111 protein-coding genes, 1 tRNA gene, 1 pseudogene and 2 riboswitches (2 of these 115 cut by a window edge) are annotated in these 112168 nt (G+C 67.1%); of the genes and pseudogenes, 42 read left to right on the forward strand and 71 right to left on the reverse strand.

The genetic code is table 11. The annotated features are described in order from the left end of the window. Positions 1–835: the 5' portion of a class I adenylate-forming enzyme family protein gene (locus VK92_RS04635; RefSeq protein ID WP_048026160.1), read on the reverse strand. It extends 677 nt beyond the left edge of the window; the window shows 835 of its 1512 coding nt (coding positions 1–835); its start codon is at positions 833–835; its stop codon lies off the left edge, out of view. 68 nt (positions 836–903) lie between these two features. Then, positions 904–2556 (reverse strand): acyl-CoA dehydrogenase family protein, encoded by a 1653-nt coding sequence (locus tag VK92_RS04640; RefSeq protein ID WP_048026162.1) that lies wholly within the window; start codon positions 2554–2556, stop codon positions 904–906. Positions 2557–2677: 121 nt separating this feature from the next. Between VK92_RS04640 and VK92_RS04645 the strand changes: the two genes are divergently transcribed. The 4 genes from VK92_RS04645 (at position 2678) to VK92_RS04660 (ending at position 7019) form a co-directional block, all read left to right on the forward strand. Beyond that, entirely contained in the window at positions 2678–3346 is a 669-nt protein-coding gene (locus tag VK92_RS04645) for a TetR/AcrR family transcriptional regulator (RefSeq protein ID WP_048026163.1), read from the forward strand. A gap of 210 nt (positions 3347–3556) precedes the next feature. Beyond that, the gene (locus tag VK92_RS04650) at positions 3557–4711 is read left to right on the forward strand and encodes a pyridoxal phosphate-dependent aminotransferase (protein ID WP_021164078.1); all 1155 of its coding nucleotides are present in this window, start codon (positions 3557–3559) and stop codon (positions 4709–4711) included. Between the two features lie 73 nt (positions 4712–4784). Further along, complete coding sequence (locus tag VK92_RS04655) at positions 4785–5573, forward strand: ABC transporter substrate-binding protein (RefSeq protein ID WP_048026164.1); 789 nt, start codon at positions 4785–4787, stop codon at positions 5571–5573. Between the two features lie 15 nt (positions 5574–5588). Beyond that, on the forward strand, positions 5589–7019 hold the full coding sequence (locus VK92_RS04660; RefSeq protein WP_048026165.1) for an FAD-binding oxidoreductase: 1431 nt from the start codon (positions 5589–5591) through the stop codon (positions 7017–7019). Between the two features lie 45 nt (positions 7020–7064). Here the strand turns inward: VK92_RS04660 and VK92_RS04665 are convergent, their stop codons facing one another. Further along, on the reverse strand, positions 7065–7637 hold the full coding sequence (locus tag VK92_RS04665) for a PadR family transcriptional regulator (protein ID WP_021164267.1): 573 nt from the start codon (positions 7635–7637) through the stop codon (positions 7065–7067). Between the two features lie 68 nt (positions 7638–7705). Continuing rightward, the gene (gene cadR, locus VK92_RS04670) at positions 7706–8137 is read right to left on the reverse strand and encodes a Cd(II)/Pb(II)-responsive transcriptional regulator (RefSeq protein ID WP_014895515.1); all 432 of its coding nucleotides are present in this window, start codon (positions 8135–8137) and stop codon (positions 7706–7708) included. Between the two features lie 91 nt (positions 8138–8228). Between cadR and VK92_RS04675 the strand changes: the two genes are divergently transcribed. Then, positions 8229–10793, forward strand: a complete 2565-nt coding sequence (locus tag VK92_RS04675) for a heavy metal translocating P-type ATPase (RefSeq protein WP_048026168.1) — start codon at positions 8229–8231, stop codon at positions 10791–10793. A 10-nt stretch (positions 10794–10803) separates the two neighbouring features. Continuing rightward, on the forward strand, positions 10804–11184 hold the full coding sequence (locus VK92_RS04680) for a zinc ribbon domain-containing protein (RefSeq protein ID WP_048026170.1): 381 nt from the start codon (positions 10804–10806) through the stop codon (positions 11182–11184). 138 nt (positions 11185–11322) lie between these two features. Here VK92_RS04680 and VK92_RS04685 read toward each other — a convergent pair whose 3' ends face one another. Beyond that, positions 11323–12201 carry an AraC family transcriptional regulator gene (locus tag VK92_RS04685; protein ID WP_048026171.1) on the reverse strand — a complete coding sequence of 293 codons (879 nt, stop codon included), beginning with the start codon at positions 12199–12201 and terminating at the stop codon, positions 11323–11325. Positions 12202–12479: 278 nt separating this feature from the next. Between VK92_RS04685 and VK92_RS04690 the strand changes: the two genes are divergently transcribed. From VK92_RS04690 to eutC, 4 genes are all read left to right on the forward strand, one after another. Continuing rightward, entirely contained in the window at positions 12480–13943 is a 1464-nt protein-coding gene (locus tag VK92_RS04690) for a mechanosensitive ion channel (RefSeq protein WP_048026172.1), read from the forward strand. 244 nt (positions 13944–14187) lie between these two features. Further along, positions 14188–15600 carry an ethanolamine permease gene (eat, locus tag VK92_RS04695; RefSeq protein WP_048026174.1) on the forward strand — a complete coding sequence of 471 codons (1413 nt, stop codon included), beginning with the start codon at positions 14188–14190 and terminating at the stop codon, positions 15598–15600. 95 nt (positions 15601–15695) lie between these two features. Further along, a complete protein-coding gene (locus tag VK92_RS04700; protein ID WP_021164101.1) occupies positions 15696–17093 on the forward strand; it encodes an ethanolamine ammonia-lyase subunit EutB in 1398 nt (465 codons plus the stop codon). After that, complete coding sequence (eutC, locus tag VK92_RS04705; RefSeq protein ID WP_048026175.1) at positions 17090–17884, forward strand: ethanolamine ammonia-lyase subunit EutC; 795 nt, start codon at positions 17090–17092, stop codon at positions 17882–17884. Before VK92_RS04700 ends, eutC begins: the two co-directional genes overlap by 4 nt. 98 nt (positions 17885–17982) lie before the next feature. On the opposite strand, the gene VK92_RS04710 is transcribed toward eutC, so the two are convergent. Next, entirely contained in the window at positions 17983–18867 is an 885-nt protein-coding gene (locus VK92_RS04710) for a LysR family transcriptional regulator (RefSeq protein ID WP_048026176.1), read from the reverse strand. Between the two features lie 155 nt (positions 18868–19022). Here VK92_RS04710 and VK92_RS04715 point away from each other — a divergent pair, with 155 nt between their 5' ends. Then, on the forward strand, positions 19023–20636 hold the full coding sequence (locus tag VK92_RS04715) for an MFS transporter (RefSeq protein WP_048026180.1): 1614 nt from the start codon (positions 19023–19025) through the stop codon (positions 20634–20636). 108 nt (positions 20637–20744) lie between these two features. Here the strand turns inward: VK92_RS04715 and VK92_RS04720 are convergent, their stop codons facing one another. After that, a complete protein-coding gene (locus VK92_RS04720) occupies positions 20745–21173 on the reverse strand; it encodes a pyridoxamine 5'-phosphate oxidase family protein (protein ID WP_226194039.1) in 429 nt (142 codons plus the stop codon). A gap of 320 nt (positions 21174–21493) precedes the next feature. Here VK92_RS04720 and exaC point away from each other — a divergent pair, with 320 nt between their 5' ends. The 3 genes from exaC to VK92_RS04735 all read left to right on the forward strand — a co-directional run bounded on the left by exaC (position 21494) and on the right by VK92_RS04735 (position 25169). Further along, complete coding sequence (exaC, locus tag VK92_RS04725) at positions 21494–23020, forward strand: acetaldehyde dehydrogenase ExaC (protein ID WP_021163584.1); 1527 nt, start codon at positions 21494–21496, stop codon at positions 23018–23020. Between the two features lie 366 nt (positions 23021–23386). Beyond that, complete coding sequence (locus tag VK92_RS04730) at positions 23387–23932, forward strand: hypothetical protein (RefSeq protein ID WP_048026178.1); 546 nt, start codon at positions 23387–23389, stop codon at positions 23930–23932. 205 nt (positions 23933–24137) lie between these two features. Continuing rightward, the gene (locus VK92_RS04735; RefSeq protein ID WP_042978041.1) at positions 24138–25169 is read left to right on the forward strand and encodes a helix-turn-helix domain-containing protein; all 1032 of its coding nucleotides are present in this window, start codon (positions 24138–24140) and stop codon (positions 25167–25169) included. 162 nt (positions 25170–25331) lie between these two features. Here VK92_RS04735 and VK92_RS04740 read toward each other — a convergent pair whose 3' ends face one another. Together VK92_RS04740 and VK92_RS04745 are read right to left on the reverse strand one after the other, a co-directional pair. Then, a complete protein-coding gene (locus VK92_RS04740; RefSeq protein ID WP_048025208.1) occupies positions 25332–26474 on the reverse strand; it encodes an ADP-heptose--LPS heptosyltransferase in 1143 nt (380 codons plus the stop codon). Beyond that, the gene (locus tag VK92_RS04745; protein WP_048025210.1) at positions 26471–28174 is read right to left on the reverse strand and encodes a thiamine pyrophosphate-binding protein; all 1704 of its coding nucleotides are present in this window, start codon (positions 28172–28174) and stop codon (positions 26471–26473) included. The genes VK92_RS04740 and VK92_RS04745 overlap by 4 nt, the downstream gene beginning before the upstream one ends. Positions 28175–28587: 413 nt before the next feature. Here VK92_RS04745 and vapB point away from each other — a divergent pair, with 413 nt between their 5' ends. Beyond that, the gene (gene vapB, locus VK92_RS04750; protein ID WP_048025212.1) at positions 28588–28824 is read left to right on the forward strand and encodes a type II toxin-antitoxin system VapB family antitoxin; all 237 of its coding nucleotides are present in this window, start codon (positions 28588–28590) and stop codon (positions 28822–28824) included. Beyond that, complete coding sequence (locus VK92_RS04755; RefSeq protein WP_048025213.1) at positions 28824–29225, forward strand: type II toxin-antitoxin system VapC family toxin; 402 nt, start codon at positions 28824–28826, stop codon at positions 29223–29225. The genes vapB and VK92_RS04755 overlap by 1 nt, the downstream gene beginning before the upstream one ends. A 67-nt stretch (positions 29226–29292) precedes the next feature. On the opposite strand, the gene VK92_RS04760 is transcribed toward VK92_RS04755, so the two are convergent. The 8 genes from VK92_RS04760 to VK92_RS04795 form a co-directional block, all read right to left on the reverse strand. Then, positions 29293–30681, reverse strand: a complete 1389-nt coding sequence (locus VK92_RS04760; protein ID WP_021164187.1) for an L-serine ammonia-lyase — start codon at positions 30679–30681, stop codon at positions 29293–29295. Positions 30682–30711: 30 nt separating this feature from the next. After that, positions 30712–31848, reverse strand: a complete 1137-nt coding sequence (locus tag VK92_RS04765; protein WP_048025352.1) for an alginate lyase family protein — start codon at positions 31846–31848, stop codon at positions 30712–30714. A gap of 151 nt (positions 31849–31999) precedes the next feature. After that, positions 32000–34927: an aminomethyl-transferring glycine dehydrogenase gene (gcvP, locus tag VK92_RS04770; RefSeq protein ID WP_048025215.1), complete on the reverse strand. Its 2928-nt coding sequence runs from the start codon at positions 34925–34927 to the stop codon at positions 32000–32002. A 63-nt stretch (positions 34928–34990) separates the two neighbouring features. Then, positions 34991–35371, reverse strand: coding sequence for a glycine cleavage system protein GcvH (gene gcvH / locus VK92_RS04775; RefSeq protein ID WP_021164191.1), 381 nt, complete (start codon positions 35369–35371; stop codon positions 34991–34993). Positions 35372–35489: 118 nt separating this feature from the next. Next, the gene (gcvT, locus tag VK92_RS04780) at positions 35490–36608 is read right to left on the reverse strand and encodes a glycine cleavage system aminomethyltransferase GcvT (RefSeq protein WP_048025217.1); all 1119 of its coding nucleotides are present in this window, start codon (positions 36606–36608) and stop codon (positions 35490–35492) included. A gap of 84 nt (positions 36609–36692) precedes the next feature. Beyond that, positions 36693–36826: riboswitch (glycine riboswitch) on the reverse strand. Positions 36827–36860: 34 nt separating this feature from the next. Next, a riboswitch (glycine riboswitch) is annotated at positions 36861–36961 on the reverse strand. Positions 36962–37124: 163 nt separating this feature from the next. Next, positions 37125–37487 carry a hypothetical protein gene (locus VK92_RS04785; protein ID WP_021164193.1) on the reverse strand — a complete coding sequence of 121 codons (363 nt, stop codon included), beginning with the start codon at positions 37485–37487 and terminating at the stop codon, positions 37125–37127. Between the two features lie 170 nt (positions 37488–37657). Then, positions 37658–38710: an oxidoreductase gene (locus VK92_RS04790; RefSeq protein WP_042978333.1), complete on the reverse strand. Its 1053-nt coding sequence runs from the start codon at positions 38708–38710 to the stop codon at positions 37658–37660. Between the two features lie 235 nt (positions 38711–38945). Continuing rightward, complete coding sequence (locus VK92_RS04795; RefSeq protein ID WP_048025219.1) at positions 38946–39653, reverse strand: SGNH/GDSL hydrolase family protein; 708 nt, start codon at positions 39651–39653, stop codon at positions 38946–38948. Between the two features lie 286 nt (positions 39654–39939). Between VK92_RS04795 and VK92_RS04800 the strand changes: the two genes are divergently transcribed. Continuing rightward, complete coding sequence (locus tag VK92_RS04800; protein ID WP_048025221.1) at positions 39940–42027, forward strand: UvrD-helicase domain-containing protein; 2088 nt, start codon at positions 39940–39942, stop codon at positions 42025–42027. 132 nt (positions 42028–42159) lie between these two features. On the opposite strand, the gene VK92_RS04805 is transcribed toward VK92_RS04800, so the two are convergent. After that, on the reverse strand, positions 42160–43053 hold the full coding sequence (locus VK92_RS04805) for a c-type cytochrome (RefSeq protein WP_048025223.1): 894 nt from the start codon (positions 43051–43053) through the stop codon (positions 42160–42162). 252 nt (positions 43054–43305) lie between these two features. Here VK92_RS04805 and VK92_RS04810 point away from each other — a divergent pair. Then, positions 43306–43381, forward strand: a tRNA-Arg gene (locus tag VK92_RS04810). Between the two features lie 65 nt (positions 43382–43446). Here VK92_RS04810 and VK92_RS04815 read toward each other — a convergent pair. The 14 genes and pseudogenes from VK92_RS04815 to VK92_RS04870 form a co-directional block, all read right to left on the reverse strand. Then, positions 43447–44523 carry a tyrosine-type recombinase/integrase gene (locus VK92_RS04815; protein WP_048025225.1) on the reverse strand — a complete coding sequence of 359 codons (1077 nt, stop codon included), beginning with the start codon at positions 44521–44523 and terminating at the stop codon, positions 43447–43449. A 113-nt stretch (positions 44524–44636) separates the two neighbouring features. Further along, positions 44637–44804: pseudogene (locus tag VK92_RS43380) on the reverse strand (hypothetical protein); the annotation flags it as partial. Between the two features lie 609 nt (positions 44805–45413). Beyond that, positions 45414–48209 carry a toprim domain-containing protein gene (locus VK92_RS04820; RefSeq protein ID WP_048025227.1) on the reverse strand — a complete coding sequence of 932 codons (2796 nt, stop codon included), beginning with the start codon at positions 48207–48209 and terminating at the stop codon, positions 45414–45416. Positions 48210–48211: 2 nt separating this feature from the next. Further along, positions 48212–48466 carry a hypothetical protein gene (locus VK92_RS04825; RefSeq protein ID WP_048025229.1) on the reverse strand — a complete coding sequence of 85 codons (255 nt, stop codon included), beginning with the start codon at positions 48464–48466 and terminating at the stop codon, positions 48212–48214. After that, positions 48463–48825: a hypothetical protein gene (locus VK92_RS04830; RefSeq protein ID WP_048025230.1), complete on the reverse strand. Its 363-nt coding sequence runs from the start codon at positions 48823–48825 to the stop codon at positions 48463–48465. The genes VK92_RS04825 and VK92_RS04830 overlap by 4 nt, the downstream gene beginning before the upstream one ends. Next, a complete protein-coding gene (locus VK92_RS04835) occupies positions 48822–49154 on the reverse strand; it encodes a hypothetical protein (RefSeq protein WP_048025232.1) in 333 nt (110 codons plus the stop codon). The genes VK92_RS04830 and VK92_RS04835 overlap by 4 nt, the downstream gene beginning before the upstream one ends. Before the next feature lie 4 nt (positions 49155–49158). Next, positions 49159–49545, reverse strand: coding sequence for a hypothetical protein (locus tag VK92_RS04840; RefSeq protein WP_048025234.1), 387 nt, complete (start codon positions 49543–49545; stop codon positions 49159–49161). 4 nt (positions 49546–49549) lie between these two features. Continuing rightward, positions 49550–49744 carry a hypothetical protein gene (locus VK92_RS04845; protein ID WP_048025236.1) on the reverse strand — a complete coding sequence of 65 codons (195 nt, stop codon included), beginning with the start codon at positions 49742–49744 and terminating at the stop codon, positions 49550–49552. A 43-nt stretch (positions 49745–49787) separates the two neighbouring features. Then, the gene (locus tag VK92_RS04850; RefSeq protein WP_048025238.1) at positions 49788–49982 is read right to left on the reverse strand and encodes a hypothetical protein; all 195 of its coding nucleotides are present in this window, start codon (positions 49980–49982) and stop codon (positions 49788–49790) included. Positions 49983–49986: 4 nt separating this feature from the next. Then, entirely contained in the window at positions 49987–50181 is a 195-nt protein-coding gene (locus VK92_RS04855; protein ID WP_048025240.1) for a hypothetical protein, read from the reverse strand. Between the two features lie 88 nt (positions 50182–50269). After that, positions 50270–50518, reverse strand: coding sequence for an ogr/Delta-like zinc finger family protein (locus VK92_RS04860; protein ID WP_048025242.1), 249 nt, complete (start codon positions 50516–50518; stop codon positions 50270–50272). A 27-nt stretch (positions 50519–50545) separates the two neighbouring features. Next, positions 50546–50734, reverse strand: a complete 189-nt coding sequence (locus VK92_RS39475; protein WP_082160889.1) for a hypothetical protein — start codon at positions 50732–50734, stop codon at positions 50546–50548. A gap of 28 nt (positions 50735–50762) precedes the next feature. After that, entirely contained in the window at positions 50763–50954 is a 192-nt protein-coding gene (locus tag VK92_RS04865) for a hypothetical protein (RefSeq protein ID WP_012327650.1), read from the reverse strand. A 16-nt stretch (positions 50955–50970) separates the two neighbouring features. Next, a complete protein-coding gene (locus tag VK92_RS04870) occupies positions 50971–51198 on the reverse strand; it encodes a hypothetical protein (protein WP_231600678.1) in 228 nt (75 codons plus the stop codon). Between the two features lie 75 nt (positions 51199–51273). On the opposite strand from VK92_RS04870, the gene VK92_RS04875 reads away from it, so the two are divergent. Continuing rightward, positions 51274–51765: a helix-turn-helix domain-containing protein gene (locus VK92_RS04875; RefSeq protein WP_048025244.1), complete on the forward strand. Its 492-nt coding sequence runs from the start codon at positions 51274–51276 to the stop codon at positions 51763–51765. Here VK92_RS04875 and VK92_RS04880 read toward each other — a convergent pair. The 28 genes from VK92_RS04880 to VK92_RS05010 form a co-directional block, all read right to left on the reverse strand. Then, positions 51756–52136: a helix-turn-helix domain-containing protein gene (locus VK92_RS04880; protein WP_048025246.1), complete on the reverse strand. Its 381-nt coding sequence runs from the start codon at positions 52134–52136 to the stop codon at positions 51756–51758. The genes VK92_RS04875 and VK92_RS04880 overlap by 10 nt on opposite strands. A 467-nt stretch (positions 52137–52603) precedes the next feature. Then, positions 52604–53755 carry a phage late control D family protein gene (locus tag VK92_RS04885; protein WP_048025248.1) on the reverse strand — a complete coding sequence of 384 codons (1152 nt, stop codon included), beginning with the start codon at positions 53753–53755 and terminating at the stop codon, positions 52604–52606. Beyond that, on the reverse strand, positions 53752–54180 hold the full coding sequence (locus tag VK92_RS04890) for a phage tail protein (RefSeq protein WP_048025249.1): 429 nt from the start codon (positions 54178–54180) through the stop codon (positions 53752–53754). Before VK92_RS04890 ends, VK92_RS04885 begins: the two co-directional genes overlap by 4 nt. A 13-nt stretch (positions 54181–54193) precedes the next feature. Then, complete coding sequence (locus VK92_RS04895; RefSeq protein ID WP_048025251.1) at positions 54194–57445, reverse strand: hypothetical protein; 3252 nt, start codon at positions 57443–57445, stop codon at positions 54194–54196. Continuing rightward, a complete protein-coding gene (locus tag VK92_RS39480; protein ID WP_048027970.1) occupies positions 57442–57561 on the reverse strand; it encodes a GpE family phage tail protein in 120 nt (39 codons plus the stop codon). Before VK92_RS39480 ends, VK92_RS04895 begins: the two co-directional genes overlap by 4 nt. Beyond that, positions 57561–57872: a phage tail assembly protein gene (locus tag VK92_RS04905; RefSeq protein ID WP_048025253.1), complete on the reverse strand. Its 312-nt coding sequence runs from the start codon at positions 57870–57872 to the stop codon at positions 57561–57563. Before VK92_RS04905 ends, VK92_RS39480 begins: the two co-directional genes overlap by 1 nt. Before the next feature lie 33 nt (positions 57873–57905). After that, positions 57906–58415 (reverse strand): phage major tail tube protein, encoded by a 510-nt coding sequence (locus VK92_RS04910; RefSeq protein WP_048025255.1) that lies wholly within the window; start codon positions 58413–58415, stop codon positions 57906–57908. A gap of 29 nt (positions 58416–58444) precedes the next feature. Beyond that, a complete protein-coding gene (locus VK92_RS04915; RefSeq protein WP_048025257.1) occupies positions 58445–59617 on the reverse strand; it encodes a phage tail sheath protein in 1173 nt (390 codons plus the stop codon). 111 nt (positions 59618–59728) lie between these two features. Continuing rightward, positions 59729–60478, reverse strand: coding sequence for a DNA-methyltransferase (locus tag VK92_RS04920; RefSeq protein ID WP_048025258.1), 750 nt, complete (start codon positions 60476–60478; stop codon positions 59729–59731). Next, positions 60456–60638, reverse strand: coding sequence for a Com family DNA-binding transcriptional regulator (locus VK92_RS39485; protein ID WP_082160890.1), 183 nt, complete (start codon positions 60636–60638; stop codon positions 60456–60458). Before VK92_RS39485 ends, VK92_RS04920 begins: the two co-directional genes overlap by 23 nt. 149 nt (positions 60639–60787) lie before the next feature. Further along, positions 60788–61126, reverse strand: coding sequence for a hypothetical protein (locus tag VK92_RS04925; RefSeq protein WP_048025260.1), 339 nt, complete (start codon positions 61124–61126; stop codon positions 60788–60790). 22 nt (positions 61127–61148) lie between these two features. Next, on the reverse strand, positions 61149–61568 hold the full coding sequence (locus VK92_RS04930; protein ID WP_231600680.1) for an XkdW family protein: 420 nt from the start codon (positions 61566–61568) through the stop codon (positions 61149–61151). Between the two features lie 11 nt (positions 61569–61579). Next, positions 61580–65191, reverse strand: coding sequence for a phage tail fiber protein (locus VK92_RS42795; RefSeq protein WP_048025264.1), 3612 nt, complete (start codon positions 65189–65191; stop codon positions 61580–61582). A gap of 5 nt (positions 65192–65196) precedes the next feature. Further along, entirely contained in the window at positions 65197–65748 is a 552-nt protein-coding gene (locus tag VK92_RS04940; protein ID WP_048025266.1) for a phage tail protein I, read from the reverse strand. Beyond that, positions 65741–66646: a baseplate J/gp47 family protein gene (locus VK92_RS04945; protein WP_048025268.1), complete on the reverse strand. Its 906-nt coding sequence runs from the start codon at positions 66644–66646 to the stop codon at positions 65741–65743. The genes VK92_RS04940 and VK92_RS04945 overlap by 8 nt, the downstream gene beginning before the upstream one ends. After that, on the reverse strand, positions 66643–67008 hold the full coding sequence (locus VK92_RS04950; RefSeq protein ID WP_048025271.1) for a GPW/gp25 family protein: 366 nt from the start codon (positions 67006–67008) through the stop codon (positions 66643–66645). Before VK92_RS04950 ends, VK92_RS04945 begins: the two co-directional genes overlap by 4 nt. After that, positions 67005–67712 (reverse strand): phage baseplate assembly protein V, encoded by a 708-nt coding sequence (locus tag VK92_RS04955; RefSeq protein ID WP_048025273.1) that lies wholly within the window; start codon positions 67710–67712, stop codon positions 67005–67007. The genes VK92_RS04950 and VK92_RS04955 overlap by 4 nt, the downstream gene beginning before the upstream one ends. Positions 67713–67811: 99 nt before the next feature. Then, a complete protein-coding gene (locus tag VK92_RS04960) occupies positions 67812–68261 on the reverse strand; it encodes a phage virion morphogenesis protein (RefSeq protein ID WP_048025275.1) in 450 nt (149 codons plus the stop codon). Continuing rightward, the gene (locus tag VK92_RS04965) at positions 68261–68671 is read right to left on the reverse strand and encodes a phage tail protein (protein ID WP_048025276.1); all 411 of its coding nucleotides are present in this window, start codon (positions 68669–68671) and stop codon (positions 68261–68263) included. Before VK92_RS04965 ends, VK92_RS04960 begins: the two co-directional genes overlap by 1 nt. Continuing rightward, positions 68668–69159, reverse strand: coding sequence for a hypothetical protein (locus VK92_RS04970; protein ID WP_048025278.1), 492 nt, complete (start codon positions 69157–69159; stop codon positions 68668–68670). The genes VK92_RS04965 and VK92_RS04970 overlap by 4 nt, the downstream gene beginning before the upstream one ends. Next, entirely contained in the window at positions 69156–69956 is an 801-nt protein-coding gene (locus VK92_RS04975; RefSeq protein WP_048025280.1) for an N-acetylmuramidase domain-containing protein, read from the reverse strand. Before VK92_RS04975 ends, VK92_RS04970 begins: the two co-directional genes overlap by 4 nt. Continuing rightward, positions 69949–70269, reverse strand: coding sequence for a phage holin family protein (locus VK92_RS04980; protein WP_048025282.1), 321 nt, complete (start codon positions 70267–70269; stop codon positions 69949–69951). The genes VK92_RS04975 and VK92_RS04980 overlap by 8 nt, the downstream gene beginning before the upstream one ends. Then, positions 70269–70643 (reverse strand): putative holin, encoded by a 375-nt coding sequence (locus VK92_RS04985; protein WP_048025283.1) that lies wholly within the window; start codon positions 70641–70643, stop codon positions 70269–70271. Before VK92_RS04985 ends, VK92_RS04980 begins: the two co-directional genes overlap by 1 nt. A 2-nt stretch (positions 70644–70645) precedes the next feature. Then, positions 70646–70858 (reverse strand): tail protein X, encoded by a 213-nt coding sequence (locus tag VK92_RS04990; RefSeq protein WP_048025284.1) that lies wholly within the window; start codon positions 70856–70858, stop codon positions 70646–70648. Beyond that, positions 70858–71340, reverse strand: coding sequence for a head completion/stabilization protein (locus tag VK92_RS04995; protein WP_048025285.1), 483 nt, complete (start codon positions 71338–71340; stop codon positions 70858–70860). Before VK92_RS04995 ends, VK92_RS04990 begins: the two co-directional genes overlap by 1 nt. Before the next feature lie 104 nt (positions 71341–71444). Continuing rightward, the gene (locus VK92_RS05000; RefSeq protein WP_048025286.1) at positions 71445–72131 is read right to left on the reverse strand and encodes a phage terminase small subunit; all 687 of its coding nucleotides are present in this window, start codon (positions 72129–72131) and stop codon (positions 71445–71447) included. Continuing rightward, on the reverse strand, positions 72128–73147 hold the full coding sequence (locus VK92_RS05005) for a phage major capsid protein, P2 family (RefSeq protein ID WP_048025287.1): 1020 nt from the start codon (positions 73145–73147) through the stop codon (positions 72128–72130). Before VK92_RS05005 ends, VK92_RS05000 begins: the two co-directional genes overlap by 4 nt. Before the next feature lie 36 nt (positions 73148–73183). After that, a complete protein-coding gene (locus VK92_RS05010) occupies positions 73184–74002 on the reverse strand; it encodes a GPO family capsid scaffolding protein (RefSeq protein WP_048025288.1) in 819 nt (272 codons plus the stop codon). A 144-nt stretch (positions 74003–74146) separates the two neighbouring features. On the opposite strand from VK92_RS05010, the gene VK92_RS05015 reads away from it, so the two are divergent. Beyond that, positions 74147–75907: a terminase ATPase subunit family protein gene (locus tag VK92_RS05015; protein ID WP_048025289.1), complete on the forward strand. Its 1761-nt coding sequence runs from the start codon at positions 74147–74149 to the stop codon at positions 75905–75907. Continuing rightward, the gene (locus VK92_RS05020) at positions 75897–76955 is read left to right on the forward strand and encodes a phage portal protein (RefSeq protein ID WP_048025290.1); all 1059 of its coding nucleotides are present in this window, start codon (positions 75897–75899) and stop codon (positions 76953–76955) included. Before VK92_RS05015 ends, VK92_RS05020 begins: the two co-directional genes overlap by 11 nt. A 27-nt stretch (positions 76956–76982) precedes the next feature. Here VK92_RS05020 and VK92_RS05025 read toward each other — a convergent pair whose 3' ends face one another. After that, entirely contained in the window at positions 76983–77684 is a 702-nt protein-coding gene (locus VK92_RS05025) for an SOS response-associated peptidase family protein (RefSeq protein WP_048025291.1), read from the reverse strand. 429 nt (positions 77685–78113) lie between these two features. On the opposite strand from VK92_RS05025, the gene VK92_RS05030 reads away from it, so the two are divergent. Together VK92_RS05030 and VK92_RS05035 are read left to right on the forward strand one after the other, a co-directional pair. Beyond that, positions 78114–78368, forward strand: coding sequence for a type II toxin-antitoxin system RelE family toxin (locus VK92_RS05030; protein WP_048025292.1), 255 nt, complete (start codon positions 78114–78116; stop codon positions 78366–78368). Then, entirely contained in the window at positions 78352–78678 is a 327-nt protein-coding gene (locus VK92_RS05035; protein WP_036037045.1) for a helix-turn-helix domain-containing protein, read from the forward strand. The genes VK92_RS05030 and VK92_RS05035 overlap by 17 nt, the downstream gene beginning before the upstream one ends. A gap of 438 nt (positions 78679–79116) precedes the next feature. On the opposite strand, the gene VK92_RS05040 is transcribed toward VK92_RS05035, so the two are convergent. Continuing rightward, positions 79117–80319, reverse strand: coding sequence for an MFS transporter (locus tag VK92_RS05040; RefSeq protein WP_048025293.1), 1203 nt, complete (start codon positions 80317–80319; stop codon positions 79117–79119). A 358-nt stretch (positions 80320–80677) separates the two neighbouring features. Between VK92_RS05040 and VK92_RS41520 the strand changes: the two genes are divergently transcribed. From VK92_RS41520 to VK92_RS05065, 6 genes are all read left to right on the forward strand, one after another. Next, on the forward strand, positions 80678–80947 hold the full coding sequence (locus tag VK92_RS41520) for a hypothetical protein (protein ID WP_156190761.1): 270 nt from the start codon (positions 80678–80680) through the stop codon (positions 80945–80947). After that, the gene (locus VK92_RS05045) at positions 80944–81273 is read left to right on the forward strand and encodes a helix-turn-helix domain-containing protein (RefSeq protein ID WP_048025294.1); all 330 of its coding nucleotides are present in this window, start codon (positions 80944–80946) and stop codon (positions 81271–81273) included. The genes VK92_RS41520 and VK92_RS05045 overlap by 4 nt, the downstream gene beginning before the upstream one ends. A gap of 150 nt (positions 81274–81423) precedes the next feature. Further along, positions 81424–83079 carry a TIGR04222 domain-containing membrane protein gene (locus VK92_RS05050; protein ID WP_048025295.1) on the forward strand — a complete coding sequence of 552 codons (1656 nt, stop codon included), beginning with the start codon at positions 81424–81426 and terminating at the stop codon, positions 83077–83079. A gap of 421 nt (positions 83080–83500) precedes the next feature. Next, on the forward strand, positions 83501–84244 hold the full coding sequence (locus tag VK92_RS05055; RefSeq protein WP_048025296.1) for an acetyltransferase: 744 nt from the start codon (positions 83501–83503) through the stop codon (positions 84242–84244). A 39-nt stretch (positions 84245–84283) separates the two neighbouring features. Then, positions 84284–86224 (forward strand): tetratricopeptide repeat protein, encoded by a 1941-nt coding sequence (locus VK92_RS05060; RefSeq protein ID WP_048025297.1) that lies wholly within the window; start codon positions 84284–84286, stop codon positions 86222–86224. Between the two features lie 92 nt (positions 86225–86316). Further along, the gene (locus VK92_RS05065) at positions 86317–86979 is read left to right on the forward strand and encodes an acetyltransferase (RefSeq protein ID WP_048025298.1); all 663 of its coding nucleotides are present in this window, start codon (positions 86317–86319) and stop codon (positions 86977–86979) included. 10 nt (positions 86980–86989) lie between these two features. Here VK92_RS05065 and vioA read toward each other — a convergent pair whose 3' ends face one another. The 5 genes from vioA to VK92_RS05090 form a co-directional block, all read right to left on the reverse strand. Next, the gene (vioA, locus tag VK92_RS05070) at positions 86990–88132 is read right to left on the reverse strand and encodes a dTDP-4-amino-4,6-dideoxy-D-glucose aminotransferase VioA (RefSeq protein ID WP_048025299.1); all 1143 of its coding nucleotides are present in this window, start codon (positions 88130–88132) and stop codon (positions 86990–86992) included. 28 nt (positions 88133–88160) lie between these two features. Beyond that, a complete protein-coding gene (locus VK92_RS05075) occupies positions 88161–90500 on the reverse strand; it encodes a tetratricopeptide repeat protein (RefSeq protein WP_048025300.1) in 2340 nt (779 codons plus the stop codon). Between the two features lie 254 nt (positions 90501–90754). Continuing rightward, complete coding sequence (locus VK92_RS05080; RefSeq protein WP_027788658.1) at positions 90755–91054, reverse strand: flagellar protein FliT; 300 nt, start codon at positions 91052–91054, stop codon at positions 90755–90757. Between the two features lie 25 nt (positions 91055–91079). After that, complete coding sequence (fliD, locus tag VK92_RS05085) at positions 91080–92588, reverse strand: flagellar filament capping protein FliD (protein ID WP_048025301.1); 1509 nt, start codon at positions 92586–92588, stop codon at positions 91080–91082. A gap of 132 nt (positions 92589–92720) precedes the next feature. Further along, a complete protein-coding gene (locus VK92_RS05090) occupies positions 92721–93890 on the reverse strand; it encodes a flagellin (RefSeq protein ID WP_048025302.1) in 1170 nt (389 codons plus the stop codon). 520 nt (positions 93891–94410) lie between these two features. On the opposite strand from VK92_RS05090, the gene rpsU reads away from it, so the two are divergent. Continuing rightward, on the forward strand, positions 94411–94623 hold the full coding sequence (gene rpsU / locus VK92_RS05095) for a 30S ribosomal protein S21 (protein WP_006401410.1): 213 nt from the start codon (positions 94411–94413) through the stop codon (positions 94621–94623). A 151-nt stretch (positions 94624–94774) separates the two neighbouring features. Here the strand turns inward: rpsU and VK92_RS05100 are convergent, their stop codons facing one another. Next, positions 94775–96898 carry a TonB-dependent siderophore receptor gene (locus tag VK92_RS05100; protein WP_048025303.1) on the reverse strand — a complete coding sequence of 708 codons (2124 nt, stop codon included), beginning with the start codon at positions 96896–96898 and terminating at the stop codon, positions 94775–94777. A gap of 227 nt (positions 96899–97125) precedes the next feature. Between VK92_RS05100 and VK92_RS05105 the strand changes: the two genes are divergently transcribed. Further along, complete coding sequence (locus VK92_RS05105) at positions 97126–98367, forward strand: PepSY-associated TM helix domain-containing protein (RefSeq protein ID WP_048025304.1); 1242 nt, start codon at positions 97126–97128, stop codon at positions 98365–98367. 126 nt (positions 98368–98493) lie between these two features. Here the strand turns inward: VK92_RS05105 and VK92_RS05110 are convergent, their stop codons facing one another. Further along, positions 98494–99096: a DNA-3-methyladenine glycosylase I gene (locus VK92_RS05110; RefSeq protein ID WP_048025305.1), complete on the reverse strand. Its 603-nt coding sequence runs from the start codon at positions 99094–99096 to the stop codon at positions 98494–98496. A 142-nt stretch (positions 99097–99238) separates the two neighbouring features. Between VK92_RS05110 and VK92_RS05115 the strand changes: the two genes are divergently transcribed. Both VK92_RS05115 and VK92_RS05120 read left to right on the forward strand, forming a co-directional pair. After that, entirely contained in the window at positions 99239–100120 is an 882-nt protein-coding gene (locus VK92_RS05115) for a BadF/BadG/BcrA/BcrD ATPase family protein (RefSeq protein WP_048025306.1), read from the forward strand. 143 nt (positions 100121–100263) lie between these two features. Next, the gene (locus VK92_RS05120; protein ID WP_048025307.1) at positions 100264–101088 is read left to right on the forward strand and encodes a Cof-type HAD-IIB family hydrolase; all 825 of its coding nucleotides are present in this window, start codon (positions 100264–100266) and stop codon (positions 101086–101088) included. Positions 101089–101206: 118 nt separating this feature from the next. On the opposite strand, the gene aqpZ is transcribed toward VK92_RS05120, so the two are convergent. Next, positions 101207–101947 carry an aquaporin Z gene (gene aqpZ, locus VK92_RS05125; RefSeq protein ID WP_048025308.1) on the reverse strand — a complete coding sequence of 247 codons (741 nt, stop codon included), beginning with the start codon at positions 101945–101947 and terminating at the stop codon, positions 101207–101209. 304 nt (positions 101948–102251) lie between these two features. Between aqpZ and VK92_RS05130 the strand changes: the two genes are divergently transcribed. Further along, on the forward strand, positions 102252–102548 hold the full coding sequence (locus tag VK92_RS05130) for an H-NS histone family protein (protein ID WP_021162849.1): 297 nt from the start codon (positions 102252–102254) through the stop codon (positions 102546–102548). 106 nt (positions 102549–102654) lie between these two features. Here the strand turns inward: VK92_RS05130 and VK92_RS05135 are convergent, their stop codons facing one another. After that, complete coding sequence (locus VK92_RS05135) at positions 102655–103719, reverse strand: glycosyltransferase family 4 protein (protein ID WP_021162850.1); 1065 nt, start codon at positions 103717–103719, stop codon at positions 102655–102657. A gap of 662 nt (positions 103720–104381) precedes the next feature. Here VK92_RS05135 and flhD point away from each other — a divergent pair. From flhD to VK92_RS05175, 8 genes are all read left to right on the forward strand, one after another. After that, a complete protein-coding gene (gene flhD, locus VK92_RS05140) occupies positions 104382–104702 on the forward strand; it encodes a flagellar transcriptional regulator FlhD (RefSeq protein ID WP_027788649.1) in 321 nt (106 codons plus the stop codon). Between the two features lie 96 nt (positions 104703–104798). Further along, positions 104799–105353 (forward strand): flagellar transcriptional regulator FlhC, encoded by a 555-nt coding sequence (gene flhC, locus VK92_RS05145; protein ID WP_011350591.1) that lies wholly within the window; start codon positions 104799–104801, stop codon positions 105351–105353. Between the two features lie 179 nt (positions 105354–105532). Further along, complete coding sequence (gene motA, locus VK92_RS05150; RefSeq protein WP_011350592.1) at positions 105533–106393, forward strand: flagellar motor stator protein MotA; 861 nt, start codon at positions 105533–105535, stop codon at positions 106391–106393. 13 nt (positions 106394–106406) lie between these two features. Further along, complete coding sequence (gene motB, locus VK92_RS05155) at positions 106407–107426, forward strand: flagellar motor protein MotB (RefSeq protein WP_048025309.1); 1020 nt, start codon at positions 106407–106409, stop codon at positions 107424–107426. A 24-nt stretch (positions 107427–107450) separates the two neighbouring features. Further along, positions 107451–107828: a response regulator gene (locus VK92_RS05160; RefSeq protein WP_021164383.1), complete on the forward strand. Its 378-nt coding sequence runs from the start codon at positions 107451–107453 to the stop codon at positions 107826–107828. A 33-nt stretch (positions 107829–107861) separates the two neighbouring features. After that, complete coding sequence (gene cheA / locus VK92_RS05165; protein ID WP_048025310.1) at positions 107862–110129, forward strand: chemotaxis protein CheA; 2268 nt, start codon at positions 107862–107864, stop codon at positions 110127–110129. Positions 110130–110180: 51 nt separating this feature from the next. Next, positions 110181–110696 carry a chemotaxis protein CheW gene (gene cheW / locus VK92_RS05170; RefSeq protein ID WP_021164320.1) on the forward strand — a complete coding sequence of 172 codons (516 nt, stop codon included), beginning with the start codon at positions 110181–110183 and terminating at the stop codon, positions 110694–110696. A 37-nt stretch (positions 110697–110733) separates the two neighbouring features. Beyond that, on the forward strand, positions 110734–112168 hold the 5' portion of the coding sequence (locus VK92_RS05175) for a methyl-accepting chemotaxis protein (RefSeq protein ID WP_048025311.1). It continues 533 nt past the right edge of the window; only the first 1435 of its 1968 coding nucleotides appear in the window; the start codon lies at positions 110734–110736; its stop codon lies off the right edge, out of view.

A 112168-nucleotide genomic window follows, 5' to 3' on the forward strand; every position in this document is an offset into this window, starting at 1 on the left:
GGCCGCCGCCGTACAGCCATGCGCGCACGCTCGACAGGTCGAACGCCGCGAAACCGTCGATCGTGTCGAGCGGCAGCAGGTACGACACCGGCGCGCCGAAATACAGCGTCACGCGCTCGCGCTCGACGGTCTGCAGGAACCGCAGCGGATGGTATTCGCGCAGCAGCACGACGGTGCCGCCCGCATACAGCGTGCCGCCGAACCAGTTGTTGAGCGGCGACGAATGCCAGATCGGCATCGCCATCAGCGTGCGCTCGTTGCGGCCGATGCCGGTCGCGAGGGCCGCCTGCATCGCGGCGAGCGTCACGGTGCGGTGGCTGTGCACGCAGCCTTTCGGGTGGCCGGTCGTGCCGGACGTATAGAGGATCTGCGCGATGTCGCCGTCGGCCGGCTCGATGCCCGCGAGGCCGTCCATCGTCGCGCACAGCGTGTCGAAGCACGGCACGCCGTCGAGCTCGCCTTCGGTCACGAGCCGTCGCGCGGGATGCACGATGCGCTCGACCACCGGCGCGAGCGTCACGTCGAACAGCAGCGCCTTGCTGCGGCTGTGTTCGAGCACGTAGTCGACTTCCGGCGCCTGCAGCTTGTGGTTGATCGGCACGAACGTCGCGCCGAGCCGCCACGCGCCGAACATCAGGTCGACGAAGGCCGGCGTGTTGAAGCACATCGCGGCGACACGGTCGCCGGCCGCGACGCCGAGCGCGCTCAGCACGGCCGCCGCGCGGTGCGAGCGCTCGCGCGCGGCGGCATAGGTGATCGTCGCGGATTCGCTGACGAGGAACGGTTTGTCGGGCGTCGCGCGGGCGGCGCGGTCGAGGGCGGCGACGAGGTTCATCGGGGCTCCGGGCGGGCGAACGAAGGCGAACGGGGGCGAACGGGGAAACCGGGCTGGGCGAACGGGCGTCAGGCCGGGTACGCGCGCTGCAGCAGCGCGGCGACGTCGATCGCGTGCGGGTCGAAGCCGCCCGCGACGCGGCCCCAGTCGGGCGCGGCAAGCCGTGTCGCGACGAACGCGTCGGCGACGGCCGCCGGCGCGTCGCGGCGCAGCAGGCACGCCTGCGCGACGAGCGCGAGGCGCTGCGCGAACACGCGGCCCGACGCCTCGAGCGTGTCGGCCGGTGCGGCGAGCATCGCGCGCAGCGCGTCGAGCGCTGCGCGGATGCGCGGTTCGCCCGCGCCGAGATCGGCGAGTTCGGTGAACAGCGCGGCGGCCGCGTCGGGCTCGCGCGACACCGCGCGCAGCACGTCGAGGCACATCACGTTGCCCGAACCTTCCCAGATCGAGTTGACGGGCGCCTCGCGGAACAGCCGCGCGATCGGGCCGTCGTCGACATAGCCGTTGCCGCCGAACACTTCCATCACCTCGCCGGTCAGCTCGACCGCGCGCTTGCACACCCAGAATTTCGCGGCGGGCGTGACGATGCGCTTCCAGGCGCGTTCGCGCGGCGAGTCGTCGCGCTCGAACGCGTCGGCCAGGCGCATCGCCAGCACGAGCGCGGCTTCGCTTTCGAGCGCGAGATCGGCCAGCACGGTGCGCATCAGCGGCTGTTCGGCGAGCGCGCGGCCGAATGCATGGCGCTGGCGCGTGTACGCGATCGCCTGTACGACGCCCTGGCGCAGCATCGCCGCACTGCCGAGCACGCAGTTCAGCCGCGTGTAGGTGGCCATCTCGATGATGGTCGGAATGCCGCGGCCTTCGTCGCCGAGCATGATGCCCCACGCGTCGTTCAGCTCGATCTCGCTGCTCGAGTTGCTGCGGTTGCCGACCTTGTCCTTCAGCCGCTGGATCTCGACCGCGTTCTTCGTGCCGTCCGGCCGCCAGCGCGGCACGTAGAAGCACGACGGACCGCCGCCTTCGGTCTGCGCGACGACGAGGTGCGCGTCGCACATCGGCGCGGAGAAGAACCACTTGTGGCCGCGCAGCCGGTATTCGCCGCCGCGCCCGCCCGCGCCGACGGCGGTCGCGAGCGTCGTGTTCGCGCGCACGTCGGAGCCGCCCTGTTTCTCGGTCATGCCCATGCCGAACCAGATCGAGCGCTTGTCGGCGACCGGCACGTCGCGCGGATCGTAGTCGTCGCTGTAGAGCGTGTCGCGCAGCAGCGCCCACAGCGCGGGCTCCTTCTGCAGCACGGGGATCGCGGCCTGCGTCATCGTCGCCGGGCACAGCGTGCCGGCCTCGATCTGGCCATGCAGGTAGAAGCCGGCCGCGGTCGCGGCCCAGCGGCCGCGGCGCGACTCGCGGAACGCGAGCGACACGAAGCCTTCGTGGCGGTACCGGCCGAGCAGCGCGTGCCACGCCGGGTGAAAGTCGACGCGGTCGATGCGCCGGCCGCGCCGGTCGAACGTGTTCAGTTCCGGCGTGTGACGGTTCGCTTCGTCGGCAAGCCGCGCGGTATCGGCGCTGCCGAGCCACGCGCCGTATGTGTCGAGTTGCGGCACGGCCCAGTCGGCGCCCGCGCGGGTGAGCGCGTCGCGCAGCGCGATGTCCGTCGTGAAGAGGTTATAGTCGACCAGTTCGTCGAACTGGTTCGTGACGGCGTGAGTCGATTCGGTCATCGAGGTTGTCTCCGGTCTCATGCTTCGCGGGCGGCCGGCGTCATGCCGCATGGATGACGCTTCGGCGCCGGTTCCGGCCCCCGGTAAAACGCATGCCCTGCTGATTTCCAGAGTAGCAAATATGCCGCCGCGACATGTTCAGGTTCCGGCGCCGCCTGGCCAGCCGGCGGCGCAACCCGCGCCCGCGTTGCGCCGCCGGCCGCGCCAGTCGCGCGCGCAGGCGAGTTCCGACGCGCTGCAGCAGGCGTTCGTTCAGCTTTTGCTCGAACGCGGCTACGCGAAAGCGACGATCCGCGAGATCGCGGCCGTCGCGGGCGTCAGCATCGGCACCTTCTACGAGTATTTCGGCGACAAGCAGAGCCTCGCGGCGCTCTGCATCCATCGGCACGTGCAGGCGCTGGCCGACCGGCTGCGCGACGCGGTGGCGCGGCTGCGCGGTGCGCCGCGGGCCGAACTTGCCGCCGCGCTGGTCGACCTGCAGGTCGGCGCGATCGGCGCCGACGCGGCGCTGTGGGGCGCGCTCTTCGCGCTGGAGCGGCAGGTGTCGCCGCTCGCCGCCTACCGCCGGCATTACGATGCGTACGTCGCGCTGTGGCGCGACGCGCTCGCGCACGCCGCCGATCCGCCGCCGGCCGCGCGGCTCGACGGGATCGCGCGGATGGCGCACACGCTCTGCTACGGCGGGCTCTCGCAGGCGCTGCTGACGCTCGGGCCCGCGTTCGACATCGCCGCGCTGCGCGATGAACTGCGGGCCGTGCTGCTCGCCTATCTGGCGGCGGCCGGCCGATAGCATCCCGTTAGGGAAATGCCTGATTCGCATGTCGGCCGGGCAGGCGAGCCTTGCCGCCGAGTGCTTCTCTCCATGGGCCATGAGAAAAATACATGGCCGCCATGACGAACTTTCGTTTGTCCGCCGATATTGGCTCGGGCTAAATCATGCGGCAGATGCAGGCCGCGCGCGTCGCGCGGGGCCGCCCGAAGGACATCAGAAGGAGGAGTCATGCGAAGCGCCACCGCGCCCCGTTCGAAACTGCCCGACGTCGGGACGACGATCTTCACGGTGATCGGCCAGCTGGCCGCCCGGCACGACGCGCTGAACCTGTCGCAGGGGGCGCCGAATTTCGCGCCCGATCCCGCGCTCGTCGAAGGCGTCGCGCGCGCGATGCGCGACGGGCACAACCAGTACGCACCGATGGCCGGCGTGATGGCGCTGCGCGAGCGGCTCGCGGAAAAGACCGAGGCGCTGTACGGCGCGCGCTACGACCCGGCCACCGAGATCACGGTGATCGCGAGTGCGAGCGAGGGGCTGTACGCGGCGATCAGCGCGCTCGTGCATCCGGGCGACGAGGTGATCTACTTCGAGCCGTCGTTCGACAGCTATGCGCCGATCGTGCGGCTGCAGGGCGCGACGCCTGTCGCGATCAAGCTGTCGCCGGAGCACTTCCGCGTGAACTGGGATGAAGTGGCGGCCGCGATCACGCCGCGCACGCGGATGATCATCGTCAACACGCCGCACAACCCGACCGCGACCGTGTTCTCGGCCGACGATCTCGAGCGGCTCGCGCAGCTCACGCGCGACACGGGCATCGTCGTGCTGTCCGACGAGGTCTACGAGCACGTCGTGTTCGACGGCGCGCAGCACCAGAGCGTCGCGCGCCACCGCGAGCTGGCCGAGCGCAGCGTGATCGTGTCGTCGTTCGGCAAGTCGTTCCACGTAACGGGCTGGCGGGTCGGCCATTGCCTCGCGCCGGCCGAACTGATGGACGAGATCCGCAAGGTGCACCAGTTCATGGTGTTCTCGGCCGATACGCCGATGCAGTTCGCGTTCGCGGAGATCCTCGCGCGGCCGGACAGTTATCTCGGCCTGTCGGCGTTCTACGAGGCCAAGCGCGACCTGCTCGCGCGCGAGCTGGCCGATTCGCGTTTCGAGCTGCTGCCGAGCGAGGGCTCGTTCTTCATGCTCGCGCGTTTCCGGCACTTCTCGGACGAAAGCGACAGCGATTTCGTGCTGCGCCTGATCCGCGACGCGCGCGTCGCGACGATTCCGCTGTCGGCGTTCTACACCGACGGCACCGACGCCGGCGTGATCCGGCTCAGCTTTTCGAAGGACGACGCGACGCTGGTCGAAGGCGCGCGGCGGCTGCGTTCGCTGTAACCCCCCCGTACGGCAACCCGCCACGGGCATCCGGCGACGGGTACGTCGCATCGACCAGACACAGGAGATCACGATGAAGCACACGGCCACCCTGAAACTCGCGTTCGCACTCGCGTGCGCCATCGGTTCCGGCGCGGCGCTCGCCGATGCGCAGACGCTGCGCTTCGGCCTCGAGGCGCAATACCCGCCGTTCGAATCGAAAGCGCCGAACGGCGACCTGCAGGGCTTCGACATCGACGTCGGCAACGCCGTCTGCCAGACGGCGAAGCTGTCGTGCAAATGGGTCGAGACGTCGTTCGACGGCCTGATTCCCGCGCTGAAGGGCCGCAAGTTCGACGCGATCAACTCGGCGATGAATGCGACCGAGCAGCGGCGCCAGGCGATCGACTTCACGACGATCATCTATCGCGTGCCGACCCAGCTGATCGCGCGCACCGGCAGCGGCCTGCTGCCGACGCCGGAATCGCTGAAGGGCAAGCGGGTCGGCGTGCTGCAGGCGTCGATCCAGGAAACCTTCGCGAAGGCGCACTGGGAGCCGGCCGGCGTCGCGGTCGTCGCGTACCAGGACCAGAACCAGGCGTATGCGGATCTGGTCGCGGGCCGTCTCGACGCGACGCTCGTGCTCGCGCCGTCCGGCCAGCGCGGCTTCCTGTCGCGTCCGGACGGCAACGGTTTTTCGTTCGTCGGCCAGCCCGTGCACGACGACCGGATCCTCGGCAGCGGCATCGCCTTCGGGCTGCGCAAGGGCGACAGCGCGCTGAAGGCGAAACTCGATGCGGCGATCGACAAGCTGAAGGCGGACGGCACGGTGAAGTCGCTCGGCCTGAAGTATTTCGGCGATATCGACATTTCGGCGAAATAAGCGGGGCAGCGCGCGATGCAGAACCGGAACACGACCGCCGCGGGCGGCGAACCGGCGGGCGCGCCGCTGTCGGGTGACGCGCTCGAAGCCGCGCTCGTCGCCGAACTGGGCGATGCGCTCGTCACGCGCGCGGCCGACATCGATCCGCGTTATTTCACCGCCTACAACGAGCCGGCCGGCGCGCGGCCGCGCGCGCTGGTTCGCCCGCGCAGTGTCGACGACGTGTCGCGCACGCTCGCGCTGTGCGCGCGGCTCGGCCAGACGGTCGTGCCGCAGGGGGGCCTGACGGGGCTCGCGCGCGGCGCGGTCGCGCTCGGCGGCGAGGTCGTGCTGTCGATGGAACGCTTCACGGGCGTCGACGCGCTCGACGCGGCGGCCGGCACGATGACCGTGCGCGCCGGGACGCCGCTGCAGACGGTGCAGGAAGCCGCGGAAGCGGCGGGTTTCACGTTCGGTGTCGATCTCGGCGCACGCGGCTCGTGCCAGATCGGCGGGATGCTCGCGACCAACGCGGGCGGCACGCGCGCGATCCGCTACGGGATGATGCGCGAGCAGGTGCTCGGGCTCGAGGCCGTGCTCGCGGACGGCACGGTCGTGTCGTCGATGAACCGGATGCTGAAGAACAACGCGGGCTACGACCTGAAGCAGCTGTTCATCGGCAGCGAGGGGACGCTCGGCGTCGTCACGCGTGCGGTGCTGCGGCTGCATCCGTTGCTCGCCGCGCCGGCCACGGCGCTCTGCCGCGTGCGCGACTACGACGCGGTCATCGCGCTGTGGAATCGCGTGCGCACGCTGCCGGAGGTCGTCAGTTTCGAGGCGATGTGGCCGGCGTTCTACGACTTCGTTGCGCGCCACACGCCGGGCGTCTCGGCGCCGTTTGTCGGCGACGACGGCTTCGCGGTGCTGATCGAATGCGCGACGAGCGCACCGGGCGGCGATGCGCACCAGGCGCTGGAAACCGGCCTCGCGGCCGGGATCGAGGCCGGGCTCGTGGAGGATGCGGTGCTCGCGACGTCGGAGCGGCAGGCGCGGGACTTGTGGACGCTGCGCGAAGGCCTCGCGATCGACGCGCTGCCGCATCTGGTCAACTTCGACGTGAGTTTGCCGACCGGCGAGCTCGGCGTGTTCGCCGAACGCTGCGAAGCGGCGCTGCGCATGCAATGGCCGGATGCCGTGTGCCTGTTCTTCGGGCACGTCGGCGACGGCAACGTGCATATCGGCGTGTCGCTGGCCGGGATGAGCGATGCGGACGCCGATGCGCTCGATCACTGCGTGTACGCGGTGGTGAGGGACATGGGCGGCTCGGTGTCGGCCGAGCACGGGATCGGCGTGCTCAAGCGGCCCTATCTCGCGCACACGCGCAGCGACGCGGAAATCGGGCTGATGCGACGCCTGAAGGCCGCGCTCGATCCGGGCGGCATCCTGAATCCCGGCAAGGTGCTTTGACGGCGGCGTTGCCTGCGGCCGCCGGCCGCCCGCCTGCGCGATTCGTCAGCCGTCCACCCAGCGCAGCGCGCCGATCTTCAGGTGTTCGACGACGCTGCGCGCCCATCCGAGCTCGGCATTGAGCAGCACGAGCGCATGTTCGTTCTGCAGCAGGAACAGGCGCGGCACCTGGTCGGCCTGCGCGGCGTTGCGCAGCGTTTCGAGGCGCTCGCGCTCGGCGTCGAGCCGGGCGATCCGAAGCTCGAGCTGGTGGCGGGCATCTTCGGCGTCGAGCAGCGGCAGGAAGGCGAGGCCGGCGCCGAACGCCGGGAATTCGCGCGCGGGCTCCGCGAGCAGCGCATGCAGCCACGCCTGCCCGGCCGTGTGCCCGGCCTCGGTCAGCGCATACAGCGTGCGCTCGGGAAACGCGCCATCGCGCTCGGTGTCGTGAACGGCGATCAGCCCGTCGCGCAGCAGCCGGTCGATCGTCTGGTAGAGGCTCGTGCGCTGCCGGACGTTGACGACTTCGTCGTACCCGCGGGCCTTCAGTTGCTGCAGCATCCCGTACGGATGCATCGGCGTTTCGGTGAGCGTCGCGAGGACGGCCAGCGCGAGCGGGGACGGGCGACTAGCGGACATGAATAGTTATCGTATATCTAGTAAGAATATAACTATTCTCGATGAAACTATCATATTTCACAAGGGTTTCAGCCGAGGTGCGAGCGCTTCGCGGCCGGTGCGACGGTTTCCATCGTCGCGAGACCGTGCACGATGCCGCAATCCTCGACCGAATGCTCGCCGACGCACTGCCGCCGCAATTCGGTGAGCTGGTCGCGCAGATGCGTGAGTTCCGCGAGGCGCGCATCGACGTGGCCGATGTGCTCGTCGAGCAGCGCATTGATCGAATCGCAGGGATCGGCCGGCGTGTCGGTGAGCTGCAGCAGCGCGCGGATTTCGTCGTGGGCCATGTCGAGTGCGCGGCAGTTGCGGATGAAGCGCAGCCGTTCGACATGCACGTCGGTGTAGTTGCGGTAGTTCGAGTCGGTGCGCTCCGCATCCGGCATCAGCCCCTCTTTTTCGTAGAAACGGATCGTCTCGGGTGTGCAGCGGGCCGCCTTGGCCAGTTCGCCGATCTTCATGTCTTTCTCCCGTGCAAGGGTTGACCTTGTAGTGGCTTCAGGGTGTTAACTCTACTCCGTCAAGCCATTGAAAGCCATTGAGGAGGTTGTCATGACCGATGCCCAGCGTACCCACGACCCACGACACCGTCATGCCGGCGGCGCCGATGCGTGCTGCGCCGATTCGCGCGACACGCAGACGGCGACCGTTGCCGACGCGGTGCCCGCGGCCGGCGAGCGCGCGCACGGCCACGACCATGATCACGGCGATCACGGCGATCACGGCGATCACGGCGATCACGGCGACGCGCATCGGCACGGCGCGGCGTGCACGCATGACCACGGCGCGCACGACCATTCGGGTCATGGCCACGATCATGCGGAAGGCAACGGCCATGTACACGGCGACGCGTGCTCTGACGACCACGGCAAGCACGACCATGCCGACCACGACCACGACCACGCGGCCGGCGACTGCTGCGCGCCTGCCGCGCTGACGCTCGCGCCGCTGCCGGTCGCGCAGGCGACCGCGTCGGGCCACGTGCGCTCCGCGTTCCGGATCATGCAGATGGACTGCCCGACCGAGGAAACGCTGATCCGCAAGAAGCTCGGCGGGATGCAGCAGGTCTCGGCGCTCGAATTCAACCTGATGCAGCGGATGCTGAGCGTCGAGCACGTGCCCGGTGCGCAGCCGGCGATCGAAAGCGCGATCCGCTCGCTCGGCATGACGCCGGAAGCCGCGTCGGCCGACGCACCGGCAGCGCCCGCCGCGCCGCCGCCCGCGAAGCCGTGGTGGCCGCTGGCGCTGGCCGGCGTCGCCGCGATCGCATCCGAGGGCGCGACGTGGGCCGGGTTGCCGGTGTGGCTCGCGGCCGCGCTCGCGCTCGCCGCGGTACTCGCGTGCGGGCTCACCACGTACAAGAAGGGCTGGATCGCGATCCGCAACGGCAACCTGAACATCAACGCGCTGATGAGCATCGCGGTGACGGGGGCGATGGCGATCGGCCAGTGGCCCGAAGCCGCGATGGTGATGGTGCTGTTCACGATTGCCGAGCTGATCGAGGCGAAGTCGCTCGACCGCGCGCGCAATGCGATCCAGGGCCTGATGCAGCTCGCGCCGGACACCGCGACCGTGCAGGACGCCGACGGCTCGTGGCGCACGATCGAGGCCGCGCAGGTGGCGCTCGGCGCGGTCGTGCGCGTGAAGCCGGGCGAGCGGATCGGGCTGGACGGCGAGGTCGTCGCCGGCCGCTCGACGGTGAACCAGGCGCCGATCACCGGCGAGAGCCTGCCCGTCGAAAAGGCGACCGGCGACGCCGTGTACGCGGGCACGATCAACGAATCGGGGTCGTTCGAATACCGCGTGACGGCGGTGGCGGCCAACTCGACGCTCGCGCGGATCATCCACGCGGTCGAGGAGGCGCAGGGCGCGAAGGCGCCGACGCAGCGCTTCGTCGACCAGTTCGCGCGCGTCTACACGCCGATCGTGTTCGCGGTCGCGCTGCTGGTGGCGGTGGTGCCGCCGCTCGTGATGGGCGGTGCGTGGCACGACTGGATCTACCGTGCGCTGGTGCTGCTCGTGATCGCGTGCCCGTGCGCGCTGGTGATCTCGACACCGGTGACGATCGTGTCGGGGCTCGCGGCCGCGGCGCGACGCGGGATTCTCGTGAAGGGCGGCGTCTATCTGGAAGAAGGGCGCAAGCTCGCCTGGCTCGCGCTCGACAAGACCGGCACGATCACGCACGGCAAGCCGGTGCAGACCGACTTCGACCTGCATGCGACCGATGCCGATGCGGTGCGGGTGCGGCACCTCGGTGCGAGCCTCGCGGCCCGCTCCGATCACCCGGTGTCGCAGGCGATCGCCGCCGCGGCCCGTGACGCCGGCACGACGGCCTTCGCCGATGTGCAGGACTTCGAAGCGATCGTCGGGCGCGGAGTGCGCGGCGCGATCGACGGCACGCGCTACTGGCTCGGCAACCACCGGCTCGTCGAGGAGCTCGAACGCTGCTCGACGGCGCTCGAAGCGAAGCTCGATGCGCTCGAGCGGCAGGGCAAGAGCGTCGTGGTGCTGGTCGACGAAGCGCGCGTGCTCGGCATCTTCGCGGTGGCCGACACGATCAAGGACACGAGCCGTGAAGCGATCGCCGATCTGCACGCGCTCGGCATCCGCACCGCGATGCTGACGGGCGACAACCCTCATACCGCGCAGGCGATCGCGAAGCAGGCCGGCATCGACGACGCGCGCGGCAACCAGTTGCCGGAAGACAAGCTCGCGGCGGTCGAGGAGCTGTCGGCCGACGGCGCGGGCGCGGTCGGGATGGTCGGCGACGGGATCAACGACGCACCGGCGCTCGCACGTGCCGACATCGGCTTCGCGATGGGGGCGATGGGCACCGATACGGCGATCGAGACGGCCGACGTCGCGCTGATGGACGACGACCTGCGCAAGATTCCCGCGTTCGTGCGGCTGTCGCGCGCGACGCATCGCGTCCTGGTGCAGAACATCGGCTTCGCGCTCGGCGTGAAGGTCGTGTTCCTCGGCCTCACGGTCGCGGGGCTCGGCACGATGTGGATGGCGGTCTTTGCCGACGCGGGCGCCAGCCTGATCGTCGTGGCCAACGGCTTGCGGCTGCTGTCGTCCTCCGGGGCGTTCGGCGGTACGCAGGCCACGCGTTGAGGAGCGGGCGATGAGCTTTCTGAAGCGAATCCTGGGCGGCCACGGCGGTGGCCATGGCGGCGGCCACGGCAATGGCGGCCACGGCGGCGGATGCGGGCATCACGGCGGGCAGCGCCGGGAGGCACACGGCGGCCACGATGCGCGCGGCCGCGATCGCCACGGCTGGGGCTGGCAGGCGCCGGCCGACACCAGTGGCGGGCGAGGCGGCCAGGGCGGCAACGTGCCGCTGAGCCAGCTCGCGTGCGCCGGCTGCGGCGCGCTCAATGGGGCCGATGCGCGCTTCTGCGCGCAGTGCGGCGCGGCGCAACGCGGCAAGGCCTGCAGCCGCTGCCATGCGGCGCTGGCGGCCGACGCGCGGTTCTGTCCCGGCTGCGGGACGCAGGCGGCTTGAAAAGGTCCGCGCGCTCGTGCCGGCTGCGCAAAAGCACCGGCCGGCGCACCAGCCTGCCCGATATCGTCCCGGGCCTGCTCGCGCCGGCAATATCGTCGCGGTCCGTCCAGATACACGGCTCCACGACGCACCCTTCGATCAGCGCAGCGGCAGGTAGATCTCGGTACGCAGGTCGGCCGGCGCCGCATCCATCGGCGTGTTGAGGTACAGCTCGAACGGCGGCGCGTCGGCGGCTTCGCGGCCCGAATGACGCAGCCAGTCGCCGTAGAGCCACTGGTAGGCCGTCTTCAGGTCCGCGTACGGCCCCGTGTGCAGCAGCACCGCGTATTCGCCGCCCGCGACCGTCGCGCGTTCGACCGGCGGCACGGGCTCGACGTCCGGCGCGCCGTCGGCCGGCATGAAACACGCCTTCGCGCGCAGCTGCGCTTCGGGCGTCGTGTCCGGATCGTCGTAGAAAATGCCGATCATCTTCGCGCCCGGGCCGATCAGCCCGTGCTGCCCGACCCAGGCGCCGATCCGCCCGAACGCGTCGCCGACCTTCATGTACGCGCCCGTGTGCGCCACCGCGTAGCCGCGCAGTTCCGGCAGCCGCCGGATTTCGACTTCATGCTTGAACATGTCTTCCTCTCCTCTCTGTAGTGGATAGATGGGCCGGTGGCTGCCCGTGCGCCGATGCTGCGCGGGCGGCACACCGTATGCGTCGCGAAACGCCCGCGCGAACGCGTGCGTCGAACCGTAGCCCGCGCGCCGCGCGATCTCGTCGATCGGCCGCGCCGTGCACACGAGATCCTCGGATGCGCGCACGATCCGCATCCGCCGCACCGTCAGCACGATCGATTCGCCGTACAGCGCGCGATAGACGCGCTGCCAGTGATACGGCGACAGGCACGCGACTTCGGCGAGCCGGTTCAGGTCGAGCGGGCCGTCGAGGTGCGCGCGGATGTATTCGTGGACGCGCGCCACGCTTGCCGCGTAGCGGGCCCAGGCAGGCTGGTCGGGTTTCGTTTCGACGGTCATCGGCGTATCCGGGCAGGAACCGACGCCACGGTAGCACGGTGCGAATTGATAAATCTTGCGGAAATACGCAGGCGCGCCGACCCGTCGGGCCCTTTTTCATTTTGACGAAATGGGGTCTTGCCCCTCTGCGATCTATGACTAAAGTTAAAGACGGTGAAATCGGGTGATCGCGTCATTTTTCTGGGGTAAGTTGCTCCGTCGGGGCAGCACGCGTTTCGAAGTACGCAGGTAGTTCGTCGATGTCCAATCGCAACACCACGTTTTCGGGAGAAGAAGAAATGGATGCTTCCAGCTTCATCACGTCGCTGCAGACCACGCTAGGAGGGTATCTGCCGAAGATTGCCGGCGCGATCGGCATCCTGGTGATCGGCTGGCTGATCGCCGTCGTGGTGCGGGCCGGCGCGATGCGTCTGCTCGGCGCGCTGAAGGTCGACCAGCGGATCAGCGAAAGCACCGGCCAGGGCGCATGCGTCGAGCGCATCATCGCCGGCGGCCTGTTCTGGCTAGTGCTGCTGGTCACCGCGGTGGGCATCTTCAACGTGCTCAACCTGTATGCGGTCTCCAACCCGTTCTCGCTGCTCGTCACCCACATCGTCAACTACCTGCCGAACCTGATCGGCGGCGCGGCGCTGACGCTGATCGCGTGGCTCATCGCGTCGTTGCTGCGCAGCCTCGCGAACCGCGCGCTGAAGGCGAGCAAGATCGACGACAAATTGTCCGAAGGCGCCGGCTTGCAGCCGATGAGCGGTTATCTCGGCGACGTGCTGTTCTGGCTCGTGATCCTGATGTTCCTGCCGGCGATCCTCGCGTCGTTCGCGCTGTCGGGGCTGCTGACGCCCGTGCAGGGGATGGTCGACAAGCTGCTCGCGATCGTGCCGAACCTGTTCGCGGCCGCGGTGATCGGCATCGTCGGCTGGATCGTCGCGCGCGTGCTGCGCGGCCTCGTGACGAACCTGCTCGTCGCCGCCGGTGCCGACCGCCTCACGCAGCGTCTCGACAGTCCGACGCCCGTGCGCGTGTCGAGCCTGATCGGCACGGTCGTCTACGTGTTCGTGTTCGTGCCGACGCTGATCTCCGCGCTCGACGCGCTGAAGATCGACGCGATCTCGGTGCCGGCCACCAACATGCTGAACCAGTTCCTCGGCGCGGTGCCGGACATCGTCGCGGCGATCGTGATCGTGCTGGTGACGTTCTACTTCGCGCGCTTCGTCGCGTCGCTCGCGCAGAAGCTGCTGGAAGCCGCGGGCGCCGACGGGCTCCCGGCCGTGCTCGGCGTCGAGCGCGTGTTCTCGGGGATGCTGCAGCCGTCGGTGCTGGTGGCGCGGCTGATCGTGTTCTTCGCGATGCTGTTCGCATCGGTCGAAGCGGCGAACCGGCTCGGCTTCTCGCAGGTGCGCGACGTCGTCACGCTGTTCATCGAATTCGGCGGCCACGTGCTGATGGGCGGCGTGATCCTCGTGATCGGCGTGTGGCTCGCCAGCCTCGCGCGCCGCGTGATCGAGCAGGCCGACCGCGAGCACAGCGTGCTGTTCGCGCGCATCGCGCAATTCGCGATCCTCGGCCTCGTGTTCGCGATGGGGCTGCGCGCGATGGGCATCGCGAACGAGATCGTGCAGCTCGCGTTCGGCCTCGTGCTCGGTGCGATCGCGGTGGCGGTGGCGCTGTCGTTCGGCCTCGGCGGCCGCGAAGCGGCCGGCAAGCTGCTCGACCGCTGGTTCAACCAGCGCGGCGGCGGGCAATAAGTCTTTCGCGTCGATCGTCCGTCCGGCCGCTTCGTGCGGCCGGCGGCGGTCGCAGCGGGACGGGCCCGGCATCGGTGCCTTTCGCGCAACGGGAGGCCACACAAGCCCGGAACAGGCGTTTCCGTCAGCGAAATGTCAGCCGCGATCTTTGCCGAATTTCGATAACACGTCGTTTAATGACTCTCTAGCATCGATTCTCAGTCGCGCAGGCCGCCAGGCCCGGCACATTTGAGGAGAGAGTCCGATGAAAGCAGAGTCGAATGGCCGGCCCGCAGCCGGCGCGAAGTCGTCCGGCCAGCCCGCGCTGCAGCAGACGCTCGGGACCTGGCAACTGTGGGGCATCGCGGTCGGCCTCGTGATCTCCGGCGAATACTTCGGCTGGAGTTACGGCTGGGCGAGCGCCGGCACGCTGGGTTTCGTCGTCACCGCGCTGTTCGTCGCGGCGATGTACACGACCTTCATTTTCAGTTTCACCGAGCTGACGACGTCGATCCCGCACGCGGGCGGCCCGTTCGCGTATGCACGTCGCGCATTCGGCCCGACCGGCGGCTATCTGGCCGGCGCCGCGACGCTCGTCGAATTCGTGTTCGCGCCGCCCGCGATCGCGCTCGCGATCGGCGCGTACCTGCACGTGCAGTTTCCGGGGCTCGAGCCCAAGCATGCGGCGATGGGCGCGTATCTCGTGTTCATGGCGCTGAACATCGTCGGCGTGCAGATCGCGGCGACCTTCGAGCTCGTCGTCACGCTGCTCGCGATCTTCGAGCTGCTGGTGTTCATGGGCGTCGTGTCGCCGGGCTTCGCGTGGAGCAACTTCATGAAGGGCGGCTGGTCGGGCGCCGATCATTTCAGCATGGGCGCGTTCCACGGGATGTTCGCGGCGATCCCGTTCGCGATCTGGTTCTTCCTCGCGATCGAAGGCGTCGCGATGGCCGCCGAAGAGGCGAAGAACCCGAAGCGCTCGATCCCGATCGCGTACGTCGCGGGGATCCTGACCCTCGTGGCACTCGCGATCGGCGTGATGGTGTTCGCCGGCGGCGCGGGCGACTGGACCAAGCTCGCGAACATCAACGACCCGCTGCCGCAGGCGATGAAGTACATCGTCGGCGCGAACAGCGGCTGGATGCACATGCTCGTGTGGCTCGGGCTGTTCGGCCTCGTCGCGTCGTTCCACGGGATCATCCTCGGTTATTCGCGCCAGATCTTCGCGCTGGCCCGCGAAGGTTACCTGCCGGAGTGGCTCGGCAAGGTGCATCCGCGCTTCAAGACCCCGCACCGCGCGATTCTCGCGGGTGGCGTGGTCGGCATCGCGGCGATCTACAGCGACGAGCTGATCCAGTTCGGCGGGCAGACGCTGACCGCGAATATCGTGACGATGTCGGTATTCGGCGCGATCGTGATGTATATCGTGAGCATGGCGTCGCTGTTCAAGCTGCGCCGCACGCAGCCGAACATGGCGCGGCCGTTCCGCGCGCCGCTGTACCCGATCTTCCCGGCCTTCGCGATCCTCGCGGCGCTCGTCTGCCTCGCTACGATGGTGTATTTCAACGGGCTGGTCGCGCTGGTGTTCGTCGGCTTCCTCGCGGTCGGCTACGCGTACTTCCTCGCGACGCGTTCGCAGCGCGAGGGCGCGCCGGGCGACGCGCTGGTGGAGGAGTGAGCAGGTGAAGGTGAACGGCCGTTCCTGACGGCATCCGGCGCGCCCCGTCGAACGGGCGCGCCGTCGGCTTTTGGCAAGGCAAGGAGACTCGCACGATGTCCTATACGGAGACGATCGGCCCGCGCACGTACCGTTTCGCGGACCTGAAGACGCTGCTCGCGAAGGCGAGCCCGCTGCGTTCCGGCGACCAGCTCGCCGGTGTCGCGGCGGCGAGCGAGGAGGAGCGCGTGGCCGCGAAGATCGCGCTCGCGGGCGTGCCGCTGAAGGCGTTCCTGAACGAGGCGGTGATCCCGTATGAAGACGACGAGGTCACGCGCCTGATCGTCGACGATCACGATGCGGCGGCGTTCGCGGAAATCTCGCATCTCACCGTCGGCGACTTCCGCAACTGGCTGCTGTCGCCCGCCGCCGACGGCGCGGCGCTCGAACGGATCGCGCCGGGCCTCACGCCCGAGATGGTCGCCGCCGTGTCGAAGCTGATGCGCAACCAGGACCTGATCGCCGCGGCGAGAAAGCGCCGCGTCGTCACGCGCTTTCGCAACACGGTCGGGCTGCCGGGCCGGATGTCGGTGCGGCTGCAGCCGAACCACCCGACCGACGACGTGAAGGGGATCGCCGCGTCGATGCTCGACGGGCTGATGTACGGCTGCGGCGACGCGATGATCGGCATCAACCCGGCCACCGACAGCCTCGCGGCGATCGTGAAGCTGCTCGCGATGATCGACGGGTTCCGCGAACGCTACGGCGTGCCGACGCAGTCGTGCGTGCTCACGCACGTGACCAACACGATCGCGGCGGTCGAGAAGGGCGCGCCGGTCGATCTGGTGTTCCAGTCGATCGCGGGCACCGAGAAGGCGAACGCGAGCTTCGGCATCTCGCTCGCGCTGCTCGGCGAGGCGCGCGAGGCCGCGCTGTCGCTCAAGCGCGGCACCGTCGGCAACAATCTCATGTACTTCGAGACGGGCCAGGGCAGCGCGTTGTCGGCGAACGCGCATTTCGGCGTCGACCAGCAGACCTGCGAAGTGCGCGCGTATGCGGTGGCGCGCAAGTTCGAGCCGTTCCTCGTGAACACGGTGGTCGGCTTCATCGGGCCCGAATACCTGTACGACGGCAAGCAGATCATCCGCGCGGGGCTCGAGGATCACTTCTGCGGGAAGCTGCTCGGCGTGCCGATGGGCTGCGACATCTGCTACACGAACCACGCGGAAGCCGACCAGGACGACATGGACACGCTGCTGACGCTGCTGGGCGCGGCCGGCATCAACTTCATCATGGGGATTCCGGGCGCGGACGACGTGATGCTGAACTACCAGAGCACGTCGTTCCACGACCAGCTCTACGTGCGCGAGGTGCTCGGCCTGCGCCGCGCGCCGGAATTCGAGGAGTGGCTGGAGACGATGGAGATCGCCGACGCACATGGTGCATTGCGCGCCGCGAGCTCACGCGTGCCGCTGCTCGCGGGCGCGAACGACTGGATGGGGATTTCGGCATGAGCGACGCCGTCGAAAAGAATCCGTGGGGCCAGCTGAAGTCGTTCACGAACGCGCGAATCGCGCTCGGCCGTGCGGGCAACAGCCTGCCGACCGCGCCGCTGCTGGCCTTCAACCTGTCGCACGCGCAGGCGCGCGACGCGGTGCACCAGCCGCTCGACTCGGACGCGCTGCGGCGCGAGATCGAGGCGGCCGGCCTGCTGCCGACGCTCGGCGTGCAGAGCGCCGCGCCGGACCGCGACCACTATCTGCGCCGGCCCGATCTCGGCCGCAAGCTGTCGGACGACAGCCGCGGGCTGCTCGCCGGTTACGGCGCGGCGCTCGACGACGCGCCCGATGTCGTGTTCGTGGTCGGCGATGGGCTCTCGGCGTTCGCGGCCGCAAAGCAGGCGCTGCCGCTGCTGCAGGCGGTGCGGCCGCGCCTCGACGCGGACGGCTGGCGGATCGGCCCGGTGGTGGTCGCGACGCAGGCGCGCGTCGCCCTCGGCGACGAGATCGGCGAGCTGCTGCGCGCGAAGGTCGTGGCGATGCTGATCGGCGAACGGCCGGGGCTCAGCTCGCCGGACAGCCTCGGCGTGTACCTGACGTGGGCGCCGAAGGTCGGCTGCCACGACGCGCTGCGCAACTGCATCTCGAACGTGCGGCCCGAAGGGCTGCCGTACGCGGCCGCCGCGCATAAGCTGCATTACCTGATGACGCACGCGCGCCGCCTCGGGCTGACGGGCGTCGGGCTGAAGGACGACAGCGATGCGCTGTTGCCGCAGGCGGAAGCGGAGCGGATCGGGGCGGACTGAAAACGGTCGCACGCGGGCCGCTCCCGCATCGCGGGTTGCGTGCCGTTCGAGCGGCATGAGCGGCACGAGGGGCGGCTGTCGAGGCGCCCGCTACCCGGCTACCTGAACAGCCGCGCGCACAGAAAATCGACGAACACGCGCAGTTTCGGCGACAACTGCCGGCTCGACGGCCACACGATCGAGAACTGCCCCGGCGCGATCCGGTAGTCGTCGAGCACGGTGACGAGCGCGCCGTGTTCGAGCGCGTCGCGCGCGAGGAAGTCGGGCATGTAGCCGATGCCGAGCCCCGCGAGCACGGTGCCGCGCAGGGCTTCCATGTTGTTGCAGGTCAGTGCGGTGCGCAGCTTCGCCGGCGTGCCGTCGGCGGCCGCGAGCGCCCAGTCCTGCAGCTTGCCGGTGGTCGGGAAGCAGTAGCGCACGCATTCGTGCGCTTCGAGATCGCGCGGCGTGCGCGGCGTGCCGGCCCGCGCGAGATACGCGGGCGTCGCGCACAGCACGAACGCAAACGGGCCGAGCCGCCGTGACATCAGGCTCGAATCGGACAGCGGGCCGCTGCGGATCGCCGCATCGAAGCCGCCTTCGACGACATCCACCATCCGGTCGTTGAAATCGAGATCGAGCTCGACGTCCGGGTAGCGCTGCCGGAACTCGGGCAGCACCGGCAGCAGGAACCGGTAGCCGATCACCGGCAGGCTCACGCGCAGCCTGCCGCGCGGGCGCTGCGCCGACGCCGTCACGGTCGCTTCCGCGTCGCGGAAATCCTCGAGGATCCGCTGGCAGCGTTCGTAGAAGTGGCGCCCCTCTTCGGTGAGGGTGACGCGGCGGGTCGTGCGGTTGAACAGGCGCACGCCCAGCGACTGTTCGAGTTTCGCGATCGTCTTGCCGACCGCCGACGCCGAGATGCCGAGCGCGCGGCCGGCCGCGACGAAGCTCAGCGCTTCGGCGGTGCGGACGAACGCGACGATGCCGGACAGGTTTTCCATCGAATCGAAGCGCGCACGACGACACGCGCGGTGAAGTGAATTGCGGAATTCTAGTCCGGTATATGCGGAACTTCGCGTGGTTTTTCTTCGATTGAATCGGATTTATCGTCTGTCGCTCTGACGGCGCATCCGCGCCGGCCTTTTGAGGAGCGATGATGGATCAGCCTTTTTCAGCCGCATCGACGCAGTCGGCACGCCGGCGCGCGTGGGTGCTGGCCGCCGTCTGCATGGCCGCCGTCGCGCTGCCGTTGTCGTTTTCGGGCGGCGCGGTCGCGACGCCCGCGATCGGCCGCGACCTGCACGGTGGCACGGTCGCGATGAACTGGATCACCAACGCGTTCATGCTCGCGTTCGGCAGCTGCCTGATGGCGGCGGGCGCGCTGGCCGACCAGTTCGGTCGCAAGCGCGTGTTCGCGATTGGTGTCGGCGGCTTCACGCTGATGTCGGTCGCGCTCGCGTTCGCGCCGACGATGCTCGCGGTCGACCTGCTGCGCGCCGCGCAGGGGCTCGCGGCGGCCGCGGCGCTCGCGGGCGGCACGGCCGCGCTCGCGCAGGAGTTCGACGGCGCGGCGCGCACGCGCGCATTCAGCCTGCTCGGCACGACCTTCGGCATCGGGCTCGCGTTCGGGCCCGTGCTGGCCGGCGCGCTGATCGGGCACGGCGGCTGGCGCACGATCTTCGTGACGAGCGCGGTGGCCGGCGGGCTGTCGCTCGGCTTCGGGCTGCCGCGCATGCACGAGTCGCGCGACCCGCACGCGACGGGGCTCGACTGGCCCGGCACGGCCGCGTTCACCGTCGCGCTGACGCTGTTCACGTTCGGTGTGATCGAAGCCCCCGCGCGCGGATGGTCGAACGCACTCGTGATCGCGCTGCTGGCCGGCGCGGCGCTCGGCGCCTGCGCGTTCGTCGCGATCGAGACGCGGGTCGCGCGGCCGATGCTCGACCTGTCGCTGTTCCGGATCGCGCGTTTCGTCGGCGTGCAGGTGCTGCCGGTGTCGACCTGCTGCTGCTACATCGTGCTGCTCGTCGTGCTGCCGCTGCGCTTCATCGGCATCGACGGCTTCAGCGAGATCGACGCCGGCTGGCTGATGCTCGCGATTTCCGCGCCGATGCTGGTCGTGCCGCTGGTCGCGGCGACGCTCACGCGCTGGCTGACTGCCGGCGTGATCTCGGGGCTCGGGCTGCTGATCGCGGCGGCCGGGCTCGTGTGGCTGGACGTCGCGCTGCGCGGCGGCGCGGGGCCGGCGGCGATCGCGCCGATGCTCGCGATCGGCGTCGGGGCCGGCATGCCGTGGGGGCTGATGGACGGGCTGTCGGTGAGCGTCGTGCCGAAGGAGCGCGCGGGGATGGCGACGGGCATCTTCAGCACGACACGCGTGGCCGGCGAAGGGATCGCGCTCGCGATCGTCGGCGCGGTACTGGCCGCACTCGCGCAGACGGGGCTGCGACAGGCGGCGGGCGCCGCCGGCACGCCCGACGCGACGCTGCGCGCGGCCGCGCGGCTCGCGACCGGCGATCTCGCGGGCGCGGCGGCTGCATTGCCGGGTGTCGGCCATGCGGCGCTGCTCGCGAGTTACGCGCATGCATTCGACCGCTTGCTGATCGGTCTGGCGGGCGTCACCGTGCTGTGTGCGCTGGTGGTGTTCGTGTTTCTCGGCGGGCGGCGGGTGGCTGCCGAAGCGGGCGACGGTGCCGACGCGCACGCCCATGCCGACGTGCCGGTGCGCAACCGGATCGATGCGGCCTGCACGGAAACGCACGGGCGTTGAGCGGCGTATCGCCATGCATGGGTGCTTCGGCCACGGCAGCCGGAGCGCCGCGTCGTTTCATCGTCGCTTGCGTCGCGAGTCGACGATCCGTCCAGCGCATCGCGTGAATCACGCCAGCACCAGCGGCGGCAGCGCCGCATCCGCGCGCGCCTGCGCCCGTTCCACGTCAACCACCACATAGCGCCGCGCGTCCGGCCACAGATGAGCGCGGCCTTGCACATCCTCGTCGATCGTCGCGCGGCCCTGCACGAGCCAGGTCGTCTGGCGCACGAAATCGACGAACAGCAGCGCGACGGCCGGATTCACGAGCAGGTTGCCGATCGTGTTGAACAGGTTGTTGCCCGCGAAGTCGGGCAGCACGAGCGTGCGGCGGTCGGGGACGTCGACGAGCGGCTCGAACGAGCCGTCGGCGCGCGGCTGGCGGCCGCGGTACGAGCAGTCGCTGTTGCCGCCTTCGTCGGCGGTCGCGACGATCAGGAACGCCTGCTCGCGGATGAACGCGATGGCGTCGTCGGTCAGGGGGCCGCGGTCGTTCATGGTGTCGGTCGGCGCACTCGCCGTTGCGTGGAAACGCACGATGCGCACGCAAGCGACATGCCACGCGTCGCGGCCGGCGTCCGCCTGCAGGCGCGCCCGCGCACTGTGGAAATTTCGCACACCGGCCCGGCTGCTGCGCAATCGCGCTGTTCAGAATGGGTACACCCGCCGTGCTGCGTGGGTGAACACGGCACGGTGCGCACGCGGGCCGGCCGTGGTCGCCGTGCTTCCGTCCCGTTTGGCACGCATGTTGCGTAAACCGATGCAGCGCGATCCAACCGGCGCTGTACGCACACAAGCACGATGAACAGGAGACATGTATGAACCCGTTTGACCTGAAACAACTGGGCCTCGACGTCGAATACCCGTACCGTCAGCAATACGACAACTACATCGGCGGCAAGTGGGTTCCGCCGGTGAAAGGCGAGTATTTCGAGAACGTGTCGCCGATCAACGGCCAGCCGTTCTGCCGCATTCCGCGCTCGGGCGCCGACGACATCGAGCTGGCGCTCGACGCCGCGCATGCCGCGCGCCGCAAGTGGGGCAAGACGTCCGTGGCCGAGCGCGCGAACCTGCTGCTCGCCGCCGCCGACCGGATGGAAAAGAACCTGAAGCTGCTGGCCGTGGCCGAGACGATCGACAACGGCAAGCCGCTGCGCGAGACGATGGCGGCCGACCTGCCGCTCGCGATCGACCACTTCCGCTACTTCGCGGGCTGCATCCGCGCGCAGGAAGGCGGCATCTCCGAGATCGACGACAACACCGTCGCGTACCACTTCCACGAGCCGCTCGGTGTCGTCGGCCAGATCATCCCGTGGAACTTCCCGCTGCTGATGGCCGCATGGAAGCTCGCGCCGGCGCTCGCGGCCGGCTGCTGCGTCGTGATGAAGCCGGCCGAGCAGACGCCCGCGTCGGTGCTCGTGCTGATGGAGCTGATCGGCGACCTGTTCCCGGCCGGCACGATCAACATCGTGAACGGCTTCGGCAAGGAAGCGGGCGAAGCGCTCGCGACCAGCAAGCGGATCGCGAAGATCGCGTTCACGGGCTCGACGCCGGTCGGCAAGCACATCCTGCGCGCGGCGGCCGACAGCCTGATCCCGTCGACGGTCGAACTGGGCGGCAAGAGCCCGAACATCTTCTTCGCCGACGTGCTCGACCAGGACGACGCGTTCCTCGACAAGGCGCTCGAAGGGCTCGCGATGTTCGCGCTGAACCAGGGTGAAGTGTGCACGTGCCCGTCGCGGATCCTGATCCAGGAATCGATCTACGAGAAGTTCATCGAGAAGGCGGTCGCGCGCGTCGAGCGCATCAAGGCCGGCCACCCGCTCGACCTGCAGACGATGATCGGCGCGCAGGCGTCGCAGCAGCAGCTCGACAAGATCCTGTCGTACATCGACATCGGCCGCGGCGAAGGCGCGCAATGCCTGACGGGCGGCGAACGCACGGCGCCGGCTGCCGGCCTCGACACGGGCTACTACGTGAAGCCGACGATGCTGCTCGGCAACAACAAGATGCGCGTGTTCCAGGAAGAGATCTTCGGGCCGGTCGCGTCGGTGATGACGTTCAAGGACGAGCAGGAAGCGATCGAACTCGCGAACGACACGTTCTACGGGCTCGGCGCGGGCGTGTGGACGCGCAACGGCACGCGGGCGTACCGGATGGGCCGCGAGGTCGAGGCCGGCCGCGTGTGGACCAACTGCTACCACCTGTACCCCGCGCACGCGGCGTTCGGCGGCTACAAGCAGTCGGGGATCGGCCGCGAGACGCACAAGATGGCGCTGTCGAACTATCAGCAGACGAAGTGCCTGCTGGTCAGCTACCAGGCCGAGGCGCTCGGGTTCTTCTGACCGGGGCGTCGACGCAGTGGCGGAGCGCCGGGATCGGCCGGCCGGCAGGGCAGCGCCGGCCGGGACGATCGCCGGGGTTCGTTGGCGGGGCGCGTGGCGCGCGGGCTGCGTTCAACGTTCGACGGCCGGGTGACGTTTGCCCGTCCGTCGAACGTTGCGCATGCGGGTGCGATGCGGCGGTTACCGGCTACCGGCTATCGGCGGGTGGCCGTCGTCCCATCCGGTCACCCGGCGCTTCGCCATTTTCGACTTCGACATCCGACCCCCGGTGTCGGCCGAGCATCGTCGCGGCCGGCGCCGGAAACGATACCGGCCGTCGTGTCTTCGCTGCGGCACGGCGTGCCGATGCGTGTAACGAAAACCAGCATGGCTGAACTGCCCCGATCCTTTCCGCGTCACCCCGTGTTCCATGCGGGCGAACTCGACGCGCAGCACCGCTTCGGCGTGGCCGACGAGGCCGAGCGGATGAGCGACGTGGTGACGACACGCGTGAGCATCGGCGTGCGGCAGTTCGTCGAATCTCAGCCGTTCATGTTCATCGCCACTGCGGGCGGCTCGCGCACATCCGTGACCTGCGACGTCGTGCCGGGCATGCGCGACGCGAACGGCGATCTGCTGCCGGTCGTCCGCGTGATCGACACGAAGACGCTGCGGTTCGCGTTGCCTGCCGCTCCCGGCGCCGGTGGCCGGATCGATGCGGCGGCATGCGACGGCAGCGGCGTCGGGTTGCTGTTCGTCGACTTCGTGCGCGGCATCCGCTACCGGATCAACGGTCGCGCGACGCTGCGCGCCGATTTGCCCGAAGCGGACGCGGCGCCCTGGCCGGCCGGAAGCGCGATCGTCGAGCTGGCGGTCGCGCAGGCGTATGGCAATTGCGGCACGCGGGTCGTGCGGCTGAAGCCGGCCGGGTAGCCGGGATTCGGCGGCCGGCGGCGGTCGAGATGCGCGGTCGTCGCGCGGATCGCACCGGCGGCGTGCGCGGCACGCCGCCTTCGGGTGCGCCCGGATGGCGCGCAACGGCCGGACAACGTGGAATGACGGGCCGTTCGCCGAACCGCGCGGTTCGGCACGGGACTTGCGTGACAGACGCGGTTCCGGGCAGGTGAGGGAGGACACGATGGACCAACACGTGGCGTGTAGCGAAGAACCGACAGCCGAAGACACGCGGCGCAACGCGCAGGGCGACGACGCGCTGGCCGGGCAGGCGGTCGTCAGCGTCGCGCATGACGCCGACGAGCAGGCGCGCAACCTGATCGGCTGGCGGCAGACCTACGACCAGCTCGCGGCCGGCCGTTTCGTCGGCACGCTGACCGAGCTGCCGCTCGACACGATGAAACTGTTTCGGGAATCGACGAGCCACCTGCTGCGCCAGGCATGCGAGGTGCGCGGCGATGCGTACTGGTTCGGCATCCCGCTCGTGAGCGACGGCACCGCGCGCGTCGATGCGTGCCGCATCGGGCCCGGCGCGCTCGCGTTCCGGCCCGGCAACGTCGAATTCGAACTGGTGACGCCCGCGCAGTTCTCGATCTACGGCATCGTCGTGCGCGGCGACGTGCTGCGCCGTTATGCGGAGGAGGTCGAGCACCGTGCGCTCGACGAGCGGCTGTTCACGCAACGCGTGATGCAGGTCGGCGATGCGCGGCTCGCGCGCCTGTGCGCGCTGCTCGGCCGCCGGCTCGACGGGGCGGTGGCGATGGCCGGCCCGCTGGCCGATGCGCAGCGCGACGACCTGCAGGCCGAGGTGCTGGCCGCGCTGTTCGACGTGTGCGCGCAACCGGCCGACGACGACGCCGGCCGCGCGCCGTCGATGCGCCGCTGGATCGTCGAGCAGGCGCGTGACTACGTGCTCGCGCACCGCACGCGCCCGGTCGGCGTGCCCGAACTGTGCGAGCAGTTGCACGTGAGCCGGCGCACGCTGCAGTACTGCTTCCAGGACGTGCTCGGCATGGCGCCCGCCACCTACCTGCGCACGCTGCGGCTGAACGGCGCGCGGCGCGACCTGTGCGGCCGCGCGGCCGGTTCGGTGCAGGACGTTGCAGAGGCGTGGGGCTTCTGGCATCTCAGCCAGTTCGCGACCGATTACCGGCGACTGTTCGGCAAGCGGCCGTCGGAGACGCTGCGCGATCGCGCGGTGATGGTGGCGGGGTGAGCGCGGGGCGGTAGTCGGGGTGAGCCTGGCTCGGGCTCACGCTCGGACTCGGACTCGGACTCAGGCTCAGGCTCAGGCTCAGGCTCAGGCTCAGGCTCAGGCTCAGGCTCAGGCTCAGGCTCAGGCTCAGGCTCAGGCTCAGGCTCAGGCGGTGCGGGCACGCTATTGCGCTTTCGGCCACGCTGCGGATGCTCGCGTCCGGTTTTCCTGATCAGCGGTCGTCGCGGCTTTGCGTAGCGCGGGCCAGGCCAGCGCGTCCCAGTCGATCGCCCGGTAAGCGGCCTCGACCGCCGCGAGATCGGCCGGCCGCTCGCTGCGATGCAGCCCGTGCAATTCGGCCGGCACGTCGAGCGCGACCGGCACGCAATGCGGATAGTCGCGTACGCGCAGCGCCGGCTCGATCGTTGTAAAGCATGCGAGCGTCGGCACGTCGAAACCGTCGGCAAGGTGCAGCGCGGCCGTGTCGGGCGCGAACAGCAGGCTGGCGCCCTTGACCCATGCGATGAACCGGGCCGTATCGCCTGCCGCATCGGCGCTCACGTCGACATACGCGGGATGCGCGACCGGCCCGAACCCGGCCACCGGCAAGCCGTAGCGCCGGGCCAGCTGTTCGACGAACGTTGCCCGGAGGGCAGGCGGCACGCTGCGCAACGCGGTGCTCGCGTTCGGACAGAACAGCACGTACGGACGCTGCCATTGCGCAGGCAACGCGGGCAACGGCAGCCGCGCGAGCCAGCGGTTGCGCCTGGCCGATGCCGGCACCGAGGCAGGCTCCACGCCGAGCGCGTCGAGGAAGAAATCGATCATCGGCAACCGGGCAAACGCGGGCCAGTACAGGTGATTGCCGACGTCGATGCACGGCGCGTCCGCCGGCAGCGCGTCGGCGGGGTACGGCAGCGCGCGCGACGGCGCGACGATGTCGGCCGCGAGCGCGTACAGCGCATCGACGTAGCGCGGCGCGCGGGCGGGCCGGTACAGCGTGAAGCCCAGGCCCGGATGCGCTGCGCGCAGCGCGGCCAGGGCGGTGAGCCCGATCACCGAATCGCCGAGCGTGACCCCCATCCCGTTGATCACATGCACCTGCCGTGCGCGGCCATAGTCGAGCCGAAACGGCCGGTGCGCGGCGTGCAGCAGGCCGCGCGCGGGCGCGGCCGCCACGTGGCCGGCGGCACGCGCGGCGCCGTGCTCGAGGTCGTAAGGCGCGACGAGCGTGCCGTCCGGTGCGAGCAGCGTGCCGGGGAGCGCCAGCGCGTCGTCGTGCGACAGCGCGGCGGCAGGGGGCGCGGCGTGCGTGCTCACCGTCATCCGCCGCGCGCGCGGCGGCCCTGTTCGCGGATCTGTTCGAGGGTCGCGGCCGGCGTGCTGGCGTCCTGCGGGATGCGGATCTCGATCAGCGCGGGCAGCCCGCAGGTCAGCGCGCGTTCGAGCGCGGGCGCGAAATCGGCGGTGCGCTCGACGGTCTCGCCATGCGCGCCGAATGCGCGCGCATACGCGGCGAAATCGGGATTCGTGAGCCCCGTGCCGTGCACGCGGCCCGGGTAGTTGCGCTCCTGATGCATGCGGATCGTACCGAAATGGCCGTTGTTGACGACGATTGCCACGATGTTCAGCCCGTACTGCATCGCGGTCGCGAGCTCGTTGCCGGCCATCATGAAGCAGCCGTCTCCTGCGAGCGCGACGACGGCGCGCGACGGGTACAACGACTTCGCGGCGAGCGCGGCCGGCAGCCCGTAGCCCATCGCGCCGCTCGTCGGCGCGAGCTGAGAGCGGAAGTGCCGGTACGCGAAGTGGCGATGCAGCCAGATCGCATAATTGCCGGCGCCGTTGGTGAGGACCGCGTCGTGCGGCAGGCGCTCGCGCAACTGCACCATCACGTCGCCGAGCTGGACGTCGCCGGGCATCGGCAGCGGCGCATGCCATTCGCGATACGCGCGATGCGCGTCGGCGGCGCTGCCGGCCCACGCGGGATGCTCGGGCGGCTCGAGCGCGGCGAGCGGCGCGGCGATCTCGGGCATCCCGGACACGATCGGCAGGTCGGCCGCATACACGCGGCCGAGCTCGTCCGCGCCCTGGTGCACGTGAACCAGCGTCTGGCGTGTCTTCGGGATGTCGAGCAGCGTGTAGCCGCCGGTCGTCGCTTCGCCGAGGCGCGGCCCGATCACGAGCAGCAGGTCGGCGTCGCGGATGCGCTTCGCGAGCGCGGGGTTGATCCCGAGCCCGACGTCGCCCGCATAGTTCGGGTGCGCGTTGTCGATCGTGTCCTGGTAGCGGAACGCGCAGGCCACCGGCAACTGCCAGCGCTCGACGAAGGTGCGCAGGTTCGCGCACGCGTCGGGCGTCCAGCCGCTGCCGCCGACGATCGCGAACGGACGTTCGGCGCGCGCGAGCCGCTCGCGCAGCTCGTCGAGCTGCCCGGCCGACGGCGCGGCCGCGACGCGTTTCGCGGCCGGCACGACGGGCTGCGGCGCGCAGGCTTCGGACAGCACGTCCTCCGGCAGCGCGAGCACGACCGGGCCGGGCCGGCCGGCGGTCGCGACGTGGAACGCATGGCTCAGGTACTCGGGAATGCGGCGCGGATCGTCGATCTGCGCGACCCATTTCGCCATCTGGCCGAACATCCGCCGGTAGTCGATTTCCTGGAAGGCTTCGCGGTCGAGGTGCTCGCGCGCGCACTGGCCGACGAACAGGATCATCGGCGTCGAATCCTGGAACGCGGTGTGCACGCCGATCGACGCATGGGTCGCGCCGGGCCCGCGCGTGACGAACGCGATGCCGGGGCGGCCGGTCAGCTTGCCGACCGCCTCGGCCATGTTCGCGGCGGCCGCCTCGTGGCGGCAGACGACCGTCTGGATGCGCGCGGTGTCGTCCGCCAGCGCATCGAGTACGGCGAGGAAACTCTCGCCGGGCACGCAGAACACGCGTTCGACGTGATTGGCGAGCAACGCATCGACGAGCAGTCGCGCGCCGGTGGTGGCGGGCTGCTCGAGATCCTTGGAATGCGACATGGGCTGCCGTCTCCCTGGGTAGCGGGACGTACAGCTTACGCCTGTCGGCCCGGCGCCGGTACGCCGGCCGGTGAAAAGTGTCGGAACCCGGAGCGGGTCGGGCGGCGCGTTTTGCGTGCTCGCCGGGTTCGGCTGGCCGAAAGGACGACTGGTGCGTGATTGCCGGACGGTGGACAGTGGAGGCTGCCGGCATCGAGCCGGACAGGACGATCCGCTGCCACGGTCAGGCGGGTGGCGAATTGCGTCGAACCACGTGTCTTTTCGCCGCAACTGACCGGCCGCCGGCAGTGGATATCTTCGGCATATCGCAAGCCGCCCGCGTGATCACTTCGGAGTTGTGTACACACATGGATTTACATTGCCTCGGAAACACCCTAAAGTACATCCATCGTACACACGCATGGGAGATCGACATGCATACCACGAGGGTGTTCCGGAACGGCAACTCGCAGGCCGTACGGATTCCGGCGGATCTTGCCTACGAGCGCAGCGATATCGAGCTCGAAATCGAACGGATCGGCGACGAAATCCGTATTCGTCCCGTGCGACGGCCGTTGGCTGGCGTGCTCGAGAAGTTCGCGAAATTCGCACCGGATTTCATGGCTGAAGGGCGTGGCGACCACGAGCAGGCCGACCGCGAGGGTTTGTGATGCCGCGCTACATGCTCGACACCAACATGTGCATCTATTTGATGAAGCATCAGCCGGAACAGGTCGCGAAACGATTTGCCCAGTGCTACACGGGGGACGTCGTGATGTCGGCGATTACGTACGCCGAGCTCGAATACGGCGTGGCCGCGTGTGCGAATGCCGTCCGGGAGCGACGCAACCTTGCCGACCTGATCGAGGATATTCCGGTTGCGCCGTTCGACGCGGCGGCCGCGCAAGCGTACGGCCCTGTTCGCGAAGCGACCCGCGAGCGGAAGAGGGATCATCTCGACAAACTGATCGCGGCGCACGCGGTGTCGCTCGACGCCGTGCTCGTGACCAACAACGAGCGGGATTTCGCGAGTTACCCGGGGTTGCGGCTGGAGAACTGGCTGAACGACTAGCGTGCCCGGTCATGTCCGGCGGCACGGCAGGGTATCGATTCGCCCCGCGTGACCGCCGGAATCCGCATCAGCACTCGACGATATTCACCGCGAGCCCACCGCGCGACGTTTCCTTGTACTTCGTCTTCATGTCGGCACCGGTCTCGCGCATCGTCTTGATCACCGAGTCGAGCGACACGTAGTGCGAGCCGTCGCCGCGCAACGCCATGCGCGCCGCGTTGACCGCCTTCACCGACGCCATCGCGTTGCGCTCGATGCAGGGAATCTGCACCATCCCGCCGACCGGGTCGCAGGTGAGGCCGAGGTTGTGCTCCATCCCGATCTCGGCCGCGTTCTCGACCTGTTGCGGCGTGCCGCCGAGCACGGCCGCGAGCGCGCCCGCCGCCATCGAGCACGCGACGCCCACTTCGCCCTGGCAGCCGACTTCCGCGCCGGAGATCGACGCATTCAGCTTGTAAAGAATGCCGATCGCAGCGGCGGTGAGCAGGAAGTCGATCACGCCCTGCTCGTTCGCGCCCGGCGTGAAGCGCGTGTAGTAGTGCAGCACGGCGGGGATGATGCCGGCCGCGCCGTTGGTCGGCGCGGTGACGACGCGCCCGCCGGCCGCGTTTTCCTCGTTGACCGCGATCGCGTACAGGTTGATCCAGTCGATCATCGACAGCGGATCCTGCAGCGCGCGCTCCGGGCTGCCCGTCAGCGTGCGGTACAGCTGCGGCGCGCGGCGCTTGACCTGGAACGGGCCGGGCAGGTTGCCGTCGGCATCCGGGTTGCCGATTCCGCAGCCGCGCGACACGCACGACTGCATCACCGCCCAGATCTTCAGCAGGCCATCGCGCGTCTCTTCCTCGGTGTGCCACGCGCGCTCGTTTTCCCACATCAGCTGCGCGATCGACTTGCCGGTCGACTCGGTCAGCGCGAGCAGCTCGGCGCCGGTGCGGAACGGGTGCGTCATCTGCTCGGCCGCGCTCAGCACCTTCGTGTTCGGCGCGCCGGCCGTCACGACGAAGCCGCCGCCGACCGACAGGTAGGTGCGCTCGACCAGCACCGCGCCGTTCGCGTCGCTCGCGCGCAGCTTCATCCCGTTCGGATGCTCGGGCAGCGCCTGGCGGTAGAACGCGATGTTCTCCTTCAGCACGAACGGCACCGGGTGCGTGCCGAGCAGCGCGAGCTTCTTCGACTTGCGGACGTCTTCCAGCCGCGCGTCGATCGTGTCGGGATCGACGGTGTCGGGCGCGTCGCCGAGCAGGCCGAGCATCACGCCGCGGTCGGTGCCGTGGCCCTTGCCGGTGGCGCCGAGCGAGCCGTACAGCTCGACCTTCACGTGGGCGGTCGCGTCGAGCATCCCGTCGCGCTCGAGGCCCTGGACGAACATCAGCGCCGCGCGCATCGGCCCGACCGTATGCGAACTGGATGGACCGATACCGATCTTGAAGAGGTCAAAGACGCTGACTGCCATTTCGATTCCTGCCTTGCTTTAAGAGTAGTGCTAGCGCGCCTGCAATGGCAGGCACGCGGCGAGCCATGCGGGCGGCGTTGGGGAAAGTTGCTGCGCGACGCGGGCATAACGCCCGTCGAGCCGCGCGGCCAGATGAAAGAGTTCGGTGGCGTTTTTCGGGTCCCACTGCCCCGTGTAGCCCGGCAGGCCGGCTTCGCGGCGCTTCGCGTCGAACGGCACCGGCGAATTCACGAATTCCTCGTGCGTTTTCTCGCCGAGCGCGTACGGCACGAGCCAGTCGAGCGCGGCCGCGAGCGTCGCACCGTTCGTGCCGCGCTCGCGCAGCCAGTTGCGGTTGAAGCGGCGCGCGGCGAGCGCGGCCGTCACCAGCGGCTGCAGGTCGTAGACCGCGTAGTGCAGCGCATCGCGCTCCTCGAAGTCCCAGGTCTTGCCGTCCGGGCCGATGTTGTCGGCGAGATGCTCGACGAACAGCCGCTGCGCGGCGTTCATCATCCTGCGATCGCCGAGCGTGAACGCGGACAGCGCGATCAGCTTGATCCGGTGGCTCTGCCAGTTGTTGCGCCAGGTGCCGGTGAGCGGGCGCTTCTGCGCGTCGATCTGTGCGACATAACCGGCGCCGAGCTTCGCGATGAACGCAGCGGTCGCGTTGCGGGTCTTCACCGGCAGCGCGCTTGCCGTCATGTCGTACGCGACGATCAGGCTGTCGAAACGCGTCTCGTCGATCGGGTTGAAGCTCGGCTGGTAGGTGCCGACCCACGCGGACAGGAAGCGGTCGACGAGCTGCAGGTAGCGCGGCGCGTTCGTCACGCGCCACGCGAGCGCGGCATCGCGCATCAGGTCGAGATCCTTCAGCGCGGCGGCGCTCTGGTCGTAGATGCCTTCGTGCGGCAGCGTGCCCTCGGTGTGCACGCGCGCCATCGCCTTCGGCTGCTCGCCGATGCGTGCGTCGACGCTGCGGATCAGCGCCTGGACGCCCGGCTCGGCCTGCGTCGTCTCGCTCGCCTGCAGGGCCGGCGCCGCGCAGAAATTCATCGCCGCGCGCGCACTGCCGCACGCGCCGAGGCCGGCAGCGGCCAACGACAGCGACGCGACGAACATCGGCACGATACGGCGCGCGCGCGGCCGCCCTTGCAGTGCACCATGGCCCGGAAACATCGGACGCACCATGCGGAACTCCTTCATTGGCTGGATCGCGTGTGATGTTAGCTGGATTGGCGCACGAACGTGCACGGGTTCGAGCGGCGAACAAAAAAACCGCACGCAACCCCGGGTTGCGTGCGGTGCGGGCACCATCGGACGGCTCCTGGCCTCGTGTGCGTTATGCGTATTCCGACATCGGCACGCACGAGCAGAACAGGTTGCGGTCGCCGTAGACGTTGTCCGCACGGCCGACCGGCGGCCAGTACTTGTTCGTGCCGAGCGACGCGACCGGGTACGCGGCCTGCTCGCGCGAGTACGCGTGCGGCCATTCGTTCGCGGTGACGACGGCCGCCGTGTGCGGGGCGTGACGCAGCGGGTTGTCCTCGCGGTCGGCGCGGCCTTCCTCGACCGCACGGATTTCCTCGCGGATCGCGATCGTCGCGGCGATGAAGCGGTCGAGTTCCTCTTGCGATTCCGATTCGGTCGGCTCGACCATCAGCGTACCCGGCACCGGGAAGCTCATCGTCGGCGCGTGGAAGCCGTAATCCATCAGGCGCTTCGCGACGTCGTCGACGGTGATGCCGCTCGATTCCTTGATCGGGCGCAGGTCGAGAATGCACTCGTGCGCCACCAGCCCGCCCGGGCCCGAATACAGCACCGGGTAGTGCGGCGCTAGGCGCTTCGCGATGTAGTTCGCGTTGAGGATCGCGGTTTCCGTCGCGGCGGTCAGGTTCTTCGCGCCCATCATCGCGATGTACATCCACGAGATCGGCAAGATCGACGCCGAGCCGTACGGCGCGGCCGACACCGCGCCGATGCCGTTTTCGTCGCGCGAGTAGCCGGTCGAACGCTGGTTCGGCAGGAACTTCGCGAGGTGCGCGCCGACCGCGACCGGGCCGACGCCCGGGCCGCCGCCGCCGTGCGGGATGCAGAAGGTCTTGTGCAGGTTCAGGTGCGACACGTCGCCGCCGAACTGGCCCGGCGCGGTCAGGCCGACCATCGCGTTCATGTTCGCGCCGTCGACGTACACCTGGCCGCCGTGCGCATGCACGATCTCGCAGATCTCGCGGACGTTCTGCTCGAACACGCCGTGCGTCGACGGATACGTGATCATGATCGCCGCGAGGTTCTTCGCGTGCTCGTCGGCCTTGGCCTTGAGATCGGCGATGTCGACGTTGCCCTGCGCGTCGCAGGCGACGACCACGACCTTCATGCCGGCCATGTGCGCGGACGCCGGGTTCGTGCCGTGCGCGGATGCCGGGATCAGGCACACGTCGCGGTGCGCTTCGCCGCGCGATGCGTGGTAAGCGTGGATGATCAGCAGGCCCGCGTACTCGCCCTGCGAGCCGGCGTTCGGCTGCAGCGACACGGCCGCGTAGCCGGTGGCCGCGACGAGCATCTGCTCGAGCTGGTCGATCATCTCGCGGTAGCCGACGGTCTGCTCGGCCGGCGCGAACGGGTGGATGCCGCCGAATTCGGGCCACGTGACCGGCAGCATTTCCGACGTCGCGTTCAGCTTCATCGTGCACGAGCCGAGCGGGATCATCGAGCGGTCGAGCGCGAGATCCTTGTCCGACAGGCTGCGCAGGTAGCGCAGCATTTCGGTTTCGGAATGGTGGCGGTTGAACACGGGGTGCGTCAGGTACGCGCTCGTGCGCTCGAGGCCGGCCGGCAGCGCGGCGACGCCGGCGAGGCCCGCGTCCAGCGCATCGACGGCCGGCGCGGTGCCGCCCGCGGCCTGCGCGAACACGTCGAGGAGATCGGCGAGGTCGTCGCGCGTCGTCGTTTCGTCGACCGATACGCCGACTTGCGTGTCGCTCACGCGGCGCAGGTTGATGCGCCTGGCCTTCGCGAGTTCATGGACCTGCGCGGTGCGCGCGCCGGTGTCGATCGTCAGCGTGTCGAAGAACGTGTCGTTGACGGTCGCGAAGCCGAGCTGCTTCACGCCGGCGGCGAAGAGGGCCGCGATGCGGTTCACGCGCAGCGCGATCGTCTTCAGGCCGTGCGGGCCGTGGTAGACCGCGTACATGCTGGCCATGATCGCGAGCAGCGCCTGCGCGGTACACACGTTCGACGTCGCCTTCTCGCGGCGGATGTGCTGTTCGCGCGTCTGCAGCGCGAGGCGCAGCGCGGGCTTGCCCTGCGCGTCGACCGTCACGCCGACGAGGCGGCCCGGCATCTGGCGCTTGAATTCGTCGCGCACGGCCAGGTAGGCGGCGTGCGGGCCGCCGAAGCCCATCGGCACGCCGAAGCGCTGCGTGTTGCCGATCGCGACGTCCGCGCCCCAGTCGCCGGGTGGCGTCAGCACGGTCAGCGCGAGCAGGTCGGCCGCGACGACCACGTGGCCGCCGGCCGCGTGGATCGCTTCGGTGAGCGCGCGGTAGTCGCGCACGTCGCCGTTCACGCCCGGGTATTGCAGCAGCACGCCGAATGCATTCGCTTGCGCCGCGTCGGCGGCCGGGCCCGTCTTGACCTCGATGCCGACCGGCAGCGCGCGCGTGCGGATCACTTCGAGCGTTTGCGGCAGCACGTCGTCGGCGACGTAGAACACGTTCGATGCCGGCTTGCCGGTGCGCTGCAGCAGCGTCATCGCTTCGGCGGCGGCGGTGGCTTCATCGAGCAGCGACGCGTTCGAGATCGCGAGGCCCGTCAGGTCGGCGACCATCTGCTGGAAGTTCAGGAGCGCCTCGAGGCGGCCCTGGGAAATTTCGGGCTGGTACGGCGTGTAGGCCGTGTACCACGCCGGGTTTTCGAGCACGTTGCGCAGGATCACGGCCGGCGTGTGCGTGTCGTGGTAACCCTGACCGATATACGAGCGGAACACCTGGTTCTTGTCCGCGAGAACCCGCAGCGCGGCGAGGGCTTCGGCCTCGCTCTTCGGCTGCGCGAACGGGCCGAGCGGCAGCGTTTCGGCGCGGCGGATCGAGGCCGGGATCACGGCGTCGATCAGGGCGGCGCGCGACGCGAAGCCGAGCGTGTCGAGCATGGCCTGCTGGCTGGCGGCGTCGGGGCCGATGTGGCGTTCGGCGAACGCGTCGTGCGTTTCGAGCGCGGCGAGCGAGAGGGGCGTGCGGTTCATCAGGCGGTCCGGGTGTTCGAGCTTCATGGCGTGACTCTGGTCCCGCGCGGGCCGGCCGGCGGCCGGCGTCGCGCGGTTCGGGTAAGGGAATTAGTCGATCAGCTTGCTGTAGGCGGCGGCGTCGAGCAGGCCGTCGGTCGATGCGCCGGCGGCGAGCTTGATCTTGAACAGCCACGTGTCGTACGCGTCGCTGTTCACCTCTTCCGGCGTGTCGATGGCGTCCGCGTTGATCGCGACTACCTCGCCCGACACCGGCGAATAGATGTCCGACGCCGCTTTCACGGATTCAACGACGCCGATCGCGTCGCCCGCCTTCACCTGCTTGCCGACGGCCGGCAGTTCGAGGAAAACGATGTCGCCGAGCGTGTTCTGCGCGTGATCGGTGATGCCGACCGTCAGCGTGCCGTCGGCTTCGGTGCGGATCCACTCGTGTTCGTCGGTGTACTTCAGATCGGCCGGGACGTTGCTCATCGGATGCTCCTGATAAAAGGGTTTGTTCGTTTTGCTGGCGCGCCCGCCGGGGCGCGCCGGGTGTGGTGTTGCGCCGGGCGCCATCTCCCGGCTTTCCGGGAGGCGGGCCGCCCGGCCGTTACGCAGCGAGGACCTTGCCGTTGCGCACGAACGGCAGTTTTACCACGCGCGCGGGAAGATTCTTGTCTCGAATTTGCACCTGGACCAGGTCGCCGATCTGGACGGCCGCCGGCACGCGCGCGAACGCGATCGATTCCTGCATCGACGGCGAGAACGTGCCGCTCGTGATCTCGCCTTCGCCGTGCGGCGTGACGACCTTCTGGTGCGCGCGCAGCACGCCGCCCGCCTTGCCGTTTTCCTTCTGCAGGATCAGGCCGACGAACGCGGCGCGGGTGCCGTTGGCTTCAAGGGCGGCGCGGCCGACGAAGTCGCGCGGCGCGCCGAGGTCGACCGTCCACGCGAGGCCCGCGTCGAGCGGGGAGACGGTGTCGTCCATGTCCTGGCCGTACAGGTTCATGCCGGCCTCGAGGCGCAGCGTGTCGCGCGCGCCGAGCCCGCACGGGCGCACGCCGTTCTGCTGCAGCGCGTTCCACAGCGCTTCGACGTGCACGGCCGGGACGATCACTTCGAAGCCGTCTTCGCCGGTATAGCCGGTGCGTGCGACGGTGAGATCGCCGAACGGCGTGCCGGCGACCTGCGCGGCGTTGAACGGCTTCAGCTCGCTCGTCGCGGCACGCGCGGCGGGCACGGTCGCCCAGGCCTTTTCGCGGGCGTTCGGGCCCTGTACGGCGATGATCGCGAAATCGCGGCGCGGCGCGATCGTGACGCCGTAGCCGCCTTGCTCGTTCAGCTGGTTGAACCACGCGATGTCTTTCTCGGCCGTGCCGGCGTTGACGACGACGCGGAAGAATTCTTCGGTGAAGTAGTAGACGATCAGGTCGTCGATGACGCCGCCCTGCGGATTGAGCAGGCACGAGTAGAGTGCCTTGCCGGGCGTCTTGAGCTTGCCGACGTTGTTCGCGATCGCGTGCTCGAAGAACGCGCGCACGCGGCTGCCGGTGAAATCGACGACGCACATGTGCGACACGTCGAACATGCCGGCGTCGGTGCGCACGGCTTCATGTTCTTCGATCTGCGAGCCGTAGTTGACGGGCATGTCCCAGCCGCCGAAGTCGACCATGCGGGCATTGAGCGCGCGGTGCGCGGCGTTGAGCGGGGTGTGATTCAGTGCAGTCATCGAGGCCTCAGGCAAGGCGCTTGCGCGCGGATCAGAACGGCCATGTGCCGACCACCGCGGCCGACGGCCTGCGAGCGATCCGGTACATGCCCCTCTGTCCTCGATACCTGAGAGATTGCGCTGCCGGCCAGGCCTGGCGAACGCGCGCCCCTTCGGTGGGCAGCCTGCCCGCGCAGCCTATGCGCTGCGGGCTACTGCCGCTCTCCAGAGTGCGGGGAGTGTGTGGCCCGCGCGATGCACGGACGAGGTTCCCCGACGCGGTCGGTCCTTTTGCCTGAGAGTTTGCGGGTGTGCCCCTTCGGCGGCGCAACCGGCTGAAACAGCACGGTCACACGCTCTCCCGACGCGTGCGGGCGACTGTACGCGAGCAGGTGGGCCTTGTCAATTTGAGCAAAAGAATGTCGCTTCGCGACAAGCGGCGACAAGCGGCGGCAAGCGGCGGCAAGCGGCGACAAGCGGCGACAAGCGGCGGCAAGCGGTGCCGCCGCTTTCTCCGCGCCGGCGGGCGCCGGTGCGTTACTCGCCGATCGCGCGCGCGGCCGTGTCGAGCTCCTGGTTCAGCACGCGCTGCTCGTCGCCGGACAGGCCGCCGCTGTGCTGCGCGGACATGTCGTTCGCTTCCTGGCGGATCACGTCGAGGCGGTGGTGAAGCTGCGCGCCGTACGGCGGCGGGTAGTAGCCGCCGTTCACGCGCGCATCGATGCGGCGGTGCAGGTTCTCGATCCGGCCCTGGATCTGCTGCATCCGCTCGTTCGCGACGACCTGCGGATTCGGCCGCGGCGGAGGGGCCGGGCGAACCGGCTGCTGCGGCTGCACGATACAGGCCGCAAGCGAGGAAACCAGGACGCAGCACGCTGCTGCGCGAATCAACCGTTGCATCAACATTCTCCAGACGGATTGGTGTCGGATCGACTTTTTCGAGAAACGCGTCAGACCGGTCGGACGCTGACTTTCGTTCCCCCGGCATTTGTAACCGAATGTTCCTGTAATCGAATCCGCCGCGCCGGCCGCGCGCGTGCCGGCCGGCCGCGACCGGCCGGCGCGCGGTGTCAGATCGTGCGGCGCACGAACGGCAGCCGGCGGCCGTCGTGCTCGCTCTGCGCGGCGAGCTCGATGATCGTCATCACGTCGACGGCATCCTGCGTGGTGACGGGGAACGGCGCGCCGTCGCGGATCGACGCGGCGAGCGCGCGGTAGAACTCCGCGTACTGGCCGTCGAGTGTCGGCACCGGGCGTTCGACCTCGACCTCGCCGTCGAGCACGCGCAGCAGGCCCGGCGGATTGCCGCCGCCGAATTCGACGTCGTCCGCGGTGAGGCCGGCCTTGAGCTGGTCTTCCTGCGTGTCGAGCCCGAACTTCTGGTAGCTGCCGCGTGTGCCGTGCAGCGTGAAGCGCGCGGGTTCGATCGCCGACAGCGCGCTCGCATGCAGCGCCACGTCCTTGTCCGGGTAACCGAGCTGCAGGTGCACGAAATCGGGCGCCGTGCCGTTGTCGCGACGGGTCTTGACGGTCGCGCCCACCGTTTCGGGCAGGCCGAACAGCGCGAGCGCCTGGTCGATCAGGTGCGGGCCGAGGTCGAGCAGCAGGCCGCCGCCGCGGGCGGGTTCCTCGCGCCAGCGCGTGCGCGGCGTCGGGCGGAAGCGGTCGAAGTGCGACGCGAAATACGTGAGCCGGCCGAGCTCGCCCGATTCGACGATGCGGCGCACGGTGAGGAAATCGCCGTCCCAGCGGCGATTGTGGAACGGCGCGAACAGCCGGCTGCGCGCGTTCGCGAGCCGCGCGAGCGCAAGCGCCTCGTCGGCGGTGAGCGTGACGGGCTTGTCGACGACCACGTGGCGGCCGGCTTCGAGTACCTGGCGCGCGAGCGTGAAGTGCGTGTCGTTCGGCGTGGCGATCACCACGCATTCGATGTCGTCGAGGCCGAGCAGCGTGTCGAGATCGGGGACGACGCGCGCGCCCGGATACGCGGCCTGCGCGCGATCGGGCTGCCCCGTCGCGATCGCGGCGACTTCAGTGCGGCCGCTCGTGGCGATGACCGGCGCGTGGAACGTCGCGCCGGCGAAACCGAAACCCATCAAACCAATCCTGAGCAATGACGACATGGCAATCCCTGGCTGCGAAGGAAACTAAAGGATGGTGCGCCGAGACGGCGCGAAGACGACCGGCTATTTTGGCATGGCGCCGCCGCTCGTACCGGGGCGTTCGGGCGAAACGCGCCGTGCGATGCGGCGCTTGCGCAAGCAAGGCCGGCATTTTGCGCGGGCGCGTGTGCCGTCCGTGCGGGCTTTGCCTGCCGGCCCGCGCGGTGAAAGGCCGGTGCCGGGGCGCCGTGGTACGTCATGCGGCCGCCCGGCGCAGCACGGCGGCGGCGACTTGCGTGGCCCACACCGTGCAGGCGGCGGCACCGGGGTGGAAGCCGTCGGCGGCCATCAGGTGGCGCTCGAGCGGCAGCTCGACGCGCAGGAACGTGCAGTGCGGCTGCGTGGCGGCCCAGCCGGCGAGCGCCGTGTTGAGCCGTTTCGCGCGCAACCCGAGATACCACGCGAGCGGCTGCGGCAGCGCCGGAAAGCGCTCCATCGGCGGCACCGCCGACAGGATCGCGTGGCCGACCCGGAAGCGCGTGACGAGCAGCCGGACGAGCTCGGCCTGCTGCGCCTGCCAGCGGGCCGGCGATACGCCGCCCGTCACGTCGTTGACGCCGAGCGACGTGACGGCCACGTCGAACGGCTCGGCCGGTTCGGCGGCGAGCCAGTCGACGAGCTCCCGCGTGGTCAGGCCCGTGCGCGCGAGCAGCTTCCAGTGCACGCGGTGCGTGGCCGCGAGCGCGTTCGCCAGTTGCCCGGACACCGCTTCGCGCTGCGTCGCGACGCCGACGCCCGCGGCGGCCGAATCGCCGACCACCAGCACGCGCAGCGGCGGGCCGTCGCCTGCCACGCCGTCCCGCGGGCCGGCCGCCTCGGGCAGGCGCGGCGTGACGCGGCGCACGTAGCGCCCCTGCGCGAACAGCAGCGGGCCAAGGGCGGCGGTGGCGAACGGGTATCCCATGATGTCGATCCGGTGGCGATTCAGGCGATTCAGTCGGTTGGGCGCGGGGCGGCGCCGGGTGGAGATATTGTGGCCGATCGCTGCGCGAACGGGGCCGGATTGGCCGGACGGACAAGGGGCGGCCGCGGGATTCGCCCGCGCGGCCCCGTCAGGCGACGCTCCCGAAAAGCGGGCCGCCGACGTGTTAACATGCGCGTCCTGCCCCGCGTGTCCGCCTGCTTCGCCGGCCCGGCGCGCACGGCATCCTCCCGGCGTTCCGCCGTCAACCGCAACACCATCCGCCATCATGTCCGCAGGCCTCAATCCCGCCCAGAACGAAGCGGTGCGCTACCTCGACGGTCCCTGTCTCGTGCTCGCCGGCGCGGGCAGCGGCAAGACCCGCGTGATCACGCAGAAGATCGCGCACCTGATCGAAGCGAAAGGCTTCGAGCCGCGCCACATCGCGGCCGTCACGTTCACGAACAAGGCGGCCGCCGAAATGCGCGAGCGCGTGGGGAAGCTGCTCGAGGGCAAGACGCTCACCACGCCCGGCAAGGAAGGGCGCAAGGTGCCCGTCAACCAGCTCACCGTCTGCACGTTCCACTCGCTCGGCGTGCAGATCCTGCGCCAGGAGGCCGAGCACGTCGGCCTGAAGCCGCAGTTCTCGATCATGGATTCGGACGACTGCTTCGGGATGATCCAGGAGCAGCTCGGCACGACCGACAAGGGGCTGATCCGCAAGATCCAGAGCATCATCTCGCTGTGGAAGAACGGCCTGATCATGCCCGACGAGGCGATGGCGATCGCGGCCAACGAGGACGAGCACCAGGCCGCGCTGGTCTACCGGAACTACGTCGCGACGCTGCACGCGTACCAGGCGGTCGACTTCGACGACCTGATCCGCCTGCCGGCCGAGCTGTTCGCGAAGAACGAGCAGGTGCGCGACCGCTGGCAGAACAAGCTGCGCTACCTGCTGATCGACGAGTACCAGGACACCAACGCGTGTCAGTACGAGCTGCTGAAGCTGCTCGCGGGCCCGCGTGCGGCGTTCACGGCGGTCGGCGACGACGACCAGGCGATCTACGGCTGGCGCGGTGCGACGCTCGAGAACCTCGCGCAGCTCGGCAAGGATTTTCCGAAGCTGCACCTGGTCAAGCTCGAGCAGAACTACCGGTCGACGGTGCGCATCCTCACCGCCGCGAACAACGTGATCGCGAACAACCCGAAACTGTTCGAGAAGAAGCTGTGGTCCGAGCACGGGATGGGCGATTCGATCACCGTCACGGCGTGCAACGACGAGGAGCATGAAGCCGAATCGGTCGTGTTCCGGCTGTCCGCGCACAAGTTCGAACGGCGCGCGCAGTTCCGCGACTACGCGATCCTGTATCGCGGCAACTTCCAGGCGCGCATCTTCGAGCAGGTGCTGCGGCGAGAACGCATTCCGTACGTGCTGTCGGGCGGCCAGTCGTTCTTCGACAAGGCCGAGATCAAGGACCTGTGCGCGTACCTGCGGCTGATCGCGAACGCCGACGACGATCCCGCGTTCATCCGCGCGGTCACGACGCCGCGCCGCGGGATCGGCAACACGACCCTCGAGGCGCTCGGCTCGTTCGCGGGCCAGGCGAAGGTGTCGTTGTTCGAAGCGGTGTACATGGGTGGCATCGAGGCGCGGCTGTCGGCGCGCCAGGTCGAGCCGTTGCGGATGTTCTGCGACTTCATCCAGCGCCTGACCGAGCGCGCGGACAAGGAGCCCGCGACCGTCGTGCTCGACGACATGATGGAGGCGATCCACTACGAGGCGTACCTGTACGACGCGTTCGACGAGCGCCAGGCGCAGTCGAAGTGGCAGAACGTGCTCGAATTCCTCGAATGGCTGAAGCGCAAGGGCACCAAGCCCGAGACGGAAGCCGTCGACGGCGAGGCCGAAGGCTTCCACAACGCCGACGGGCTCGCCGATACCGGCAAGAACCTGCTCGGCCTGATCCAGACCGTCGCGCTGATGTCGATGCTCGAGGGCAAGGACGAGGATCCGGACGCCGTGCGGCTGTCGACCGTCCATGCGTCGAAGGGGCTCGAGTATCCGCACGTGTTCCTGGTCGGCGTCGAGGAAGGCATCATGCCGCACCGCGGCGGCAGCGAGGACGACGGCCCGATCGACAACGAGCGGATCGAGGAGGAGCGCCGGCTGATGTACGTCGCGATCACGCGTGCGCAGCGCAGCCTGCACCTGAACTGGTGCAAGAAGCGCAAGCGGGCGCGCGAGACGGTCGTGTGCGAGCCGTCGCGCTTCATTCCGGAGATGGGGCTCGACGATGCGCCGCCGCCTACCCCGGAAGAGGCGCCGATGTCGCCGAAGGACCGGCTCGCCAGCCTGAAGGCGTTGCTGCAGAAGTGACGCGGCGGCGCCGTCGGGCGTGCGGTGTTTCGACGATCCGACGATCTGACAGTCAGCCGGTCAGCCGGTCAGGCAAAAAACAAACCCCCGCGGTGCGTGTGCGCCGCGGGGGTTTTTTCTGGCCGGCCGGTGTTACTTCGCCGAGTTGACCATGTAGTCGACGGCGGCCTTCACGTCGGCGTCGGATGCGTTCGACCCGCCCTTCGGCGGCATCGCGCCCTTGCCGTGCAGCGCGTAGTTGTAGACCGTGTCCATCGAGTCCTTCAGGCGCGGCGCCCAGTCTTCCTTGCTGCCGAACTTCGGCGCGCCGAGCACGCCGGCTCCGTGGCAGGCCACGCAGGTCGACGAGTACAGCGCCTTGCCGGCGGTTGCCGCATCGGCGCTGGCCGGGGCGGCCGCCGGTTGTTCGCCGGCCTTCGGGATAGCGGCGATCGCGGCCTGCGCGGCGGCGATCTGCGCGCTCGCGGCGTCGGCCGGGCCCGATGCGCCTGCCGCGCCGCTGGCGGGCTGCGCCGCGTTGGCGGCCGGTGCGGCCGGTTCGGGGAAGTTCGCGCCGTCGTTGTTCGCCATGTAGACGATCGCGCGGGCGATTTCATAGTCGCTGACGTCGTCGGGGCTCGTGCCGCCGCGCGGCGGCATCGCGCCCTTGCCGGCCAGTGCCGTCTTCAGCAGCGTGTCGAAGCCTTGCGAGATGCGCGGTGCCCAGTCGTCCTTGTTGCCGAATTTCGGCGCGCCGGCGGCGCCCGTGCCGTGGCAGGTCACGCAGACGGCCTTGTAGACTGCCTCGCCGGTCTTGTACGTGCGGGGCGCGTTGGCGTCCTTCACTTCGACCTGCGCGAGCGGGGCGATACGCGCGGCGACCTGCTCGTCGGATAGCGCGTCCGTGCCGGCGCCGGCGCGGAACGCATGGTTCGCATAATTGGCGAACAGGACGATCAGGATGATCGGAATCGCGAACGACGCGATGATGACGGCAATCAGCTGCCCGGGGGTTTTGACGGGAGATTCGTGGGGTGCTTCGCTCATGCTTGCCTCGTCTCCGTGAATAGGAATTGTGAGCGCGGTGCAACGGCAAAATGGCAGTCCAATGAAGCACGGACGATTATAGACGGAACGTTTACATCACGGCGAGCGGTGCGATGGCGCGTGTTTACCCGCACGCAGCACGGTGCGGCGGGGATTCGTCGGGCAAGGTGGACGCGTCATGGGAAACCGGGTATCCTTGCCGTCTTGCCAATAGTGGGCGGCCTGTATATTGGGGTCGCTTCACTGTCTCACGCGCCCGTAGCTCAATGGATAGAGTACTGCCCTCCGAAGGCAGGGGTTGCTGGTTCGATCCCAGCCGGGCGCGCCAAGCCTAGCAAGGCTTCCAGCGGTTTCGCTACTTCATCGTTTTCTCCCACTTCAGTGAAATTACAGTCAGCCGGCGGCGACGTGCAGCTCGGCGGCCTGCGTGTGCGACTGCACCCACTGCGTCAGGTGGTCCGCTGACAGGTGCGCGTAGCGCTGCACCATCTCCAGTGTTTCCCATCCGCCCAGCTCCTTCAGCACCTGCAGCGGTGTGCCGCGCTGCACGTGCCAGCTCGCCCAGGTGTGACGCAGATCGTGCCAGCGGAAGTCGCGGATGCCGGCCCGCTTCAACGCCTTGCGCCAGGCTTCGGTCACGGTCTGATAGACCGGCCGGCCGTGGTACACGAACACACTGTCGACGAACTCGGGCGCGCGCTTCTTCGCGCGCTGCTGCAGCAGCACTGCGATCGCCGAATCGGATAGCGGCACCGTGATCGCCTTCTTCGCCTTCGCCTGGTCCGGGTGGATCCAGGCAACGCGCCGCACGATGTCGACCTGCGACCACTGCAACCTGGTCACGTTCGAGCGGCGCAGCCCTGTCTCCAGCGCGAAGCGCGCCATGTCGGCCAGGTGATCCGGCAGCTCGGCGATCAACCGTTCAGCCTGGGCCTGCGTCAGCCAGCGGATCCGCTTCTGCACGACCTTCGCGCGCTTCGTGGCCGGCACGCGGTCCAACCATTCCCACTCGACGGCCGCGTTCAGCACGGCCTTCAGCACGCCGATCACGCGCGTCACGGTGCCGGCGCTGACGCACTCATCGGTGGTCACGATCCCGTGCTTCGTGCGGATCACCTTCGGTTCCCTCCGTTTGGCGAGCGCGATCGCGTCGATGCGGTTGCGGTCGATGTCGGCCAGCGCGACGCCGGCCAGGTGTTGGTCGAGCCAGCGCAGGTGCGTTTTCGACGTCTCCAGGCTCGACAGCCCTTCGCGGTCGCTGATGTAGCGCACGACCGCGTCGTTCCAGGTGTAGCGCGGCTTGTGGCCGAGCCGCGCCTGGTTCCACAGATCGACCTTCAGCCGATCGTGAAGCTCTTCCGCCTGGGCTTTGTTGCTGGTGCCAGTGCTGCCTTGTACGACCGGACCACCGCCAGGCGGGGTGAGGCGGTAATACCAGTTGGGACTGTTACTGCGTTTATAGAGCGACATGATTCCAATTTCTCCTGCGGGTCGCCCTGCACAACTCGCGGAATCCATTCTCCGGCGAGGTAGCGCTGCAGGGCAACCGTCGAAAACATCCAGCGCTTGCCGACCTTCCGGCCAGGCAGCGCGCCGGCCTTCGCTTTCAGGCGCACCGTTTCAGGGTGCGCGCCGAGCAGCGCGGCGGCTTGTTCGAGGTTGACGGTGTTCATCGGGCTATCTCCAGAGCGCCACGCGGCGGGGGCAGGGGCAAAACAACTCGTGGACTCGTGGCATGCCCCGATATTCATACGTAACCATTTGATTTTTAAGGTTTTCGTTTGCCATCATTTGCCACGAAAAACACGTGGCACCCCCTTCCGACTCGTGGCCTAAAAAATAGGCAGCGCTTCCGACTCGTGGCAAAACATGCCCGACTCGTGGCATGGCTTTCCGGCTGATTTCCGGCCCTTCTCCGTATTCTTTCTTCTTCTTTTTCAATGAATTAGAGAGAGGAGATAAAGGGACGGCGGCGGCCGGCGCAAAAACCGGACTAGTGGCAAAAGCGGCCCGACTCGTGGCAAATTGAGCGCGATACGTGGCGGCACTCTTCTCAACAATCAAAGACTTACGAGCGGATGCACCCGAAAACCACCATTCGCGTGCGCTGCCTGCCCGTCCCCTGTGGAAAAACCGGCCCGCCCGGCCCCCCTTTCTCAAAGGCAGCGCAGTTGCCCGGCCGTTTCGACTTGCGGGGGGGACGGGGGGCAGCGGAAAGAGCGACGGCCGGGCATTCGCGTGCGCCGATTGCTGCGCGCATCGACGCACGCACCGGAAACCCGAATACAGGGCCGCTACGCGGCCAGAGTGAATGAGGGAAGGGGTACGGCCGCACAGCGGCCGCATCGGCTGAGAGGGCGTCACGCACGGCCCCGCTGCTCGGTCGCGTCCGTCGCCAGATCTTCACGGATCGACACGTGCAGGCCGAACGCGGCCAGGCGATCGAGCGACACCGGCGTCAGATACGGCACGCGGCGGGTGTAGATCCGGCGCTCGAGTTCCTTTTCGCCGACCACGACGCCGGCGTGCTTGAGCTGCGCCTTGAACACGCGGTCGGATTTCACGGGCAAGCCGTTCCATTTGTCGCGCAGCGCGCTCGTGTGGGCGATGTGGTCCATCACATGCCCGGTGCGCAGCAATAGGCAGAACTCGCCGTCGACGGTGTCGAACGTGAACGGGTGCTTGTAGTTGCCGCCGTCGATCTCCGACAGCACGGTTTCCATGATCCAGACCCACGGCTCGCGATCGGCGCTCGTCTCGGCGATGTGGCCGTTCATTTCGGTGAGCAGGTCGCGCGGGAAGTCCCCCTCGGTCGGGTCCATGCCGGCGAATTCGCACAGGTAGCGCCAGGCGAGCGCGACGGCCGCGTAGTTGCCGGCCATCCGCTTCGCGCCGTCGTCTTCGCCGCTCGCGCGGCAGTTGGCCAGCGCCTTGTCGCGCAGCGTCGCGTACTGGTCGGCCACGGCGCGCTTGTCCAGGCCGGCGAGGAATTCGAGCCACTGGCGAACCGGGAAGCGCGGCAGGTCGTCCGGCATCAGCGGGCCGCGCTTGCCGGTCAGTGTCGTGCGCACGAGCTTGCCGAGCAGGCTGCGCACGGGCACGTCTTCGCCGGCCAGCATCACGGGCGCGCACAACAGGTATTCCGTCATGTCGGTGCCGCGACGGGTCACGGTGTACTGGTAGTTCTCCTGCAGCAGGCCGACGGCCTTGTCGATCACGTCTTGCCGGCGCGCGGACAGCTCTTCCCAGCCGACCGGGTGGCTCGTGTGGCTGATGCTGGTCAGCAGGCGGAACTCGGTCTGCAGCGACTGCCCGGAAAACATCGTGAACGCGAGCGAACGCTCGAGGCGCTTGATGAGCGTCGACTTACCCGCGCCTTTGTTCGCCTGGATCGTGATGTGCGGCCAGAAACCGAGCAGCGCCTTCAGGTGGCCGCCGAGCGCCCACACGAGCGGGATCGTTGCGGCGTTGTGCTTAAAGGTCGCCTGGTACGCGGCGATGACGCGGCGCGCGTCGCTGGCCGGGCCGGTCGGGAAGGTCAGGTTGTGATACGGGCACTGCTTGTCGGCTTCGGTGAAATAGCAGTCCGGGCCTTCGTTGACGATCAGCCGGCCGTCGCGCCAGGCGAGCCCGACGAAGTTTGCAGCCTGGCGCGCGCCGAGGTCGGCGCCGCGCTCGAGGATGTTGACCATGCGCTTGAACGGCGCCGGCGACCAGATCGGGCCGAACTTGCCCCACTGGTCGACGTTGTGCAACTGGTCGTCGAGCATCACGCGGCGCACGAGCTGCGCACCGTGGCGCGGCGCCTGCACCGACACGGCGAAGTACACGGTGGGCGCCTGGTCGGCGTCGCCAGTCATCGTCGACGTCGCGCTCGCGACTGACACGCGGCTGATGCCGGCAATGCGAAAGCCGCACAGATCCGTTACGACCGGCGTTTCGACGCCCGATTCTTCGTTGCGATCCATCTTCGTGATGTAGCTGGTGAAGTCCGGCCGAACACGGAAGCGCCAGTACTGCGCGAAGTCGTGCGAGGGCAGGAAGATACGCGGCCGGCCGCTACGCGTGGCGTCGCCGGCCAGGCCGGCGATGAGCCAGGGCTCGAGCTGCTCGAGCGCGCGCGTCAGCTCGAGCGGGCCGCGCAACTGCAGGTAGTCGTTCACGTCGTTGATCGGCTTGCGCGTCTTCTCGCCGTCCGCGAGGTCGGCCAGCCAGCCGGCCTGGTCGACGAGCACCGCGCTGATGTTCAGCGCCGTCAGCCGTTCGTAGAGCGCCCATGCAGCCTCGGGACCAGGACGGCGGCCGGCGCGCGGGTGACCGTCCGCGAAAGGCTCGTCGTTGTCGAGGCAGACGATGACTTGTTTCCCGCGCAGGAACGCGAAGTCGATGTCGCTGACGTTCGCCAGGCCGCGCAGCGCGAGGGCGGCCGTGCCAGGCATCGCGCAGGTGTCGATCGACAGCGCGTTGATCGCGCTTTCCACGATAACGACGCGCTTTGCCTTGTCGAGCCGGCGCGGATCGGCGGTCCAGCCGTAACCGGCCTTGTCGCCCTGGGTCTGCGTCTTGACGCCGCCGTTGAGCGCCGGATCGACATAGCGCATGTCGACGGCAACGACGCGGCCGTCGCCAGGCGCGCGCACGATGAACGCGGCGGCCGGGCCGGCATGGCCAACCTCGCCGGCGGCGACCTTCGAGCTGGTCCACGTGTTGAAGCCGAGCGAGCGCGCGGCGACCGCCGTGTCGATCGCGCCGGCGGAAATGCTACGGCCGCCCAGGTATTCGCGCACCTGGTCACGCTCGGCGAAGCACCGATCGGCGATGTATTCGACGGTCGATTTCTCGCGGCGCTCGGCCGGCGCCTGGCGGTCGAGCGGGATGCCGTACGCGTCGTGCAGGTAGCGCGCGGCGTCGGCGACGCTGCCGCCGCGAGCGTGGATGACCAGGTCGAGGCACGAACCGCCGACGTCGGCGCTGTGATCGCGCCAGCCGGTGCCGTGCTTCGGGTGGTTCATGAAGATCGACAGGGACGGGCTCCTGTCCTCGTGCTGCGGCGAGTGGTACAGGGCCTTGTCGCCGCCACGACCGCGCTTCAAGCCGAGACGATCGGCGAGGTCGTGCAGGTCGATGCGTTGTTTCAGTTCGTCGATCGAGGCCATCGTTATTGCGGTTGCTGTTGATGCAGGGAGAGGGCGGCAGGATTGCCGGGTGTCGCGGGGCTGTCGACGAGCGCACGGAGTGCGCCGGCCGACGCGGGGAAGGCGAGCGCCAGGCGATCGCCGAGCACGCTGACGAACAGCGCGAGCACCGCGACGCGCTGCAGGCCGCCGGGTTCGTGGTCGAAGCGCAGGGCGTCGGCCGCCGCTGCGATGGAGGCCGCGAGCGCGGCGTCGTGAGGGGTCGTGGTGTGCGTCATGCTGCTGCGCCTCCGAGGATGTCGTGGTGGTTCTGCTGCAGGCGATAGGCCGCGTGCTGCAACTCGTAGCGCGAGACCGTGGCTTGCTCGAGGATTTCGCGCAGCCGGCGCCGGTTGCGATCGACGTTCGACGTCGCGTTCGCGAGCGCGGCGGTGCGCGTCGCGCCGTGGCCGATGCGCATGCCTGAGATCAGGTGCGTGACGATCCACTTTTCGGGATGGCCGTCGTGCAGGTGCGGATCGGCATGGATGCCGAACGTGGCATCGGCGCTGTTCGGGATGACGACGTGATCGCCGGCGACGGTGCGCAGGCCGGCCGGCGTCAGCAGCTCGTAGCGGATGGTGGGTTCGTGCGTCATGCGTTCCGCCCGGCCGGTTGATCGTCAACTGTTGCGCGCGACTCGTCGACCGCCGAAGCTGCAACCCACTCGGTGCCATTCCAGCGGGCGAAGCGGCGAATCTGCTGCAGCAGGTAGTCGCCCGACTGGATGTGGAACATCGGGATCGGTTGGCTGCGCATCCAGCGCCGGATGATTTCGACACCAACGGCGCGAACCACTTCGCCAGCGTCGCGGTCGCCGTGTTCGACTGGCAGGAATTGCGCGGTGTACCAGCACCCCGCGAGATAGTCGTCGGAGAAGGTGGACAGGCGGTCAGTGTCGAATTCGAAGGTGAAGGTCTTTTTCATAGCATCACCCCTGCTTGTCGGCGAACAGTGCATCGACGATCTCGTGCGACAGCGATACCCAAGCACGAGCGCGCGGGTTCTCGAGCTCGAGAACGTCGGCGTTCGGGTTCGTCAGCTCGAATCCGTGGTGCGACATGAGCTTCGCGACAACGGCGCGAACGCACTGCTCGCGATCAAGCTTCGGCAGGAACGGGTTAATGCGTCGCACTGTGGTCCAGAACGCGCGGGCCGCGTCGTCGACCGTTTTGTTATCGGGCACGGTTACGCGGCCGTCCGCGTGGATGATGAAAGCCGGTTCGACCGGATCACGAGGGGACGCGTGGAAATACAGATCACGTGGCAACGTGGCGGCCGAGACGGTGAAGGTGCCGGGGATGGTTTTCGTGGTCATCGCATCACCCACGCGGAGGAACGGACCAGGCCAGCACCGCGACCAGGACGATCATGGCGACAGCGCCAATCGCGAAAGCAATGACGCGGGCGTGGCGAACTTCGAACAGGCGCAGCACATCGCCGGCCAGGCAGGACGCGCCAGTGAGGGAGAAGGAGAGCATCAGCAGAACGCCGATGCTGAAAACGTAGGGCTTCATGGTGTGGTTCCAGGTGAGTGCGCCGGCGGCCGGCGCGGATGGGTCAGTCGAAGTCGTTCGCGGCGCGGCACTTCCCATCGACGGGCGGCGGTTCGGGGGCAAGCTTCCGGTCCCGCCATACGCTCGCCGTACATTCGAAGGCGTGGCGGGCGGCCGGGCACAGGGCGTCGAAACTGCCGACCATGCGCAGGCGGCGCCACATCGCCCGCAGCTCGATGTCGGTAAGGAGCGCGCGCATCGCTTCAGTGCATCCAGTCGAGCACCGGCGTGCCGCACGAGAGGTCCCACGACACGACGAAGCCCAAAGCACGGGCGGATGCGACGAACACGTCGGCACGCACGTCGGCTTCGGAGATCTTCGTGAGGTAGGCGACACGCTCGTCGTAGGACAGCGATTGGGCGAGTACGGCGATCGGTGCGGGGATCAGCGTTTGCATACGGCCTCCAAGAAATTTCAGGCAAAAGGAGTCCCTCACGCCCGCAGAGCGGGCGCGATGGGTGTTCAGCGAAAAGGCGGGTTAGGGCTTAGGCGTCGAGCAGCGGGAGCTGTCGCGAATCGGTCGGAAGCCGATCAACCTTGCCGAGCGGCACGTACACGTGCGGATTCGGGTTGAGGCTCGGCGCGATCGTATGGACGGTGGCGACGTGGATCTTGTACGTCGTCGCGCATTCGATGTTGGTGCACTGGCAGTACGCCTCGCGGACGAGGGACGACAGCGTGCGGCTGGTTCGAATGACGGCGCGGCTGCCGCAGTGGTGACACTTCAATTTCATCGTGACTTCCTGTCGGAGACTGCCGCGTTAGTTACGGCTGGTGGTTACGGCGTAAAGAGCCCGGTTTCGTCCGGTGAGGCGACGCGCACCGTTGCGCAGTCGTCGCTTCACGAGCCATTCGGCCGCCTGCTGGATCGTCGCAAGACCTTCCTGCAGTCGGACGCGTTCAAGGAGTTCGGCTTCTTGCTCGGTGAATGTGAGTTCGAGTTCGGGCATTGGATCGGCTGCTCTAGGGCTGCTGTTTTCAGCCGTGCTCGTGGGCTACATTGCACGCTGGAATCAGAGCCTCAGCGGCTTCGCGCAAAACCATCTGGCGAATCAGCGTTGCAGCGGCCTCGCCCTGGTAATTGGCGAGCGCGGTAATGAGGGCGTATTCGTAGTCGTCGAACCGCACCATCAAGCGGTTGTCGCGGACACGTTTTGGATCCGGATACATGGTGGTCACCTCGGGTTCAGCTTGCGGAAACATTGCCCGTGGTGTCCTCAATCGAGGACATCCTGGCGAGGTAGCGGGGGAGCCCTTCGAGATAGATGAGGCGTGCGAGGCTCGACAGTGAGCGCCGTTCTTGTTGGCCGAGCTGCTCGAGCTGCGCCCGCTCTGCGGGAAGGAGGCGAAGCGAAACGGTCTTGCTGGACATGACGCCCGGCGGCGCACGCCGCGGGCCTTTGTGGGTAGTCATGGCGGGTATACTCAATTTCGATAGTGCTTCACTAGGGATAGGTGAAGTGTAAGGTAATCAAAACGAAACCGCAAGATGTCTGACATTTCAATAGGAAACCGGTTGAAGGAGGAGCGCATGCGTATCGGTCTGAGCCAGGCGGAATTCGCTGCACTGGGCGGGCTCGGTAAGCAGGCCCAGCTCAATTACGAATCGGACGCGCGATCGCCCGATGCGAACTACCTGGCCGCGCTTTCGAAGGTCGGGGTCGACGTGCTGTACGTCATCACGGGCGAGCGTGCGCAGGGGCCCGGCGTACCGGACGATGAGGCCGAGCTGCTCGAGGGGTTTCGCCAGTTGAACGACGTCGGCCGCACGGCCGTCCAGGCTTCGGTCAACGGCTTCTTGCTCGCCGGGACGATGACGATCTCAGGCGCGCCGGCTAAGCGGCTTCCGCGTCTTGCCGAAAACCGCGCTGCGAAATTGGATGCTGCGGCGCTCGAGGTGCTGCGAGACGCGCAGGGCGACGCGGAACGTGTGAAGCGCGAACGCGCATCGAAGAAAAGCGCCGCGAAAGATCAGGACTGACGAAGAGTCTCTGCGGCGCGCTCGAGCGCCGCCATCGCAGTTTCGACTTCCCCTAACACGTCGTTCGTCGTCATGTCGGTCGACGCGCCTTCGAACGGTTCGCACAACGCAGCGAGTTCGCGATCGAAGCGGGCCACGACGGCGCGGAGCTGCGCGCCGAACTCCGTGAGTCGAAAACCGTCACTCCCAGATCGGCGCTTCATCAGCGGGCGGCCGAGGACGCGCTCGAGCTCGGACACCTTCTCGCTGACCGTCGGCCGCTGTACGCCCATTGCCTGCGCCGCCTCCGAAATGCTGCGATAGCGCGCGATCTCACTGTATGCGCGCAGCAGATTCCAGTTGAGTCGAGGGGGAGTCGTCCGGGAAACCATGATTCAAGCGATAGTTGTTATTGGCCGTAATGCGCCCTTCGCAGTGGCTGGGGACGGGTGATCGGGAGAGAGCCGACGAAAGTTAGGCGATTTCCTAACTTTCACAGGGCTTTCTCCTACATTCCATTTGTCTGAAAAAAGCACGAGAATGGGGCAGCGTTACAGCACGCGTGAATGCCGTTTCACGTCGTAGCGCCTCTCAAAATATCCGAAGAGGAAGCCGTTGTGAGTTACAAGCCGCAAGACCCGCAATACCAAATTGAAACAGCCGACGACGGGGTAATCCGACGCTGTACCGAAGCCACGCTAGCCGCGCAATGTGGGCGCGCCGGCTCCACTGTAGCTGGGAACCGAGAGGCGCGCGCAGTGCGTGACTTGTCGGCCGGTGAGCGCGCGGCACTGCTGGCGCAGGTCACGAGTGCGATGTTGAGCCTGTCGAACATCCGCAACCTGCTGCTGACGTAACGTCACGCATCCGCCGAGGTGTCGATCTCTGGCACCTCGGTCGCTTTGACCTCTAGATCGAGGTCCGATGTAAATCCGCCGTTACCGTCGATCGAATGTGTAACGCGCGCAATGATCCAGTTGCAATCGTCGATGACACGTTTGTAACCGCGCACGGTTACAGGTAATTCGGTCATCAGCTCGGGGCGGCCGAGCGCCAGCACAATGCTGAACTCTGCGACGCCGCGCTGTAACTTCTCCCACTCTGCCTTCGCCGCCCGCGTCGCGTTCCCCTTGTTCGCGTACGTGTGTCGCAACGTCTTCACGTTCTCAGCCGTGCCGAACAGCACGTCGCCGCTCTTGTCGATCGGCTTCTTCTTCGCTGTCGTGCGACGCCGGCGCCGCTTTACGGTGGTCGACTGCTTCTTCGCGGTGCGCGTGTTCAGGTAGAACGCCTGCACACCGGAATACGTGTCCCGATCGGCGACGCCGAACTCGTGGCGATCGCCGACGTCGCGGGTGATCGTGACGGCCGGCAGCGGCTTGCCGCTCGCTGTGGTCGCTTCGCCGGCCTTGATGAAGAGCAGCAACCCGTTTTTCACGGTCGCGATCGCGTCGAACATCTTCGCCAGGCGCGATAGCAGATTGGCATCCGACTCTGCCGTCTGGTCGATGTGGTCGACGAGCTGCGCGTCGAGCGCCTTGCTGATGCGCGCCTCGACCTTGTTCTGGCTGGCGATCGCGCGCACGATCGCGCCGACTGTCTGCCGGTGCCAGGAGCGCTCCTTCTTGATCGACAGGCCCGCGCGCAGGTCGACACTTCGCGCGCGGATGGTCAGCACGTCGGGCGTGCCGGTGTGCCGAACCTCGTCGACCATGAATTCGCCCTTGTCGACCAGGCCGTTTGCCGCACCGGCCCAGCCGATCGACAGCTTCAGCGTGACGCCGCGACTCGGGATCTCCAAGGCGCCGTCCGCATCGTCGAGGCTGATGTCGAGCTGGTCCGCTTCGAAGCCGCGGTTGTCCTGCAGTGTCATCGAGATCAGCCGGCCGTCGAACTTCTTCGTGATGTTCTTGCCGTTCAGCGTGATCGAGTAGATCGCACGCGGCACGCGATCGTCGGCGAGCACGACCTGCTGCACCAGGTCGGCGCCGGGGATGTCGGTCAGGTTCATAGCGAGATCGCCCCCTTGATGGCGTCGGTCACGATGCCGAGCATGTCGAGCTCGTCGTTACGCGTCAGCGCGATCGTGAACTCAATGCGCCGCGCGGTGCCGTCGCTGAAGAACAGCGTGCGTGTCGTATCGATGTTGTCGATCGTGAACATGCCGTAGATGTGGCCCGTGCCCTCGATCAGCGGCCAGGCGGTGTGTTGGTCGGCCATCGCCTCAATGACGGCAAGGGAAAGGTCGCCGCCCGTCAGCTCGGGCAGCAGCACGCCGGACAGGCTGATGGTTTCGTCATCTTCGCCGACGTACTGCCGCGCGGGCTTTTTACCGACGCGGTTGTTGCTGGCGAAACGCCAGCCGCGCCGGCGCTTCAGTTCCTGGTAGGGCAGGGTCGACAGGCTGAACACGAACAACCCGAGCGCCATCATCATGAGAACTTCTCCTTCAATCCCGGTCGCGCAAACGCGAGCGCTCGCGCGCAGCCTGCGCGGCCTGTTCCTGACGTAACACCTGGCGAACCTCTTGCGCGAGCGCCTGCACATCCATGCCTGGCGACGCGTATAGGTTGATCGTGATCGGCGCCGGTGCGACTGGCGCACGTGCAGCGGCCGACGCGACCGTGAGCGGTGGCCGGTTGTCGACGGTGAGCGGGGCGCCGCCGGCGATTGCCGCGCCGGTGATGCCGATGCCGGCGCCGGCGGCGACGATCCGCTTGCCGACCTCGAGCACGGTCGACAGCGGCCCGTCCTGCCCTTCGCGCAGCCCCTGGTCGAGGCCGGCCATCGTGAAGCCGCCGAGCGCGGCGAACACGCGGCTCGGCGAATGGATGCCGAGCTTTTCCTTGAACCAGCCGATTACGCTGCCGCCGGCCGACTCGATCGCATCCTTCACGGAGCCCAGGCCGTTTTTGATCCCAGTCACGAGCCCCGACATCAGGTTGGCGCCGAACTCGACGAAGCGCGCGGCAGCGTCGGCCGCGACCACGACGATGTTGGCGAGCCACGCGCCGAAGCCCTTGCCGGCGTTTGCTGCGGCGTCCAGGCTCTTCTTGCTGGTGTCGACCGGTCCGAGCAGCCGCGTGATCCAGTCCCAGGCGCTTTTCACAGCACCGACCAACCAGTCGAATACGGGCTTCAGCGGCTCAAACGCCGCACCGAGCACCCCGAACACGCGGGTGAAGATCGGCGCGAGCGGCTTCAGGCCCTCGGTGAGCCCTTGCCAGAAGCCCGAGAAAAACGCCTTGATCGGCTCCCAGTACTTCACGATCAGCAGCGCGGCGACCGCGATAGCGGCAATCACCAGGCCGATCGGGCTCATGAGTGCGACGCGGCCGACGAACAGCAGCGTCTGTGCGAGCCCGCCGAGCGCAGCACGCACGCCGTTGATCGCCCCCATCGTGCCGCCCTTGACCAGGTTGAAGCCGCCGCGTGCCGTGTCGACGGCCATCCCGGGCGCACCGCGTCGTGCGACGTACTGCCGAGCGGCCGTCCAGCGCGACGACACGGCCGCACGCGATGCGGCCGCATGCGCGGCGACGGCGCGCCACACCTGAATGGTGTACTGGCGCGCGGCACTGGTGCCGTTTTTCATCGCCGTTGCGGCCGACCCGCCCCATTGCATCACTGCCGCCTTGGCCGCCTGGCTCGCGGCCGGCACGCGCTGGCCGAGTGACACGACATAGGTGCGCAACGATGACGCGGCAGCGCGAGGCGACGAAGCCTGCCATGCGCTCGACAGTGCCGAGCGAATGCGCCCGGCGGCGGCCTGCGTGCCTTTACCGGCGGCCGTGACGCCGGATGCTGCCCCGGACGCCGCGCGGGAAATGCCACGCAGCGCGCCGGCGCCGGGGAGGAGTGCGCGCGCGATGGCTCCGCCCTGAATGCCGAGCATCGACATGCTGAAGCGAACGATCGCCATCGGCCCGAGCACGGCAGCCAGTGCGATCGTCAGCGTGCCGAGGACGGCAAGCAGCACGCCCAGGCCGGCCGCGCCGATCACGACGGCGCGCGTGAAATTCGGGTATTCCTTCGCGAAGCCGAGCAGACGCTCGAGGACGCTCGCCGTCAGCTCGAGCGCGCGGTTGTACACGGGCAGGACCTGCTCGCCGATGACGGTGCGCAGGTTGCGAACCTTCTCGAGCGCGGCCAGCTCCTTCCCTTCGGTTTGTTTCTGCCCCAGCTCATGCAGTTGGTCGATGCCGTACGCGCCACGGTTCAGCTTCTCGTTCTTGTGAATCTGCTCGCGCTGCATGTACATCGTGGCGAACAGGTTCGCGCCGTTGCCGTTCGTCATGATCGTGGAGAATTCCTCCAGGATCTTCGCGTCGGACGTGATGCCCTTCGCCTTCAGCTTAGGCAGCAGCACCTTCTCCATCCACTCGAACGGCGAAGCGTTGAAGAGGTCGCCCTGCATCAGCGCGCCGGGCTTGATTCGCTTGACGGTGCCGGTCGTCGTGTACTCGACATCCTTCTTGTTGACGAGCCCAAGCTCGACCAGGCGCTTCGATGCACGCACGGTCGTTTTGCCCTGCATCAGGTTGCTGTAGGCAGCCTGCACGCCCGTGCCGGCAGCGTGGCCGCCCATTTCCTGAATCAGCGGCTCCATCTGGTAATAGAACGCGTCCTGGCGCATCTGCTTCGCGGCGACCTTGCCGGTCTGGATGAAGTTGCGCCACTCGTCGCCGCCGACGCGACCGCCCGTCGCGGACAGCACCTGCTGGACCATGTTCGCTTCGCCCTTGAACGCTGCTTCGCTTTTCGTGCCGCCGCGCAGCTCGATCACCTTCAGCATGTTCATGAACTTTTCTTCGTTATCGTGCCCTTGAGCCGAGCCGAACATCGCCTCGTTCGCGAACTTCATCTTCGCGAGCGTCGGCATCACCATCTGCGCGTGGTGTTCGTCCGCGAAGATCGACATCGCGTCGCGCATCAGCGTCATGTTCTCGGATGTCGACACACCGACCGATTTCATCGAACGCACGTAACGCTCGGCGTCCTGCGTGGCTTGATCGCCCAGGCCGAGCGCCTGAATGCGGCCGCGCTCGTTCTGCACCTTCTTTGCCTCGCCCAGCGGCTCGCGCAGATCGTTGAGGATGTGCGAGCCGGTCGCACGCGCGGCATACCCGCCGATCGCCATTTCGGCGGCGGCAGTGCGTGCAGCGCCCATCTTGGCCCGCGTGTCCGCGATGCGCTTCTGGCGGGTGTTCAATGCGTCGAGCCGCCGCGATTGCGCGTCGATCGCACCGGTCGTTGCGGCGATGTCGGTGCGCAGCGCGCGCTCGTGCTGGGAAAGCTTGCCCGTGTCGATGCCGGCGCGACCGAGCCGGTTGCGCAGCTCGTCGAGACTGGCGGATTGTTTCTTGAAGGCGGTTCCGAGCTTCGACGAGGCTTGCCGTGCTTTCGCCAGCTCGGCAATCATCTGCTGCGACGGAGGGCCTACCGCATGCAACGATTTCGCGAGTTCTTTGACCTTCTTCTGTGCGTCGGCGAGCTTCGTCGACGTGTTGGCGAGCCCCGTGCGCATTTCGCGGAACTCACCGATGCGCCGCTGCGTGTCGTTGAGTTCCTTGAGCCGCGCGCGAGTGTCCCGCAGATCCTTCGCGAGCGTGCGGTTGCGGCCGGCGATCTCACGGATCGGCCGGCTCGCCTGGTCGAGCGCCTTGAGGACGACCTCGAGACGCAGGGAACGGTCGCTCATTCATCACCTTGATCGTGTCGTTCACGCGCGCGCTCGCGCCAAGCCATCAGGTCTGGCAGTGGCATGGCGTCCATTACGTCGGGCGACCAGTGGAACACGAGCGCGATGTCGGCCATTACGTCGTCGACGCCTCGAGGGAGACGTCCACTTTCGACGAGTTCGGCAGCAAAAAACCGGCGACCTCGGTGCCGAGCTGCAGCAGGTCGGCCGGGTCCATGCGCTGAACGTCCTGGTCGGTCAGCGTCGGATTGCTGATGCGCGGCAGCACCTTCGACAGCGCGATGACGTCGAGCTGCAAAAGGTCGGTCAGGGCGACGCCGCGCAGCGCGCCGGAATGCGGCTTGGTCAGCGTGATGGTGGTGATTTCTTGCTCGCCGCGTCGGATCGGCGTGTCGAGCGTGATGACGGCGGATTGTTTCGTTTGCATGACGTGTTTCCTGGACAGGTAGTGGAACGAGAATTACAGGCCGAGCGCGCGGCGTTGCTGGGCGAGACGATCGACGCCGCCAACCATTTCGATGAAGTTCGGGAAGTCGATCTCGATCAGGGTTTCGCCGTTGACGACGAGGCGGTAATACGCGAGCGACATCGTGCCGGTCTGGTCGGCGTTGTCGCCGGCCTTGGCCTTGCCGGGGTCGATTTCCTTGTAGCGGCCGCGCACATACACTTCGGCCGCATCGACTTCCTCGGTGTCGTCGCGTTGGTAGGAGCCGGCGAAGCGTGCGGTGACGCCGTCGATCTTCGACGTGCCCCACGTCTTGAACATCGCCTTCATGAAGCCGCCCATCGTGAGGCCCAGCTCGAGCTTCTCCATGCCGAGGTCGATGTCGACCTCACCGTTCATGCCGCCGCCGCGATACGCCTCCATCTTGCGCGTGAGCTTCGGCAACTGGATTTCCTGCACCTCGCCGACGTACGAGATACCGTCCTCGAACACGATGAAATTCTTGAGTTTGGATGGCAGAGCCATTGCGTTTTCCTATGGTGAGTGGCGGGGCGTCAGACGGCGATGCTTTCCGCGAACTTGAGCAGGTAGCGGTCCGTGATGCGCTGGCGGAACGTCAGGTCTTCGAGCGGAGGTGTCGGGCAGAAGTCGTAGTCGAGGAAGCCCTGGCCGGCCTTCAGCGAATCCTTCTCGTTGGCGGCCGGATCGAACCAGCACTCGCCGTCGATCAGGTAGCCGGCCGTCTTCCACGCGCGGAACTTCGCGTTCACGCTGTCGACGATGTCTTTGATCAGCGTGCGGCTCATCGGCTGGTCGACCGCCCACATGTGCGCCTCGGCCATCGTGTCGGCAATCACCTGCGCGGTGCGCACGTAATTCTCGAACGCCCACAGCTTGTCCTCGGAACAGGTGCGCGATCCCCACAGACGGTAACCATTCGCGTTCACCAGGGTGGTGACTTCGTGGCTGTTCAGGTAGCCGGCGTCGGTGTTCGGGTCCTGCAGGTCCCAGAACACGTCGCGGCTGATGCCGGTGACGCCATTCACGACGACGTTCGAGATCGTCTTGTGCCAGCCGGTTTCCTCGTCGATCTTCGCGCGCATGCCGAGCGCGCGCGCCGTCGCCCAGGTGATGTCCTCTGCGTTGGTCGTCGTGTTCCAGTTCACGAAGTCCGGCCAGATCGTCATCAGTTCGCGCTGGCCGAAATTTGCGCGGTACGCGATGGCTTCTTCCTTCGTTTTCGCGCCGAACGCGTTGACGTAGCCGAAGCCGCGCAGCTTTTGCGCGATCGTCGCCAGCTCGGTTGCGACTGGCAGCGTGTCGAGGCCCGGACAGCCGAGCACACGCGGCTTCACGCCGAGCCGGCTCTTCGCAGCGAGTAGCGCTTTCAGGCCGGTGTACTGGCCGTCTGCGGTGGTCGTGCCGATCACGTTGCTGTTCGTTGCGTCGGCATCCTTGCCAGTCGGCACGCGCACGGCGACGACCAGCGGCGAGGTTTGCGCTGCGATCGCGTCGAGCGAACGCGCAAGCGTACCCTTCGTGCCGGCCTTGCCGATCGCGGCCTGTACGTCCGTGATGAGGACGGCACGGTTTTCGGGGAAGGTGGACGGATCGGCGTCGTCGCCGGTGCAGACCATACCGATGACGGCCGTGCTGACCGTGCGGATGGGGCGCGTACCGTCATTAATTTCAATGACGCGTACGCCGTGGTGGTAATCAGAAGGCAAGCTTTTCTCCCGGAAGTGAGCCTTCCGAAAGATTGCCTTCCGCGCGCGCGGAGATCACGCGCGGGAGGTTGTACAGCGGCGAGGCACAACCGAAGCCGCTGCAGGATCGCGCTACGCTGCGGCGGCCTGCGTGTCGAGCTCGGCGAGGCGCGCAGTAGCGACCTGGTGGTAGCTCGGTTCGAGCTCGCACCCGATCCAGTTCAAGCCGGCTTCCTTCGCTGCGGCGAGGAACGTGCCGGACCCGGCGAACGGGTCCAGGACGACGCCGCCGGCCGGCGCCAGGCGCACGACGTCGCGCGCTAGCTGCGCTGGCTTCTCGGTCATGTGGCGCTTCGGATGCGCGAGGCGCTCGGAGAACACGCCAGGCAGATACACGTCGGCGCGGCGCACGGGACCCTTCGTGGCCCAGACCAGGAACTCGGACTGCTGCGCGAAGCCGCCGGCGCGCGGGCGTGTGCGGCCACCGGTCTTGTCCCATACCGCGACGCCGCGCCAGGTGAAGCCGGCAGCCTGAATAGCGTCGGTCAGGCTCGGGAGCTGGCGCCAGTCGACGAAGCAGGCCAGGTGCGCTTCGTTGCGACAGACGCGATAGGCTTCCGCGAGCCACGTCATGCACCAGAACGTCCACGATCGCTGGTCCTTGCTGTCGTGCTGGAACTCCGGATAGACGGTCTTCACATCGCCACCGATGTACTTGCTCGACGGCGCCTGGCTGCGCGAAGCGCTCGTGGTGCCGCCGGACGAGTAGGGCGGATCGGTGAAGACCAGGTCGACGCACGCGTCGGGCAGCGCGCGCATGACGCTCAGGGCGTCGGCCTGGTGTACGCGGTTGATCAGATCAGCGGAGAGAGTGTGTTGCATGGGGCGATTCCCTTGTATCGGAGGCTCTGTGGCCTGCGGGTAAGGGGCTCTCGGCCCTCAGAATATTCATTGCGCCGCAACGCGGGCATTTGATGGTGAGCCGGACGTATTCGCCGGCGCCGAGTTTGCGGTTACAGCTTCCGCATCGGATGTCCTGCATGGGGTGATTCCTGCCTGTGCTAGGATGCCGGCGCCTCTCGAGAGGTGTCGCGGCCCTGGCCAATCCTGCAGGTCTGCTCTGCTGGTGCGGGGCGTGCACGATGTTCCTGCATCGCGCACGTCGCCGCGTCCTTTCCTTCCTATGTCGCCTTACGCGACGATCACACCGCCGGCCAGCATGTAGCGGTCGACCGCGTTGTACATGATCGGTCGATCGGCAGCCGGCTTATCGTCTTCCGGTTTCGCTTCGATCAAGCGACGGTGAATGTACGGCACCGCACCCTCGTTCTCTTCCGGTACACCTTCCACAGAAATTGTCGACGCGAGCTGCAGCGGTTGCTTGCCTGCCTTATACGTTTCTTCCGACACGTAGCTGTTGACCGACGCAACCGTGGTCCCGCTCAGCACGTCGAGCGCGACGTTGCCGATAACGTGGTAGCCGGCCGTTGCACCGGTCAGTGCGAGAACAACGTTTTTCTTGATTGCCATTTCTAACTCCTGTTGGTGTGTGTCAATTCAGTTGTGTAGGTGACTGCGGCCATACAACGTTCAGCGGGAATCCTGCCTGCTGCGGAACGTCGCGCAGCTCGGCGCGGTAGCGCCGAAGAGCGGCCTCCAGCTCGGCCTGGCCCGCGTCGGCAGCCCGTTCGACGAGCGGGTCGACCTTAGCGAGCAGTTCGTCGCGCTGGCGGCGCACGTGCGCCGTTGCGTCGGCCAGCTCGAATTCCTCCTGGAACTCGGGCCACCAGGTCAGCAGATCCGCTGGCGTCGGCGCCGGGATGTCAGCAGGCCCCCAGATCGGCACCCATGCCGTCCTGGTCTGTTCAAACGATTTCTCGTCGACCGGATGCGCGACCCAGTAATCCTTGCCGCGTGCAAGGTTCGGGAATTTCTTCGCGAGAATGAACGCCGCTTGCTCGACGTGAAGCATGGTGTTGCTCGTCATTGGTTCCTCAGAAGTACGCCGTAGACCACGATGGCATTGGCCGTGCCGTTGCCGGGGGCACTGAGTCCGCACACGACCCACGGCGCGGGCAGTGCGCCGCCGAGGCGATCCACGGTGCCGAAATTGTTGACGCCGGAATCCCACTGAACGCGCGCGCCCGCATTGGCCTTGCTGCCGATCGCGTTATCGATGTTGGCGAGCTGATCGGAAAGCCAGACGTCGCCACGAAACGCCAATTTCAGATTCCCATCAGTGTTGAGAATCTGTTGACCTCGCATGTACATCGATCCCCAGTCGTCAACGGACCACGTGACCGCGTTGTACGCACTGTTGATGATCTCCATGCCGCCGCCGTCACGCGCACGCAGGTACGTCCATGAGTCGTAACCCGGCCGGTTATTCCGCAGGCCGATGTCCGCCTGCCAACCGTCGCGGTTCAGCGTGGGCCGGTTGTAGAAGCGGGACAGCGCCGTGACGTGGATGTCGGTGTTGAACTGGACGCGGTTGTCGGCGTTGTAGACGACGATTGCGTTCGACTGCCACGAGCCATCCGGCTTCATGGTCGCCCAAGCCGAATAGTTGCCGTTCATCGTGGCGTGAAACCACGCCTGCGCGGTACCGTCAGCGCGTGCAGCGACGAAGCCGCGTGCGTCCGTGTTGTTCGGCTGTTTAACGCGCAGGTCGCCGGTCATCGTGTCGCCGGCCTTGTTCACCTTTGCGTTCGGATCGAAAGTGCCTTGATCCCACACGCGCGCGCCGTTCACATAGAAACCGCCCTTCACGTCCCACTTGCCCGCGCGGAAGTCGTAGTACCCGTTGACGGTTCCGTCGAACGCGCGCATCCCCATGCCGAACCAGCCCTTCAACGCGAAGTTGTACGTGCTGTAGCTTGCGTTGTCGCCCGTACCGTCCTCGAATCCGTTGGTGCCGCCTCGGGACTGCAGGTAGAGCGGGGCCGCCATCGTGCCGCCGACATTCTTGTCGAGCGGCGTTACGTTCATGGAGTCCCACGGCGTCGCGCCGGCCCACGTCGGGCGCTTCACGAAATTGACCTGCTGGGTCAATCGCGGAATGTCCAGCACGCGGCGTTGCGTCGAGCCGTCATTCTCGAACGCGCTGAGTGCGAAGTCGTCCGTGTCGGATTTGCCGAGCGTGAAACGCGTGGTGTTGCCGTTCTTGAAATACATCGTCGCCCACGACGGGCCGCCGTCAACTGCGTAGCCCCGCCCGCGAATGAGCCCTTCCGCATTGAGAATCGAGCCGTCGTCAGCAGCCGAGCCGATCAATACGCGCCCGCCGTTCTGCATCAGGAACATGTTTCCGACTGCATGGCCGGATCCGCGCGAGATGCTGAGTGCATTCTGGGAGGCGGAGTAATTGTCATTGACGGTGCGGATGCCGAACCCGCCGGCCCCGTCATGCAGCAGTTCCCACTGCCTTTGATCGGTCGCTCCACCTTCGCGTCGCAGGATGATCGATGTCTGCCCGGTGCCGGACCCGTTCGATGCGACCAATGCGCCGACCCCGTTTGACGCCTTGATCGGGCCAACGGCCTGTATTACCGCGCTGCTACCGTCGTCACCAGTCTGGCCGACTACGAATTTTCCGTTTGCGGTCACGCGGGCGCGCTCGGTTCCGCCCGCGCTGAAGGTCATTGCGCCCGCGCCGATAGTGTCGCGGCCGTAAAAACCGATGTTCGGCCCGTTGGCCCCTTTGTACATGCCGATCAGGCCGGACGAACCGGTGCCTTGATCGTTGATGAAGTAGTTTCCGGCACGCATGCTCCCGGCTACCTGCGCCGTGTTCGCACCGTCGTCGGTTGTCCCGCCGATGGTCATCCGGCCGCCCGGAATCAGCCGCGCAATTTCAGAGTTGCCGGCGATAAGTTGCAGCACGCCCGTCGCCATTTCGCTGCCGATCGACACATGGCCGTTCGAGCGAAAGAAACCCCACGCAGCATCGCTGTTCGACCAGGTCGTGACCGAACCGCTGCCGAACCGATGTAACCCACGCGTGACCGCGTTGCCGCCAATCTGGAGCGCGTTTCCATCATCGATCGTCGTGCCGATGAGGACGCGATTCGACGCTCCACCGGCCAGAAACCGCATGGTTTCGCGTCCGTTGTTCGTGATCGCGAACACGCCGTCCGAAATGTGGAAGAAACCCGTGTCCGGTGCGCCGTCGTTCGCGAACGAGATGCCAGGCTTGTCGACAGACCCTTCGGCCGCCAGCAATTGCCCGGACATGGTGAAACCCGTCGTCTGAGCCGGCTTCGGCAGATTGCCCGTGTTCCACACTTCGTTGCCGACAACGATCAGATTCTTCTTGGCGAAGTCGAACGCAAACATCGCGCCCGTTGATGGGAGGTAGAACCCGGCCGCATTCGCGGTACCGAAAAAGTACCCGCCACTCGGGCCGAGCAACATACGCGCCTCGTTCGCGCCGTTGCTGACGTTGAGCATGCCCTTCACCGCCAGTTGACCGTTTACGTACGTGCCGGCGCCTGTGCCGTCCAGAATCACGGCTCCCGTGACGACGTCGACCGTGAGAGGCCGCAAGCTGTTCCACGATGCGCCGGCGTCACTCGCGTCGGTCAACAGAAGATAGAAGTTCGTACCGTCATTGCGCAGCAGCACGTCGCGGCCATTCTTCAGCCGGAAGTTCGCACCGCCGGCGTCCAAGCCGGAGCTGGTGATGCCGCCGGAGAACGTGCCGCTCCCCGCGACCTGGAGTGCATTCGAGCCGTCGTCATTCCGATTCCCGATTAGTACCCGGCCGCCATATGTAACGCGCATCGCGCGAATCTGGTTCGTGTCGCTGTTGGAGTCGTTGGGCGTCCGATTGATCCAGAAGTCCAGATACTCGCGGCCCCACGTGCCGCCGTCGTAGCCGGCGCGGATCGAGGCGATGAGCCGTGCGTTGGTGTCCGCTGTGCCGGCTGCGAAGGTGCCGTGAAAGCGAATCTTCGCCCCACGGTTGAGGGCGCCGGAAGCTGCCGCGACGACGAGCTGCGCATCCTGGTCCGTCGGTGTCGACGTAATGCTGACGGGGCCATTGAGCTGCGGGCGCACGAGTGGCGCGTACCGCGCGGCTGCGGCTTTCGGTGTCACGGCACGCACGTCATCCGTTCCGGCGTCGACCTCGGCCTGCGTCGCCAGCTCGACGACACCTTGGCGCTCGGTGGTCGCCGGCGGATTGAGGAACGATGTCGGCCCGAAAACCAGCTTCGTCACGTCGATCGAGGCGAACACGGTATCGGCGGCCAGCAGCAGCATCGACGCCGGTGCCTTTTCGAGGATCGGGTCGTTTTGCACATAGACGCCGAACAGCACGCCGTTGTCCAGGTACAGACCGAAGCCGAACAGCTTGTACTGGTCCGCGCTGTCGTCCTGGATAACGATGTGGATCGTGTCCTTTGCAACGGTATCGCCGCCGAAGGTCGTGATGCGCTTCAATTCGCTCGGCATCGCGGTCATTTCCGGCTTGAATGCGAAGGCTGCCGTGGCGAGGCCAATCTGCGTGACCTGGCGTGCGGTGGTCCCGGTGTTGCCGGGCGCCACCAGTGCGGCGCGGCCGGCGTCCGTGATGTAGATGAGGTTTCCAGCCATGTTCGTTAATCCGTGAGAGAGAGGCGGCGATAGACGGCCGCACGCACGCCGCATGCGACGCCGATCGGGCCGTGCATGCTGAAGCCCTGCGTGAAGGTGTAGTGAGCGGTCCCGCGCTTCGCGCGATCGACCTCGGCCCGGATGTCGTTGACGTACTGCGCGGTGGCGGGCACGCCGTCACGTGCACCGACCGTCATTACGATCTCGAACGTGCCCGGCACGCCTTCCGGTGTTTTCTCGAACCACTCGCGCATAACGACGTTTGCGCCGAACGACGCGCAGACGTCGCGCACGGCGTCAGCCGTGCCCTTTTTTCGGGCGATCCGGATCGCGGATTTCACGCGTGCCCGCTTTACCTGCTCGGGCCATTCATCGCGCCAGGTGTCGACGCCCATGTGCCAGGCGAGCCACGGCAGGAAGCGCAGCGGGATTCGATCCGGGTCCATCAGCGTGTCGATTTCGACCGGGATCTCGCGCGCGTCAGCATTGGCTTCGGCCAGACGCCGCTCGAGCACCGTAGCGTTCGGCGGCAACAGCGAAGGAGCCAGCTTAGTCATCGGCCACCCCGCCGTCCGTCAGCTCGATACCGGTGCAGTACGGCGCCTGGTCGATCGCAATCGGCACGCCTTCGGCCGGCGTGTCCAGTAGTACCTTCTGGACGCCAGCGACGCGCATCGACGCGTACAGGCCGTCCTTCGTGACTTCGGAACCAGGCCGGTGCATCGAGTCGGCGAAGAGCTGCGTCTTCTTCTGGGCTTCGGCGAGCGCGACCGCGCGATCCGGGCCGTTGAAGAAGCGCAGCGTGGCGCGGATTGCATACCGGACGATCTTCGCGCTCTGGACGATGACCTTGTCTGCCTGCGGCCGCTTCTTCTCCAGCGCCTTCGCTACGATCGCGACCAGCTCGGGGCTGGCGGTGCCGTCACCTTCACGTGACAGGATCGTGACGATCATTACGCACGGCGACGGACTGTACGCAGTCGCCGCTTTCACGAGCCCGTGAGCGGCGCGCGCGTGGAACACGTACGCGTCGTCGGGGCCAGCGACCGAGAAGCCGCGCGGTGCGAGCTGGATGCGTTCACGCAGGCTGTCGTCGTCCTCGTAGACCGGATCGATGCCCCGGTCCGGGTCGCCCGGCGCGATCAGCAGACGGTCGACGTCGAAGAGGGCACCGAGGTGCTCAAGCGTTGAGCGCTGCGCGTACGCGAGCAGGATGCCGCGCGCCTTCTCGTTGATGAGCGCGAGCAGCAGCATCTTGTCGTACGCGGCCTCCTGCAGCAGCTTCACCATCGGCTCCGATTCGAGCTCGAGCGTGGCCGCGATCTCGGCCTGCTGTTCCTTGGGATACAGCGAGACCAGGCGGGCCTTCTTCTCGGCCAGGATCGCTTCGTAGTCGAGTTCGTCGACGATGTCCGGGGCCGGGAGCTGCGACAGATCGATCGGGGTCGTTCTCATGCCGCACCTCGGCTGTTCGTCGTCGGCAGGCGCATGGAGAAGGTCGAGCCAGCGCGCGGGCCGTCCGTGCGTTCGCCTTGCAGCTCAAGCACGGCGCTGCCGTCGATGCCCGTGCTACCAAAATCGACCTGGTCAATCTGGATGCGCAGCTCCCATCGTGCCAGCGCCATGACGGACGCCGCCATGACGCGCATGCGCATCAGGGGATTGACCGGGCCGTCGATCAGCTCGGGAAGGAGCGAGCCGTATTCGCGACGCATTACACGCGTGCCGAGCGGCGTGAAGAGGATGTCCTTCACGGACTGCTCGATGTGGGCCTGGCCGGCGATCGCGCGGCCGGTGTGTGCGTTTATGCCGATCATGCGCCACCCTCGATCGGCTTCGTGGTCTTGGAGAATTCGCCTTGTGCCTGGTGCGGATGTTCCACGAGGCTGACGTTCCGCGAGCGTACGTCGACGTCAGCAGTCACAGTGCCGGTGAAGTGGGCGCTGCCCTGAATCTCGATCACGGAGCCGCCGTCGCCGGCGCCGCCCCCATTCTTGCCGGTTGCGCCCGATTCGAACGTGAGCGGTCCCTTCACGAGCAGCGAGCCCGTCACGGTCGTATCGTCGGCGTCGAGCGTGACGGATTTCGCCTTGACGGTTGCCGTTTTGGTTTCGACCGTGACGCTGACCGGTGCGACGACGCGCACGGTCGCCCCCGCCGGCAGCTCGGCCGTGAGCGCGTGCGATGCGAAGTCATACGAGATGCGCGCCTTGTCCTTGTAGACGCGAACGTGCTGCGTCGGGCTCGAGCTGGGCGCATCGTGGCCGTCGCAATACACGCCAGAGAGAAAGAGACCTGTCGTCGGCTCGCCCGACGGACAGAACAGCAGTCCAGGCTCGCCCTCGGACGGCGGGTCCCACGTGATGCTGTCGCCCGTGCGCTGCGCGAGCCAGCGAATCCAGTCGGTTTGCAGGCCGCCGGATTCAACGCGTACGCGGCGGGCAGCGTGATCGACTGCGATCACGGTGCCTTCGCGAAGCACGCTCTCGATGCGGCGGTTCAGGTCAGCAAAATCATCCATGCAGCGAGGATGCCGCGCGCGCGGGAGAGGGTCACGCGAAATGGGTTGTACACGGCTGGTTAACAACCGTGACCCAATACGAACGGGGAGAGCGCCCTGCTATCGCGACAGGAATTCGAGGACGATGTCAGCGATCCGGTCGACGTCCGGATCGGCCAGGCCGAGCAGCTCACGCACGGGATACTGGACGACCGGGCCGTTGCGCTCGACGCGATCGCGCAGGCCCTCCTGGTGGACGCGGGCGATGCGCTCGACCTGGCGCGTGAAATGCAGCACCGACGCGTCGGCGGTCGCGGCCGTTTTGAGGAAGCGCGCGGTGCGCAGCTTCGCGAACATCGCACGTCGGATGCGGCCCTTCTTGCGCCGCGCCTGCGGCTTGCGTGGCGCAAAGCGGCTACCGTCCGGGTTGCGGGCTTCGGCGATACGCCGTGATTGGCGCCGGCGCAGTTCGGCGGCCAGCCCTTTCGCCAGGACTACGCGCTGCGCGGACGTGAGCTGGCCGAGCAGGCCGGACGCCCAGTCCTCGGCGCGGGACAGTCGATCGACCATCAGGTCCCCGCGATCGGCGGCTCGCCGAAGTGGCGAATCTCATAGCCGTCCGGCTGCTCGACCACACCGACGCGCTCGGTCAGCTTCAGCAAGATCTCGACGTCCGATTTGCCGTTGTCGAGCAACTCGGCCTGAAACTTGAACCCGTCGCGGCAAAGATCGCGGTTCAGCAGCAGCTCGGGCTGGTGGATCTTCAGCCAGGCGATGATCGGCACCATTAGGTGATCCGAATGGCCGGCGTAGTCGGTCACAACGATGTCGAGCGTGTACGCATATTCGAACGACAGCGACTTTGCTGCGGTGACGGCAATCGACCCGTGTTCGATGAAGATGTGCAGCCGGTCGGGATCGCGCGCGAACTCGGGCAGGGCGGCGGTGAGCGCTGCGCGCAGGCTGTTGGGCTTATTCATGGTGCCGATTCCTCGGGGTCACGTACAAGCGCCTGCAGTGCGATCAACTGCTCGGCGGTTTCGTGGCAGGTGGTGTAGTTGCCGGCGACGGTTGCGGCGACGGCAGAGAGCGCAATGCCCGAGGGGGCCGCATCAGCACTTCCGGGATCGCCCACTGGCACGTTGGCGGCGGCGCCGTCGTGCACGCGCACAAACCCAACAGGAACAACGCAGGCGCGATCCGCTTCGCGATCCACATAGACGGGAACCTCCTTGATGATGGTGTCGCCCTTCTCGCGGACGACCTGGACACGGTCGACGTATTGCGTGACAACCTTCACGTCGCGGCGTGCCGCGTCGCGCTCGGCCGTCCGATCGCGCACGTCACGCGCGAGATCGTCGACGTGCCGGCCGGCGTCGACCAAGCGCGCATGCTGGATCGCGATGACGACCGCAGCTATGGCGAGCGCGATCGCGCCGGCGATGAAGATACGGGCGCCAGTCGTCACGCGGCCGTCCGGCTGTAGCGCTCGAAGGCCCGTTCGAGCTTCACGTCGTACAGGTTCTCTGCGTAAGCCTTACCGTTGTACAGCTCGGCAAACTTCGCCCACTTCTTACCGCGCAACGCGGCGAGCATCACCTTGTCAGCCAGGACGAAGCGGACGAATGCCTCGAGCTGCTCGGCCTCACTGACCTTCATCGCCTCGACGAACGCGAACACGTCCGGGTAGCCGAGCGCCTTCCAGTGGAAGCCCATGATTTGAAACGCGCCCCAGCTCGTCGCCTCGAGCGCGCACGCGGCCGAAATCTGCGATGCGCTCGCGAGACGCGCGTATTCCGCAGCATCGCCGGCGTAGCCGCCGCGCTTCTGGTTGACCAGGGCCGGATATTTCGCCGCCAGCGCGTCCGCATCGAGGCCGGCCGCCGCGAGCTGGCGGTACATGATGTGCCGCTCGTACAGGATCACGGGCCGGCCGTCAGGCAGGAACCCGGCGCCTTTCGATTCCACCTCATTGACGGCGCGCACGGCCGCGATATCGACCTGCAGCCGATCAGCCGCGCGCTGCAGGTCGGCGTCGGTGAGGTGGCGAGGATCGCGCCGGCCGGCCGAGAGTGTCGACCAGGTCTTCGGGCCGGCGATGCCGTCTGCGACCAGCCCGTGCGTGGCCTGGAACGCCACCACGGCGTTACGGGTTGCGCTGCCGTAGATTGCGTCGGTGTCGAGGCGCGCGCCGGCTGCGATGAGCTGGCGCTGCAGGTAGCTGACGTCGGCGCCGCGGTCGCCGAGGCGAAGGGTCTTATACATGGCGCCCCCATACCTTGAATTGCAGGACGCGCGCGATCAGGGAGGCGCGCGGGTTGCCACGGTGGAACAGCTCGACGACGTTGCCGCGAACGCCGTACACGGCAAGGCACAGGACGCCGACAAGCACCGTGTCGGCCAGGTCCGCCGGGGGCAGCAATCCGAACGCGGCGCGGATCGGCGCGGCGCCGGCAGCGACGGCGATCGTGTACGCCAGGCATGACGCGAGCGGCCGGTGTGCGCTCGTGCCACGACGGAAGGTCACGAGGCGCAGCGCGAGCGCTGCGCACAGCATCACGTAGACGGTCGTGAGCATCACTTTTCCCTCCCCTTGAACACGTTCAGCAGCCGGTCGGGCGCGTCGGCCTGGGCGATCAGCCAAAGCAGCAGTTTCACGACGAGCGCGGACGCGATCAGCGCGCCGATGCCGGCGTGCACCTCGACGCGGGCCGGCAGCACGGCGCCGAGCGCGGCCGCGAACAGCTCGGCCGTGAGGCAGCCGGCGACGAACGAGATCACGAAGAACGCGATGCGCTTCGGGATTGACGGGTCGGCGGCCGTCATCACGAACAGCAGCGAGCCGGCGAACGCGCCCATGACGACGTTGGCGTCGACGCCGGGAAACAGCGACAACGTTGCGACGCCGAGCGCCGCGATCGTCGCGGACGACGTAGAAATTGGTTCAGCCATATTCAATCCCATAACTGGAGCCGCTCGGCGCTGGATTGCGCCGCTTGCGGTACTTCGTCGGGCAGCTCGACGAGCAGCCCGTGAGGCAGGATCGGGCCGTACTGCGCCAGGTCCCGATTGAGGTCGAGCACCGACTCGACGACGCCGCGCGTGCGGCCGAGTACGCGCCAGCACAGCGCGTCGACGGTTTCCCCCTGCAGCGCACGCACCTGCATCAGATCAGCTCCACGGTGACGCGCGGGCGGCCGACGATGTCGCTGATTGCCCATCGGGCGTCGCGGCGCAGCTCGTCGCCCTGCGGCTCGAGCTCGTCGGCGCGGCGCGCACCGTCGCCCGTCGTGTCGTAATCGCGGTACCGCTCGATGAGCGTCGCCTTCGCCAGGCAGTACACGGCGCGCCGGTAGTGCTGCAGCAGCACGCTTTCGTCGTCGAGCCGGTCGGCCGGCACGTCGGCGAGCCGCACGATGCCGGCATCGCCCCACGCCGCGCGGGCGCTGCGTAGCTCGTCGTTCACGCTCGCGATCGCGGCGAGAAGCTCGTGCCGCAGACGTGCATCGGTGACGGAACCATCGAGGCGCATCGTGTCGCGCGCATGCTCGAGCGACACGTCCGGGTAAAACGGATCGTTCTTGATCGGCTTGGCTGATTCCGTTTCCACCGGCACACGCGACAGCGGCGGGGTCGAGACAAAGGTCATGGTCGGGCTCGTCGGGTTGAGACGGTGAGGCGGTGGACGGGGCTTTCGCGCGGACAGTGCCGGCTACGGCCCCGTGCCGCCTGGTGCGCGGGGTACGCTCGGTGTCAGCCACCGGGGCCGGACTGGCCCCCGTTGGCGGAATTCTTCAGCTCGCGCTCGAGCCGCTCGATGTCCTTTTTCACGCCCACATTCGCGAAGAGCTGCAACGCGCGGCGCAGGTGGTCGAGTGCCTTCGTCGGATCGGACGCCGACAGGCCGTAGCCGATGGCCTTGTGCAGCTTCGCGCGCACTTCATCGGGCATGTCGCATACGACGGTCAACCATTCGATCTCGAGCAGCGGCTCGACCTGGATCGGATCGCCCGCCCGGTTCGCACGCAGCGCGGCTTCGGCGAATTCCTCGACCAGCAGGCACGGTGTGCTGCGCTTGTACTGGTCGGGCAGCGCGAGTTCGTGGCGTACCGCGTACGCGCCGATCTCGAGTGCGCCTCGGAAGTCGCCGACGTCGATGCGCCAAACCATGATCGTCATCAGCACGTCGTCCTGGGCGCCCGCCGCGCCGTCCAGCACGCCGGCGACCCACGCGTCGTATGCGGGCAGAAACTGCCGCTTCAGGTCGGCCTTGCGCTCGAGCGACTCGACTGCCTTCAGCGCCCGGCGATGTTCGTCGAGCTGCGCGAGCATCAGCGTGTACGCCGAGTCGTCGCGCAGCCCGCCGACACTCGTCGGCGTGCCGCGCGCGGCCGTGGCCGCGACGGTGCGCTGGAAGTGTTGGCGGAACGGGTTCGTCATGCGCCACCCTGCGGAGCGGCCGGGGCAGCGTCGACGAGCTGGATGTCTTCGACCACGCAGCCCGCGCCGTACTGCTCGATCACGTACGCGTCGTTCGAGCTTTCATAATTCTCGATGCGATCCCGCTCGGGCACTTCCTTAAGCGAGCGCCGGCGCGCACTGATTTGCCAGTAGATCGACAGGTTGTCCAGGCGGGTGACCATCAGCGCATGAGCCGGGAAGTACGGAACGCTGACGGCCGGCAGGTTGCCGATGCGCTTCTGCGATACGACGATGTCAGTTGCGAGCGTTTCGGTCGACGGCTGCGCCTGGTTGATGAGCGGGAAATACTTGTCCTGGAGCAGCTCGCGGCCGCAGATAACGACGAGATTCGGATCTTCGGCGTACCACGGGTCGAGGAATTCGTTACGTGCGAGCGAAACGACAGCGTCGAGATTCTTGAATTCCTCGCCTTTGCCGATCTTCACGCCCGAGAACACGCGTTGTTTCGCGTTGTTGCGGTATTGCTGCAGCCAGCCGATGTTCACGTCCTGCAGCAGCGGGTTCGCGTTGAGATCGGTGTCGGCCGCGACCTTGACGCCGTTCCAGCCGATCATGATGCGATCGAGCGCCTGGCGCACGATGATGGAATCGCGCACGCGCGCCTGAAAATCCGGGAACTTCGCCCACGCGTCGAGCTGCTGGTAGCGAATATGGGTGTCGTAGTCCGTCTTCTCGCAGCGGTATTTCTGGTTGTCGAGTGCCGAGACGTCGCGAGTCTCACGCGCGCGTTTGGTCGTATCGGTTCGGCTCGCGATCGGCCCGGACACACCGAGGCCGATTTTCTCGCCTTCCATTTCCTCGACGCCGTGGATGTTGATGCGGCCGAGGAAGCTGCTCGATTCCTGAATTTTGGTTTCGAGCGTCTGCTGCACGCTCGGCGCGACCGAAAACTTCTTCGTTGCATCGCCGACGCCGTTCAGTTCCTGGATGCGGGCCAGGAACCGGTTGTACTGCTCGCGGGTAGTGTTCCGCATAGGTTCTCCGTCTTTTGAAAATGGGATGAGAGTCGGTTAGCAGTCGGTCTGCGCCCCGTTGTCGCTGCCCGTCGACATCGGCCGTTGTTGCTCGCTGCTGTCGGTACGCGACAGCTTCTGGACCAGGTCGCTGTGGCGTTTGTCGCCGTCCTTCTGTGCGCGCTTCAGTTCATCGAAATTCGTGTTGAATTTCTCGAGCTGCTCAAGCACCTGGCCCTGGCTTTCGGCGAGTGCGACGACCGATTGCGAGAGGTCGGAGAAGCGCTGGTCGTCGGAGGCTTTCTTGCGGTTCAGCAAGCCGGACACCTTCGAGAACAGCGAGCGGCTGGTGTCGTTCGTGCGCGGCGTTTCGTCGTCGAGTTCGATGTCGGCTTCGATCGCGGCACTGAACAGGTTTTCCGGGCGTTGCTTGCGCGTGTCGAACGCCTTGTGCTTCGCACTGAACTCGAGCATGTCGGTGCCGAGACTCGCCGGGTTGTCGGTGACGGCCAGGCCGACCAGATACGCCTCGCCGGTTCCAGCGAAATCCGGGTCGACTTCCATCGACGAATAGACCTTCTGGCGTTGCTCGGTGGTCATTTCGACCAGGTCTTTCGTCGGCGAGAGCTGGGCGAGCAGGCGCAGCTTGCCGTCCTGTTCGTCGGTCTTCAGCGCGATCACATCGCCGTACGCGCGGAACGCGCTGTCCGGATACATGCCGCGAATGTGTTCCATGTTGATGCGCGCGCCGTACGTCTTCGGGTCGTAGCTGCTCGCCATCTGCTCGAGCATCGTGCGATCGATCTTGCGACCGTCAGTGGTCGCGCCTTCCGTCGCGATGCAGAAAAACTTCGTCTTCTTTTCGTCCTGTGCCATGTGCGAATCCGCTGAGAGGGGGCTGAGTTCAGGGATTCCAGTGTCGGCAGTTCGAACCGGTGTCGCAACGCATGTTGGTTGTGCACGCAACCGATACAACCGGATGCAGTAGGGCCTACGCGCGCGCGTCGGTAGCCTTGCTGCATGACTGCACTTCCCATCGATTCAAGCGACGTTGATCCACGCCGACGCGCACGCGACCTGTACTGGCAGGGGTATCGCATCGCGCGTATCGCCGAGCTGCTCGGCGTGAAGCCGGCCACGCTATATAGCTGGAAAAAGCGCGATAGATGGGACGAGACCGAGCCGGTTGACCGCGTCAACATGACGATCGAGGCGCAGCTGATAAAGCTCGTCACGAAGGAGGCGAAGGAAGGGCGCGACTTCAAGGAAATCGACCTGCTGACGCGTCAGCTCGACCGGTTGCGATCGCGACCAGCGAACGACGCAAAGGTGAGCGAATCCGGGGGCAGTGGCGGCACGCGCCGATCACGTAGCTCGGACGACCGCAACGCGTTCAGCGAAGAGCAGATCGAGAAGTTGAACGATGCGTTCCTCGAATCGATCTTCGACTATCAGCGCACCTGGTATCGGGCAGGCTTCAAGGAGCGGATCCGCAACATCCTGAAGAGCCGGCAGATCGGCGCGACCTGGTACTTCGCACGCGAAGCGCTGCTCGATGCGCTGAACACGGGCCGCAACCAGATCTTCCTGTCGGCCAGCAAGGCGCAGGCGCACGTGTTCCGCCAGTACATCGTCCAGTTCGCGAAGGATGCGGTCGGCGTCGAGCTGCGCGGCGATCCGATGGTGTTGCCGAACGGCGCGACGCTGTACTTCCTCGGCACGAACGCGCGCACCGCGCAGAGCTATCACGGCAACCTGTATTTCGACGAGTACTTCTGGGTGCCGCGCTTCCAGGACCTGCGCAAGGTTGCGTCGGGCATGGCGATCCATTCGCAATGGCGCCAGACGTATTTCTCGACTCCATCGAGCCTCGCGCATGACGCGTACCCGTTCTGGTCCGGCGCGCTGTTCAATCGCGGCCGACCGAAGGATCAGCGCGTGTCGATCGACATCTCGAATGCGGCACTCGCGGCGGGCCGCGCGTGCGCGGACGGCCAGTATCGGCAGATCGTGACCGTCGAGGACGCCGTGCGCGGCGGCTGCAACCTGTTCGACCTCGAGCGCCTGAAGCTCGAATACAGCGCCGACGAATACGCGAACCTGCTGCTGTGCCAGTTCATCGACGATTCGCTGTCGGTCTTCCCTCTGGCGACGTTGCAGACGTGCATGGTCGACACCTGGGAAGTGTGGGACGACTTCAAGCCGCTGTACATGCGCCCGTTCGGCGACGAAGAGGTGTGGATCGGGTACGACCCGTCGCACACGGGCGACAGCGCGGGCTGCGTGGTCTTGGCGCCGCCGAAGTATCCCGGCGGGAAATTCCGCGTGCTCGAGCGGTTTCAGTGGCACGGCCTCGACTTCGAAGCGCAGGCCGCGAAGATCGAGGCGCTGACCGGGCGCTACCGCGTGACCTACATCGGCATCGATACGACCGGGATCGGGCAGGGCGTCTATCAGCTCGTCACGAAATTTTTCCCGGCCGCGACGGCGTTCCATTACTCGGTCGAGATCAAGACCGCGCTCGTGATGAAGGCGCAGAACGTGATCCGCAAGGGCCGGCTCGAATTCGACACGGGCTGGAAGGATCTCGCCGCGTCGTTCATGGCGATCAAGAAGACGATCACTCCGAGCGGCCTGCAGGTCACGTACAAGGCGAGCCGATCCGAAGAGGCGAGCCACGGCGACCTGGCCTGGGCGTGCATGCACGCACTCGCCAATGAGCCGCTCGAGGGCGCCACTGGCACCAATACCGGATTCATGGAGATTTTTGATGGCAGGTAAGTATCGACGCGGCGCAGGGCGCCGCACGCATGGCCGCGCTGAGACGGCAGCCGATTCGACGTTGGCGCCGGCACCTGCGCCGCGCGCAGAGGTTTTTTCGTTTGGCGATCCGATCGAAGTTATGGATCGGCGCGAGCTGCTCGACTACGTCGAGTGCATGCGGATGGGAAACTGGTACGAGCCGCCCCTGCCGCTCGACGGGCTCGCGCGCTCGTTCCGGGCCGCGCCTCACCACAGCTCGGCCATCTACGTGAAGCGCAACATCCTCGTGCAGTCGTACATCGAGCATCCGCTGTTGTCGCGGGCCGACTTCAGCCGGTTCGTGCTCGAGTACCTGGTGTTCGCGAACAGCTACCTCGAGCTGCGCACGAACCAGCTCGGCGCGCCAATGGCGCTGAAGTCGTCGCTCGCGAAGTACACACGGGTCGGCGTCGAGCCGGATCAATACTGGTTCGTGACGAACGTGCGGGAGCCGTACGAGTTCCCGAAGGGCTCGGTCTATCACCTGTACGAGCCGGACCTGAACCAGGAGATCTACGGGCTACCCGAATACCTGTCGGCGTTGAACTCGACCTGGCTGAACGAAAGCGCGACGCTATTCCGCAGGCGCTACTACAAGAACGGCAGCCACGCGGGCTTCATCATGTACATGACCGACGCGGCCGAGCGTCAGGAGGACGTCGACAATCTGCGTTCGGCACTGAAGAACGCGAAGGGGCCGGGTAATTTCCGGAACCTGTTCATGTACGCGCCCAAAGGGAAGAAGGACGGCATCCAGCTCCTGCCGATCGGCGAGGTCGCGGCGAAGGACGAATTCTGGAACATCAAGAAGGTGACCGTCGAGGATCAGCTTGCGGCGCACCGCGTGCCACCACAGCTGATGGGGATCATTCCGTCGAACGCGGGTGGGTTCGGTGACGTGGAAAAGGCGGCCGGGGTATTCAACGGCCTCGAGATCGAGCCGCTGAAAGCGCGGCTCCGGGAGCTGAACGACTGGATCGGGATCGAGGTCGTGCGGTTCCGCCCTTACGTGCCGCCGGCGCAGTAATGTGCCGCCGCATGCTGGTGGTGCCGGCTATTTTGTCGGCCGATCAGGCGCGGCGGCCATTTCGTCGGCCGGGTAGAGCTGCAGCATCGCGCGAGCAGCTTCCACGTTCTTCGTGTGCAGCCATTCGTCGTAGTCTGCCGGCCGTAGCATCACGACGCCCCGCTTCTCATCGTCAGGCCGGTGCATGAGGCGGAACAGCGGGTGTTCGTCCGCGTTGAGCGTCAGCATGGTCACACCGAACAGCACGCGGCCGTCTTCGCCCTGGTAGCGTCGCCAGATGCCAGCGACGCAGTAAGCGCTCCAGTCAGCAAGGCCGATCCGCTGCCACACGCATGGGCCGCGATCCCATCCGCCGCCGGCTTTCTGCGTCGCGTGAGGATATGACGGTTCAACGACATATTGCGCAGGGATCAGGCAGCGCTGGCCCTCGCGCCACGCGCGCTGATACAGGCGTTTCTCTGCGACCTCTTCGCCGCGCGCGTTGACGGTGTCGAATTTCTTCTGCTTCTTTCCGTTCTCGTCAAACTTGTCCGGCTGCATGAATTTCGGCCAGAAGCCAAACACGGCGTCGGTGACGGCGGAGCCGTCGCCGTCTGGAAGCACGGCAGGTGCCCGGTAGTCGGGCCATACGTCGACATCCCAGGGATCGCGGCGGAACAGGTCGCCGATGCCGATCTTCAGCTCGTTGATGCCCGGATCTTCGTTCGGTGCTTTGTAGTTGGTGCACATCACTGTCCCCTTTTCCTGTCCGACTGGCGCAACCGATTGCACCGTATCGGGAATCGATGCGCGCAGCTACACTGTATAAATATACAGGTATGTGTGATGGGAAGCGTACGATCAGGCTATGGCGTATTCATCCCGAAGCTCGACGGCCGGCCGTGTTGGACATGCGAGCACTGGAGCGGATACGTCGCGGGTAGCGACAGGACGGCCGTGTGCTTCCAGCCGGGCGCCGAGCACGTGCGCGCGATTGCAGTCTCGGGCTGCGCGTTCTGGGTCCGGGCGATCGGGCTGGATGAACTGACGGACGCGCAATGCGACGCGTTTGTACAGCGGTACCGGCCGGAATACCCGTTTCCGAAGCGCTCGCGCCCGCTGCGAAAATAACTTATAAAACACTTGTGGAAACTTATATTAAAACTTATAATCTTTCACATGAACTCGATCAAATGGACCCCAAAAGCATTCAAGCAACTGCGTAAGCTGGATCGCCAAGTCCAGACGGTCATTCGTGACAGCGTAGGTACCTTGGAAGCCATGCCGAACTGCCACAACGTGAAGTCCCTGACGAATCACGAGTATGGCTACCGGCTCAGGGTCGGCAACTACCGGGTTCTGTTCAACTGGGACGGCGAGGTCAAGGTAGTCGATATCGAGGAGGTAAAGAAACGCGATGAACGCACGTACTAACATCCAAATCATCAACGGGCCGGACGGTGCGCCGGCCTTTGTGGTGATCCCCTACGCGGAATACATGGCGCAGCGTGACGAAGAGCGCGACCTGATTCCACATGCTGTCGTAAGCGCAACGGTCGACGGGGCAACGCCCTTGCGCGCGTGGCGCGAATATCTCGGGCTGACGCAGGCCGAAGTCGCGACGCGGCTCGGCATCAGCCAGTCGGCCTATGCTCAACAGGAGAGCAGCGAGAAGCTGCGCAAGTCGACGCGCGAGAAGATCGCCGCTGCGCTCGGCATCACGGACGCGCAGCTCGACGTCTGACGAGCGGTCGGCCGGCAGCAAAAAGCCGCCAGGCACTTCGGTGCCGGCGGCTTTTTTGCGTCCGGCGCCTTTGCGTGGCCTCAGCGGATTTGGGCGCCTCAGAGCGGCCGCCGCCACGACGCACCTCAAGGGTCGGGCGAGCCCGCCGCAGGGCCGTGGCGGGCCGCCTGTCGCGTTGGATGCGATGTTCCAAGGGCCGGACCCTGACCCTCGGATGACGATTCAGACCCGGCGCGCGCAGTTGTGACCCCGCTCCACCTGCCCGCAAAATTGAACGGTTTTTATGCACTCATGCGCCCGGTGCTTGGGGCCGCCCGGCGCGTGTCGCGACGCGATCGGGGGGGCGATTTAGTTATGCAGTTTTATGCGCCTTGGTTATGCGGTCGAGCCAGTCGGCAGCTTACTGGGGAATCGGGGCAGGGGTCGCGCCATGTGTCATCACAGTTTGGTTTGCTGGGGCGCAAACCAGCACATCACCAATGGTGCGATGACCAGAGCGGCGCCTGCGAAGAATGTGGTCGGCGCACCGTATCGCTCCCACAGCCACCCGGCGAGTGCGCTAGCCAAGAGCATGCAAATACCGCTCGCGAGGTTGAATACTCCAAATGCGGTGCCACGCAGCGAGTTTGGAGAGGCCTCGGCCACCATCGCCGCCAGGATTCCTTGCGTGAAGCCCATATGTAGCCCCCACAGTGCCACGCCAACGAACAGGGCTATCCGGGAACTGCTTATTCCTAGCAGAACGTCTGCAGCGATCAGCAGGATCAAGCCGCTTGCCAAAAGCCCTCGCGGATCGACGCGGTCCGACAGTATTCCAATCGGATAGGCCGAAGCCGCGTAGGACAGACTCATCACAACCATTACAGCCGGAATCCACGCAAGGTCGAGACCAGTCTGCTGTGCACGGAGCACCAGGAAGGCTTCACTGAACCGCGCTAGCGTGAAGGTTGCACCGATAACAACGGCAATCCAGTAACGGGCCGGGAATTCTCGTAGTGCATGCCAGTGCAATGGCGAGCGAAACCGACCCGACGAGTTGGGAGTGTCCGGCTCCCGGACGCCGAATACGATGAGCGCTACCGCGAGGAATGCCGGTACAACGGCAAACCACAGGACTACCTGAATATGATCGGCGAACCATAGCATCAAGACTATTGCAACCAGGGGCCCAACGAATGCGCCGACAGTGTCCATCGACTGTCGAAGGCCAAAGCACGCACCGCGAATTTCTGGCGGGGCCACGTCGGCGACAAGTGCGTCGCGCGGCGCGCCACGAATACCCTTGCCCACCCGGTCGAGAAGACGGGCGGTGACGACTATTCCTGGGCCACTTGCCAGTGGAAACAGTGGTTTCGTGAGGGCTGCGAGGCCGTAGCCCAACAGCAAGAGTCCTTTGCGGCGGCCTAGCCAGTCGCTGATTGCACCAGAGAAAATCTTGACGATCATCGCGGTCGCTTCCGCTGCCCCCTCCAGTATGCCGAGCGCGGCAACACTCATACCCATCGTTGTGACGAGGTAGATGGGCAGCAGCGCATGTACGAGTTCGGATGAGAGGTCCATCAAAAGACTGACGAAACCTAGCGCCCAGACCGTGCGCGGAATGATGGGGCGTGCGGTAATTGAGCGAGAAGTTGTCGGCATTGTTGAATGGCTATGGTGGCGGGCAACAACATTTTGCCATCTCACCATTAACGCGTTCTTAACAAGGTTCAGTGCTGCACTGAATCGCCCGGTCGCACGCTGACGTCACGCAGAATCCCCGCAGGAAAGCCATCTGGGCAGGTGGCACGCGCGGAATTCGGGGGCACCCTGTCGGAAACACTGGCAGAACGGGGTGGCACATATTCTTGGGGACTGCCACTACAGTGAAATTACAGTTTGGGTGAGCTTGGACAGCCCTGATTGACCTTGATTAGCCTTGGTTTTGCTGATTGCGAGTCGTGTAAGGCATTGATTTGTAAAGGGTCTTGGTGTGCCGGTAAAACTCCGAAGGCAGGGGTTGCTGGTTCGATCCCAGCCGGGCGCGCCAAAACATGCCTGTTCAGGCGTTCGGTGGTTTCGCCGTCTCATCCGCATCACCATTTCTCCGCTTGCAGTAATATTTCGGCCTGCCATCAGCGTGGCGGTTTCCGAACGCACGCGTCCGACCGAGCGAAACCTTGCACCGATGTCGTTCGACGCACCCGAAGCCCGCCTGAAACACCGACTGAGCATGTCGACCGAAACGACGAACAGCCGCCCGGAAGCCGGCGCCGCGATCACCGCATGAGCAAATCCCTCCCAGTCCAGATCATCAACGGCCCGGACGGCGCGCCAGCCTTCGTCGTGATCCCGTACGCGGACTATCTTGCGCAGCGGTGCGCCGCACGTGACCTGATTCCGCACGAGCTCGTGACGCGCGTCGTGTTCGACGGAAGCTCGCCAGCCCGCGCGTGGCGCGAGCATCTCGGCCTGACGCGGGCCGAGGTCGCGCGGCGGATCGGCATCAGTCGCTCGGACTACGCCAAACAGGAAAAGCGCGGGAAGCTGCGCAAGTCGATGCGCAAGAAGGTCGCGGCCGCGCTCGACATCACGATCGCGCAGCTCGATTTCTGACTTTCCGACCCGCGGCGCAACGCGGCGAGCGGCCCCGCATGCAGGTGGCCGGCACGCCGTCGCGCCGCCTCGCCGATGTGCGAGAATCCCCCGCAACGACAACTCCAAGCGTCGATCGCGGCGGCCGTCCGCGCATCGCGCCGACTCCCGATGGCTGCCATTCCGTCTACCTCGACCGCAGTCGATGCCCGCGCGCTGACCGGTGCGCAGCACGCGCTGCTCGCGCGTCTGCACGCGTATTCCCCTGACGACCCGAACGCGCCGCTACCGTACAGCCGGCGTCTTGCCGAAGCCGAAGGCTGGTCGCATGCGCACGCGCTGGCCGTGATCGACGAATACAAGCGCTTCGCGTTTCTCGCGCAGGCGGCCGGACACCCGGTCACGCCGTCGGTCGCGGTCGATGCCGCATGGCATTTCCACCTGCAATACACGCTCGAATACTGGGACGTCTTCTGCGCCGGCGTGCTGCGCGCGCGGCTGCATCACATGCCCGGCACGGGCGCGCCGGACGAGGCCGCCGTGTACGCGCAGCGTTATCGCGACACGCTGGACAGCTATCGCCGGCTGTTCGGCTGCGAGCCGCCGGAGTCCATCTGGCCGCGGCCAGCCGACTTGCGTGCCGCATCCGGATCGCCGCGCCCGGAACCGTCGGCCGCGAACGGGGCGGGGGACGCGAATTCGCCTGCCGCCGTGCAGGCGCGCAGAACCTGGCGCGACCGGCTGCCGAAACTCGCGTGGCCGGCCGCCGCCGCGAGCGTCGCGGCGACCTGCGCATCGGCGCAGGACTTCAACGTGCTGAACTACGCGGGGCCGCAGTTTCTCGCGTTCTATGTGCCTGCGTGTGTCGTCGCGTTGTTGTTGATCGTCGTGCTTCAGGCGATCGAGTTCCGCTGTCGACGCTGGGGCGGGCGTACGCGCAAGGCGTCGGCCGACCTGAGCACCGACGAAGTCGCCTATCTCACCGGCGGCGAAGCACGGGTCGCCGAGGTCGTGACGATGTCGCTCGCGCAGGCGGGTGCGGTCGACCTGTGGACCGCCCCCGGGCAGGGTGGCTGCGTGCAGATCGCCGACATGGAACGTGCGGGGCGCCATGACGACCACTGCGCGTGGCTCAAGGAGCAGCCGTCCGGCACCGTGAGCTACGACGTGTTTCGCAAGCGACTCGCCGGGTATGCGCAGGAGGTCGTCGACGGAATGCGCGCACAAGGCTGGCTGTGGGCACCCGGCGAGATGCGCGCGTCGCGCCTGGCCGCGCGTGCGATCGTGCTGATCGTACTGGGCACGGGGGCCGCCAAACTCGCGATCGGCCTGAGCCGCGGGCGACCCGTGTTGCTGCTCGCGGTCTGCATGGTGGTGTTCGCGGTCGCGTACCGGATCGTCGTGCGGCGGCTGACCGGTTTCGGGCGCGGTGGGGCGACGGCTGCCGGGCGGGCCGCGCTGCTTGCGCGCCGGATCGCGCACGATCCGCGTGCCGCGCGAAATCCGCAGCGCCCGCAACCCTCGCAACCCGATGCGCACGCAGCGCAGCAGGCGCAGGACCGCGAACGCGACGACACGGACCCGTTGCTGTGGACTGCCGCGCTGTTCGGTGCGGGTGCGCTGGCCGGCACCGCTTGGTCGGTGTATTCGCAAACCGTGCAGACCGCGTCGCGGATGTCGTCCCTCGCCGCGCTGAAAGCGGGTAGCGGCAGTGCGTTCGATGCATCGGACAGCAGTTGCTCGTCGTCGAGCTGCAGTTCGTCGAGTTCGTGCAGTTCCAGCTCGTGCAGTTCGAGTAGTTGCGGCGGGTGTTCGTCGAGTAATTGAGTGCGGGAGAGTGAGCGGCGCACACCGTTGGTGAAGGCGGCGGCAGCACATCGCCACGGCGGCCGGCTCCGGTGACGGAACGTGCCGGCCGGATCGAAGCGACGCCTCCGCCGACGTGTGAGCATCACGAAGGAAAACCGGGCGCCAATGCCCGAGCGCCGAATGATGCACGCGCCCGTCATCGGCCGGCGACGGCAATTCCACGCGCACGCGCGGCGCAGCCGGGCCGCGGACGCGAGACCCCACCAGTCCCTATCTCCGGAACAGAAGCCAGAACGCCGTTCTTATTCGATGTCGGCTACCGTCGCCGGCTTTCTATACTGCATCGTCCATGCTCGTGGCCGATGTGCCGCGACGTTTTCCACCGCCGTTTCGAGCGGCCCGGCATCGAGCCGCCGCACCGGCACACTTGCGACCGCGAATGAACGTTACGACCTCCGACGATTGTATTGGCGTGCTGCCTGACCATCCGTGGGCGAAGCATTTCATCGTGCTCGGCTACCGGGATGGCGCCTTTTCGGCGATTCCGAACAATTTTTTCCGCACCTGGGTCGATGAAGAGGCGCAGGTCGGTACGTTTCATATCGGCCGGTGCTCGTCGATCGGTGTGGGTTCGATCGCAAAGTACGATCAGGGCGTTCAGAAACTCGTGATCGGCAAGCACGTGGCAGGCGGAATGCGTCTGCGATTCCTGTTGAATGGCCAGCACGAGATCCGGACCATTTCCACGAGCCCTTTCAGCGTCTATGGTAACGGCCTCGAGAATCCGCCGATACCGCAATACGCGGACACCGTGATCCACAACGACGTCTGGATCGGCGACGAAGCGCTGTTTCTCGGTGGCAGCCAGATCGAGAGCGGATGCGTGATCGGCGCGCGGGCCGTCATCCCGCCCAATTTCCGCACCGAGGCGTACGGCATCTATGCCGGTTCGCCGGCCCGTCTGATTCGCTTCCGCTTCACGGAAAAAGTGCGCGAACGACTGCTGCAGCTCGCGTGGTGGGACATGCCGCTCGACTGGATCAAGCAGAACAACGACGCATTTCTGGTCGATCTCACCGCCGACGAAGAGCGCGCACTCGACACGCTCGCAGCGCTCCAGGAAGCCAGGGACCGGGCCGTCAGCCAGCCGGGCCAACCGGCCGCCGTGCCGGCGTCCGTCTGACCGTCCGTTCGCGCCGCGCGCCGCGAGGCGCCGCATGACATGACCCCTGCTTCCGACGAATCCGCGCTGGTTCAACACGCGGCGACCCAGTGCCAGAACGGACAGTTCGCCGACGCACTGTCGCTCGTCGCGCCCCTGCTCGACCGGCCGGCGCCGGCAGTCGCGGCGCTGCACATCGCGGCCGTCTGCGCGCTCGGCCTGAACCGGCTGGCCGACGCGGAAGCATGGTGGCGGCGCGCGATCGACGCGATGCCGGCGTTCGAGCCGGCCTGCGACGGCCTCGGCGCGCTGCTCGTGTCGCAAGGGCGCCTGCCCGATGCCGAGGCACTCCTGCGCCGGCAGCTTGCGTCCGTCACGCCGTTGCGGGCGTCGCACCATCACCGGTTCGGCAAGGTGCTCGAAGCGCTCGGCCGGCTCGATGAAGCCGAGCAGGCATTCGGGCAGGCGCTGCTGATCGAGCCGCAGTCGGCCGACGTGCTGGCCGATCTCGGCAACCTGTTGCGTGTGCTCGGCCGCCACGCCGAAGCGGAACTCGCCTACCGGCTCGCGATTACCGTGCGAGCGGACTTCGTGCTCGCGCACGCCAATCTCGGCGCGATCCTCGTCGACATGCAGCGGTTGCCGGAAGCGGAAGCCGCCAGCCGCCGGGCGCTCGTGCTGTGCCCGGATCACCCGGAGGCGCACTACAACCTCGGCGTCGCGCTGCAGAACCTCGATCGCCTGCCGGAAGCCGAAGCGGCCTATCGCGACGCGATCCGTTGCCGTCCCGGCCTGCCGCAGCCGCACAACAATCTCGGCTGCGTCCTGCGCGCGCAGGGGCGCCACGACGAAGCGATGGCCGTGTTCGCCGACGCGCTGTCGCTCGCTCCGGACATGGCCGAAGTGCACTACAACCTCGGCACCACGTTCGCGCATGCCGGCCGCCACGACGACGCCGAACGCGCGTACCGCCGCGCGCTCGAACTGCGTGCGGACTATGGCGATGCGCGTTTCGGCCTGGCGACGCTGTTGCTCGGCCTGGGCCGGTTCGAAGAAGGCTGGCGGCGCTACGAATCACGCTACGAACAAGCGGCGTTCGTGCACCGCCGGACCCGCGAGGTGCTGCGGTGCGCGCAGTGGCAGGGCGAACCGCTCGCCGGCAAGACGCTGCTCGTCTGGCAGGAAGACGGCCTGGGCGACATGCTGCAGTTCAGCCGCTATTTCGCGGAATTCCGGGCGCGGCACGCGGCGCGCGTGGTGTTCGCGTGTCAGCCCGCGCTGCATCGGCTGATGGCGACGGTCGACGGCGTCGACGCGGTGCTCGATCACGAGACGGCGACGGCGCAAGCCGCGCAGTTCGATTACTGGACGAGCCTGCTGAGCGCGCCGATGCACTCGGGCACGACACTCGACACGATCCCGCCGCCGGTGCGGCTCGCGCCCGATCCGGCCCGCGTCGCGCGCTGGCGCGCACGCCTCGATGTATTGCCGGCCGGCCCGCGCGTCGGGCTCGTATGGAAAGGCAACCCGAAGCATCACAACGACGCGCACCGCTCGCTGCCGTCGCTTGCGTTGCTGACGCCGCTGTGGAGCGTGCCGGGGGTGAATTTCGTGAGCCTGCAGAAAGGGCAGGGCGAGGACGAGGCGCGTCAGCCGCCGGGCGGCCTGCCGCTGCTGCATCTGGGCTCGGAGCTCGACGATTTCGCGGATACGGCCGCGATCGTCGCGCAACTCGATCTCGTGGTGTGCGTCGACACGTCCACCGCGCATCTGGCCGCGTCGCTCGGCAAGCCTTGCTGGGTGCTGCTGCCGAATCAGGACGTGGACTGGCGCTGGATGCACGGCCGCGACGATTCGCCGTGGTATCCGGGCACGGTGCGGCTGTTCCGGCGCGGGCGCGACGAAAGCTGGATCCGGATGGCCGAGCGCGTGCGTGCGGCGTTTGCCGCGCATTTCGCAGCGGGTCGCGTGACGGCGGACGAGACGGCGCAGGTCGTCTGACGTGACGGCGCGCGCCGCGCGGGTGCGGCGACGCGGCATACTGCGGGGAACGCGGCAAGGCCGCCCCTGCTTTCAGATCAATCGAGGCCCTTGTGGAAAACATCGTCATCGTCGGCTCGTCCGGTCACGCCAAGGTCGTGATCGACATCGTCGAACAGGCTGGCCGGTACCGGATCGCCGGGCTGATCGATTCGTTCCGGCCCCGCGGCGAGGAGACCCTCGGCTACGCGGTACTGGGCGCCGAACGCGACCTGCCGGATCTGGTCGGTGCGCACGGCATCGCCGGGCTGCTGGTCGCCATCGGCGACAACCACGCGCGCGAGAACGTGACGGCCGCTCTCGCGGCGCTCGTGCCAGGCCTGCCGTGCGTGTCGGCGGTGCATCCGGCCGCACGCATCGGCAAGGCGTCGACGATCGGCGCGGGTACGGTCGTGATGGCCGGCGCGGTGATCAATCCGTGCTGCGCGATCGGCAACGGGTGCATCGTCAACACGAACGCGTCGCTCGATCACGACGGCACGATGGAGGATTTCTCGAGCCTCGCGCCAGGCGTCGTCACGGGCGGCAACTGCCGGATCGGCCGCGGCGCGGCGATCGGCCTCGGCGCGATGCTGCGGCACCGGATCGCGGTGGGCGAGCACGGCGTCGTGGGCGCGGGCGCGGTCGTGCTGCACGACGTCGAGCCGTACACCGTCGTGTACGGCAACCCGGCCCGCCGGATCCGCGCGCGCGCGGCCGGCGAGCGTTACCTGTAGGCGTCGCGCGTCAGCGCGCGATCAGCTCGACGATACGGCGGACCATGTCGTCGGTGAGCGCCGGGTAGATCGGCAGGCACAGCACCTTGCGCGCGGCCTCGGTCGCGACGGGCAGGTTGTCGCGGTTGGCGGACGGCAGCCCGCGGTACATCGGGAATTCCGAAATCAGCGGATGGAAGTAGCGGCGCGCGTACACGTCGTAGTCGCGCAGCTTCCGGTACAGCCCGTCGCGATCGAGCGGGTAGTCTTCGTCGACGAGGATCGCGAAATACGCGTGGTTCGCGACGGTCTGGCCGCCGAGCGGCACGCAGCGGATGCCGCGCACGTCGGCGAGCAGCGTGCGGTACAGCGTGTCGATTTCGCGGCGGCGCGCGAGTGCGCCGTCGATGTGCTGCAATTGCAGCATCCCGAACGCGGCGTTGATTTCGCTCATCTTGCCGTTGATGCCGGGCGCGACGACCGTGACTTCGTCGACGAAACCGAAGTTCTTCAGGTGATCGATCCGTTGCTTGGTCTTCGCGTCGGGGCAGATGATCGCGCCGCCTTCGAACGTGTTGAACACCTTCGTCGCGTGGAAGCTCAGCACCGACAGATCGCCGTGGGTGAGCACGCTGCCGGTGGTGTTCTGCACACCGAACGCATGCGCGGCGTCATAGATCACGCGCAGGTTGTAGTTGTCGGCGATCTTCTGGATGGCTTCGACGTCGCACGGATTGCCGTAGCAGTGCACGGGCATGATCGCGGTGGTCTGCGGCGTGATCGCCGCCTCGATGCGCGCGGGGTCCAGGTTGAGCGTGCCGGGCGTGACGTCGACGAATACCGGCTTGACGCCGTTCCACAGCAGCGAATGCGCGGTGGCGACGAACGAATACGGCGTCGTGATCACTTCGCCGTTGATGCGCAGCGCCTGCAGCGCGGTGACGAGCGCGAGCGTGCCGTTCGCGAACAGCGACAGGTGCGGCACGCCGAGATACTCGCACAGCGCGCGCTCGAACTGCTGGTGGAACGGGCCGCCGTTGGTCAGCGTGCGGCTCTCCCAGATCTTCTCCAGGTACGGCAGGAATTCGTCGAGCGGCGGCAGGTGCGGCTGCGTGACGTAGATGCGTTCGTGCGGCAGTTGCGCGACGGACGACGCGGGCAGGCTGGCGGTCATGATGGTCTCTCTCGATCTGACGTGAGGTTCAGGCCTCTGCCGCGGCCTGTGCGGTGGTCATGTCGTCGAACAGCGGCGTGTCGAATGCGGTCGCGGGTTCGCCCGCGCACCAGCGGGTCCACATCGTGCGCAGCGCCGACGACAGCCCGGCCGCGACGACAGCCGGCCGGAACGCGGCGGACTCTCCGCAGCGCGCGCGCAGGCCGGCGCGAAGCGCCTGCAGCGCGGCGGTGTCGCGGCCGAGCGCCAGCGCCCTCGCGACGAAGTCGTCCTCGTCCGTCGCGATGTACGCGTCGAGCCCGACGTGCTGCAGCCAGCCCGCGCTGCCGCGCCCGGCCATCGTCGCGCCGGGGATCGTCACGGTCGGCACGCCCATCCACAGCGCGTTCAGCGTGGTCGTCGAACCGGTGTAGGGGAACGCGTCGAGACAGAGGTCGACGCCGTGATGCTGCTGCATGTAGACGGGAATGTTCGAGCGCCGGTGGAACGTCAGGCGGTTGGCGTCGATGCCCGCGGCCGCGAACCATTCGGTCAGCGTCTGCTGGTCGCGGTCGTTGTCGAGCGCGCCGAGCGCCATGCGCGCGGTCGGGTCCGCGTGCAGCACGCGTGCCCAGACCTGGATCACGTGCGGGCTCAGCTTGTTCAGGCGGTTGAAGCTGGCGTACGTCGTATAGCCGTTGTGCAGCGCCGGCAGCACGTTGACGGGCGGGCAGTTCGGCGGCGGCATGAACGGCGCGATCGCGGGTAGCCGCACGATCTGCTCGACGAACTGGTCGTCGAATGCGCCGTGCGGCGCGACGAAGCGGTCCGTCAGGTAGTAGTCCATCGCGGCGAGGCCGGTCGTGGCCGGATAGCCGATCCACGATGCCTGAACCGGCGCGGCGCGCTGCGCCAGCGCAACGAGCCGGTTGCGGCCGGTATGGCCCGACAGGTCGATCACGATGTCGATGCCGTCGTTGCGCACGCGTTCGAGGAAGGCCGAGTCGCTCATGCCGGCGACGTTGCGCCAGGTCGTCGCGTGGGCCTTGAAGCGTTCCGACGTGTGATCTTCCTCGAAGTGATTGTGATAGAAGTGCATCGCAATGCCGGGGTCGGCCGCGAGATGCTCGATCACGGGCACCGCGTAGGAGGCGACCGCGTGGCTGAACAGGTCGCCTGACACGAAGCCGACCTGCAGCTTGCGCGCCGGATCGCGGGGGTTCGAGAACACGGCCGCGCGCTTGCGCTTTTGATTGTCGTAGCGCTTGCCGAACTTGCGGTGCTCCGCCACGAGTGCCTGCGGATCGAATTCGGTGCTGTGCGCGATACTGAACAGCATGCTGCTGTGAGTGACGCTGTCGGTCGGGTTGATTTCGATCGCGCGCCTCAGCCAGCCTATCGCTTCCTGCGTTGCACCCAGTTCGAGCAGCACGAAGCCGAGCGTGCCGCACGGCGCGGCCGCACCGGGCGCGAGTTCGACCGCGCGCCGACAGGCCGCGAGCGCTTCATCCGTGCGGCGCAGCGCGAACAGCACGAGACCGCGAATCCGCATGGCCTCCTGGTGATCGGGCTGAAGCTGGTACAGGCGCGTGCACTGCTCGTCGGCTTCCGAGAGACGGTTCATCGCCCGTAGCGTATCCGCGAGCAGGATGCGCACGAGGACTTCATCCGGCAGCAGTTCGACCGTGCGAAAGCCTGCCTCGATCATCTCCGCGAAGCGGCCTTCCCGGTGAAGCGATGCGGACAGCGCGCGCCAGCATGCGCCGTCTTCCGGGTAGTCGGCGACCAGTTTCCGCGCAAGCGCGGTGGCTTCAGCGTGCCTGTTCTTGGCGAACAGCGCTGCGTGCTTTTGCAGCAGCGTCTGATTGGGGCGGCGGGCAGACTTGCCGGAGTCGCTCCGCCCGGCCGCGGTTTCCAGGACGATCGCCGCGTCGATGCCGCTTGGGGCGGTCGCGACCGCTGCAGTTGCGAGCACGATATCGGGTGACGCCAACTGGGCGATCAGGCTGTTCAGCGCGGGCCCGTGCACGCCGCGTTGTTGCGCGATTTCGACCGCGATCCACGCGGCGGCCGTCTGCCCGCTGCGATGCAGCGCGTGAATGTAGCTGACCCAGTAGTAGCCGTTGTCCGGGCTTGCGCCGAGGGCGGCTTCGAAATGCGGTACCGCATCAGCCGCCTGGCCCATATCGGCCAGCAGCACCGCGAGGTTGTAATGCGCATCTCCATGCGCGGGCATCGCGTCGAGGATGGCCTCGTACAGCGCCCGGGCGTCTTCGAACGCGCCGCTGCGATGGCGCTCGAGCGCGTTGCCCATGACGAGCGCAATGTCCTGCGCAAGCTGCTGTTCGGGCGTAAGCGTGGCGGAGGCGGACAGGTCGAGCGAGAGCATGATGGAATCTGCGGAAAGTCGGTCGATACCATTATGGGTAGCGCGCCGCTGCGCCGATGCCATGAGATGACGGTAAAAGCCTGGTCAGTTTGGCCGATTGAACGGCCCGCCGCGGGGCCGGGCGGCGCGACTGGCGGCACCCAAAAAAAACGCCCGCACAAGGCGGGCGGAGGCGAACGAGCACGCCCTCACATCAGCGCGTAGTTCTTGTTGTCAGGTTGGTGCGCCGCCAATGATGCGGCGCCAGGCGCGCGTCAGCGGCTCGCGATGCTCTGGTACTGGCCGACGGCCTGCACGCGGCCCATCGCCGCCTGGTATTCGTTGGTCAGCTCCTGCTGCGCGCGTTGCGCATCGGCGAAGATGCGCGCGTTGCTGGCCTGAATCCGGCGGATCGCGGCGATGCCGGCCGGCGGCTGATCGGCCGCGAGCGACGCAACGAGCGGCTCGCGCAGGTCGACGAGGCGCGCCGCCTCGATCCAGTCGGCCATCGCGGCCGCATGTTCGATCGCGTCGGTGAGCGCGTCGAGCTGGGCGATCAGTTCGGTCTGTTCCATCGTGGCTCTCCTGTCCGGCCAGCGGTCAGCTCTTGTTGCTCGACAGCGCGCCGGCACTGTTCGTGCCGCCGAACAGCTGCGTCAGGTACTGCGAGTTGCTGTTCATCGTCGCCATCAGCGTGTTGAGCGCGGTGAATTGCGCCTGGTACTGGCTGGTCAGTTGCGCGACGTAGTTCGACAGGTTCGTCTGCTGCGTGGCGACGCTTTTCAGGTCGTTGTTGAGCGCGGTCGTGCGTGCGGCGATCAGCCCGCCCGTCTGCGTGTAGTTCGTGATGTCCTTCGTCAGCTGCTGGCCGATCCCGTTCGTCGAGTTGAACAGCGACGCGACGCCGGTCGGGTTGTTCTGCAGTGCGGAGTTGAGCGCGGTGCTGTCGACCTGCAGCGTGCCGTCTGCCTGCAGCGTGACGCCGATCGACGCGAGGTTGACCGTCGAGCCGTTGCTGCTCACGCCGCCCGCGACGACCGACGCGAGTGCGTTGCGGATCGTGTTCAGCGTCGAGTCGCCGAGCAGCGGGCCTTGCGACGACGCGCCGGCCGTGAAGCTCGACAGCGAGCCCATCGTCGTGACGAGCGTGTTGTAGAGCGTCACGAAGTTGTTGATCGCCGACGCTTGCGTCTTCGTGTCGGTGGCGACCGTCAGCGTTTGCGGCTGCGTGCCGCTGACGGCGGCCGAGGTCAGGTTCAGCGTGACGCCGGTGATCGCGCCCGTCACGGTGTTGCTCGCGCTCGTCGCGGCGATGCCGTTGATCGTGAAGGCGGCGTCCTGCGCGGCCGTGCTTTGCTTCCAGGCAGCGCTGCTGTTGGCGGATGCAATGGACGACTGGCCGCCCGTCGTGCTGGCCGTCGACGTGACGCCGAGGCTGGAGAGGCCGTTGTCGCCGGTCACGTTGCTGACCGTTACGCTGATCGCATTCGCCGCGCCGGTCGGCGTCGAGCTGAGCACGAGGTGCGCGCCGTCGCTGCCGTTGACGACGGAAGCGACGATGCCCGGGTTGCCGGTCGTGTTGTTGATCGCGGCGGCGATGCCGGACAGCGTGTTGTTGTTGCTGCCCACGTTGACCGTGAACGACTTGCTGCCGAGCGACAGCGTCATCGTGCCGGTGCCGAGCGCCGTCGACGCACCGAACGCGGCCGACGACAGCGACTGCGACGTCGCGATCTGCGTGACGCCGACCGAATAGCTGCCGGCGACGGCGCCGGCGCCCGCGGTCGCGGTCAGGCCGGTGCCGCTCGCGGTGGCGGTGAAGGTGTTTTGCAGCGAGCCGTTCGACAGTGTCGTGACGCCGGCCTGGAGTGCGCTCAGCGCGGCCGAAAGGGCGCCGTACGCGGAAATCTGGGTGTTGTCGCTGGCCTGCTGCGCGCTGAGCGCGGCGGTCTGGCCGGCGGTCTTCGCATTGACGAGCGCCGTCACGAGCGAGTTGACGTCCATCGACGAGTTGCCGGTCGATCCGCTGATGATCGATTGGGCAGCCTGTTGCAGCGCGCTGTTGGCCGAGCTGTTGGCGGCGGTGACGGCGGGATTGATCGTCGACATCGTAGTGCTCCGTGCGGCGGGTAGTCCGTGAAATTCTGGATAAGGACCTGGCGGCGGGGCAAGGCCCCGCGCGCCAAGTGACTACGGCCGGGCCGCGCGTTACGCGGGGCCCGGCCGTGGGTTGCTACGCGATTACTGCAGGAGCTTCAGGACCTGCTGCGGCAGCGAGTTTGCCTGTGCGAGCACCGAGATGCCAGCTTGTTGCAGCACCTGGTTCTTCGACATGTTCGCGGTTTCCTGCGCGAAGTTCGCGTCGGTGATCTGCGACTGTGCCGACGACAGGTCGGTCGATTCTGCCTGCTGCGCCGTGGCGATTGCCGTGAAGCGGTTTTGTGCCGCACCGAGCTGTGCCTGAACGTTGTTCACCGTCTGCAGCGCGTTGTCGATCGACACCATCGCGACGTTCGCACCGCTGACGGTGCTGATGTCGAGGGCAGACACGGTTGCATTCTTATTGACGGCGTTGATCTGCGCAACTGCGTTCGTGGCCGCGGTGAGCGCCGCTGCCGACATGCTGGCGCCGCCGACGCTGGTTGCGCTCGTTTGGAGCGTCAGAGTGCCGACTGCCGCGCCCGTGCCGCCCGTTGCGTTAGTGCCGAACACGGACTGGGCATAGGTTTGCGAGATGGCGCCGCCGTTCTGGTCGGTGAACGTGTAGCCACCCTTGCCGTCCGACAGCACGTTGATCGCGGTAACCGTTACAGCCGCCGCCGCCGTCGTGTACGCGCCGCCGCTGTCGAGGCTCAAGCCCGTCACCGTGCCGACCGTCTGGCCCTTCTGCACCAGACCGCCGCCGATCTGCGCAGCCGACATGCTTTGGCTCAGGTCCAGCGAAATCGTCTGGCCGACGTTCGCGCCAACCTGGAACGACACGATGCCTGCGTTGCCGTTCAGGATGTTCGTGCCGTTGTACGTCGTTTGCGACGCGATACGGTTCACTTCCTGGATCTGTTGCGCAACTTCCTGTTGCAGTGCTGCCTGGTCGGTCGAGGACATCGTGCCCGTCGATGCCTGGACGGCCAGCTGGCGGATACGTTGCAGGCTGTTCGTCAGCGACGACAGTGCGCTCGATGCCGTTTGAATCATCGACACGCCGTCGTTCGCGTTCGACACGCCCTGGTTCAGACCGTTGATCTGGGTCTGCATCCGGGTCGAGATCGCGAGGCCTGCTGCGTCGTCTGCCGCGCTGTTGATGCGCTTGCCCGACGACAGGCGGGTGATTGCCTGCGACAGGGCGTTTTGCGAGCCGTTGAGGTTCTGCTGTGCAACCAGCGAGTTGATGTTGCTGTTAATTCCGAGCATGGAAAAATCTCCTGTGTAAGCCGAAAGCCCTGGAAAGCCGTTTTGGCGTCGGCGGAAGCACTCGTTCATTGCTGGCCGCCTCAGAGCAGGATTTCGGCGCACCAAAACAAAACTTGAGGGGCGCGTTGAGATTCGGCCCGATTTTTTATCCTTCTTTGTCATTTCGGACCGCCCCGGCGCGATGCCGGATGGAAGGGGCCGGAGAGCGGTCCCGGCACGCAGTCGTTCGCCTGTGCACACGCAATCGACAAAAGGGTGGTTTTGTCTGTGATTCCCTGCTATGATGGCGGGCTGAATTGAGATTTCTGTCAAGCCTCTGCCGTTTTCGGCGTGTCTGCTGGCAGTCAAACGCGGCGCTGCACGCGGCTTGTGAAGCGTACTCGCGGTGCTTTCCGCCTCTCTTTTCCGGCCTCCGAGGCCGTATTTCCGCTCGTTTCGCCTGTTTGTGGGGACGCTCGGATGGCCGGTGCGTGGCGCTTGGCCGCTACGTTTTTGACCGTTTAAGCAATTTAGGAACGACATGACGACGATTCTTCTGAAAGAAAACGAGCCGTTCGAAGTGGCGATTCGCCGCTTTCGCCGTGCTATCGAAAAAAATGGCCTGATCGCTGAACTGCGCGAACGCCAGTCCTACGAAAAGCCGACCGCAGTTCGCAAGCGCAAGAAGGCAGCAGCCGTCAAGCGCCTGCACAAGCGCCTGCGCAGCCAGATGCTGCCGAAGAAGCTCCACTAAGAGCGTCTGACGGTTCGCCGCGAAACGGCGGAGCGAGCTTCGAAAGAAGCCGCTTCGCCGTTTTGCTTTTGCGGCTCGGGAAAATCCCGGGGCCGCCGCGGTGCGGCCATGCCGGCCGGCCGCCGACGGCTTGCGGCCGCCGGCGCGGCGTTCAGAAGTCGATCTTCGCGCTCAGGCTCACCGTGCGCGGGTCGCCCGGCTTCACGTAGTCCGCGTACTGGTATTCCCAGTAACGGCGGTTCAGCACGTTGTCGATCGACGCGCGCAGCGTCACGTCGTGGCGGCCGATCCGCGTCAGGTAACGCGCCCCCGCATTGACGACGAGAAAGCCCGGGGCGTCGAGGCCGCCGGCCGCGCGCAGCGGCGTCGCGCCGGTGAATTTCGCATCGACGCCGAGCGTCAGCCCCGGCACGCCGGGCACCGCATAGCCGATGTCGCCGGCGAGCACGAAACGCGGTGCGCCCGCGACGCGGTTGCCGTTGTTGCCGATCCCGTTCGCGTACCACGCGTCGAGCAGCATCGCGTCGACGCCCGCGTTCCAGCGCGCGCCGATTTTCGCGCGCGCACCGAACTCGATCCCCTGAATGACCGATTCTCCGTCCTGCACGTAGACGTTCGCCGCGTTCGCATATTCGGCGCTGCGCTCGATGCGGAACAACGCGGCCGTCGCGCTCCAGCGCGCGTGCTCGCTCTTGATCCCCAGTTCGTACTGCTTGCTGCGCAGCGGCTTGAGCACCTGGCCGGCGTTCGCGTAGACGTCGTTCACGCGGCTGCCGGGCTCGAGCGATTCGGCGTAGCTCGCGTACGCGGTGGTCGTCGGCGCGAGCTTGAACATCACCGCGAACGTCGGCGTCACCACGCCGTTCTGGCGATAGCCGGGATCCTCCGCGCCGCTCGCCTGGAACGAGCGCTGCTCGTAGTTCATGTAGCGCACGCCGGCGAGCACCGACCAGCGCGCCGAGAGCTGCACGGTGTCGCTCGCGAACAGTGATTTCTGCACGATCTCGCTCGTGCGGTACTGGATGAAGCCGTGCGGGCTGTCGTAGCGGTAGGGATTCGGCGCATACAGGTTGCCGGCGCCGAGCGGCACGAACACGCTGTTCGCCGAATAGTCGTTCGCCTGCTTCTGCCACGACGCACCGATCACGATCTGGTGGCTGAACGCCCCGGTGCGTACCTTGCCTTCGACCATCGCGCGCCACTGGCTGAAGCGGTGATCCTCCATCCCGACGTAGCGGCTGTCGGTGTAGTTGCCGGCTGCATCCTGCAGGTACAGCGTGCTTTCGTTGCGGCGGCGCGTCGCCTTGCTGTAGCTGTACGCGACGTCGAGCTGCCAGTCGGGCGCGAGCTGGTACTGCAGCCCGGCCGTATAGAGCTGCAGGTTCGTGTTCAGGTACTGGTCCTTGCCGCCGAGGTTCGTCGTGCCGCCGCTGATCGTCGCGGGCAGCACGCCGCCTGGATAGCTGCCGGTGAAGATCGACGGCGTCTGGCCCGTCGTGCGGCGATCCTGGTACAGCGCGCCGACATTCACCGACAGGTCGCGCGTCAGGTTCGCCTGCAGCGCGAGCGATACGCTGTCGCGGCGGATGTTGCCGTCGTTGTACGTCCTGCCTTCCTCGTGCGTCGCGTTCAGCCGCGCGCCGAACCTGCCGTCCGGCCCGAAGCGCTGGCCGAGATCGACGTGCTCGGTCCACACATTGGTGCTCCGGTAGCCCACGTCGACGCTGCGCACGGGTTCGGCACCAGGCTGCTTCGTCACGTAGTTGACGACGCCGCCGGGCGTCACGAAGCCGTACAGGAAACCGCCGAGCCCCTTCAGCAACTCGACGCGATCGAGCTGCTCGTACGGCATCGTGATCCCGTACGTGACGAACGGCAGCCCGTCGATCTTGTAGCCGTTCTGCCAGTCGAGCTGCATGCCGCGCACGGTCATGTAGCTGGCCCACGCGCTGTACGCGCCGCTGTTGTCGGACACCGACGCGTCCTTCGCGAACACGTCGCCGAGCTTGTACGGCTGGCGTGCCTCGAGCTCCTCCGACGTGACGATCGTCGTCGAGAACGGCGTGTCGAGCTGGCGGCGCGTGCCGAGCGCGCCGGTGGAGACCGTGTCGGTCAGGTGCTGCGGCGAGTCGTGCGTGGCGGTGACGTTGACGGCAGGCAGCACCGTGGCGCCGCCGGGCGAATCGTCCGCGTGCGCGAGCGACGCGGCAACACAGGCAAGGGCGGCGGCCACGCGACGTGGACGGACGGGAGGGCAGGCGAGGCTGACGGTCATCGTGGATAAGTAAAAATGCAAGTAAGAATCATTCGCATTGCGATAAAATGTCGCGCATCGTATCAAAACCCGTCGAACGCGCAACAATTCCATGCCGCGTGCAAGGGCATCCGGCCTCGCCAGCGACGGCCGGCACCGCTCGTGCGCGGCGCGTGACCTCAAATGACCTGCATTCCGTTGATCCGGGGCCGCTCGTGCCGGCCCGCTTTCCCTTTGCCCGGTGCGCGATGAACGCGTTCCTGCGACCGTTTCTCGTCCGCCTGCATCGCTGGTTCGGCCTCGCGATCGCGCTGTTCCTGTTCGTCGCGGGGCTGACCGGCGCATTGATCGCGTGGGACCACGAGCTCGACGCGCTGCTGAACCCGGACTTCTACACCGCACGCAGCGATGCGGCGCCGCTTGATCCGCTCGCGCTCGCGGCGCGCATCGAGGCCGCCGACCCGCGTGTGCAGGTGACTTATCTGCCGCTCGCGATCGAACCGGGACACACGCTGCAGGCCGGCGTGATGCCGCGCACCGATCCGGCGACCGGCCAGCCCTATGCGCTCGACTTCAGCCAGATCGCCGTCGATCCCGCGACCGGCGCGGTGCAGGGGCGCCGTGAATGGGGCGCGCTGTCGCTCGCGCGGCTCGACCTGATGCCGTTCATCTACCGGCTGCATTACTCGCTGTTCCTGCCGGTGTATGGCGGGATCAATTTCGGGTTCTGGGTGATGGGCGTCGTCGGCATCGTGTGGGCGATCGACAGCCTGATCGCGCTCGTGCTCGCGTTTCCGAACCTGAAAAGCTGGCGCAAGTCGTTCGTGTTCCGCGTGCGGCGCGGCGGCTATCCGCTGGTGTTCGACCTGCACCGCTCGGGCGGCGTGTGGGTGTGGGGGCTGCTGCTGGTCGTCGCGGTCACGTCGATCTCGATGAATCTCGCCGTGCCGGTCGTGCGGCCGCTGGTATCGCTGGTGTCGCCGCTCGCCGAGACGCCGTACACGAACCCCGAACACTTTCCGCCCGCGCCGCCGGGCAGCACGATGCTGCCGCGCGAGCGGATCGTCGAGATCGCGCGCGCGGCCGGGCGCGACGCGGGGATCGCCGCGCCGCCCGGCGCGCTGCTGTTCGCGCCGGCGATGAATGCCTACGCGGTCGGGTTCTTCACGCCCGGCAACGAGCACGGCGACGTCGGGCTCGGCAACGCGTGGCTCTACTGGGACGCCGTGACCGGCAAGCCCGTCGCCACCCAGGTGCCAGGCCGCGGCTCGGCCGGCGACCTGTTCATGCAGGCGCAGTTTCCGCTGCACTCGGGGCGGATCGCTGGCGTCGCGGGCCGCGCCGCGGTGAGCGTGCTCGGGATCGTCATCGCGATGCTGAGCGTGACGGGCATCTGCATCTGGGTGAAGAAGCGCAGCGCGCGCGTGCGGGCCGCACGCGGTGCACGGGCGGTTGCGCCGGCGCCGGCGCCGTCGCGCGCCGCCAGGTGAGCGGTTGCGCGTTGAGCATCGTTTCGTGAGGGGGCAGCCGGCGGCCTGACCGGAATTGCCGGCATAACCGGCATAACCGCCGCATGGCCGCGGCGAACGATGGGCGGCCGGCGGATGCCCGCGCCGTCAGCCCGCCTTGCGCCGGCGTGCCGGCTGCTTGCCGCCGAGCGCCGCGCATTGCGCGTGGCACGGGCAGCCGACCTCGTGATCGTTGACCATGCCGGTGGCCTGCATCAGCGCATAGCAGATCGTCGAACCGACGAACTTGCAGCCATACGCCTTCAGCGCCTTGCTGAGCGCGTCGGACTGCTCGGTCGACGCGGGCGCGTCACGGTACGACTGCCACGCGTTCTGGACCGGCGTGCCGCCGACGAACGACCACAGGAGCGCGGCGAGCGACCCGTGTTCTTCCCGGATGCGCTGCACGGCACGCGCATTGGTGACCGCCGATTCGACCTTGGCGCGATTGCGCACGATACCGGGATTCTCGAGCAGCTTTTCGATGCGCTTCGGCGTGAAGCGCGCGACGGCATCGACGTCGAAATCCGCAAAGGCGTCGCGATAGCCCGCGCGCTTGTTCAGGATCGTCGACCACGACAGCCCGGCCTGCGCCCCTTCCAGGATCAGCATTTCGAACAGGTGGCGATCGTCGTGCGACGGCACGCCCCACTCGGTATCGTGATAGTGAGCATCCGCTTCAGTCTTCACCCAGTTGCACCGCTGCGACATCGTCTGCCTCGTTTTCAGTGTCGATTCGATCGTGCCAGCATAGCGGAAGCCCTTTTCACGGAACAGCCGGCCGAACGGCAGATGGGCGCGCGGCGCCGATCCGGTTAAGCTTGGCGCCTGTTCGAATCAGCGGGATGAAGGCATGGCGGCATTACTTTTTGCGATCGGGATCGACGGTGGCGGCACGGGCACGCGCGCGGTGCTGGCCGACCGGCACGGGCGTGAGCTCGCGCAGGGGCGCGGCGGCCCGTCGGGGCTCGGGCTCGGCATCGAGCGCGCGTGGGCATCGATCGGCGCAGCCTGCGCGGACGCGTTCACGCGGGCCGGCCTCGCATTCGACTGGCCGCAGTGCGCGCTCGGCTGCGGGCTCGCGGGCGTCAACAATGCCGCGTGGCTCGCCGCGTTCCGCGCGCAGGCGCCGCTCGGCGCGCTCGCGGTCGAGAGCGACGCGTATACGACCGTCGTCGGCGCACACGGCGGCGCGCCGGGGCTCATCGTCGCGCTCGGCACCGGCAGCATCGCGGCGGCGCTCGATGCGGCCGGCGCCTGCCGGATCGCGGGCGGCTTCGGCTTTCCGTCCGGCGACGAGGCGAGCGGTGCATGGCTCGGCGTGCGCGCGCTCGCGTATGCGCAGCAAGCGCTCGACGGACGCGTACCGCGCGATGCATTCGCGAACGCGTTGCTCGCGGAAACGGGCGCGCAGGATCGCGACGCGCTCGTCCAGTGGTCGTGCGATGCGAACCAGACGATCTACGCGCGGCTTGCGCCGATCGTGTTCGCGCACCGTTCGCATCCGGTCGCGGGCGCGCTGATCGCGCAGGCGGGCGACGAGATCGGCAAGATGATCGACGCGCTCGATCCGCAGCAGGCGCTGCCGGTCGCGCTGTGCGGCGGCCTGGCGGACGCACTGGCTCCGGCCGTGCCGGCGCGCCATGCCGCCCGGCTGCGCGCGCCGCTCGACGATTCGGCGCACGGCGCGCTGCGGCTCGCGCTGCAGGCGCTGCGCGAGGCGGAAGGCAACTGAGCAACTGAAGGCATTCGAGGGCAGCTGAACGCGCACCGAAACCGGGCCGACGGCGGCGATCGACCGGGAACCGTCCGGCAGGCAACCGGGCGCGACGTTAGAATGGCCGTTCCGCAGAGCCCTGAGCGCCATTCTTCCGTCCCATGTACAAAGTCATCGCCACCGATCTCGACGGTACCTTGCTGAACAGCGACCACCAGCTCGATCCGTACACGATCGACACCGTCCGCCGGCTCGACCGCGACGGCCTGCAGTTCGTGATCGCCACCGGGCGCCACTACGCGGACGTCGCCGGCATTCGCGACGTGCTCGGCATCCGGCCGTACCTGATCACGTCGAACGGTGCGCGCGTGCATGCGCCGGACGACACGACGATCCACGCGCAGGACATCGATCCGGCAATCGTCCGCGGCCTCGTGCAGCCGGATATCGTCGGTGCGCACGGCCGCGTGATCGTCAACCTGTTCACCGACCAGGGCTGGCTGATCGACCGCGACGCGCCGCACCTGCTCGAATTCCACCAGGATTCGGGCTTCCGCTACGATGTGATCGACATGGCCGCGCACGACGGCACGGATATCGCGAAGGTGCTGTACATCGGCGATCCGGCCGATCTGGCGGTCGTCGCCGAGCAGATGCGCGTGCGCTTCGGCGATGCGCTGTATGTCACGTACTCGCTGCCCGACTGCCTGGAAGTGATGACCGCGAACGTGTCGAAGGGCCGCGCGCTGCGCTCGGTGCTCGCGCGGCTCGGCGTCGACACCGGCCACTGCATCGCGTTCGGCGACAACATGAACGATATCGACCTGCTCGAAACCGCCGGCCATGCGTTCATGATGAACAACGCGAACCCCGACCTGGTCGCGCGGTTGCCGCACATCCCGCGGATCGGCAACAACTTCGACGCGGGCGTCGCCCGCCACCTGCGCACGCTGTTCTCGCTCGAAGGCAACGCCGCCGCGTCCTGAGCGTCCCGCCCGGGTGGAAATGAAAAACGGGCGCCAGCGGCGCCCGTCGAAATTACCTGCCTCTATCTTCTTGGACAGCGTGAGGCTCGCTGCTCTGCTCGCTTGACCCCGTAGTGATTTATTCGCTTGTGCGAGCGGATGCCGGCAGCAGGTCGACGGCGTTGTCACGCCCCGCGACCAGCGGGTAGATGATCCCGGCGAGTGCCGCGCCGATGATCGGCGCCACCCAGAACAGCCAGAGCTGGCCGATCGCTTCGCCGCCCACGAACAGCGCGGGGCCGGTCGAGCGGGCCGGGTTCACCGACGTGTTGGTGACCGGAATCGAGATCAGGTGAATCAGCGTCAGGCAAAGGCCGATCGCGATCGGCGCGAAGCCGGCCGGTGCGCGCTTGTCGGTGGCGCCCAGGATCACGAACAGGAAGAAGCCCGTCATCACGACTTCGCAAATGAACGCCGCGCCGAGTGCGTAGTGGCCGGGCGAGCGCTCGCCGAAGCCGTTCGTCGCGAAGCCGCTGCCGACGACGTCGAAGCCCGGCTTGCCGGTCGCGATCAGGTACAGCACGAATGCGCCGAGCGTCGCGCCGACAACCTGCGCGACGATGTACGGCACGAGATCGCGTGCGGGGAAGCGGCCGGCGACCGTCAGGCCGACGCTCACCGCGGGATTCAGGTGGAAGCCCGAAATATGGCCAATTGCGAATGCCATCGTCAGCACCGTCAGGCCGAAGGCAAGTGCGACGCCGGCAAAGCCGATGCCGAGGCCCGGAAAGGCGGCGGCCAGCACGGCGCTTCCGCACCCGCCGAGCACCAGCCAGAACGTGCCGAATGCCTCTGCAGCGAGACGCTGAGAAAGATTCATGTAAGGACCTCGTTCAAGTTCAAGTGGATTGAAGGCGACCGGACGACGCGACGCATTTAAACCGTCATCCGGAATTGGTCTGGATTATAGGAAATGAATCGGGTGGGGGAGGGTCAACGATTGTTAAATTTTAATGGCTGACGAATGCCCTTATTAGAATAAGTCCGCATTCTCGATATAGTCGAATCGGTTAAAGATGGCAGCATTAATTTCGAAGGGCAGGGCGGCAGTGCGGATGGCGTAACGGATGTTGGTGTCCCGGCCGGATTCGCCGGGGCCGCATCATCAAAAGGGGAGTCGAAAAATGTCTCAATACGCGAAACTCAAGGCGCAGATCGCGGATCTGCAGGCCCAGGCGGACGATGTGCGCCGCCAGGAAGTGGCGGCAGTGATTGCCGAAGTCCAGCAAAAGATTGCCGAATATGGACTGACTGCCCAGGATCTGGGCTTCGCGGAGCGAGCGAAGCGCGGGCGCCCGCCGAAGAAGGCGCCGCTGCCGCCGAAATACCGCGATCCGAAGTCGGGCGCGACCTGGAGCGGGCGCGGCAAGCCGCCGAATTGGATCGTCGGTAAAAACCGCGATCGTTTCCTGATCGAATGATCGAAAACCCCAAACAAAAGAGCCGCATCTCGATGCGGCTCTTTTGTTTGGCGCGCCGATTGCGGCGCGGATTGGATTACGAAATATTTCTTCGCGAATTTCCGTATCAGGCGCCGGCGACGCGGCGCAATACCGGCTGGCGCGCTCCCGTGCAAAGCGATTCGTAAGTTTCGACATAACGCTGCGCCATTGCCTTCGAGCTGAAGCGCGTATCGAAACGTTCCCGGATTGCGGTGCGCGACAGGCTGTCGATCCGGTGCAGTGCGCCGACCGCGCCCTGTACGTCCTCGACGATGAAGCCCGTGACGCCGTCCTCGATCACTTCCGGCACCGAGCCGCGGTTGAATGCGACGACCGGCGTGCCGCAGGCCATCGCCTCGATCATCACGAGGCCGAACGGCTCCGGCCAGTCGATCGGGAACAGCAGCGCCTTCGCGCCGGACAGGAACGCGGGCTTCTGCGCCTCGTTGATCTCGCCGATGAATTCGACGTGCGCCTCGCCGAGCAGCGGCTCGATCACTTCCTTGAAATAGTCGGCGTCCGCCTTGTCGACCTTCGCGGCGATCTTCAGCGGCAGCCCGCTTTGCGCGGCGATCCGGATCGCGGTGTCGACGCGCTTTTCCGGGCAGATCCGGCCGAGAAACGCGAGGTATTCGGGCTTCACGCCCGGCTGCGGCGTGAGCAGCGTGTCGGGCAGCCCGTGATACACGGTGCCGGCCCACGCGGCCTGCGGCAGCGGTTTGCGCTGGTTGTTCGAGATCGACACGACCGGCGCGTCGGGAAACGCGTCGAACACCGGCTGCAGTTCCGGCAGGTCGAGGCGGCCGTGCAGCGTCGTCACGTACGGCGTGTCGAGGCGCGACATCAGCGAGAACGGCAGGTAGTCGAGGTGAAAGTGCAGCACGTCGAATTCGTGCGCGACCCGGGCGACCTGCTCGAGGAGGCGCATATGGGGCGCCATCGAATCGCGGATCGACGGATCGAGCCGCAGCGCGCGCGGCCAGGCCGCCTCGAGGCGCGCCGACGTGACGGAGTCGCCGCTGGCGAACAGCGTCACGTCGTGGCCGAGTTCGACGAGCGCCTCGGTGAGGTAGGACACGACACGCTCGGTGCCGCCGTAGAGTTTCGGCGGAACGGCTTCGTAAAGCGGCGCGATCTGGGCGATTCGCATGGGTGTTCTCCTGTTTGATCCGGGGGCACGGTGGTGCCGGTGCGGATCCCGTACAAGGTTGCGGAACTCGCCGACGCACGCGGTTGGCGGTACGTGGCCGTGCCCTGGGCGGGGTGCGCGGGGCGCCGGACGGCAAGCTGCGGGGCGGGCCGGCACGGCTCGCGCCGCCGCCCATTGGAGTCCATTATCGATATCGCCCTGAGGGGTTCGAGTGTTTTTTCAAACACTTAAGGCTTGTTACACGATGAAATACGCAAAAACCCCGATAAAAAGGGCGCGGAATCAGGAATGGAGACAGATGCAACTATTGTTGCGTCATTGTGAAAAAGCACTATAATTTTTACCGATCCGATTGCCGGCAGCCTTGCCGGCAAGCCTTTCGTCATTGCACCGGGGCCATTGGATCCATCTCGGCCGAACCCGCGTCGGCACGTGCTTTCGCGATTGAAGCTTTCAATTCGCCTTGTCGGAAAAATTCCTACACGGTTTACAGACAAATCCTGCATGGCATACGCCACTTCGCTGATACCGGCATAAATGCCGTTTGGCCAAAATTCGCCCTGTAAGACTATAAACGAGCCGACCGAGCGCCCAGAGCGCTCCGAGCGAGCAAACGTTTTCATAACACGAATGGCCAAAGAAAGCTCTTTAACGGGGGAATCATGAGCGCTACCAGCGAAATGCTCAGTGAGATCAAAGAGGTCAACCTGTCGTACCTCCTCCTCGCGCAACGCCTGCTGCGGGAAGACAAGGCGATGGGCATGTTCCGCATGGGAATTTCCCAGGAACTGGCCGACGTGCTCGGGAACCTCACGCTCGCACAGACCGTGAAACTCGCCGCGTCCAACCAGATGCTGTGCCGCTTCCGCTTCGATGATCACGCGCTGCTGTCGTCGCTCGCCGACAAGGGCCGCAGCGATGTCGTCGCGCACGCCCACTCGGCCATCCTGATGGCCGGGCAGCAGGTCGAAGGCGTCCGCTGATCCATCACCCCGCCTTGCGTTGAGTCCCGGCGTGTCGCGCCGGCGGGCAGCGTACTGGCCATCCATCCGAATCACGTCAAGCGGACGGTTATCACCATGGCAAGCAAAAGCGTCGTGATCGAGGTGAAGGAAATCACCCTCGCCATCGAACTGATCGAACTGGGCGCCCGGCTGCAGTTGCTGGAAGCGGAGACGAGCCTGTCGCGGGATCGTCTGATCAAGCTGTACAAGGAACTGAAGGGCGTGTCGCCGCCGAAGGGGATGCTGCCGTTCTCGACCGACTGGTTCATGACGTGGCAGCCGAACATCCACTCGTCGCTGTTCTACAACATCTACCGGTTCATGCAGGACCACGGCCGCTGCGAGCCGATCCAGTCGATCGTGAAGGCGTACCGGCTCTACCAGGAGCACGTGAACCTGTCCGGCGACGAAGCCGCACTGAGCCTCACGCGCGCGTGGACGCTCGTGCGTTTCTTCGATTCGGGGATGCTGCAGATGACCCCCTGCACGCGCTGCGGCGGCCACTTCGTCGCGCATGCGCATGATCCGCATCAAGGTTTCGTCTGCGGCCTTTGCCAGCCGCCGTCGCGCGCGGGCAAGACCCGCAAGGCCGCCGCCGCGCGCGCCGAACTGGCCGCCGCCGCGGCCTGAGCGCCGCCGGGCGGGCGCGAGCGGGCCGCGCCGGGCGGTGCGGATCGCCCGCTAATCGTCTGCGAATTGCTGGTAAACACCGTCGGGCCGCCGCCGGGCGGCCGCGAAAGTTTTCCTGCCGACTGCCGTAAACCTGTTTAACGGCGGTCTCCCCGCCGGTCATTCGTGAGGGACAGGCAGTGCTGATTATCGTGGGAACACTCGTGACGCTGTTGTCCGTCTTCGGCGGTTATGCGCTGGCAGGCGGGCATCTGGGCGCGTTGATCCAGCCCGTCGAGATCCTGATGATCGTGGGTGCCGGCGTCGGCGCATTCATCCTCGGCAACGGCGGCAAGACCATCAAGGCGACGCTGCGCGTGCTGCCGACGCTCTTCAAGGGCTCGAAATACACGAAGGATGTCTACATGGAGCTGATGGCGCTTCTTTACGTGCTGCTCGCGAAGGCACGCAAGGAAGGCACGCTCACGCTCGAGGCCGACATCGACGATCCGGAAAAGAGCCCGATCTTCACGCAATACCCGAAGATCCTCGCCGATCACCACATCGTCGAATTCCTGACCGACTACCTGCGCCTGATGGTGGGCGGCAACATGAACGCGTTCGAGATCGAGAGCCTGATGGACGAGGAGATCGAGACGCACCACGCGGAAGGCGAAGGCCCCGCGCATGCGTTGATGCGCGTCGGCGACGCGATGCCGGCATTCGGCATCGTCGCGGCCGTGATGGGCGTCGTGCACACGATGGCGTCCGCCGACAAGCCGCCCGCGGTGCTCGGCGCGATGATCGCGCAGGCGCTGGTCGGCACGTTCCTCGGGATCCTGCTGTCGTACGGGCTGATCGGGCCGCTCGCGAGCCTCGCGGAGCAGCGCGTGGCCGAGTCGACCAAGATGTTCCAGTGCATCAAGGTGACGATCCTCGCGACGCTGAACGGTTATGCGCCGGCGATCGCGGTCGAGTTCGGCCGCAAGGTGCTGTTCTCGACCGAGCGCCCGTCGTTTTCCGAGCTCGAAGAGCACGTGCGCCGCGTGAAGGCGAAGTGACGCGGAGCCCCCGATGAGCAAGAGCAAGGATCGCGCAATCGTCGTCAAGCGGGTGGCCCCGGCGAAGAAGGGTCACCACGGCGGCGCATGGAAACTCGCGTACGCGGACTTCATGACCGCGATGATGGCGTTCTTCCTGCTGATGTGGCTGCTGAGCTCGGTCACGCCGGTGCAGCTGAAGGGGATCGCCGAATACTTCAACACGCCGCTGAAGGCCGCGCTGTTCGGCAGCGGCGACCGCAGCTCGCAGGATTCCAGCATCATCAACGGCGGCGGCCGCGACCTGTCGAGCGTCGACGCCGGCACGCTGCGCCGCACCGACGGCATGACGCAGCTCGCCGAGCGTCTCGCGAAAGCGGGCGACGAGAATTCCCGGTCGCAGGCGCAGGGTGCGCAGGACCGGCTCGAGCAGGCGCGCCTGCACGACCTGCAGATCAAGCTGATGGCCGCGATCGAGGCCAACCCGACGCTGCGCCAGTTCAAGCAGCAGATCCGCATCGATTCCACGCTGATGGGGCTGCGCATCGAGATCGTCGATTCGCAGAAGCGGCCGATGTTCGCGATGTCGAGCGACCACGTCGAGCCGTACATGCGCGACATCCTGCGCGAGATCGGCAAGACGCTGAACGACGTGCCGAACCGGATCATCGTCCAGGGCCATACCGACGCCGTGCCGTACGCGGGCGGCGAGGGCGGCTACAGCAACTGGGAACTGTCGGCCGACCGCGCGAACGCGTCGCGCCGCGAGCTGATCTCCGGCGGCATGGACGAGGCGAAGGTGCTGCGGGTGCTCGGCCTCGCGTCGACGCAGAACCTGAACAAGGCCGACCCGCTCGACCCGGAAAACCGCCGGATCAGCGTGATCGTGCTGAACCGCAAATCCGAAGAGGCGCTGATGCGCGACGATGCGACGACCACGACGCTGTCGGCCGATGCGGCCGGCTCGCAGCAGCTCGCGCAGCAGCTGGCCGGCCCGGCGCCGGCCGCGCGGCCGGCGCTCGCGGCGTCCGCCGTCGCCGTGCCGAAACCCTGACGCTTAAAAGATTCCGAGACAGACATGATCCGAACCATTCTCGCCATCGACGACTCCGCGACCATGCGTGCGCTGCTCCAGGCAACGCTGGCGCAGGCCGGCTACGACGTGACGGTGGCGCCGGACGGCGAGGCCGGCTTCGACCTGGCGGCCACCGTGCCGTACGACCTGGTGCTCACCGACCAGAACATGCCGCGCAAGAGCGGGCTCGAAGTGATCGCCGCGCTGCGCAAGCTGACCGCCTATACGGAAACACCGATCCTCGTGCTGACGACCGAAGGCAGCGACGCATTCAAGGACGCCGCGCGCGACGCGGGCGCGACCGGCTGGATCGAGAAGCCGATCGACCCCGCCGTGCTGGTCGACCTGGTCGCGACGTTGTCCGAACCGGCCGCCTCCTGACATTCACGCGACGCATTCAACCCGGGACCGGGCATGACTCTCGACATCACTCAGTTCTACCAGACATTTTTCGACGAAGCGGACGAGCTGCTCGCGCAGATGGAGCAGTTGCTGCTGAACCTCGACGTCGGTTCGCCCGACCCCGAGGATCTGGCCGCGATCTTCCGCGCCGCGCATTCGATCAAGGGCGGCGCCGCGACGTTCGGCTTTTCCGCGCTGACCGATACGACGCACATCCTCGAATCGCTGCTCGACCGCGCACGCAACCATGAGCTGACGCTGACCAAGGAAATGGTCGACGCGTTCCTCGAGACCAAGGACGTGCTGTCCGACCAGCTCGTCGACTACCGCGCGAGCGCGGAACCGGACGCGGCCGCCGCCGCGACGATCTGCGCGAAGCTCGAGCGGCTGAAGGCCGAGAGCGGGGCGGATGCGCCGGCTGCCGCTGCCGCGCCGGTCGCCGCTGCCGCTGAACCGGTCGCTCCGGCTGCTCCGGCTGCTCCGGCCGTGGAGACGGCCGCCGGCGACGCTCGTGCGCCCGACCACGTGGTCGAGCAGGCCGTCGCGGCTGCGCATCCGGCCGCCGATGCCGGCGCGGACGAAGGCGGCCCGCACCTGAAGATCACGCTCGTGGGCGTCGACGCGAAGGACCAGGAGCTGCTGACCGAAGAACTCGGCAACCTCGGCCGGATCGTGGGCCGCGAGCAAGTGGGCGCCGACCTGACGCTGTGGGTCGAATCGGACGTGCCGTCCGACGACATCGTCGCCGTGTGCTGCTTCGTGATCGACGAAAGCCAGATTCGCGTCGCGCGCGGTACGGCGCCGGCCGCACCGGCCGCCGCTCATGACGCCGCGGCATCCGCTGTGGAGCCGGCCCCCGCTGCAGAACCGGCCGCCGCCGCGCAGCCGGTGCGCGCCGAGGTCTTCGCGCCGCAGGCCGCCGCGCAACCGGCCGCACCGGCATCGGCAGCGCCGCCCGCGCCCGCCGCGCCGGCGCCGCAGCCGGCCCAGCCAGCGCACGCCGACCATGCGCCGCAGGCCGCCGCGCATCACGACGACAAGCGCGCGCGCCCGGCCGCCGCGGCCGCATCGGGCGCCGAAGGCAGCTCGATCCGCGTCGGCGTCGAGAAGGTCGACCAGCTAATCAACCTCGTCGGCGAACTCGTGATCACGCAGGCGATGCTCGCGGAAACCGCGAGCGCGTTCGATCCGGCGCTGCACGACCGCCTGTTCAACGGGATGGCGCAGCTCGAGCGCAACGCGCGCGACCTGCAGGAAGCGGTGATGTCGATCCGGATGATGCCGATGGACTACGTGTTCAGCCGCTTCCCGCGGCTCGTGCGCGATCTCGCCGGCAAGCTCGGCAAGCAGGTCGAGCTCGTCACGTTCGGCCAGGCGACCGAGCTCGACAAGAGCCTGATCGAACGGATCATCGATCCGCTCACCCACCTCGTGCGCAACAGCCTCGACCACGGGATCGAGACGGTCGACAAGCGCGTCGCCGCCGGCAAGGACGCGGTCGGCCAGCTCGTGCTGTCGGCCGCGCATCACGGCGGCAACATCGTGATCGAGGTGAGCGACGACGGCGCGGGCCTGAACCGCGAACGCATTCTCGCGAAGGCCGCGAAACAGGGCATGCAGGTGTCCGACAACATCAGCGACGACGAAGTCTGGCAATTGATCTTCGCGCCGGGCTTCTCGACCGCCGAGACGGTGACCGACGTGTCGGGCCGCGGCGTCGGGATGGACGTCGTGAAGCGCAACATCCAGTCGATGGGCGGTCACGTCGAGATCACGTCGCAGGCCGGCCGCGGCACGACCACGCGGATCGTGCTGCCGCTCACGCTCGCGATCCTCGACGGGATGTCGGTGAAGGTCGGCAACGAGATCTTCATCCTGCCGCTGAACTTCGTGATGGAGTCGCTGCAGCCGTCGAACGACGACATCTACACGGTCGGCAACGGCGAGCGCGTGGTGCGCGTGCGCGGCGAATACCTGCCGCTCGTCGCGCTGCACGAGGTGTTCTCGGTCGATGACGCGCGCACCGACCCGACGCAGGGGATCGTCACGATCATGGAAACCGAGGGGCGCCGCTTCGCGATGCTGATCGACGAACTGGTCGGCCAGCAGCAGGTGGTCGTGAAGAACCTCGAAACCAACTACCGCAAGGTGCACGGCATCTCGGCGGCGACCATCCTCGGCGACGGCAGCGTCGCGCTGATCGTCGACGTCGCGGCGCTGAACCGCGAAACCCGTGCGACGCACGGCGCCCGTGCGGGCGCCGAGCTCGCGATGTTCTGATGTCTCTCGCCATTCAACCGATTGGGGGCAAACGTGTCTGCTGAAGTCCAAATGATCAATCCGGCCGCGGCGAACGCGGCAACGAGCCGCCGCGACGCGGAACAAGGCGACGCGACGGGCCAGGAATTCCTCGTGTTCACGCTCGGCGACGAGGAATACGGGATCGACATCCTGAAGGTGCAGGAAATCCGCGGCTACGACAGCGTCACGCGCATCGCGAACGCGCCGGATTTCATCAAGGGCGTGATCAACCTGCGCGGGATCATCGTGCCGATCGTCGACATGCGGATCAAGTTCCATCTCGGCCGCGTCGAGTACGACCACCAGACGGTCGTGATCATCCTGAACGTCGCGCATCGCGTGGTCGGGATGGTGGTCGACGGCGTGTCGGACGTGCTGACGCTGCAGACCGACCAGATCATGCCGGCGCCGGAATTCGGCGCGACGCTGACGACCGAGTACCTGACGGGCCTCGGCACGGTCGACGGCCGGATGCTGATCCTGATGGACATCGAGAAGCTGATGTCGAGCCGTGAAATGGCGCTGATCGAGACGCTCGGCGGGTAAGCGCGCCGCGCGCGCAGGAATTTCGGGAGAATCTGCAATGTTGCATAACTGGTCGATCCGCACGACGCTCACGGCGGTCGGACTCATCCTGGTGGCGCTGGCCGCAGCCGTCGGCGGGCTCGGCCTGTACGCGCTGAATCACGCGAGCCGCTCGCTCGACGAGATCGCGCACGTCGACCTGCCGGCGATCCACACGCTCGACGACACGGCCGCGCACCTGCTGCGCTCGCGCGTCGCGCTCGACCGCTTCCGCACGCTGACCGAAGCCGGCAATACGGCCGACGCGCCGAAGGTGCTCGACCGCGCGCAGGAGCTGTTCGCGAAGTCGAACCAGAACTGGCAGGCGTTCCAGTCGTTGCCGAAGCTCGGCGTCGAGCAGGCGCTCCTCGACGAGCTCACCGCACGCTACACGACGATCGTGAAGGAAGGCGTCGAGCCGGAATTCGCGGCGGCGCGCGCGGGCGACATGGCGGCGTACCACGCGATTGCCGACGCGAAGATCAGCCCGATGTTCGTCGCGTTCGACCAGACCGCGGCGGCCGTGATCGCGTCGCTGCAGAAGCGCGCGGAAGAACGCCAGGCCGCGACGCAGTCGCAGATCTCGCTGATGATCGGGCTGATCGCGGCCGGCATCGCGATCGCGTTCGTCGTCGTGATCGCGATCCGCTTCGCGCTGCGCGGGCTGATCGTGCAGCCGCTCGAGGACGCGATCGCGCACTTCGAGCGCATCGCCGGCGGCGACCTCACGCAGCCGGTGAACGTATTCAGCACCAACGAGATCGGCCGCCTGTTCGGCGGCATCAAGCGGATGCAGGACGCCGTCACGGCGATGGTGCAGGCCGTGCATCGCGGCACCGAATCGATCGACGTCGGCGCGCGCGAGATCTCGACCGGCAACACCGATCTCTCGCAGCGTACCGAGGAGCAGGCCGCGTCGCTGCAGGAAACCGCGTCGAGCATGGAGCAGCTCACGGGCACCGTGCGCCAGAACGCGGAGAACGCGCGGCAGGCGAGCCAGCTCGCGGTGAACGCGTCCGACATCGCGACGCAGGGCGGCGACGTGGTCGGCCAGGTCGTGTCGACGATGCAGGACATCGCGGCGAGCTCGGGCAAGGTCGTCGACATCATCGGCACGATCGAAGGCATCGCGTTCCAGACCAACATCCTCGCGCTGAACGCGGCGGTCGAAGCCGCGCGCGCGGGCGAACAGGGCCGCGGCTTCGCGGTGGTCGCGGGCGAGGTGCGCTCGCTCGCGCAGCGCAGCGCGAGCGCCGCGAAGGAAATCAAGCAGTTGATCGGCGATTCGGCCGAGAAGGTCGAAAGCGGGTCGGCGCTCGTGTCGCGCGCCGGTTCGACGATGGACGAGATCGTGCAGGCCGTGCGCCGCGTGACCGACATCATGGGCGAGATCAGCGCCGCGTCCGAGGAGCAGTCGACCGGCATCGAGCAGGTCAACCGTGCCGTCGGCCAGA

Source organism: Burkholderia sp. LK4, assembly GCF_001043615.1.
In the GTDB taxonomy this organism is placed as follows: Bacteria; Pseudomonadota; Gammaproteobacteria; order Burkholderiales; family Burkholderiaceae; genus Burkholderia; species Burkholderia cepacia.

Excerpts from the sequence above, each read along its gene's own strand:
- VK92_RS04640 (WP_048026162.1), bottom strand. The coding sequence starts at position 2,556 with ATGACCGAATCGACTCACGCCGTCACGAACCAGTTCGACGAACTGGTC.
- VK92_RS04645 (WP_048026163.1), top strand. The coding sequence starts at position 2,678 with ATGCCGCCGCGACATGTTCAGGTTCCGGCGCCGCCTGGCCAGCCGGCG.
- VK92_RS04650 (WP_021164078.1), top strand. The coding sequence starts at position 3,557 with ATGCGAAGCGCCACCGCGCCCCGTTCGAAACTGCCCGACGTCGGGACG.
- VK92_RS04655 (WP_048026164.1), top strand. The coding sequence starts at position 4,785 with ATGAAGCACACGGCCACCCTGAAACTCGCGTTCGCACTCGCGTGCGCC.
- VK92_RS04660 (WP_048026165.1), top strand. The coding sequence starts at position 5,589 with ATGCAGAACCGGAACACGACCGCCGCGGGCGGCGAACCGGCGGGCGCG.
- VK92_RS04665 (WP_021164267.1), bottom strand. The coding sequence starts at position 7,637 with ATGTCCGCTAGTCGCCCGTCCCCGCTCGCGCTGGCCGTCCTCGCGACG.
- cadR (WP_014895515.1), bottom strand. The coding sequence starts at position 8,137 with ATGAAGATCGGCGAACTGGCCAAGGCGGCCCGCTGCACACCCGAGACG.
- VK92_RS04675 (WP_048026168.1), top strand. The coding sequence starts at position 8,229 with ATGACCGATGCCCAGCGTACCCACGACCCACGACACCGTCATGCCGGC.
- VK92_RS04680 (WP_048026170.1), top strand. The coding sequence starts at position 10,804 with ATGAGCTTTCTGAAGCGAATCCTGGGCGGCCACGGCGGTGGCCATGGC.
- VK92_RS04685 (WP_048026171.1), bottom strand. The coding sequence starts at position 12,201 with ATGACCGTCGAAACGAAACCCGACCAGCCTGCCTGGGCCCGCTACGCG.
- VK92_RS04690 (WP_048026172.1), top strand. The coding sequence starts at position 12,480 with ATGGATGCTTCCAGCTTCATCACGTCGCTGCAGACCACGCTAGGAGGG.
- eat (WP_048026174.1), top strand. The coding sequence starts at position 14,188 with ATGAAAGCAGAGTCGAATGGCCGGCCCGCAGCCGGCGCGAAGTCGTCC.
- VK92_RS04700 (WP_021164101.1), top strand. The coding sequence starts at position 15,696 with ATGTCCTATACGGAGACGATCGGCCCGCGCACGTACCGTTTCGCGGAC.
- eutC (WP_048026175.1), top strand. The coding sequence starts at position 17,090 with ATGAGCGACGCCGTCGAAAAGAATCCGTGGGGCCAGCTGAAGTCGTTC.
- VK92_RS04710 (WP_048026176.1), bottom strand. The coding sequence starts at position 18,867 with ATGGAAAACCTGTCCGGCATCGTCGCGTTCGTCCGCACCGCCGAAGCG.
- VK92_RS04715 (WP_048026180.1), top strand. The coding sequence starts at position 19,023 with ATGGATCAGCCTTTTTCAGCCGCATCGACGCAGTCGGCACGCCGGCGC.
- VK92_RS04720 (WP_226194039.1), bottom strand. The coding sequence starts at position 21,173 with ATGAACGACCGCGGCCCCCTGACCGACGACGCCATCGCGTTCATCCGC.
- exaC (WP_021163584.1), top strand. The coding sequence starts at position 21,494 with ATGAACCCGTTTGACCTGAAACAACTGGGCCTCGACGTCGAATACCCG.
- VK92_RS04730 (WP_048026178.1), top strand. The coding sequence starts at position 23,387 with ATGGCTGAACTGCCCCGATCCTTTCCGCGTCACCCCGTGTTCCATGCG.
- VK92_RS04735 (WP_042978041.1), top strand. The coding sequence starts at position 24,138 with ATGGACCAACACGTGGCGTGTAGCGAAGAACCGACAGCCGAAGACACG.
- VK92_RS04740 (WP_048025208.1), bottom strand. The coding sequence starts at position 26,474 with ATGACGGTGAGCACGCACGCCGCGCCCCCTGCCGCCGCGCTGTCGCAC.
- VK92_RS04745 (WP_048025210.1), bottom strand. The coding sequence starts at position 28,174 with ATGTCGCATTCCAAGGATCTCGAGCAGCCCGCCACCACCGGCGCGCGA.
- vapB (WP_048025212.1), top strand. The coding sequence starts at position 28,588 with ATGCATACCACGAGGGTGTTCCGGAACGGCAACTCGCAGGCCGTACGG.
- VK92_RS04755 (WP_048025213.1), top strand. The coding sequence starts at position 28,824 with ATGCCGCGCTACATGCTCGACACCAACATGTGCATCTATTTGATGAAG.
- VK92_RS04760 (WP_021164187.1), bottom strand. The coding sequence starts at position 30,681 with ATGGCAGTCAGCGTCTTTGACCTCTTCAAGATCGGTATCGGTCCATCC.
- VK92_RS04765 (WP_048025352.1), bottom strand. The coding sequence starts at position 31,848 with ATGGTGCGTCCGATGTTTCCGGGCCATGGTGCACTGCAAGGGCGGCCG.
- gcvP (WP_048025215.1), bottom strand. The coding sequence starts at position 34,927 with ATGAAGCTCGAACACCCGGACCGCCTGATGAACCGCACGCCCCTCTCG.
- gcvH (WP_021164191.1), bottom strand. The coding sequence starts at position 35,371 with ATGAGCAACGTCCCGGCCGATCTGAAGTACACCGACGAACACGAGTGG.
- gcvT (WP_048025217.1), bottom strand. The coding sequence starts at position 36,608 with ATGACTGCACTGAATCACACCCCGCTCAACGCCGCGCACCGCGCGCTC.
- VK92_RS04785 (WP_021164193.1), bottom strand. The coding sequence starts at position 37,487 with ATGCAACGGTTGATTCGCGCAGCAGCGTGCTGCGTCCTGGTTTCCTCG.
- VK92_RS04790 (WP_042978333.1), bottom strand. The coding sequence starts at position 38,710 with ATGTCGTCATTGCTCAGGATTGGTTTGATGGGTTTCGGTTTCGCCGGC.
- VK92_RS04795 (WP_048025219.1), bottom strand. The coding sequence starts at position 39,653 with ATGGGATACCCGTTCGCCACCGCCGCCCTTGGCCCGCTGCTGTTCGCG.
- VK92_RS04800 (WP_048025221.1), top strand. The coding sequence starts at position 39,940 with ATGTCCGCAGGCCTCAATCCCGCCCAGAACGAAGCGGTGCGCTACCTC.
- VK92_RS04805 (WP_048025223.1), bottom strand. The coding sequence starts at position 43,053 with ATGAGCGAAGCACCCCACGAATCTCCCGTCAAAACCCCCGGGCAGCTG.
- VK92_RS04815 (WP_048025225.1), bottom strand. The coding sequence starts at position 44,523 with ATGTCGCTCTATAAACGCAGTAACAGTCCCAACTGGTATTACCGCCTC.
- VK92_RS04820 (WP_048025227.1), bottom strand. The coding sequence starts at position 48,209 with ATGGCCTCGATCGACGAACTGAAACAACGCATCGACCTGCACGACCTC.
- VK92_RS04825 (WP_048025229.1), bottom strand. The coding sequence starts at position 48,466 with ATGACGCACACCACGACCCCTCACGACGCCGCGCTCGCGGCCTCCATC.
- VK92_RS04830 (WP_048025230.1), bottom strand. The coding sequence starts at position 48,825 with ATGACGCACGAACCCACCATCCGCTACGAGCTGCTGACGCCGGCCGGC.
- VK92_RS04835 (WP_048025232.1), bottom strand. The coding sequence starts at position 49,154 with ATGAAAAAGACCTTCACCTTCGAATTCGACACTGACCGCCTGTCCACC.
- VK92_RS04840 (WP_048025234.1), bottom strand. The coding sequence starts at position 49,545 with ATGACCACGAAAACCATCCCCGGCACCTTCACCGTCTCGGCCGCCACG.
- VK92_RS04845 (WP_048025236.1), bottom strand. The coding sequence starts at position 49,744 with ATGAAGCCCTACGTTTTCAGCATCGGCGTTCTGCTGATGCTCTCCTTC.
- VK92_RS04850 (WP_048025238.1), bottom strand. The coding sequence starts at position 49,982 with ATGCGCGCGCTCCTTACCGACATCGAGCTGCGGGCGATGTGGCGCCGC.
- VK92_RS04855 (WP_048025240.1), bottom strand. The coding sequence starts at position 50,181 with ATGCAAACGCTGATCCCCGCACCGATCGCCGTACTCGCCCAATCGCTG.
- VK92_RS04860 (WP_048025242.1), bottom strand. The coding sequence starts at position 50,518 with ATGAAATTGAAGTGTCACCACTGCGGCAGCCGCGCCGTCATTCGAACC.
- VK92_RS39475 (WP_082160889.1), bottom strand. The coding sequence starts at position 50,734 with ATGCCCGAACTCGAACTCACATTCACCGAGCAAGAAGCCGAACTCCTT.
- VK92_RS04865 (WP_012327650.1), bottom strand. The coding sequence starts at position 50,954 with ATGTATCCGGATCCAAAACGTGTCCGCGACAACCGCTTGATGGTGCGG.
- VK92_RS04870 (WP_231600678.1), bottom strand. The coding sequence starts at position 51,198 with ATGACTACCCACAAAGGCCCGCGGCGTGCGCCGCCGGGCGTCATGTCC.
- VK92_RS04875 (WP_048025244.1), top strand. The coding sequence starts at position 51,274 with ATGTCTGACATTTCAATAGGAAACCGGTTGAAGGAGGAGCGCATGCGT.
- VK92_RS04880 (WP_048025246.1), bottom strand. The coding sequence starts at position 52,136 with ATGGTTTCCCGGACGACTCCCCCTCGACTCAACTGGAATCTGCTGCGC.
- VK92_RS04885 (WP_048025248.1), bottom strand. The coding sequence starts at position 53,755 with ATGAACCTGACCGACATCCCCGGCGCCGACCTGGTGCAGCAGGTCGTG.
- VK92_RS04890 (WP_048025249.1), bottom strand. The coding sequence starts at position 54,180 with ATGATGATGGCGCTCGGGTTGTTCGTGTTCAGCCTGTCGACCCTGCCC.
- VK92_RS04895 (WP_048025251.1), bottom strand. The coding sequence starts at position 57,445 with ATGAGCGACCGTTCCCTGCGTCTCGAGGTCGTCCTCAAGGCGCTCGAC.
- VK92_RS39480 (WP_048027970.1), bottom strand. The coding sequence starts at position 57,561 with ATGGCCGACATCGCGCTCGTGTTCCACTGGTCGCCCGACGTAATGGAC.
- VK92_RS04905 (WP_048025253.1), bottom strand. The coding sequence starts at position 57,872 with ATGCAAACGAAACAATCCGCCGTCATCACGCTCGACACGCCGATCCGA.
- VK92_RS04910 (WP_048025255.1), bottom strand. The coding sequence starts at position 58,415 with ATGGCTCTGCCATCCAAACTCAAGAATTTCATCGTGTTCGAGGACGGT.
- VK92_RS04920 (WP_048025258.1), bottom strand. The coding sequence starts at position 60,478 with ATGCAACACACTCTCTCCGCTGATCTGATCAACCGCGTACACCAGGCC.
- VK92_RS39485 (WP_082160890.1), bottom strand. The coding sequence starts at position 60,638 with ATGCAGGACATCCGATGCGGAAGCTGTAACCGCAAACTCGGCGCCGGC.
- VK92_RS04925 (WP_048025260.1), bottom strand. The coding sequence starts at position 61,126 with ATGGCAATCAAGAAAAACGTTGTTCTCGCACTGACCGGTGCAACGGCC.
- VK92_RS04930 (WP_231600680.1), bottom strand. The coding sequence starts at position 61,568 with ATGCTTCACGTCGAGCAAGCGGCGTTCATTCTCGCGAAGAAATTCCCG.
- VK92_RS42795 (WP_048025264.1), bottom strand. The coding sequence starts at position 65,191 with ATGGCTGGAAACCTCATCTACATCACGGACGCCGGCCGCGCCGCACTG.
- VK92_RS04940 (WP_048025266.1), bottom strand. The coding sequence starts at position 65,748 with ATGACTAAGCTGGCTCCTTCGCTGTTGCCGCCGAACGCTACGGTGCTC.
- VK92_RS04945 (WP_048025268.1), bottom strand. The coding sequence starts at position 66,646 with ATGAGAACGACCCCGATCGATCTGTCGCAGCTCCCGGCCCCGGACATC.
- VK92_RS04950 (WP_048025271.1), bottom strand. The coding sequence starts at position 67,008 with ATGATCGGCATAAACGCACACACCGGCCGCGCGATCGCCGGCCAGGCC.
- VK92_RS04955 (WP_048025273.1), bottom strand. The coding sequence starts at position 67,712 with ATGGATGATTTTGCTGACCTGAACCGCCGCATCGAGAGCGTGCTTCGC.
- VK92_RS04960 (WP_048025275.1), bottom strand. The coding sequence starts at position 68,261 with ATGGTCGATCGACTGTCCCGCGCCGAGGACTGGGCGTCCGGCCTGCTC.
- VK92_RS04965 (WP_048025276.1), bottom strand. The coding sequence starts at position 68,671 with ATGAATAAGCCCAACAGCCTGCGCGCAGCGCTCACCGCCGCCCTGCCC.
- VK92_RS04975 (WP_048025280.1), bottom strand. The coding sequence starts at position 69,956 with ATGTATAAGACCCTTCGCCTCGGCGACCGCGGCGCCGACGTCAGCTAC.
- VK92_RS04980 (WP_048025282.1), bottom strand. The coding sequence starts at position 70,269 with ATGCTCACGACCGTCTACGTGATGCTGTGCGCAGCGCTCGCGCTGCGC.
- VK92_RS04985 (WP_048025283.1), bottom strand. The coding sequence starts at position 70,643 with ATGGCTGAACCAATTTCTACGTCGTCCGCGACGATCGCGGCGCTCGGC.
- VK92_RS04990 (WP_048025284.1), bottom strand. The coding sequence starts at position 70,858 with ATGCAGGTGCGTGCGCTGCAGGGGGAAACCGTCGACGCGCTGTGCTGG.
- VK92_RS04995 (WP_048025285.1), bottom strand. The coding sequence starts at position 71,340 with ATGACCTTTGTCTCGACCCCGCCGCTGTCGCGTGTGCCGGTGGAAACG.
- VK92_RS05000 (WP_048025286.1), bottom strand. The coding sequence starts at position 72,131 with ATGACGAACCCGTTCCGCCAACACTTCCAGCGCACCGTCGCGGCCACG.
- VK92_RS05005 (WP_048025287.1), bottom strand. The coding sequence starts at position 73,147 with ATGCGGAACACTACCCGCGAGCAGTACAACCGGTTCCTGGCCCGCATC.
- VK92_RS05010 (WP_048025288.1), bottom strand. The coding sequence starts at position 74,002 with ATGGCACAGGACGAAAAGAAGACGAAGTTTTTCTGCATCGCGACGGAA.
- VK92_RS05015 (WP_048025289.1), top strand. The coding sequence starts at position 74,147 with ATGACTGCACTTCCCATCGATTCAAGCGACGTTGATCCACGCCGACGC.
- VK92_RS05020 (WP_048025290.1), top strand. The coding sequence starts at position 75,897 with ATGGCAGGTAAGTATCGACGCGGCGCAGGGCGCCGCACGCATGGCCGC.
- VK92_RS05025 (WP_048025291.1), bottom strand. The coding sequence starts at position 77,684 with ATGTGCACCAACTACAAAGCACCGAACGAAGATCCGGGCATCAACGAG.
- VK92_RS05030 (WP_048025292.1), top strand. The coding sequence starts at position 78,114 with ATGAACTCGATCAAATGGACCCCAAAAGCATTCAAGCAACTGCGTAAG.
- VK92_RS05035 (WP_036037045.1), top strand. The coding sequence starts at position 78,352 with ATGAACGCACGTACTAACATCCAAATCATCAACGGGCCGGACGGTGCG.
- VK92_RS05040 (WP_048025293.1), bottom strand. The coding sequence starts at position 80,319 with ATGCCGACAACTTCTCGCTCAATTACCGCACGCCCCATCATTCCGCGC.
- VK92_RS05045 (WP_048025294.1), top strand. The coding sequence starts at position 80,944 with ATGAGCAAATCCCTCCCAGTCCAGATCATCAACGGCCCGGACGGCGCG.
- VK92_RS05050 (WP_048025295.1), top strand. The coding sequence starts at position 81,424 with ATGGCTGCCATTCCGTCTACCTCGACCGCAGTCGATGCCCGCGCGCTG.
- VK92_RS05055 (WP_048025296.1), top strand. The coding sequence starts at position 83,501 with ATGAACGTTACGACCTCCGACGATTGTATTGGCGTGCTGCCTGACCAT.
- VK92_RS05060 (WP_048025297.1), top strand. The coding sequence starts at position 84,284 with ATGACCCCTGCTTCCGACGAATCCGCGCTGGTTCAACACGCGGCGACC.
- vioA (WP_048025299.1), bottom strand. The coding sequence starts at position 88,132 with ATGACCGCCAGCCTGCCCGCGTCGTCCGTCGCGCAACTGCCGCACGAA.
- VK92_RS05075 (WP_048025300.1), bottom strand. The coding sequence starts at position 90,500 with ATGCTCTCGCTCGACCTGTCCGCCTCCGCCACGCTTACGCCCGAACAG.
- VK92_RS05080 (WP_027788658.1), bottom strand. The coding sequence starts at position 91,054 with ATGGAACAGACCGAACTGATCGCCCAGCTCGACGCGCTCACCGACGCG.
- fliD (WP_048025301.1), bottom strand. The coding sequence starts at position 92,588 with ATGTCGACGATCAATCCCGCCGTCACCGCCGCCAACAGCTCGGCCAAC.
- VK92_RS05090 (WP_048025302.1), bottom strand. The coding sequence starts at position 93,890 with ATGCTCGGAATTAACAGCAACATCAACTCGCTGGTTGCACAGCAGAAC.
- rpsU (WP_006401410.1), top strand. The coding sequence starts at position 94,411 with ATGACGACGATTCTTCTGAAAGAAAACGAGCCGTTCGAAGTGGCGATT.
- VK92_RS05100 (WP_048025303.1), bottom strand. The coding sequence starts at position 96,898 with ATGACCGTCAGCCTCGCCTGCCCTCCCGTCCGTCCACGTCGCGTGGCC.
- VK92_RS05105 (WP_048025304.1), top strand. The coding sequence starts at position 97,126 with ATGAACGCGTTCCTGCGACCGTTTCTCGTCCGCCTGCATCGCTGGTTC.
- VK92_RS05110 (WP_048025305.1), bottom strand. The coding sequence starts at position 99,096 with ATGTCGCAGCGGTGCAACTGGGTGAAGACTGAAGCGGATGCTCACTAT.
- VK92_RS05115 (WP_048025306.1), top strand. The coding sequence starts at position 99,239 with ATGGCGGCATTACTTTTTGCGATCGGGATCGACGGTGGCGGCACGGGC.
- VK92_RS05120 (WP_048025307.1), top strand. The coding sequence starts at position 100,264 with ATGTACAAAGTCATCGCCACCGATCTCGACGGTACCTTGCTGAACAGC.
- aqpZ (WP_048025308.1), bottom strand. The coding sequence starts at position 101,947 with ATGAATCTTTCTCAGCGTCTCGCTGCAGAGGCATTCGGCACGTTCTGG.
- VK92_RS05130 (WP_021162849.1), top strand. The coding sequence starts at position 102,252 with ATGTCTCAATACGCGAAACTCAAGGCGCAGATCGCGGATCTGCAGGCC.
- VK92_RS05135 (WP_021162850.1), bottom strand. The coding sequence starts at position 103,719 with ATGCGAATCGCCCAGATCGCGCCGCTTTACGAAGCCGTTCCGCCGAAA.
- flhD (WP_027788649.1), top strand. The coding sequence starts at position 104,382 with ATGAGCGCTACCAGCGAAATGCTCAGTGAGATCAAAGAGGTCAACCTG.
- flhC (WP_011350591.1), top strand. The coding sequence starts at position 104,799 with ATGGCAAGCAAAAGCGTCGTGATCGAGGTGAAGGAAATCACCCTCGCC.
- motB (WP_048025309.1), top strand. The coding sequence starts at position 106,407 with ATGAGCAAGAGCAAGGATCGCGCAATCGTCGTCAAGCGGGTGGCCCCG.
- VK92_RS05160 (WP_021164383.1), top strand. The coding sequence starts at position 107,451 with ATGATCCGAACCATTCTCGCCATCGACGACTCCGCGACCATGCGTGCG.
- cheA (WP_048025310.1), top strand. The coding sequence starts at position 107,862 with ATGACTCTCGACATCACTCAGTTCTACCAGACATTTTTCGACGAAGCG.
- cheW (WP_021164320.1), top strand. The coding sequence starts at position 110,181 with ATGATCAATCCGGCCGCGGCGAACGCGGCAACGAGCCGCCGCGACGCG.